The following is a 112,718-nucleotide window of genomic DNA, read 5'->3' as shown; positions in this document are numbered from 1 at the left end:
CTTCGCGCCTTCCCGTCTTTCCCTGGGACAAGCTGGAGCCGTACAAGAAGACGGCCCTGGCGCACCCGGACGGGATGGTGGACCTGTCCGTCGGCACGCCCGTCGACCCGGTTCCCGCGCTGATCCAGGAGGCCCTGGTGGCGGCGGCGGACTCGCCGGGCTATCCCACGGTGTGGGGGACGCCGGAGCTGCGGGACGCGCTCACCGGCTGGTGCGGGCGGCGCCTGGGCGCGGTCGGCCTCGCCCACGAGAACGTGCTGCCGGTGGTCGGCTCCAAGGAGCTGGTGGCCTGGCTGCCGACGCAGCTGGGGCTCGGGGCGGGGGACAGGGTGGCGTACCCCCGGCTCGCGTACCCGACGTACGAGGTCGGCGCGCGGCTCTGCGGCGCCGAGCCCGTCGTGTACGACGACCCCACGGAGCTGGACCCGGCCGGTCTGAGGCTGCTCTGGCTCAACTCCCCGTCCAACCCGACCGGCAAGGTCCTCGCGAAGGAGGAGCTGACCCGGATCGTGGCCTGGGCGCGCGAGCACGGCGTGCTGGTCTTCGCCGACGAGTGCTACCTGGAGCTGGGCTGGGAGGCCGACCCGGTCTCCGTGCTGCACCCGGACGTCAACGGCGGTTCGTACGAGGGGATCGTCGCCGTCCACTCGCTCTCCAAGCGCTCGAACCTGGCCGGTTACCGGGCCGCGTTCGTCGCGGGCGACCCGGGCGTGCTCCACGAGCTGCTCCAGATCCGCAAGCACGGCGGCATGATGACCGCGGCCCCGGTGCAGGCGGCGGCGGTCGCGGCGCTCGGCGACGACGCGCACGTGGCCGAGCAGCGCGAGCGGTACGCGGCCCGGCGGGCGGCGCTGCGGGCGGCCCTGGAGGCGCACGGCTTCCGGATCGAGCACAGCGAGGCGAGCCTGTACCTGTGGGCGACCCGGGACGAGCCCTGCTGGGAGACCGTGGCGTACCTGGCGGGGAAGGGCGTCCTGGTGGCGCCGGGCGACTTCTACGGCGAGGCCGGGGCGCGGTTCGTGCGGGTGGCGTTCACGGCCACGGACGAGGACGTCGCGGCGGCCGTCAAGCGCCTGGGCTGAGGCGCACGCGGGAGGGCCCCGGGAAGCGATCGCTTCCCGGGGCCCTCCCGCGTGCGGAGCGGCGGGCGTCAGCCGAGGGGCAGGCCCTCCGTCACCCGGCCGGCCGGCAGGCCGCCGAGGCCGCCGCCCAGGGCGCCGTCCGCGCGGCCGGCGGTGGCGGCGCCGACGGCCTCGCCCGCGCTGCCGGCCGTCTTGCGGGCCACCGGGGCGGCGGACCCGCCGACCGCTTCCACGGACTCGCCGGCGGCGGGGACGGCCGTGCCGACGGTGCCGGTGGTGGTGTGCGTGGCGCCGTCCACGGTGGCGCCCGCGTCGGCGACGTCCAGGGCGGTCAGGCCGCCGAGGGCGCCGGCGGGCGCGAGGTGGTCGACGGCGCTCGCGGAGCCGGCCGCACCGACCACGGGGGCTGCGCCGGCCGCGAGGAGGAGGGCGGCGCGGGCGATCCGGCGGGTCAGGGGGAGGGACATGGTGCTCCTTCGGCGAGGTGCGACGAATGGGTTCGGACGCAGTGACAACCGGCCCCGGGGCGGGGGAGGTTGCGGAGTCGGAAGGTAAAGAATGGGTAATGCGTCGTATTGTCGGGCGGGAGGAAAGCGGACGAAGGCCGCACCGCCCGGACGCCTGCCGAACCGTCACTTCCCTTGCTCCGCAAGGGGCCGGGGAAGGCGGCACGACGCCCCGGGGGAGCGCTCCGGACACCCCCGGAATCCGCCGGGTCGCGAGCCGGTGGCGCCCCCCGGACGAGCGACGGGGAGAACGGGCGTACGAGGTGCCCGGCCGCCCCGCGACCGGGGACCGGCCTCCGCACGGGCCACGTCCGGGGGTCCGGTCTCCGCACGGGCCGGTCTCCGCACGGGCCGCGTCCGAGGGCCCGGCCGTCGTACGGGCTGGCCTCCGCGCGGGCCGCGGGCGCGTACGGCTACCGGGCGAGCCGCACGCGGACCGAGCCGCCGTCCGCCGCCCCGCCCGGAGCCTTCGACCAGCTCCCGCCGCGGTCGTCCGCGCGCCACACCCGGTCCCGGTACGAGACCTCCACGACGCGCAGGTCCTCCGCCCGCGCCACCGCCCACTGCGCCAGCTCCCAGCCGTGCCGCTCGGCGGCACCGGCCCCCGGGCCGCCCCCCGGCCGCACCGGCACCACGAGCACCGCGGGCCCCGGCGCCGACCGGCCGGGGCCGCCCGCCGTCACCGCCGGCGCCGCCTCCCGGCCGAACGCCCGCACCAGCTCCGCGCGCACCCGCTCCGGATCGCCCGGCCGGCCCTCCGCCGTGCTCACCCTGCAGGAGAGCCCGGCCGGCGTCCGGCCCGTCAGGGCGGCGGCGAGCAGCGCGGCGTCCGGTTCGTGCTTCGCGTACGCCTGCGGGAAACCGCTCCGCTGCACCTTCTGCGCCGCCGCCGTCAGGGGCATCCGCGAGTACCCCGGGACCTCCTCCAGGCCCTCGTAGAACTTCCCCGCCGCGTAGAACGGGTCCATGATCTGCGCCGGCGTCCCCCAGCCCTGCGACGGCCGCTGCTGGAAGAGGCCGAGCGAGTCCCGGTCGCCGTGGTCCAGGTTCCGCAGCCCCGACTCCTGGAGCGCCGTCGCCAGCGCGATCGTCACCGCGCGCTCCGGCATCCCCCGGGAGGTGCCCACGGCCGAGACCGTCGCCGCGTGGGACGCCTGCTCCGGAGTGAACTCGTACCGCTGGTCACCGCTGCCCACGCTGCACCGGGGCGTGCCCATGCTGCCCGTCAGCTGGTGGAAGGCCACGTACGAGGCGACACCGAGGAGGGCGGCGAAGGCGGCCGCGGAACGGGCGAGGAAACCGCGACGGGCGGGACGGCTGGGCTGGGACACGGGCCCACCGTACTGGAGGCCGGGTTAGGGTCGGCACATGGCTGACATCACCCCGCCCGAAGCCCTTCTCGACCTCTCCCGGGACGGGGCCGCGCTCACCGCCGACCTCGTCGACCTCCCGTCCGTCAGCGGGACCGAGAAGCCGCTCGCGGACGCGATCGAGCAGGCCCTGCGGGGACTGCCGCACCTCACCGTGGACCGGTACGGCAACAACGTCGTGGCCCGCACCCGCCTCGGCCGCGCGGAACGGGTCGTCCTCGCCGGCCACATCGACACCGTGCCGATCGCCGGCAACGTGCCCTCGCGGCTCGACGCGGACGGCGTCCTGTGGGGATGCGGCACCTCCGACATGAAGTCCGGCGTCGCCGTGCAGCTCCGGATCGCCGCGACCGTCCCCGAGCCCAACCGCGACCTCACCTTCGTCTTCTACGACAACGAGGAGGTCGCCGCCGACCTCAACGGCCTCGGCCTGATCGCCGCCGCGCACCCCGAATGGCTGGAGGGCGACTTCGCGGTCCTCCTCGAACCCTCCGACGGCCAGGTCGAGGGCGGCTGCCAGGGCACCCTCCGCGTCATCCTGCGCACCGCCGGCGAGCGCGCCCACTCCGCCCGCTCCTGGATGGGTTCCAACGCCGTCCACGCCGCCGCCCCGATCCTCGCCCGCCTCGCCGCGTACGAGCCGCGCAGGCCGGTCATCGACGGCCTGGAGTACCACGAGGGCCTCAACGCCGTGGCGATCGAGGGCGGCGTCGCCACCAACGTCATCCCCGACGCCTGCTCCGTCACCGTCAACTACCGCTACGCGCCCGACCGCTCCCCGGCCGAGGCCCTGGCCCACGTCCGGGAGGTCTTCGCCGACTGCGGCGTCGCCGAACTCGTCGTCGACGACGAGAGCCCCGGCGCCCTGCCCGGCCTCTCCCACCCCGCGGCGGAGGCCTTCATGAAGGCCGTCGGCGGCACCGCGCACCCCAAGTTCGGCTGGACCGACGTCTCCCGCTTCAGCGCCCTCGGCGTCCCCGCCGTCAACTACGGGCCCGGCGACCCCATGTACGCGCACAAGCGGGACGAGCACGTCGTCGTGGAGCGGATCCACCACTGCGAGGCGCGGCTCCGCGACTGGCTCACCGCCCGACTCCCGTAATTTCGCCTTTCGTCACCTCTGTCGTCCTACCCTGACCGGACCAGAAGATCAGTTGGCGGTCCCGGTGGACCGCCGGTCGGCGGAGGGAGCAGGTCATGGGCATTCCCGAGGGAGTGGCGAAGCCCGAGGAGCAGCGTCAGGGCCCGGTGCTCAGGCGCGGGGACCAGATCCAGCCGGGGACGGCGGACCAGCGGCTCCTCGACACCGAGGGCGACTCGGAGTGGGTGCACACCGACCCCTGGCGGGTCATGCGCATCCAGTCCGAGTTCGTCGAGGGGTTCGGTGCCCTCGCCGAGCTGCCGAGCGCGATCAGCGTCTTCGGCTCGGCCCGCACCAAGCCGGACTCGCCCGAGTACGAGGCGGGCGTACGGCTCGGCCGGGCGCTCGTGGAGGCCGGCTTCGCGGTGATCACGGGCGGCGGCCCGGGCGCCATGGAGGCGGCCAACAGGGGGGCGAGCGAGGCCCGGGGCGTCTCGGTGGGCCTCGGCATCGAGCTGCCCTTCGAGCAGGGGCTCAACCCGTACGTCGACATCGGCATGAACTTCCGGTACTTCTTCGTCCGGAAGACCATGTTCGTGAAGTACGCCCAGGGCTTCGTCGTCCTGCCCGGCGGCCTCGGCACCCTCGACGAGCTCTTCGAGGCGCTCACCCTGGTCCAGACCCGCAAGGTCACCCGCTTCCCGATCGTGCTGTTCGGGACGGAGTACTGGAAGGGCCTGGTCGACTGGCTGCGCGACTCGGTCGTCGCGGGCGGCAAGGCGGCGGAGCAGGACCTGCTGCTCTTCCACGTCACGGACGACGTGGACGAGGCGGTCGCGCTGGTGACGAAGGAGACCGGCAAGTAGGACCGGACCCCGGGGGCCCCGCGCCGGCCCCCTCCGGGCGGGGCCCTGCGCCGGGCCGGGCCCCTATGCCGGCCCGTGCGGGGCGGGGCGGGGCGGGGCCCTACGCCAGTCCGCGCCGGGCCACCGCCGGGGGCCGGTGCCCCGCGATGGACGCCACCATGTCCAGGACCTGCTTCGTCTCCGCGACCTCGTGCACCCGGTACACCCGCGCCCCCAGCCACGCCGAGACGGCCGTGGTCGCGAGGGTGCCGAGCAGCCGCTCCCGCACCGGGCGGTCCAGCGTCTCGCCCACGAAGTCCTTGTTCGACAGGGACACCAGGACCGGCCAGCCCGTCTCCGCCATCTCCCCGAGCCGCCGGGTCGCCTCCAGGCTGTGCCGGGTGTTCTTCCCGAAGTCGTGGCCCGGGTCGATCATGATCCCGTCCCGGCGCACCCCCAGCTCCACCGCCCGCTCCGCCAGGCCCGTGGTCACCCGCAGGACGTCGGCCATCACGTCCTCGTACTCCGCCCGGTGCGGCCGGGTCCTCGGCTCCGCGCCCCCCGCGTGCGTGCAGACCAGCCCCGCCCCGTACTTCGCGGCCACCTCCGCGAGCCGCGGATCGACCCCGCCCCACGCGTCGTTCAGGACGTCCGCGCCCGCCTCGCACACGGCCTCGCCGACCTCCGCCCGCCAGGTGTCCACGCTGATCACCACGTCCGGGTGGCGCCTGCGGACCTCCGCGACGAAGCCGACCGTGCGCCGCGCCTCCTCCTCGGCCGACACCTCCTCGCCGGGGCCCGCCTTCACCCCGCCGATGTCGACGATCGCCGCCCCCTCGGCCACGGCCCGCTCGACCCGGGCGAGCGCCGGCTCGTCCAGGAAGGTCGCGCCCCGGTCGTAGAAGGAGTCCGGGGTCCGGTTCACGATCGCCATGACCACCGGTTCGTGCGGCCCGAATTCACGCCGTCCCAAGCGCAGCATCCCTTTTGTCCTCCCTCGCGTCCGTTCGCCTGCGACCCTAACCGTCGGTGACGCATGGCACGATCGGCACGGGACGGTTTCCACTCCGGGAAGAGGCACGCAGGTGTTCTGGTTTCTGCTCATCACGATGGTCGTGGTCGTGGCCGCGGTGACCCTGGCCGTGGCCGGCGGCGGCGACGGGGAGGTGCTGCCCGAGGTGGCGCCCGAGCAGCTGGTCGACCCCCTGCCCGCCGCCCGGCCGGTCGACCGCGCCGACGTCGAGGCGCTCCGCCTTCCCGTGGCCGTCCGGGGCTACCGGATGGCGGACGTGGACGACGCGCTGGTCCGCCTGGGCGCCGAACTCGCCGAGCGCGACGCCCGGATCGCGGAGCTGGAGAAGGCGCTCGCGGGCGCCGGCCCCGGCACCCGTCACGGCTTCGACGACGGCACCGGTCCCGGTGACGGTTCCGGTCCCGGCGACGGCACCGGTTCCGGCCCCGACGCCGGTCCCGGCGCGGCGGAAGGGGACCGCCCGTGACGGCCGCCGGGACGGTCACCGGCCCGGACGGGCTGCCCCGCTGCCCCTGGGGCCTGTCGGCCGAGGACTACGTGGCGTACCACGACGAGGAGTGGGGCCGCCCGGTCCGCGGCGACGACGCCCTCTTCGAACGGCTCTCCCTGGAGGCCTTCCAGTCGGGCCTCTCCTGGATCACGATCCTGCGCCGCCGCGAGGGCTTCCGGCGGGCGTTCGCGGACTTCGGCATCGCCGCCGTCGCCGCCTTCGGCGAGGCGGACCGGGAACGGCTGCTCGCCGACACGGACATCATCCGCAACCGCGCCAAGATCGACGCCACCCTCGCCAACGCCAGGCTGCTCGCGAGCTGGGAGCCGGGCGAACTCGACGCCCTGATCTGGTCCCACGCCCCCGACCCTGAGACCCGCCCGGTCCCGCGCACGCCCTCCGACGTCCCGGCGGTCACCGACGAGTCCACGGCCCTCTCCAAGGCCCTCAAGAAGCGCGGGATCCGCTTCGTCGGCCCCACCACCGCCTACGCGCTGATGCAGGCCTGCGGCCTGGTCGACGACCACCTGGCGGAGTGCGCGGCCCGGGGCGGCCCGCCGGTCGCCCCGGGGGAGGCTCAGCGGCCCAGGTAGCGGGGCTTCTCCTTGGCGACGAAGGCGCGGACCGCGATGGTGTGGTCCTCCGAGGCCCCCGCCAGGGACTGCAGCTCCTCCTCCTTCTCCAGGGTCTCGGCGAGCGAGTGGCCGGCGCCGTACGCGAGGGACTCCTTGAGGGCCGCGTACGAGAGGGTCGGGCCCTCCGCGAGGGCGCGGGCGACCGCCGCCGCCTCGGAGGCCAGGTCGGCGGCCGGGACCAGGCGGTTCACGACGCCCAGCTCGTACGCCTCCCGCGCGGAGATCGAGCGGGGGAAGAGCAGCAGGTCGGCGGCGCGGCTCGCGCCGATCAGGCGGGGGAGCGTCCAGGACACGCCCGAGTCGGCGGTGAGCGCCACGCCCGCGAACGAGGTGTTGAAGGAGGCGGTGTCCGCGGCGACCCGGTAGTCGGCCGCGAGCGCGAAACCGAAGCCCGCGCCCGCCGCGACGCCGTTCACCCCCGCGACCACCGGCTTCTTCATGCCGGTGAGGGCCCGCACGATCGGGTTGTAGTGGTCGCGGACCGTGTTCATGGTCTCCCGGGTGCCGGACTCCTGGTCACGGAGCAGCAGACCGACGTGCTCCTTGAGGTCCTGGCCCACGCAGAACGCCCGCTCGCCCGCCGCCGTGAGCAGGACCGCCCGTACGGCGGGGTCCGACGCGGCCGCCTCCACCGCCTCCCGGAGGGCCTCCTTCGCCTCGATGTTCATCGCGTTCATGGCCTCGGGCCGGTTGAGCGTGATGGTGGCGAGTCCGTCGCGCACTTCGTACAGCACCGTGTCGGCCATCGGGTTTCCTCCGCCTCGTCGCGTGGTTGACCAGCACAGCATGGCGGAAATCACCCCCGCCCCACATGTGAGCTGCGTCAAAGGCACCGGAGGCCGGAGGCGGTGCGCCGAACGCCGGGCGGCGAAGTATCGCAGGCAGACCACCGAAATGTGGGGTTATGAGAGAGCGCGTTGCGCAAGCGATGCCAATCGATGTTGGTCATCGGGTCCTGCCATGCGGGATAATGACCTGGAAGCAATGTGTTCGAAGCCGGTGACGCGTGCTCCGCATCAAGGAGCTGCCCGGTTGTTGATGGGCTGGTTTCAGGAAGGGGAACAAGCATGGCGGCCATGAAGCCGCGGACGGGTGACGGCCCGCTCGAGGTGACCAAGGAGGGGCGGGGCATCGTCATGCGCGTTCCGCTCGAAGGCGGCGGTCGGCTTGTCGTCGAGCTGACCCCGGACGAGGCCGAGGCACTGGGCGACGCCCTCAAGAAGGTCGTCGGCTGACCCTCTCTCCACCGATTTCCCCACCGCTGCCCCGGTACGGTCCGCCGTACCGGGGCAGCGGTGTTCCCGCCCGGGCGGTGCCCAGGTCCCGTACGGCGGGGGAGCGGACCCCCGGTCAGCCCCGGCGCACCGCGCACAGCAGACCGTCGCCCACCGGCAGCAGCGAGGGGACCATCTCCTGGGACTCCCGCACGGCCCGCAGCAGCTCGCGGACCCGCTGGACCTCCGCCGGCTGCGCCGACGAGTCGATCGTGCGCCCGTCCGCGAAGACGCCCTCGAAGCAGACCAGCCCCCCGGGCCGCAGCAGACGCAACGATTCAGCGAGGTAGTCCAGGTACTCCAGCCGGTCGCCGTCGCAGAACACGAGGTCGTACCCGCCGTCCGCGAGCCGGGGCAGCACGTCCAGGGCGCGGCCGGGGATGAACCGGGCCCGGTTGCCCGCGAAGCCCGCCGCCCGGAAGGCCGTCTTCGCCAGCTGCTGGCGCTCCGGCTGGAGGTCCACCGTCGTCAGGACCCCGTCGGGCCGCATTCCGAGCAGCAGGTAGATGCCCGACACGCCCGTACCGGTCCCGATCTCCGCCACCGCCTTGGCGTCCGCCGTCGCGGCGAGCAGGCGCAGCGCCCCGCCGGTGCCCGGCGACACCGAGGGGAGCCCTGCCTCCCGGGCCCGCTCCCGGGCCCAGCGCAACGCTTCGTCCTCGGCGACAAAGGCGTCGGCGAACGCCCAGCTCGTCTGCCGGTTGGCGGTAATGGCCCTCTCCTGTCCCCGTAGTTGACGCAACGGTGACTGTATCCGCTGCCGACGGGAACCCGCAGATGGGACCGGGCGTTCACCAGGGGAGGGACGCGACGGCGGGAGCCGGGCGACCCGGTCCCAAATTCACGTAAAGATTCTTATCCGGAACTAACGGGCGAGGTGGCTATGGTAGGGGCTCCACTGGACACCACCAGAGCCGACAGGGGAGGTGCGGCTGCGCCTGTGGTTCGGGGAGGAGTGCTTCGGCGTCTTCTCGGGTCGGCGGGTGAGCCGAAATCCGTGACCGACACCGCTGACCGTTCCCGCACCGCCGACTCCGCTCCCGCCACCGCGACCTTCGCTCCGGAAGCGGAATCGCAGGCGTGGACTCCTCCCACGTGGGAGGAGGTCGTCAGCACGCACAGCGGGCGGGTCTACCGCCTCGCCTACCGCCTCACGGGCAACCAGCACGACGCCGAGGACCTGACCCAGGAGGTCTTCGTCCGCGTCTTCCGCTCGCTGTCGACGTACACGCCGGGCACCTTCGAGGGCTGGCTCCACCGCATCACCACCAACCTCTTCCTCGACATGGTCCGCCGCAAGCAGCGCATCCGCTTCGACGCGCTCGCCGACGACGCCGCCGAGCGGCTGCCCAGCCGGGAGCCCTCGCCGCAGCAGGTCTTCAACGACACGCACTTCGACGCCGACGTGCAGCAGGCGCTCGACACCCTCGCGCCCGAGTTCCGCGCCGCCGTGGTCCTCTGCGACATCGAGGGACTGTCGTACGAGGAGATCGCCGCGACCCTCGGCGTGAAGCTCGGCACGGTCCGCAGCCGCATCCACCGCGGCCGCTCCCACCTCCGCAAGGCGCTCAAGCACCGCTCGCCCGAGGCCCGGGCGGAGCGTGCGCTCGCCTCCGTCGGAGGGGAGGGGGGCACGGCGTGAGCGGCACACTTCCCCCCTCTCCGCCGCCCTCTCCCGCGGAGCACCACCTCGGCGACCGCCTGGCCGCGCTGGTCGACGGCGAACTCGGACACGACGCCCGGGAGCGGGTCCTCGCCCACCTGGCGACCTGCGCGCGCTGCAAGGCGGAGGCCGACGCGCAGCGCACCCTCAAGAACCTCTTCGCCTCCGCCCCGCCCCCACCGCCCTCCGAGGGCTTCCTCGCACGCCTCCAGGGCCTCCCGGGAGGCGCCGGTGGCGAGGGCCCCGGGGGCTCGGGGGGTTCCGGGGGCTTCGGGAGTTCGAAAAGTCCCCTCGAAGGGTTCCTCGGCGGCGGAGCGGCACCGGACGGCTTCGCCACGGCGGCGGTCGTCTCCCCGCACTCCGGACGATCCTCCGGCGGCTTCCGGATGCACGAGGTCGGGGACCGGGGCTCCGGGCGCGGCCGGCGCTTCGCCTTCGTGGCGGCCAGCGCCGTCTCGTTCGCGGCCATAGCCCTCGGCGGCACCCTGCCCATGGACACCTCGGTGAGCGCGAGCGGCCGCGGGGCACAGGGCGCGGGCAGCGCCGTCACCCCGCTCCGCACCGCGGGGGGCGGTGGCGGGGGCCCCGGCGCACCGGCCGGGCGCGGCGCCCGTTCCGGAGAGCGCTCCGGCGCCCAGTCCGTCGCCGCGGCCCCGCTCGTCGCGACGACCCCGGCCGCGTTCCCGCACGGTCCGGTGACGGCCGCGGCCTTCGGCACGGCTCCGTCGGGCGCGGTCCCGCCGGACGCGCCGCGTTCCTTCGCCGCCCCGTCGGCGGCGGTGCGGCTCTCGTACCCGGCTTCGCCGTCCCTACTCGCCCTTTCCCCGTTCGTACGGCCGGCGCATCCGGTCCTCCGGTCGGCCTTCGGCCCCGGAGCCGTTCCGGCGGCGAGTGCGACGACCGGGCCGCTGGGCTCCCCCCGCTGACCCGCGACCTGATTGAATCCAGGGACAGCGGCGCCCGACCAGGGGCGCGGCCGGGTCAGCGGTTGCGGGGAGAGCATGAACAACGGGAAGCCGAACTGGTGGAGTCGGCCTTCGAGCACGCCGGAGGCGGCGCGGATACCCACGCCGCCGCCGTCCGGTGACGGCGACTTCCCGCTGCCCGCGCCGCAGCCGGCCACGCCGCCGGAGGCCCCGGCGGCGCACCGGGAGCCGGCGCCGGAGCCCACGACCGGAACGGAACCTCCGGTGCCGGAACCGGCGGCACCGGAGTCCCCGGCGACGGCCGGCCGGACCCCGGAGCCCTCCGCGCCGGCCGGGCCGGAGACGGCGGACGACGCGCCGGAGACCGCGCCCGTCGCCGGATCGGGGGACGCCGCGCCCACCGTCGCGCTGACCAAGACCGCGCCCCCCGCCCCGGAGGCCGCCCCCGCGGCGGCCGGAGCGGAGCCCCGGGACGCGGCGCCCGCGCCCGTGTCCCCGGCGGAGGCACCGGTGTCCGCGCCCGTGCCCCCGGCGGAGGCGCCCGCCCCGTCGGAGCAGTCGGGCGCGGAGCCCCTGCACGTGCCCGACGAGTACCGGACGCCCCCCTACGGCGAGCCCGGCCCGTGGGCACCCGCGCCGCCCGTGCAGCGGCCCGCGGCCGCCGTACCGCCGCACCCGCAGGCCCAGCCGCACCCGCAGCCGCACCCGCAGGCCCAGGCTCACCCGCAGCCCCTGGCGCCGCCCCACCCGCACGCCCACCCCCACCCGGGGCCCCACCCCCAGGGGGCCGCGCCCTGGGTGCAGTACGACCCCTGGGGCGTCGGCGGCGCCGGGCTGCCGCCCGCCCCCGCCCGGAAGAAGTCGCGCAAGGGCCTCGCCGTCGCCGGAGCGCTCCTCTTCGCCCTGGTCACCGGCGTCATCGGCGGCGGCATCGGCGCGTACGTCGAGCGCAACGGCGGGCTCACCACCGTCGAACTGCCCCAGGCCGGCGCCGGGGACACCGGGCGCGCCCCGGAGAGCGTGGCCGGGATCGCGGCCGGCGCCCTGCCCGGCGTGGTCACCCTGCACGTCAAGGGCGGCGGTTCGTCCGGCACCGGCACCGGCTTCGTCCTGGACACCAGGGGCCACATCCTCACCAACAACCACGTCGTCGACGGGGCGCGGTCCTCCGAGGACATCTCGGTGACCTTCGCCGGCGGCGAGACCGCCCGCGCCAAGCTCGTCGGCAAGGACACCGGCTACGACCTGGCCGTCGTCCAGGTCACCGGCGTCTCCGGCCTCAAGCCCCTGCCGCTCGGCAACTCCGACAACGTCCGCGTCGGGGACCCGGTCGTCGCCATCGGCGCCCCCTTCGACCTCTCCAACACCGTCACCTCCGGCATCATCAGCGCCAAGGAGCGCCCGATCACCGCCGGCGGCGAGAAGGGCGACGGCAGCGACATCAGCTACGTCGACGCCCTCCAGACCGACGCCCCCATCAACCCCGGCAACTCCGGCGGCCCCCTCCTCGACTCCCGGGGCCGGGTCGTCGGCATCAACAGCGCGATCCGCGCGGCCGGCGGCTCCGGCGCCGGAGAGGGCGCGGGCCAGCCCGGCTCCATCGGCCTCGGCTTCGCCATACCGATCAACCAGGGCAAGCGCGTCGCCGAGGAGCTGATCAACACCGGCAAGGCGGTCCACCCCGTCATCGGTGTGAGCCTCGACATGCAGTTCAACGGGGACGGGGCCCGCGTCGGGGAGAAGGGCAAGGACGGAACCCCGTCCGTCACGCCCGGCGGTCCGGCCGCCGGGGCGGGACTCCGGCCCGGCGACGTCATCACCAAGGTCGACGGCCAGCGGGTGCACAACGGCGAGGAGCTGATCGTGAAGATCCGCGCCCACCGCCCCGGCGACCGGCTGGCGCTCACCCTGACCCGTGACGGCAGGGAACTGACGAAGACGCTGACGCTCGGTTCCTCGCAGGGCACCTGAGCGCCATGCGGTGGACACCGCGAGGTACCCGCCCGGCGGTTTCGGCGGGTACCGTGGACCGGGCCCGGACCGGCGTGAAGGAGCTACCAGGTGTTCAGCGACATAGGCGCACTCGAGCTGGTGACGCTCGTGGTCCTCGCCGTGCTCGTCTTCGGGCCGGACAAACTCCCGAAGGTGATCCAGGACGTCTCGCGCTTCATCCGCAAGGTCCGTGACTTCTCCGACAGCGCGAAGGCGGACATCCGCAGCGAGCTGGGCCCGGAGTTCAAGGACTTCGAGTTCGAGGACCTCAACCCCAAGACGTTCCTCCGCAAGCAGCTGGAGAACAACGAGGACCTCAAGGACCTCAAGGAGCTGCGGGGCACCTTCGACCTCAAGAAGGAGATGAACGAGGTCGCCGACGCGGTCCACGGCCGCGAGCCCTCCGCCGTCAACGGTTCCGCCGGCGCCGCCCCGGACCTCCTCAGGAAGCGGGACGAGCCGGACGCCGGCGGGCGCCCTCCGTACGACTCCGACGCGACCTGACGACGGGCCGTCACCGCTCCGGCGGGTCCCGGTGGCTATCCTCCCTCTGTTGACGGAACGAGGAGGCGGTCGAGATGGAGACCACGAGACGGGCGGAGCGCATGTCCGTGGCCCGGCGTGCCGACGAGGGCTACCTGCGGGCGCCCTTCGCCTGGTACGGCCTCGACGAGGCGTTCACCGGGCCCCGCTGGCTCATGCAGGTCGGCACGGCGGCGGACGGCAGCGTGCAGCACGGTTCGACCGGGCACGGTGAGGCCCCGTCGGTGAAGACGGACGCGAGCACGGCGGAGAAGGAGCGTTTCGCCGTGGTCGTGACGGTCGCGGCGAGCCCGGTCCGGCGGACGGGCGACGGGACGGGCGTCCTCGACGCCACCACGGTCTCCTCCGCCGCCTGGCTGGCCGGTTCGGGACTGCTCGTCCACACCTGGCCGGTCTCGCTCGACCACATGACGCGGGACAACTGGCTGAACCAGCAGACCGAGACGGCCTTCGAGCTCGCCGACGACCTCGACGGGCCCGCCTGGACGACCCTCTCGCTGCCCGTGGACGGGTCGCCGGTGCCGTTCCACTACCGCGAGACCGAGTTCGGCTGGGTCCTGGCCGGTTCGGCCGGCGGCGTGCACCTGGGGGCGTACGGGCGGGGGATGAGCGCGTACGGCCTGGGGTTCGCGCAGATCAAGGACCTGGACGCGTACGCCTGAGCCGCGTCCGGCGTCCGCGCCCGGGTACGCGGAAGGGCGCCCCCCGACGGGGAGCGCCCTGCGCGGATCAGAACTTGTTGCGCGGCGTGATGCCCAGGCTCATGCCCGACAGGCCCCGCTGTCGCCCGCCCAGCTTGCCGGCGATCGCGCGGAGCGCCGCGCCCGCCGGGGAGTCCGGGGCGGACAGGACGACCGGCCTGCCGTCGTCGCCGCCCTCGCGCAGCCGCACGTCGATCGGGATCGAGCCGAGGACCGGGACCGTCGTGCCCGTGGTCCGCGTCAGGCCGTCCGCGACCTTCTGCCCGCCGCCGGTGCCGAACACGTCCACCATCTCGTCGCAGTGCGGACACGGCAGGCCCGCCATGTTCTCCACGACGCCGACGATCTTCTGGTGCGTCTGGACGGCGATCGACCCGGCCCGCTCGGCGACCTCGGCCGCCGCCTGCTGCGGGGTGGTGACGACCAGGATCTCGGCGTTCGGCACGAGCTGCGCGACCGAGATGGCGATGTCGCCGGTGCCCGGGGGCAGGTCGAGCAGGAGGACGTCCAGGTCGCCCCAGTACACGTCCGCGAGGAACTGCTGGAGCGCGCGGTGCAGCATCGGGCCGCGCCACACCACGGGTGCGTTGCCCGGGGTGAACATGCCGATGGAGATGACCTTCACGCCGTTCGCGGACGGCGGCATGATCATGTTCTCGACCTGGGTCGGACGGCCGTCCGCGCCCAGCATCCGGGGCACGCTGTGGCCGTAGATGTCGGCGTCCACGACGCCCACCTTCAGGCCGTCGGCGGCCATCGCGGCGGCCAGGTTCACCGTCACCGACGACTTGCCGACGCCGCCCTTGCCGGAGGCCACCGCGTACACCCGGGTCAGCGAGCCGGGCTTCGCGAAGGGCACCTCCCGCTCGGCGCTCGTGCCGCGCAGCGCCGCCGCCAGCTCCTTGCGCTGCTCGTCGCCCATCACGTCGAGCGTCACGTCGACGGCGGTGACGCCCTCGACCCGGGACACGGCCTCGGTCACCCGCCGGGTGATGGTGTCGCGCATGGGGCAGCCGGCGACGGTCAGGTAGACCGTGACGGCGACCCTGCCGTCCGGCTCGATCTCCACCGACTTGACCATGCCGAGCTCAGTGATCGGCTTGTTGATCTCAGGGTCGTTCACCGTCGCCAGTGCTTCGAACACCGCGTCTTCCGTAGCCATACCGATGATGGTACGGCGCCGACCACCGCCCCATGAAAGGTCCGTCAACGGTCGGGTACGTCACTTCCCCGGGTGCCGCCGGACGGGAATAGATCCCGGCGCTCCTCCAGCTCCTTCACCAGGTCCTGGAGTTCCGAGCGGATCCAGTCGCGCGTCGCGACCTCGCCGAGGCCCATGCGCAGCGCCGCGATCTCCCGCGTCAGGTACTCGGTGTCCGCGATCGACCGCTCGTTCTGCTTCCGGTCCTGCTCCAGGTTGACCCGGTCCCGGTCGTCCTGGCGGTTCTGGGCGAGCAGGATCAGCGGCGCCGCGTACGAGGCCTGGAGGGACAGCGCGAGCGTCAGGAAGATGAACGGGTACTCGTCGAACTTCAGCGGCGCCGGCGCGAAGATGTTCCACAGCACCCAGACGACGATCGTCAGGGTCATCCAGACCAGGAACCGCCCCGTCCCCAGGAACCGCGCGATCCGCTCCGACATGCGCCCGAAGGCCTCGGGGTCGTACTGCGGGAGCAGCCTGGCCCGCCGTTCGAGCGGGACGTCGAGCCGGATGCGGGGCACGGCCCGTTCGCGCTCCCGTTCCTGCGTGCGTTCAGCGGCCATGTCCCGCCCCCTCCTCCACGTGGAACTCGGTCTCCCGCCAGTCGTCCGGCAGCAGGTGGTCCAGTACGTCGTCGACGGTCACCGCGCCGAGCAGCGAGCCGCTCTCGTCCACGACGGGCGCGGCGACCATGTTGTAGGCGGCGAGGTAGCTGGTGACGGCGGGCAGCGGGGTGTCCGGCCCGAGCGGCGGCAGGTCGCTGTCCACGAGCGAGCCGACCAGCGTGAACGGCGGATCGCGCAGCAGCCGCTGGAAGTGCACCGTGCCCAGGTACTTGCCGGTCGGCGTCTCGTCGGGCGGCCGGCACACGTACACCTGCGCGGCGAGCGCCGGCGACAGGTCCTGCTGGCGGACCCGGGCCAGCGCGTCCGCGACGGTCGCGTCCGGCCGCAGCACGATCGGCTCCGTCGTCATCAGGCCGCCCGCCGTCCGCTCCTCGTACGCCAGGAGACGGCGCACGTCGGCCGCGTCGTCCGGCCGCATGAGGGTGAGCAGCCGCTCCTGGTCCTCCTCGGGCAGCTCCGAGAGCAGGTCGGCCGCGTCGTCCGGGTCCATCGCCTCCAGGACGTCGGCCGCCCGCTCCTCCTTCAGCTTGCCGATGATCTCGATCTGGTCGTCCTCCGGCAGCTCTTCGAGGACGTCGGCGAGCCGGTCGTCGTCGAGGGCCGCGGCCACCTCGGCGCGCCGCTTGGGGGAGAGGTGGTGCAGGGCGTTGGCCAGGTCGGCGGGGCGCAGCCGCTCGAAGGTGGCGAGCAGGTTCTCGGCGCCCTGCCCGTGCTCCTCCAGGGAGAAGCCGGTGACGGCCGACCACTCCACGGTCAGCGTCTCGCCCTTGCGCCGCAGCGCCCCGCCCTTGCCGCGCCGCACGAAGACCTTGTCGATCTCCCAGTCGCGGCGGGCGGGCAGCTGCTGGATGGCGATGTCGAGGACGGTGACCTCCTCGCCCTCCCGGCCGTCGCCCTCCACGAGCCGGACCCGCCGGTCGAGGAGTTCGCCGAGGACGAGCCGTTCGGTGGGGCGCTGTTCGAAGCGGCGCATGTTGACCACGCCGGTGGTGATGACCTGGCCGGACGCGACGCCGGTGATGCGGGTCATCGGGACGAAGACCCGGCGGCGGCTCAGCACCTCCACGACCATCCCGAGCAGGCGCGGCGGGCGGGGACCGACCCGGAGCATGGCCACCAGGTCGCTGACCCGGCCGACCTGGTCGCCGACGGGGTCGAAGACGGGGACCCCCGCCAGGTGGGAGACGAAGATCCGGGGGGCGCCTGCCGCCATGCCACGCGCCTCCTCGGTGTCGCACGATTCGAGTCCTCACGGCGCCCCGCGGATGATCGCGGGGCCCACCGGTTCAGGCTAGCCCGTGCCGTTCCGGCCCGCTCCGGCAGCGCCTCCGTACGGCTGCCCGCCGGGCCGCCCGCCCGGCCCGGGTACGCTGCGGTCTGCTGTTACCCCGGTACCGGAACCGAAACCCCCGGTACCGGTCGCGCGCCGGACTCCGCCCTTCCGCCCGCAGGGCGCCGGTCCCGGCGTCCCGTACGGGTCCCGGCCCGTAGCCCGCACGACACGAGAGGCCGCGCAGATGACCGTCCGTACCCCGTCGTCGCGTATCCGACGGGCCCTCGCGCCCCTGGTGCTCTGCGCCGGGCTGGTGGTGGGACTCGCGGCCTGTGCCGCCGACCCCGACCCCGACGAGGGGACCAACGGGGTCGGGAAGCTCTCCGCGCCCGAGATCGAGCGCGAGGCACGGGCGGCGGCGGACACCGCGAAGGCGGTCCGCCTGGCCGGGAACCTGGTCAGCAAGGGCGTCACCTTCGAACTGAACATGCGCCTCAAGCAGAACGGCGCCTCCGGGTCGGTGACGACGAAGAACAGCGCCTTCGAGCTGCTGCGGGTCGGCGACGCGCTCTACCTGAAGGCCGACGCGGGCTTCTGGGCCCACGACGGCAAGGACGGCGGCGAACCGGCGGGGCAGGACGCCGAGGCCGCCGAGAAGCTCGGCGGCATGTACGTGAAGGTGCCGCAGGGCGACCCCTCGTACAAGCAGCTGCGCGGTTTCACCGACATGGGATCGCTCCTCGACGGCCTGATCGGCCTGCACGGCGAGAAGGTCAAGGGCGGCCGGGCCCAGATCGGCGGGGTCCGCGCGATCGAGGTGAAGGGCGGCGCGGACGGCCGGGGCGGCACCCTCGACGTGGCCCTGCAGGGCTCCCCGTACCCCCTGCGCTTCGCGCGGGCCGGGGGCGGGGGGATGGTGACGTTCTCCGAGTGGAACAAGGAGTTCCCGCTCGCCGAGCCCTCCAGGGAGGAGACCGTGGACTACGGGAAGCAGCTCCCCCGGACCTGAGGCGGGGCCGGACGCTCAGCGCCGCCGGCGGCGCCCCAGGAGCAGGCGCGGGAGCGCGGGCGGCACGGGGTGGCGGGTCGTGACCGGCGTCGGCAGGGGTACGGCGGCCAGGGAGCCGTCCGGCAGCTCCGCGGCGACCTCGCGCGGGTCGAGCCGCAGCACCCGGCACTCGCGCGCCCAGCGGTCCGGCATCGCCTCGCCGTCGGGCGCGTTGAGCCGCTTGCCCTTCAGCTCCGCGACGGCCGCGTCCCACTCCTCCGTGCCCGGGGCGAGCTCGCGCACGGCGGCCGTCCAGGCGACGATCCGGCCGCCCTTGTCCTTGCTGCGGACGGTCACCCCGGCCGTCCCGCCGTCCACCAGGCCCGGCAGCGGCTGCTCGCCGGGACCGTCGCCGACCACGAACGCGGCCCCGTCGTGCCAGACGTGCCACAGCGCGCGGGCGGGCCCGGTGCCGCGCACCCACACCAGGCCGGACTTCTTGGTGGCCTCCTCGACGAGGGCGGGCCCGAGCGACTGATCGGTCATGGCGGCAGCCTATCCAGGAGGCGCCCCGCGCACCGGGCCGGGCCGATGGCGTCCCGCCCGGCGCACCGGGGCCCGAGGCGTCCCGCCCGGTGCACACCGGGCCCGAGGCGCCCCTCCTCCCGGCGCGCGGGGCCCTTCCTACAGCCAGCCGTTGCGCTTGAGCGTGCGGTGGATGGTGAGGCAGACCGCGATGATGCCGGCCAGGACCATCGGGTAGCCGTACTTCCAGTGCAGCTCGGGCATGTGCTCGAAGTTCATCCCGTAGACGCCGCAGACCGCCGTGGGGACGGCGACGATCGCCGCCCACGAGGTGATCTTGCGCATGTCCTCGTTCTGCGCGACGGTCGCCTGCGCCAGGTTGGCCTGGAGGATCGAGTTGAGGAGTTCGTCGAAGCCGACGACCTGCTCCTGGACGCGGGCGAGGTGGTCCGCGACGTCCCGGAAGTACTTCTGGATGTCGGGGTCCACGAGCCGCATCGGCCGCTCGCTGAGGAGCTGCAACGGCCGCGCCAGCGGCGTGACGGCCCGCTTGAACTCCAGGACCTCGCGCTTGAGCTGGTAGATCCGGCCGGTGTCGGTGCCGCGCGTGGAACCCTTCACGGCCGGCGAGAAGACGTCGATCTCCAGCTGGTCGATGTCCAGTTCGACGGAGTCCGCGACCGCGATGTAGCCGTCCACGACGTGGTCCGCGATGGCGTGCAGCACGGCCGAGGGGCCCTTGGCGAGGAGTTCCGGCTCGCTCTGGAGGCGGTGGCGGAGGTTGCGCAGGGAGCCCTGGCCGCCGTGCCGGACGGTGATGACGAAGTCGGGGCCGGTGAAGCACATCACCTCACCGGTCTCGACGACCTCGCTGGTCGCGGTGAGTTCGGTGTGCTCGACGTAGTGGATCGTCTTGAAGACGGTGAAGAGGGTGTCGTCGTACCGCTCCAGCTTGGGCCGCTGGTGGGCGTGGACGGCGTCCTCGACGGCGAGCGGGTGCAGCCCGAACTCGGCCGCGATGCCGGCGAATTCGGCCTCGGTCGGCTCGTGCAGCCCGATCCAGGCGAAGCCGCCGCTCTCCCGCACCTGCCGCATCGCGCCGCGCGGCGTGAGGCAGTCGCCGTCCTCGACCCGGTGCCCGTCGCGGTAGACGGCGCAGTCCACGACGGCGGTGGAGGCCGAGTGGTCGCGGGTGGGGTCGTACGCGGTGTACGTGGTGGGGGTCTTGCGCAGGGGGTGCCGCAGGCTCGGGCGGACGGCGGCGCGCAGGTCACGGATCATCGACATGGGCATGCTCCTTCACGGAGAGGCCGCCGGCGACCGTGGCACAGCCCGGAATGGGGACGTGGAGCTACGTCGTCCACAAAGCGGGCGGCACCGGGGGATCGCGGTGACGGCGTTCGCTACAGACAGGCAAAGGCGAAATGCTCTTCCGTCGTGCGAGATGCCGGAGAAGGAGGGTCACGCGGTCCGTGCGGATCGGGGAGGATCACGCGGACCCGGAATCACCGGAGAGGAGAACGCACCGGGCTCGGGTGCGGGGCGGAAGAGCCGCTGGTACTGCCCGACCGACTTCGGTCCATCGCAGCCCCACCTCCTCCGGCCGGTCCCCCGTGAGGGATGACGTGTGACGAGAGATCGGGAATCCGGGACACCCGACCAGCGGCCAAGACTATCAGCCGACAGAGGGTCAATCCCTTGTTTTGCCCGTTCCATACGCGCTTTATGCTCAACTCATGGGAGAAGTTCTTGCTCTGGTCGAGGCCCGGTTGCGTACGGCCCTCGGGGAACCGGACGCGCGCGCCGCGGTGACGTTCCTCGGCACGGACCGGATCGAGGTGCTCCGTTTCGTCGACGGCGATCTCGTGCGGTACGCGACCCTCGGGATGTCCGCGCTGCCGATGGCCGACCCGACCTCCGCGCTCGCCGATCCGGTGAAGGGCCCCCGCGCGGAACTCGTCCTCACGGTCCGGGGCGGCTCCGCCGACACCGACAAGGTGCTGCGCCCGCTCGCCGTGCTCGCCGCCACCCCGCAGGTCGAGGGCCTGGTCGTGGCCCCCGGCGCCTCGCTCGACGTGGGCGACCCGCTCTGGCCGGGCGCCCCCTTCAGCTCGGTCCTCGTGGCGGAGCCGGGCGGCCTGGTGGAGGACCTGGAGCTGGACGCCCCGATGGACCCGGTGCGTTTCCTGCCGCTGCTGCCGATGACCGCGAACGAGGCGGCGTGGAAGCGGGTGCACGGGGCGCGGGCCCTGGAGGAGCGCTGGCTGGCACGCGGGACGGACCTGCGCGACCCGCTGCGCAGGTCCGTCGAGCTGGACTGATCCGCGGTCCCGGGCCGGTCCGCGCCCCGGGCCGGGCCGGCGCGCGGGCCCCGGGCCGGGCTGTGGTTCCGGGCCGATTTGCGGTCCCGGGCCGGTCCGGGGTCCTGGGCCGGTCCGTGATCCCGGGCCGGTCCGTGACCTTGAGCCGGCCGTGACCCCGAGCCGGTCCGGGGAGCCCCGGCACCCCGCGCGGCGGCGTCTTCCCGGCCGGCCCCCGGGGCGGGGTCGCGGCACGAACGGGAGGGGCGCGCGGGTGGACGGTCCGTGCCGGACGGGTGATCGTCCGGGGTCGTCCTTGACGCGGGACCGAAGGGGTAGGACCGTTGAGCCCTATGAGGGGCGAACCCAGTTGTCCTAAGTGCGGTGGCAGGGTCAGGGCGCCCGGTCTCTTCGCAGACTCCTGGCAGTGCGACGCGCACGGCTCGGTGCACCCGCTCCAGCCCGTCGTCCCGCCCAGCGTCGAGGCCCTCGGCGCGGTGACGCACCGGTCCCAGGTGCCGGTGTGGATGCCGTGGCCCCTGCCCGTCGGCTGGCTCTTCACCGGGATCGCCTGCGCCGGCGACGACCGCAGCGGCGGGCGCGCGACCGCCGTCGCCTGCTCGGGACCGGGCCCGCTCGGCGGCATCGGGGAACTGCTCCTGGTCGCCGAGGAGCTGGGCGTCGGCCTCGGCGCCCGGTACGCCGGCATCGAGGGCCCCGATCCCGGCTCCGGCCTGGCCATCGACAAGCCGCCCCAGACGAAGGTGCTCGCCGCCGGGCGCCCCACCCCGCTCTGGCACGTCAGCGGCGCCCCGCACGACCGCGCGGTCTTCGCGGGCGAGGCGCGCGGCCTGTGGCTGTGGGCGATCGTCTGGCCGGAGCAGTCGGGCCTCCTCATGTACGACGAACTGGTCCTCACCGACCTGCGGGACGCCGGCGCGGAGGTCGAGCTGCTGCCGTGCGGGGCGCTCACGCCGAGGCTCCTGGGCTGAAGCGCGGTGCGGAAGGCGCCCGTCCTCCGGGCGGACGGCGCCTCTCCCGGCGCGCGCTCCGGGGCGCCCCGTCCGGACGGCTTCGCGCGGGCGTGTTCGATTCGCCCGTTATGCTGAAGCGTCCCCCGTCCGTCCCGAGCCCCGGAGCACCGCGTCGTGCGCATCGACCTGCACACCCACTCCACGGCCTCCGACGGCACGGACACCCCGGCCGAACTGGTCAGGAACGCGGCCGCCGCCGGGCTCGACGTCGTCGCCCTCACGGACCACGACACCACCCGCGGCCACGCCGAGGCCGTCGCCGCGCTGCCCGCCGGGCTGACCCTCGTCACCGGGGCCGAACTGTCCTGCCGGATGGACGGCGTCGGCCTGCACATGCTCGCGTACCTCTTCGACCCCGAGGAGCCGGCGCTCCTCGCCGAGCGCGAGCTCGTCCGGGACGACCGGGTGCCGCGCGCCCGCGCCATGGTGGACAGGCTCCGGGAGCTGGGCGTCCCCGTCACCTGGGAGCAGGTGGCCCGGATCGCCGGTGACGGCTCCGTGGGCCGCCCGCACGTCGCCGAGGCCCTGGTCGAGCTGGGGGTCGTACCGGACGTGTCCGCCGCCTTCACGCCCGCCTGGCTCGCCGACGGCGGCCGGGCGTACGTCGGCAAGCACGAGCTGGACCCGTTCGAGGCGATCCGCCTCGTCAAGGCGGCCGGCGGCGTCACCGTCTTCGCGCACCCGCTCGCCGTCAAGCGCGGCCACGTGCTGCCGGAGGCCTCGATCGCGCGGCTCGCCGAGGCCGGTCTCGACGGCATCGAGGTCGACCACATGGACCACGACGAGGCGACGCGGGCGCGGCTGCGCGGGCTCGCGAAGGAGCTGGGCCTGCTGGTCACCGGCTCCAGCGACTACCACGGCAGCCGCAAGACCTGCCGCCTCGGCGAGTACACCACCGACCCCGAGATCTACGGCGAGATCACCCGCCGCGCGGCGGGGGCCTTCCCGGTCCCCGGCGCCGGGGGACCCGCCGCCTCCTAGGCCTCCGGCCGGTACGGCCGCGCCGGACTCCTCCCGGGGGCCGCGCCGGCCCGCCCGCGCCCGGCCCCTCCGGGGCGGCTCCCGTCCGGCGCGGTCGCGCCGGCCCGCCGTCCCGGCCCGCCCGGAGGTTCCCGCTCCTTCCCGGTCCTTCCCCGCGCGTCCACGCGCCGCGCGGGGACGGACCTCCCCCTGCCCCGGCTCCGGAATTCAGCATTCCGCTCCGGGGCGCACCCCACCGTTCCACCTCTCCCGCAAGGCACCCCACGTGTTCGACGCCGCCGTCTTCGGCTCGCTGTTCCTGACCCTCTTCGTGATCATGGACCCTCCCGGGATCACCCCGATCTTCCTCGCCCTCACCTCCGGCCGCCCGGCCAAGGTGCAGCGCCGGATGGCCTGGCAGGCCGTCGCCGTCGCCTTCGGCGTCATCGCCGTCTTCGGCGTCATGGGGCAGCAGATCCTGGCCTACCTGCACGTCTCCGTCCCCGCGCTGATGATCGCGGGCGGGCTGCTCCTGCTGCTCATCGCGCTCGACCTGCTCACCGGGAAGACCGACGAGCCCCAGCAGACCAAGGACGTCAACGTCGCCCTCGTGCCCCTCGGCATGCCCCTGCTCGCCGGGCCGGGCGCGATCGTCTCGGTCATCCTCGCCGTGCAGCACGCCGACGGCGCGGCCGCGCAGGTCTCCGTCTGGGCCGCCATCGCCGCCATGCACGTCGTCCTCTGGCTGACCATGCGGTACTCGCTGGTGATCATCCGGATCATCAAGGACGGCGGCGTGGTCCTGGTGACCCGGCTCGCGGGCATGATGCTCTCCGCCATCGCCGTCCAGCAGATCATCAACGGCGTCACCCAGGTGATCCGGGGCTCCTGACCCCGGGAAGGCCCGCTCCCGCCCGGGAGCGCCGGGCCCGGACACCACTGCGCCCCCGTGCGGATTCCGCTGTCGCGGAGTCCGCGCGGGGGCGCGGTGCGTGGGTGGACCGGGCCTGTTACGAGGCCGAGGTCTCGGCGGGACGGATCCAGATGCGCTGGCCGATCGAGGCGGCCTGCTGCACGATCCGGTTGACGGAGGCGGCGTCCACGACCGTCCGGTCGACGGGCGTGCCGTCGACGTCGTCGAGTCGCAGGATTTCGAAGCGCATGGGCTTCTCCCTTCGTCTGAGTTGATCCTCCTGGTGGAGAACTGCGTTACAGATCTCTACAACGAAGCGCACCCGGCAAACATTCCTTACGCTAAGGAAAATTTTCGGATGCCTAACTACCAGTGGGTAGGGGGGTGTGGCGGCCGCCCCCTCCACAGCGGACAATGAGCCGCGTATGAACGACGCCGACACCACTCGGGTGACCGAGACCGACGCCCGCCTGCGCGCACTCGACGCACGGCTGGAGCGCACCAACGAGCTCCTGCGACGGATGCTGGCCGAGGTCGCCAAGACCCCCTCCACCCACGCCATCTTCGTCGACGCGGGTTACGTCCATGCTGCGGCCGGGTTGCTGGTGACGGGCACCGAGGACCGGCGCTCCTTCGACCTCGACGCGGAAGGGCTCATCGAGGCCTTCATCGACAAGGCCCGCACGATCTTCGCGGACAGCAGACTGCTGCGCGTCTACTGGTACGACGGCGCCCGCCGCCGCATCCACACGCCCGATCAGCAGGCCATCGCCGAACTTCCCGACGTCAAGGTCCGCCTCGGCAACCTCAACGCCAACAACCAGCAGAAGGGCGTCGACTCCCTCATCCGCACGGACCTGGAGTCCCTCGCCCGCCACCGCGCCATCAGCGACGCCGCCCTCGTCGGCGGCGACGAGGACCTGGTCTCCGCCGTCGAGGCCGCCCAGGGGTACGGGGCCCGCGTCCACCTCTGGGGCATCGAGGCCGCCGAGGGCCGCAACCAGGCCGAGGCGCTGCTCTGGGAGGTCGACAGCCAGCGCACCTTCGACCTGGACTTCTGCCGCCCGTACGTCACCCGCCGCCCCGTCACCACGTACGAGAACGAGGGCGAGCCGCCGCCCTCCCGCGAGGAGGTGCGCTTCGTCGGCGCCCGCATCGCGGCGACCTGGATCGCCGAACGGGGCCGGGACCGGCTCGCCGAACTCCTCCCCGGCGCGCCCTACCTGCCCGGCACGATCGACCAGGACCTCCTCGTCGAGGCGGAGCGCCTGCTCAGCCGCTCCCTGCGCGGCCACCCCCCGCTCCGGCGCGCCCTGCGGGACGGTTTCTGGCAGCACCTCAAGGCGCAGTACTGACCCCGGCGGGCGCGGCCGTCCGCTCCCAGAAGCCGACGAGGCGGTCCGCCAGCTCGCCCGGGTGCGACACGTTGGGGGAGTGGCCGGCGCCCGCGATCACCGTGTGGTGCGCGCCGGTGCGGGCCGCCGCCGCGGCGAGGTCCGCCGTCGACCAGACCATCTCGTCCGTCCCGTACGCGAAGTGCAGCGGCGCCGGCAGCCCCACCAGCTCCTCCGTACCGTCCCGGCGGTCGAGCAGCAGCCGTCCGGCACCCCTGAGCTGGGCGATCCGGGTGCGCGCCCACCGCCGCCGCAGGAAGTCCGCGACGTCCGGCACGTCGGCGGTGTCCGGCTCCTCGCCCCGGCTGTCCAGCCAGCACATCGCCCGCCACACCCGGTCCTTCGGCAGCAGCGCGAGCGCGATCCGCAGCGCCCGCACCCGGACCCGCTGCGGCCGGGACACCCGGCCGACGCCGGAGGAGAGGAGCGTGAGGGAACGGAAGGCGTCCGGCGCGAGCGCCACCGCCGCGCGGGCCACCAGACCGCCGAACGAGTGGCCGAGCAGGTGCACGGGGCCGTCGCCCAGGGCCGCGGCCTGCGCCACCGCGTCGAGCGCGAGCGCCCCGCGGCGGTAGGCGGCCCGGCCCCGGGGCCCGGGGGTGTCGTTCTGCCCGCGCCCGTCCACGGCCACGGCCCGGTACCCGGCCTCGCCCAGCGGCTCCAGGAGGGCGAGGAAGTCCTCCTTGCTGCCGGTGTACCCGGGCAGCAGCAGCACCGTCCCGCGCCGCTCGCCGGACGGCTCCGCGTCGAGCACGGCGAACGGCCCGCGCGCGGTCTCCAGACGGCGGGCACGGGTACGGGGAGGCAACACCAGCGACCGGGGCTTGCTCATACAGGGACTGTAACCGCCGGGGCGCGGGGCGGAACGGCCGGCGGGGACCGGTCCGGGCCGGTGCCTGCGGGGGCGCCCCGCGACCGGGAGCACCGGTCCGCGCCGCCCCGCGCCGTCCGGCGGAGGGGGCCCGCGAACGCCGCAGCGGCCCGGCCCCCGGGAAGGGGACGGGCCGCTGCGGCGGGACGGGACGGACTCAGCTCTCGGCCGGGGCCGCCGTCTTCTTGGTGGTGCGGCGGCGCGGGGCCGCCTTCGGCGCCTCTTCGACGGCCTCGGCGGCGACCGGCTCGGCGGCCGCCTTCTTCGCCGTACGGCGACGGGCCGGCGTCTTCGGCTCGGAGGCGTCCGGCGCCTCGGCCGCGACCGTCTTCTTCGCGGCCCGGCGGCGCGGGGCCTTCGGAGCCTCTTCGGCGGTCTCGGCGTTCCCGGCGGCGGGTTCGGCCACTTCGGCCACGGCCTTCTTCGCCGTGCGGCGACGGGGAGCCTTCGGGGCCTCCTCGGCGGTCGCGACGGTCTCGGCGGCCGGCTCGGCCGCGACCGTCTTCTTCGCGGCCCGGCGGCGCGTGGTCTTCGGCGCCTCCTCCACGGCCTCGGCGGTCCCGGCGGCCGGTTCGGCCACGGCCTTCTTCGCCGTGCGGCGGCGCGGGGCCTTCGGGGCCTCCTCGACGGGCTCGGCGGCCACCGGTTCGGCCGCGACCGGCTCGGTGACGGCCGCGTCCCCGGTCACCGGCGTCTCGGCGGCCACCGGCGAACCGGCGGTCTTCCGGACGGCGCGGCGACGGCGCGGGGCGGCCTCGGGGGCCTCCTCGGCCGGGGCCGGAGCGGCGACGGCGGGCACGACGATGACGGCCGCGGCCTCGGCGGACGCCGGGGAACCGGCGGCCCTCGTGGCCGTACGCCGACGGCGCGGGGCGGGCGCGGGGGCCTCCTCCACGACGGGGGCGGCGACCGGCTCGGCGACGGTCCCGTCGGCCGGCGCTTCGGCGGTCACCGGCGAACCGGCGGGCCTGCGGGCCGCGCGACGGCGGCGCGGGGCCGGAACCTCGGCGGAGGCCGGGGCCCCGGCGGACCCGGTCGCCGGAGCGGCGGCCTCGACGGCCTCCGCGACCGGCTCGGCGACGGCCTTCCCGGAGGCGCGGCGCGCGGTCCTCCTCGGCTCCTCGCTCCTCACCGGCTCCCCGGCCTTCGGCTCCGCCGCGACGGACGGGGCCTCGGCCACGGGGTTCGCCCGGAGGGCCGCCGCGGCGGTCTCGGGCGTCTGGAAGGAGACGGTGTCCTCGACCTGGCGTGCCACACGGGCACGACGGCGGCGCGCCGCGAGGGACGGCCCCTGGACGGCGGGGGCCGCGGGGGTCCGTACGGCCGGGGCGGCCGGAGCGGCGGGGGTGGACTCCGGGCGGGCGGCGCGGGCGCGGCGGCGGGGGGCCTGCGGCTCCTCGCTCCTCCGCTCCCCGGCCTTCGCCGGCTGCTCGGCCCTCACGGGCTGCTCGGCCTTCACGGGCCGTTCGGTCCCGCGCTCCTCGACGGCCGCCGGGGCCTCGGCGACGGCGACCGGAGCGGTCCGCGTCGCCTCCGCCGTCCGGTCCGCCGGGGGAGTCCGGTCGGCGGAGGAGGGAACGGACCGCGCGACCGGCGCTGAGCCCTGGGCGCCGACGCGGGTGCGGCGGCGGCGGCGCGGGGTGCGCGGACCGGCCTCGGCGCGGGCCTCGTCGGAGGGCGCCTCGACGGCCGGGGCCGTCTGAACCGGGGCCGCCTGGGCCGGGGCCGTCCGAGCCGGGGTCTCCGCCGCCGGGGCGTCCTGCGCCGCCGGGGCGTCGGCGGACTCGCCGCCGCCCCGGGTGCGCCGGCGCTGGCGCGGGGTCCGGGTGCGCTCCGGGCGCTCCTCGGTCCGCTCCGCCGCCTTCGGGCCGCGGCCACGGCGTCCGCCGGGCTCGCCCAGGTCCTCCAGCTCCTCCGCGCCCAGACCCGCGCGGGTCCGCTCGGCGCGGGGCAGGACGCCCTTGGTGCCGGCCGGGATGTCCAGCTCCTCGAACAGGTGCGGGGAGCTGGAGTACGTCTCGACCGGGTCGTGGAAGTCCAGGCCGAGCGCCTTGTTGATGAGCTGCCAGCGCGGGATGTCGTCCCAGTCGACCAGCGTCACCGCCGTACCCTTCGCGCCCGCGCGGCCGGTGCGGCCCACGCGGTGGAGGAACGTCTTCTCGTCCTCCGGCGTCTGGTAGTTGATGACGTGGGTGACGCCCTCGACGTCGATGCCGCGCGCGGCGACGTCGGTGCAGACGAGCACGTCGACCTTGCCGTTGCGGAAGGCGCGCAGCGCCTGCTCGCGGGCGCCCTGGCCGAGGTCGCCGTGGACGGCGCCGGAGGCGAAGCCGCGGCGTTCCAGCTGCTCGGCGATGTCGGCCGCCGTGCGCTTCGTGCGGCAGAAGATCATCGCGAGCCCGCGGCCGTTGGCCTGGAGGATGCGGGAGACCAGCTCCGGCTTGTCCATGTTGTGCGCGCGGTAGACGTGCTGCTTGATGTTGGCGACGGTCACGCCCTCGCCGTCGGGCGAGGTGGCGCGGATGTGCGTCGGCTGCGCCATGTAGCGGCGGGCCAGGCCGATGACCGCGCCCGGCATGGTGGCCGAGAACAGCATGGTCTGGCGCTTCGCCGGAAGCATCTTCATGATCTTCTCGACGTCGGGCAGGAAGCCCAGGTCGAGCATCTCGTCGGCCTCGTCCAGGACGAGGACCCTGACGTGGGAGAGGTCGAGCTTGCGCTGGCCGGCCAGGTCGAGCAGGCGGCCCGGGGTGCCGACGACGACGTCGACGCCCTTCTGCAGCGCCTCGACCTGCGGCTCGTACGCCCGGCCGCCGTAGATGGCGAGCACGCGGACGTTGCGCACCTTGCCGGCGGTCAGCAGGTCGTTGGTGACCTGCTGGCACAGCTCGCGGGTGGGGACGACGACGAGCGCCTGCGGGGCGTCGGTGAGCTGCTCGGGCTTCGCCCGGCCGGCCTCGACGTCCAGGGGGACCGTCACGCGCTCCAGGATCGGCAGGCCGAAGCCGAGGGTCTTACCGGTGCCGGTCTTGGCCTGGCCGATGACGTCGGTGCCGGTGAGGGCGACCGGGAGGGTCATCTCCTGGATGGGGAAGGGGTTCACGATGCCGACGGCCTCAAGGGCCTCGGCCGTCTCGGGAAGGATTCCGAGCTCTCGGAAAGTCGTAGTCAGGGTGCTGCCTCTTCTGTGAGACGCGGCGCGAGGCGAACGAAGGGGGTCGTACCGTGCCGGGACACTGCCGGCTCGGTCGGAAAGACCGCCGCCGGGTGGCACGGGACCACTGCCGTCGCTCGAGCGTCGTACCGCTGAGGGTGACCCTTCCGCGGGGTCCGCCGGAAGGGCTGTCGGGCCGGAGCCGATCGGGCCACCGACCGGGCATCCTCATTCATGCGTCGGCCCACCGGGTACGTCCGAACGTGCGAAAGCATGTCCGCATACTCGGCAGGCGCCTTACCACTGTACCCCGGAATCGCGCATGTGTGTTGGGGGAAATCCGGATGAGGGCGCGGTCACACCGACTGGCCGGGACCTTCCACGGGTGTGCGAGCGGGCTATTGTGCGCTGCATGGAGACGCCTGACAACGCCACACCCACCGGGATCGCCGCCAAGGACTGGGCGACGGCATCCGCCGAGCCGCAGTACCGCGCCGCCGTGATCGACCTCCTCGGCGCCCTGGCCTACGGAGAGCTGGCGGCCTTCGAACGGCTCGCCGAGGACGCCAAGCTGGCGCCCACCCTCGCGGACAAGGCGGAGCTGGCGAAGATGGCCTCGGCCGAGTTCCACCACTTCGAGCAGTTGCGGAACCGTCTCGCGGCCGTCGACGCGGAGCCGACGGAGGCCATGGAGCCCTTCGCGAAGGCGCTCGACGACTTCCACCGCCAGACCGCGCCGTCGGACTGGCTGGAGGGTCTCGTCAAGGCGTACGTGGGCGACTCGATCGCCAGCGACTTCTACCGCGAGGTCGCCGCCCGGCTCGACTCCGACACCCGTGGCCTGGTCCTCTCCGTGCTCGACGACACCGGCCACGGGAACTTCGCCGTGGAGAAGGTCCGCGCCGCGATCGACGCCGACCCGCGCGTCGGCGGCCGGCTCGCGCTCTGGGCGCGCCGCCTGATGGGCGAGGCGCTCTCCCAGGCCCAGCGCGTGGTCGCCGAGCGGGACGCGCTCTCGACCATGCTGGTCGGCGGCGTCGCGGACGGCTTCGACCTCGCCGAGGTGGGCCGCATGTTCTCCCGGATCACCGAGGCGCACACCAAGCGGATGGCCGCGCTGGGCCTCGCCGCCTGATCGCGCGCCCCACAGGGGGACGGGCGGCGCCGGTCAGACCACGGCTGATCGGCGCAGTCCGCGCGAGGCGGGGCGGATCAGGAGCGAGAGGACGACCGCCGCGACCGCGACGGCACCCACCAGGGTGGCGAAGGGGTGGCCGGGACCGAGCGCCCCGTGCGTGACGAACGCGCCGAACACCCCGCCCAGGCCTCCGGTGACGAGGACGAGCCCCCGGCCGGGAAGACGGCCGGGCAGCCGGCGCACGGCGGCCCAGGCAAGAACGAGACCGAGCAGGGCGGAACCGAGGGCTTCCAGATACACGGGGGGATCACCTCGCGAGGGGTGCGGGGCGGACGGTGCGGTCGAGGTCCTTCCTACCCGTGGCGCCCCGCGGACAATCCTTCCGCACGCCCCGGCGTGCGCGTACGGACGAAGGAGGGGCCCGGCGGACCGAGACGGTCCGCCGGGCCCCTCCTTCGTGTCCGGGGTCTCAGAGCGCGCCGAAACCCACACGGCGGACGGTGGGCTCACCGAGCTCCACGTACGCGATCCTGTCGGCCGGAACGAGGACCTTGCGGCCCTTCTCGTCCGCGAGGCTGAGCAGCTGCGCCTTGCCGGCCAGCGCGTCGGCAACCGCGCGCTCGACCTCCTCGGCGGACTGCCCGCTCTCCAGAACGATCTCCCGGGGCGCGTGCTGCACGCCGATCTTGACCTCCACGGCTATGTCCCTCCGAACGGTCAGCGTTGCGCGATCTACCCGCGCCGTACGCTGCACACATTAGCCCGGCGAGGGGACGCGTACGGCTCAACGGCCGCACGCCAGGAGCGAACAGGCCGGGGGGCGGGGAACCGGCGGGATCAGTGGCCCTCGGCGCTGAGCTGGCCGTCCACCGGATGCAGCGGGAAACCCGCGATGCCGCGCCAGGCCAGCGAGGTCAGCAGTTCCACCGCCTTGTCGCGCGGGATGGGGGACTCGCTCGACAGCCAGTAGCGGGCGACGACCTGGGAGACGCCCCCGAGCCCCACGGCCAGCAGCATCGACTCGTCCTTGGACAGGCCGGTGTCCTCGGCGATCACCTGGGAGATCGCCTCGGCGCACTGCAGGCTGACCCGGTCCACGCGCTCGCGCACGGCCGGCTCGTTCGTCAGGTCGGACTCGAAGACCAGCCGGAACGCGCCGCCCTCGTCCTCGACGTAGGCGAAGTACGCGTCCATCGTCGCCGCGACCCGGAGCTTGTTGTCCGTGGTCGACGCCAGGGCCGTGCGCACGGCGAGGAGGAGGGACTCGCAGTGCTGGTCGAGCAGGGCCAGGTAGAGCTCCAGCTTCCCCGGGAAGTGCTGGTAGAGCACCGGCTTGCTGACTCCCGCGCGCTCGGCGATGTCGTCCATCGCGGCGGAGTGGTACCCCTGGGCGACGAACACCTCCTGGGCCGCGCCGAGGAGCTGGTTCCGCCGGGCACGTCGCGGCAGGCGCGTGCCCCGAGGGCGTGCTGCCTCTGTCTGCTCGATGGCGCTCACGCGGCCTCCCACATTTCGATCGATGCGCGCTGTAGCGACGCGCCGCCATCGTACTTTTGGGTAACCCGGCTGTGCGCGGTGCGGACGCAGAATTTCACGGACCGGACGCCACGGTCGACACGCGGTCCGGGAAACGGAACGGGAAACCGGTGAGCGGCCCGGCGTCAGCGGTAGTCGTCCTCGTCAAGGGCGACCACCCGCGCCTGCTCGACGGCGTCGGCCTCGTTCGCCGACTCGCGCTCGACGTGGGTCAGCGGCTCGTCGTCCTCGGGGCGCAGCTCCGTGTGCTGTTCGGCGGCGTCCGCCTCCGGCGTCTCCTCGTGCAGCACGACGACCTCTTCTTCCTCGGCGAACGTGTCCGGCTCGGTCGGATCGACAGTCATGCGGTTCCTTCCGGTGCGAAGGGCGGTCCTCTCCGACGCCTTCCCTCCGAGCGTAGGAGCACACCCGCCCCGGCGCACACGCACTCGTCGCGCACGTGTGACCGCACCCACACGCGAGGCCGCGTGATCGTCTCGTAATATTGCGGCCATGTCCTCGACCGAGCTGCCCGAAACCCGGACCGCCGCCGCACCGCCCGGGGCCCGGGCCCGCGCCGTACGGGTCGCCGACGGCGAGGAGCTGCGCTCCGTCGCGCTGCCCGGGCTCGGCCTCACCGTGCGCTCCCGGCCCGGCGACCGGCCCGGCCTGCCGCCCGCCCTGTACGTCCACGGCCTCGGCGGCTCCTCGCAGAACTGGTCCGCCCTGATGCCGCTGCTCGCGGACGTCGTGGACGGCGAGGCCGTCGACCTGCCCGGTTTCGGCGTCTCCCCGCCGCCCGGCGACGGCGACTACTCGGTCACCGGGCACGCCCGCGCCGTCATCCGCCTCCTCGACTCCGGGGGGCGCGGACCGGTCCACCTGATCGGCAACTCGCTGGGCGGCGCCGTCGCCACCCGCGTCGCCGCCGTCCGCCCCGACCTGGTCCGCACCCTGACCCTGGTCTCCCCGGCCCTGCCCGAGCTGCGCGCCCAGCGCACCGCCTGGCCCACCGCGCTCCTCGCGCTGCCCGGCGTCTCCTCCTTCTTCGCGAAGCTCACCCGCGACTGGACCGCCGAACAGCGGGTACGCGGCGTCATGGCACTCTGCTACGGCGACCCCGGCCGGGTGACCGACGAGGGCTTCCTGCACGCGGTCGAGGAGATGGAGCGGCGCCTGGAGCTGCCGTACTTCTGGGACGCGATGGCCCGCTCCTCGCGCGGCATCGTCGACGCCTACACCCTCGGCGGGCAGCACGGGCTGTGGCGGCAGGCCGAACGGGTCCTCGCGCCGACGCTGCTCGTCTACGGACGGCGCGACCGGCTCGTCTCGTACCGCATGGCCCTGAAGGCCGCCGCCGCCTTCAGGGGTTCGCGCCTGCTCACCCTGCCCGACGCGGGGCACGTGGCGATGATGGAGTACCCCGAGACGGTCGCCCAGGCCGTCCGGGAACTGATCGCCGATCACGGCGGGAGCTGATCCGGGGCGTGGGACGACACAGTCGCAAGGGCTCCGTGCCCCCGGTGGCCGACACCGGGCAGCGCGAGACGGCCGCACAACGGAGGACGGGCCCGGAACCGGGCGCCGGGCAGGCTCCCGGGACGGGACGCCGCCGCAGACCCGCGACCGGCGACGACGGCCAGGACCGGGCGGGCACACCGGCCCACGGGACGCCGGCGCACGGAACCCCCGCGCACGGGACACCGGTGTACGGAACTCCCGCGCACGGCACGCCGGTTCGCGGCGGCTCCGGCTCCTCCTCCGCTTCCGGGGCCCCCCGGCACGCCACCCCCGCGCACGGCACCCCCGCCTACGGCCGTGGCTCCGCGTCCGGCGACCCCGGCCGGGAGACGGCCGTGCGGGGCGGGCATCCGCAGCACGACGAGGGGGGCGCTCCGCGTCCCGCGCCGTACACGGGCCGGCGCGGCGCCGCCCGGGCCCCCGCGCCCGAACGACCCGGCGGGCAGGAGCCGTTCGTCCCCGGGCCCCGCTCCGGGGACGGCCCGGAAACCGGCCCCGCCCCCGGGGACGGGACCCCGGCCGGCCGGAGCGGGATCGGCCGCACCCTCACGGGCGTCGCGGCCGCCGCCGTCGCCACCGTCCTCGCCGTCGTCGTCGCCGGGCAGGTCACCGACCACGGGACGGGCCCGTCCGTCGCCCGCGCCGCCGGGGGACCCGCCGACCGCGCCGTGGACGACGCCTCCGCCTCCCGCTCCGACGACCGCGCCGTCCCGGCGTCCCCGACGCCCGGGCGGACCCCGGAGCCGACGTACGAGCAGCTGATGACCCGGCAGTTCCCGATCGACCCGAAGCTGAAGGGGAGCGGAGTCTTCGAGGCCGTGCCCGGCTTCCAGAAGGCGCCCGGCAAGGGGAAGCTGATCCGGTACCGGGTCGACGTGGAGAAGGGGATCGGACTCGACCCCCGGCTCTTCGCCGAGGCCGTGCAGAAGACCCTCAACGACCGGCGGAGCTGGGCCGGCGACGGCGCAATGACGTTCGAGCGGATCTCCAGCGGCGAAGCGGGATTCGTCATCACGCTCGCCAGTCCCGGCACCACGGGCGACTGGTGCCGGAAGTCCGGGCTCGACACGACGGTCGACAACGTGTCCTGCGACTCCGCCTCCACCGAGCGCGTGATGATCAACGCGTTCCGCTGGGCCCAGGGCGCCGCCACCTTCGGCCCCAAGGCCATGTACGCCTACCGCCAGATGCTCATCAACCACGAGGTGGGACACCGGCTCGGCCACGGGCACGAACTCTGCCGCACCCCGGGCGCCCTCGCCCCCGTGATGCAGCAGCAGACCAAGTCCCTGGACATCGACGGCGTTTCGTGCCGCCCCAACCCCTGGGTGTACCCCGGGAAGTGAGCCCCGGGACGCCCCACGGCCGGTCGAGGCCCGGAGCGCCCGCGCCGCCCTGGCGGCCCGGCTTCCGTCCCCCCGCCCGGCCGGACGCCCACGGCGGCACGCGCGAGCCGGCGCCGGGGCCCGCCCGCCCCGCGCCCGCTCGCCGCCGCGCCGCTTAGCGCGGCGGAACGCGACCGGGGCGGGAAAGTTACGAGCATTCACCCCTTCCGGTGGTGCGACGGACAACCGTCCGTCGCGCCACCGGCTTCTCCGCTTACGTTCTTCCCGCTGCGAGCCGCCGGACCGCCGGTGGCCGCCGTCAAGGGAGATCGGGGGTGTGCTCGTGCGGATCGGACTGTTGACGGAGAGTGGCCGCCCGTACGCCACCGGTGACGCGGAGGGCTGGTGCGAACGGCTCGTGCGCGGGCTCGCACAGCACCGGTTCGACCTCTACGCGACCGGCCTCCCCTCTTCCCCGGGTCCCTCGGGCGCCGTTCCGCCGCTGCCCCCCCACGCCCGCCTCGTCCGCGCGGCCGACCCGGCGGGGAGCGACGCGGGTCCCGCCGGGAACCGCCTCGAACGCGCCGTGTTCGGGGAGTTCCGCGCCGCCCGCCGCGCCTACGGCCGCCGCGACCGCCGCCGTTTCACCGAGGCGTACGAACTGCTCGTCACGGGCGTCTGCGCCGAGGACGCGGACGACACGGGGACCCCCGCCGCCGAGGCTGCCGCGACCGCCTTCGCCGAAGGGCTCTACGCGCTCGCCGAACTCGCCCGCGAACGAGGGGGAATGCCCGGCGCGCTCCGTTCCGACGACGCCGTGCGCACCCTCGAAGCCGTCTGCCGCGCGCCCGGCGCGCGCCGGAGCACGGCCGCCGCCGGGCTCCCCGACCACCTGGCCTTCGCCGGACACCTGGAGCGCGCCCTGCGCCCCCTCTCGTACGACTGGTACGAGGAGGACGCCCTCGGCGCGGCCGACCTCTGCCACGCCGCGGCCGGAGGCGTCACGGCCCTTCCCGGGCTGCTGGCCAAACGCTTCTTCGGAACCCCGCTGCTCGTCACCGAGTACGGCTCCCGGCTCCGCTCCCACTACCTCGCGGACACCGGCACCGACCGCTCCGCGCCCCTGCGCGCCCTGCTCGCCTCCCTCCACGGCCGGCTGGCCGGCGAGGTCTACCGGCAGGCCGCCCTCCTCACCCCCGACAACGCCCACACCCGCCGCTGGCAGGAGAGGTGCGGCGCCGACCGGGACCGCATCCGCACCGTCCACCCCGGCATGGTCTCCGACCGCTTCGACGCGGTGGGGGAGGACGAGGAGAGCGGCGACCCCGCCACCCTCCTCTGGGTCGGCCGGCCCGACCCCGCCAAGGACCTCGTCGCCCTGCTGCACGCCTTCGCGGAACTCCGCTTCCGGCAGCCCGACGCCCGGCTGCGCGTCGTCACCGTGCCCGTGCGGGACCCGGGCGCCGACGCGTACCTCGCCCACTGCCGGGGGCTCGCCGCGCAGCTCTTCCCCGACGAGGCCACCGGGGCGTACGCCGTCGGCGAGAGCCCCGTCGCCTTCGAGGAGCTGGGGGGCCCGGAGGCGCCCACCCTGGAGGACACCTACGCCTCCGGCGCGGTCGTCGCCCTCTCCAGCGTGGTCGAGGGCTTCCCGGCCGGCCTGGTGGAGGCCATGTTCTGCGCGCGGGCCACCGTCTCGACCGACGTCGGCGCGGTCGTGGAGATCGTCGGCGGCACCGGCCTCGTCGTGCCGCCGCGCAACCCCCGGGCGCTCGCCGACGCGTGCCTCGCGCTGCTGCGCGACCCCGGGCGCCGCCACCGGCTCGGCGCCGCCGCCCGCGCCCGCGCCCTCGAACTCTTCACCGTCGAACAGAACCTCGCCGCGTTCCGCTCCCTCTACCTCGAACTCCTCTCCCACGCCCCGGTGCGCCGCCGGCCCGGGGACGGAGCCCTCTTCGCCCACCCCGCCGAGGCCCACGTGCCGGGCAGCTGGGCCCACAAGAACGCGACGGCGGGGACAGGAGCCCCCGATGCCTGAAGGAGGCACCCCCATGCGCGGCCCCGCCGCCCCCACCGGACCCGGAACCCGGAGCGCCCGCTCCGAGATCCTCCTCGGCACGCCCGCCGTCGACGCCCCGCCGCCCGGCATAGCCCCGGCCCCGGGGGCGGTCACGGCGGCGTCCCCGCGGCCCGACACGAACCGGACGCCGCCGCGCCCCGGCGGCGGGGACGACGGCACACCGGAACACGCGGCCGGCGCCGCACCGGCGGAGGGCGGCGCGGAGGCGCCGGAGGACGACCGGAGCGGGTCCGGGACCGCCGGGCGGCCCGGGGTCCCCGGACGGTTCGGGACCGCCGCAAGGTCCGGGGCCCCCGGTGGGCCGGGAGGAACGGACCCGGGCCTCTCCCGGGCCCCGCACGGCTCCGCCGCGAAAGCCCCGGCCTCCCCGGCCGCCCCGGCGCTCCCGGCGGTCCCGCGTTCGGACGCGCCCCCGTCCCCGGCCGCCCCCACGCCCCCGACCGCTTCCACGGCCCCCCTCCCGGCCGCGCCCACGCCCCCCGGCGCCCCCGGGGCACCGGCCCCGGCGGCCCCCGCCGCCCCCCGCCCCCGCCGGGGCACCGCCGACCCCGTCCGCGTGCTCATGCACCGGCACCGGGAGCTGTGCGAACGGGCCGTCGACGCGCTGGAGGTCGCCGCCGGGCTCGAAGCGCGGGGGTTCACCGACCGGACCGCCGCGCGCTACCGGCACCGGGACGTGTTCGCGCTCGCCGAGGAGCTGTACGCCCGCGTACCGCGCGGCCGGGAGGAGACCCCGCCCCCCGCGCCCCGGCGGGAGGCCGTCGCCCCCTGGGCGTTCGCCGCGCTCGCGCCCGGCGCCGTCGCCGCGCTCACCGGACTCGGGCTCGCCCTCACCCACGGACCCGTACGCCTCGCCGCCGGAGCCGCGGGCGCCCTCGGGCTCGCCGGGGCGCTCCTCCTCGCCGTCCGGCGCGGCCCCCTCCGCGCGCCCGGCGGCCGGACCGTGCCCGCCGCCGGCCTCTGGACCCTCCTGCTCCTGGCGTACGCGGCCGGCGGCGACGGGTTCCTCACCGAGGTGCTCAGCGGCGGCCCCGACGGTCCCTGGGAACTCACCACCGGCCCCCTCCTCGGCCTCGCCCTCGCCGTGGCCCCGGCCGCCTGGTGCGCCCACCTCTTCACCCACCGGGCCCGCCGCCTGATCGCCGGCAGCCGGGGCCTCGCCGACTTCGCCGCCTCCGCCCGGAGGCTGCTCCTCGGCACCGTGGCCCTCCACCTCCTCGCCCTCGCCGCCCTGCTGGGCCCCACCGGGTTCAGCCCCGGCGCCCTCGCCCTCGGCGCCCTCCTGCTGCTCGCCCGGCTCCTGACCGCGCACGGCTTCCCCGAGACGGCCACCGCCGCCCTCGCCGCCGCCTGCGCCGCCGAGGTCCTCGCCCCCGCGAGCGTCCTCTCCTCCCGCCTCCCCCTCCCCGGCTTCGACGCGCTCGCCGTCCCGGTGCGCGCCGTCGTCGCCGCCTGGGGCCCCGGAGCCGTGCCCACCCTCGTCTGCGGCGCCGCCGCGCTCGGCCTCCTGGCCCACGCGACCGGCGTCCTCACCCGGGCCTCCGCCCACACCGCCCCGTGAACCCCCCACGCGTCCGCGGAGCCGACGCCGCGGGCGCGCCGTCCCTTCCCTCACCCCGCAAGGAGAACGAAGACCATGACCCCTCGATCCACAGCACCGGCCGGTCGGCACGAAGGGGCCGCGCGATGAGGGTGCTACTGCTCGGAGCCAACGGCTTCATCGGCCGCTTCGTCGCCGACCGGCTGCTCGCCGACCCGGCGGTCCACCTCACGGCCCTCGGCCGGGGCGACGACGCCGACGTGCGCTTCGACCTCGCGTCCGGCAGCCCCGGCGCGCTCACCCGGTTCCTGGACGCCGTCCACCCCGGCGTCGTCGTCAACTGCGCGGGCGCCACCCGCGGCGGCGCCCGCGAACTGACCCGGCACAACACCGTCGCCGTCGCCACCGTCTGCGAGGCCCTGCGCCGCAGCGGCTGCGGCGCCCGGCTCGTCCAGGTCGGCTGCGCCTCGGAGTACGGTCCCAGCCAGCCCGGCTCCTCCACCGCCGAGGACGCCGTGCCCCGCCCCGGCGGCCCGTACGGCGTGTCCAAGCTGGCCGCGACCGAACTCGTCCTCGGCTCGGCGCTCGACGCCGTCGTCCTGCGGGTCTTCTCGCCGGTCGGCCCCGGCACCCCCGCGGGCTCCCCGCTCGGCCGCCTCGCCGAGGCGATGCGCCGGGCGATGCAGGCGGGGGACGGCGAGCTGAAGCTCAGCGGCCTCGGCGTGCAGCGGGACTTCGTGGACGTGCGGGACGTGGCGCGGGCCGTCCACGCCGCCTCGCTCTCCGCCGCCCAGGGCGTCGTCAACATCGGCACCGGCCGCGCGGTCCGGCTCCGCGACGCCGCCGCCGTCCTGGCCCGGGTCGCCGGCTACGCGGGCAACCTGAACGAGCTGGACGCCCCGCACGGCGTCCCGCAGCGCCCCGTGATCGGCGCCCCCCGCACCGAGGGGACCATCGCCGACCAGCTGGCCTCCGCCCCCTACCCGTACCCCGACGGCTGCGGTCCCTGGCAGCAGGCCGACGTGCGCACCGCCCGCGACCGGCTCGGCTGGCGGCCCCGGATCAACCTGGAGGAGTCGCTCGCGGACATCTGGATGGAGGCGGCGTGTCGCATCTGACGGCCACCGCCGCCGGGTCGGTCCGGGCGCTCGGCGTGGGCGTGCCCGGCTACGCCCATCCGCTGCTCGCCCCCGTCGAGTGGGGCGAGCTGACCCGCCCCGGCACCCCGCTGCACTGGGCGGTGCTCAACGTGGCGGAGGGGCCGGGCAGCCGCCCCGACCCGCACTGCCTGGAAGCGGCCGGGAGGCTCCGCGACGCCGGGGTCAGGGTCCTCGGGCACCTCGACGCCGCGTACGGCGCCCGGCCCTTCGGGGAGCTGGTGTCGGACGCCCGGCGCTTCCTCGACTGGTACCGGGTGGACGGCTACTACCTGGACCGCTGTCCCGCCGACCGGGCCGACCTGGCCGGGGTCCGGCGGGTCGCCACCGCCCTGGGGGCGGGCCCCGGCGGCGGGTCCCACCTCGTCCTCGGCCACGGCACCCACCCCCATCCCGGGTACGCCGAGACCGCCGACCAGCTGGTGACGTTCTCCGGCGCCTGGGCGGACTACCGCTGGTCACAGGTGGCCGAGTGGACCGCCGCGTACACGGAGACGAAGTTCGTCCACCTCGTGCACGGCGTCCCGCGCACCCACCTGGACGAGGCCCTGCGGATCGCCCGCTGGCAGGGCGCCGGAACGATCTTCTTCACGGACCGGACGGGGAGTCCGGGACAAACCGCCCCGTTTCACTCGCTGCCCGGCTACTGGGACGAAATCGTCTCGCGGATCGGAACGGGTGTCTCGGAATGAGAAGGGGCGTGGCAGTGTTACGGGGAGAACAACCGTACTGACATACCGACAACCGGAGTCCCCGTGTCGCTGCCACCCCTGGTCGAGCCGGCCGCCGAGCTCACCGTAGACGAGGTCCGCAGGTACTCCCGCCACCTGATCATCCCGGACGTCGGGATGGACGGGCAGAAGCGGCTGAAGAACGCCAAGGTGCTGTGCGTCGGCGCCGGCGGCCTCGGTTCGCCGGCACTGATGTACCTGGCCGCCGCCGGCGTGGGCACGCTCGGCATCGTGGAGTTCGACGAGGTCGACGAGTCGAACCTCCAGCGCCAGATCATCCACAGCCAGTCCGACATCGGCCGTTCCAAGGCCGAGTCGGCGCGCGACAGCGTCCTGGGCATCAACCCGTACGTGAACGTGGTCCTGCACCAGGAGCGCCTGGAAGCCGACAACGTGCTGGAGATCTTCGGCCAGTACGACCTGATCGTGGACGGCACCGACAACTTCGCCACCCGCTACCTGGTGAACGACGCCTGCGTGCTGCTCGACAAGCCGTACGTGTGGGGCTCGATCTACCGGTTCGACGGCCAGGCGTCGGTCTTCTGGTCCGAGCACGGTCCCTGCTACCGCTGCCTCTACCCGGAGCCCCCGCCGCCGGGCATGGTCCCGTCCTGCGCCGAGGGCGGCGTCCTCGGCGTGCTCTGCGCGTCCATCGGCTCCATCCAGGTCACCGAGGCCATCAAGCTCCTCGCCGGCGTGGGCGACCCGCTGGTCGGCCGCCTGATGATCTACGACGCCCTGGAGATGCAGTACCGCCAGGTCAAGGTCCGCAAGGACCCGAACTGCGCGGTCTGCGGCGAGAACCCGACCGTCACCGAGCTCATCGACTACGAGGCCTTCTGCGGCGTCGTGTCCGAGGAGGCGCAGGAGGCGGCGGCCGGCGCGACGATCACTCCCAAGCAGCTCAAGGAGTGGATCGACGACGGCGAGGACATCGACATCATCGACGTCCGCGAGCCGAACGAGTACGAGATCGTCTCGATCCCCGGCGCGCGCCTGATCCCCAAGAACGAGTTCCTGATGGGCACCGCCCTCCAGGACCTCCCGCAGAACAAGCGGATCGTCCTGCACTGCAAGACGGGTGTCCGCAGTGCGGAAGTCCTCGCCGTGCTCAAGTCCGCGGGCTTCGCGGACGCGGTGCACGTCGGCGGCGGCGTGATCGGCTGGGTCCACCAGATCGAGCCCGGGAAGCCGGTCTACTAGGACGCGGCGCGAAGGGCCCGGCCCCCCACCGGGGGCCGGGCCCTTCGGCGTCACTTCTTGCAGACGGTCCCGGACTTCGGCACCCGGCCGTCCAGGAGGTACGCGTCCACGGCCTTCTTCACGCACGCGCTGCCGCCGTTGTAGGCGCCGTGGCCCTCGCCCTCGTACGTCAGCTCCACGCCGACGCCGCCGCCGAGCGCCTTCACCATGGCCCGCGCGCCCTCGTACGGCGTGGCCGGGTCGCCGGTGTTGCCGACCACCAGGACCGGCGCCGAACCGGGCGCGGAGACGTCCGGGTGCTCCCAGGCCCCGGCCACCGGCCACTGCGAGCAGCTCGCGAGCGACCAGCCCATGAAGTCGCCGAAGACGGGGGAGGCCTCGCGGAACCGGCCGAGCCGTTCCTTCGCCTGCCCGAGGGTGTAGCGCTGCTCGTAGTCCACGCAGTTGACGGCGGCGTTGGCGGCCTGGATGTTGCTGTACGAGCCGTCCTGGTTCCGCCCGTTCATCGCGTCGGAGAGGGAGAGGAGCAGCGCGCCGTCGCCGCCCTCGGCCGCTTCGAGGCCCTGCTCCAGATAGGTCCAGAACTCCTTCGAGTACAGGGCCTGCGCGATGCCGTTGGTGGCCTGCGTCTGGGTGAGCCTGCGGTCCCCGATGCCGGTGATCGGCTTCTTGTCGAGGGACGCCAGCAGGTCCGTGACGAAGGTCTCGATCTCGGCGACGCTCGTGCCGGGCAGGGCGCACTCGTCGCCGCGGTCCACGCAGTCCCGGGCGAAGTTGTCCAGGGCCAGCTGGAAGCCCTTCGCCTGGCCGAGGGCCCCCTCCTCGACGCCCGCCTCCGGGTCCACGACGGCGTCGAAGACGGCCCGGCCGACGTTCTCCGGGAACAGGTGGGCGTAGACCCCGCCGAGTTCCGTGCCGTACGAGATGCCGAAGTAGTGCAGCTTCTCGTCGCCGAGGACCCGGCGCATCAGGTCCATGTCCCGGGCGGCGTTCTCCGTGCCGACGTGCGGCAGGACCGTGCCCGCGTCCTTCTCGCAGCCGGCCGCGTACTTCTTCTGCGCGTCGGACAGCGTCCGCTCCTCGGCCGCGTCGTCGGGCGTGAAGTCCAGCGCGTAGTAGGCGTCCAGCTCCTTGTCGCCGGCGCACTCGACGGGGGCGCTGCGGCCCACTCCGCGCGGGTCGAAGGAGACCAGGTCGTAGCGGCTCCGCAGGGTCTCGTAGTCCTCGGCGAAGCCGGGCAGGCCGGTGACGCCGGAGCCGCCGGGCCCGCCGAAGTTGAAGACGAGCGAGCCGATCCGCCGGGCACCGTCCCGGGCCCGGGCCCGGATGAGGGCCAGCTCGATGGTCTCGCCCTCCGGTTTCGACCAGTCGAGCGGGGCCCGCAGGAAGGAGCACTCCCAGGCGCCGCCGCCGGGCGGCGGGGACGGCGCGGGCCCGCCGCCCTCGGCCGCGGACGGCGGCGGGCAGGGAGCCCAGGACAGCTTCTGCGCCGTCAGCGCCGGCAGTCCGCCCGAACCGGACGGCTCCGGCGGGTCCCCGGCGTCGTTCCCGCCGCCCGAGCACCCGGCGGCGAGCAGCACGGTGGTGGCGGTGAGCAGAGCGACGCGCTGGGCTGCGGAGATCGGCATGGACCCATGGTGGTCCTCCGCCCCCGCACCCGCGCGGGACGGGGGTCCATGCGGGTGGCCCCGGGCGCGCCGGGGACCGGACGGCCCCCGGCCCCGCTCACAGCGCCTCGCGCCTCGTCAGCCAGTTGAAGCAGAGCCAGCCCGGCAGGACCGGCAGCCACAGGGTGAGGAGACGGTAGAGGAGCACCGCCGGGGTCGCGACCTCCAGCGGAAGGCCCCCCACCGTCACCAGGCCGAAGGTCAGCGCGCCCTCGACCGCGCCGACGCCGCCGGGCGTCGGCGCCGCCGAGCCGAGCGCGTTGCCCGCGAGGAAGACGACGGCCACGCTCGCGTAGCTGAGCGACTGGTTGTCGTGGCCGAAGGCCCGGATCGAGGCGTCCAGGCAGAGCACGAACGCGCCGGTGAGCAGCAGCATCCCGCCGATGCCGGTCAGCAGCTTCATGGGCCGCTGGAGCACGTCCAGCATGCGCGGCACCACGCCCGCGAAGAGCGAGCGCAGCCGGGTCGACACGAACTTGCGCAGGAACGGGATCGCCGTGACCACCAGGACGAGCACCGCGACCGTGAGCAGCCCCGCGATGACCGTCCTCGACGGGGTGAAGGACTGCGACTTCTCCGTCCCCGTCAGATAGCCGAAGGACAGCAGGAGCAGGACGTGCGCCCCGAGGCCGAAGAGCTGCGAGGCGCCGACGCTCGCCACCGCGAGCCCGGGCCGCACCCCCGCGCGCTGGAGGAAACGGGTGTTCAGGGCGACGCCGCCGACCGCCGCCGGGGCGACGATCTTCACGAACGAGCCGGCGACCTGCGCCACCACCGTCCGCCAGAAACCGACCCGCTCGGGCACGAACCCCAGCAGGCTCATCGCCGCCGCGACGTAGCTCAGCGCCGAGAACAGCACCGCGGCCGCCACCCACCGCCAGTCCGCCTGGCTGATCGTCGACAGCGGGGTGCGGGCGATCTGCGAGAGCAGGAAGTACGCGGCGACCGCGCCCGCGATCAGGCTGACCAGGGTCCGCGGCTTGATCCGCTCCAGGCGCACCGGCTCCACCGGGGCCTGCGGGCGGATCAGCAGCACCTGCTGCCGGATCTGGACGAGCAGGTCCTCCTCGCGGGCCTCGTCGAGCGCCGTGTCCAGGGCCCGCTTCTCGGCCTTCTTGTCCGCCTTCTTCTCGGCCTTGGTCTCCGCCCGCACGGCGCCCTTGTCCGAGGAGCCCTTGTCCGCGGCGGCCTCGGCCTTGGCGGCCTCCCGCTCGCGCTTGGCCGCCTCGGAGGCCGCGAGGACGGCCTCCCGTTCCCGCGCCGAGCGTTCCCGCGCCAGCTTCCGCAGCGTCGCGCGCGTGGAACGGCTCAGCGCGATCGGCTGGAGCAGCGGCAGGCAGTCCGCGACGGTGTCCGGGCCGAGGACCTCGACGGCCGCCGCGACCGCCCGCTCGGCCCCGATCCGCAGCCCCAGGGTGGTGAGCAGCTGCGCGACGTCCATCCGCAGGACCAGGTCGCCGGCCGCGATCTCGCCGCCCCGCAGCTCGGTCAGGATGACCTTGCCGGAACGATCCACCAGGATCGCGTCCCCGGTGAGCCGGCGGTGCGCGATCCGGCGCGACTGGAGGGCCTTCACCTGCCGCCAGGCGCTGCGGGCCAGCTCGCCGGTGATCTCGTGGTCGTCCAGCGAGTCCAGGCTGCGGCCGCCGGTGTGCTCGTACACCAGCATCACGGCGTCCGGGCCGAGTTCCGAGGTGGCGATCAGCTTCGGCGCGTTCGCGCCGGCGGCGATCGCCGCGTACGCGAGGAGGGCCTCCTGCTCCAGGGCCTGGCGCAGCGAGACGATGGAACGGCGGGTGGTGATCGTCCGCAGGCTGATCCGCCGCCACGCGCGGTAGAAGAAGCCGTGCGCCTGCTGTTCCCGGTCGACCACGGTGACGTCGAGCGGCGGTCCGTCCTCCAGGGTCACGACGTACCGGCGGCCCCGGTCCCCGCTGTCCGCCGAGTCGGGCACGCCCTCCGAGCGCAGCGCCGTCACCGGCCGGAAGCCGACCCGGCGCAGTCCGGCGAGGAGGGTCTGCCCGGTGGGCCGGACGTTCGGGGAGCCGACCGCGTACAGCGTGCCGTACGCCACCGACCAGCCGATGAGCACGGTCAGGGCGATCGAGAGCGCCGTGGTGTACCCGGCCACCAGCATCGTGAACGCGTCGAGCAGCAGCACCGCCCAGAGCGCGATCCGCCAGCGGGGACGGCGGGCCATGCCCACGGCGGTCATGTACGCGATGACCGGGGCGAGGTAGTTGTGCACCGGGTCGGTCAGCCCGCCGCCGGACTGCGGCTGGGTCAGGGCGTCCCGGATCGTGCCCCGGACCGTGCCGTCCGAGGCCTGGGCGACCCACAGGTCGGTGAGGAGGGTCACGCCGTGAGCGAGGACGGCGGCGAGGACGCCGTCCGCGATGCGCAGCCCGTCCCGTTTGATCAGCCGTTCGACGGCGAAGGCGACCGGGACGAGGAGGACGGCGATGGAGGAGACGAGACCGGCGATCCTGACGAACACGTCCGGGGCGCCGACGGCCCCCGCGTTGATGTCCTTCTCCAGGCCGGAGGTCGTCGCGTGGGCGAACGCGGCGACGGCCAGGACGAGCCCGATCGCGAGCAGGCCGGCGAGCAGCCGCATCAGGTCGGAGGGCCGGTGGACGCGGGCGGCGAGCAGCGGCTCGTCACCGGAGACCCGCTCGGGCACGTCGGCCTCGCCTCCTCCCGGAGGCTGCGTGTCCTGCCCCATCACCCTGTCCGTCTCCGCATGCGCGCCGTCTCGTTCCCGCTCTTGTTCCCGTGCGCGTCGCTCTTGTCGTTCTTGTCGCTCTTGTCGTTCTTGGTCTCGTATCACCAGTCACCGCCCGCACGATGGTGGCACGAAGAGCAGCCGCGCGGAGGCAGCAGGGCCATGTCGGTGGAGTGGGGGAGGATGGGACGGACGAGTCTGGAGGAGCCCGTGGGGGAGGCCGGAGAAGTGACCGAGGACGGGGAAGGGACGCCCGGGTCCGGCGCGGAGCCGCCCGGGTACCCGGCGTACGCGGAGCGGGTGCTCGACGTCGCCGACGCGATCCCGCCGGGCCGCGTGATGACCTACGGCGACGTCGCCGAATGGCTCGGCGAGGGCGGACCGCGCCAGGTGGGCCGGGCGATGGCCCTGTACGGCGGGGCCGCGCCGTGGTGGCGCGTGGTCCGCGCGGACGGCGCCCTGCTGCCCGGTCACGAGCTGCGGGCCCTCGCGCACTACCGCGAGGAGGGCACCCCGCTGCGCCCCGCGGGCCCGGCGGCCGGGGGACACGTGCCCAGGATCGACATGCGGCGGGCGCGGTGGGACGGCGCCCCGGTCGCGGAGGGGGACACCGGCGGGGGTGCCGGAACTCACACGTGAGGTCATCGGCCCAGGAGGCGCGGCCGGGGCGGGGCGGCCCGGCCGGGCCGGGCACGGGAAGCGGCACCGGGCACGGCTCGCCGCCGCCCCGCTTCGCGTAACGTCGTCGTTCGCGTCTTCCGGGACGGCCGCTCCGCACGGCCGCCTCACCCGCACCACCACACCCACCAGGACCGGCGAACCACGTGAGCTCCTCCTCCACCACCCGGCGTACGCCGCCGCACCAGGGACAGCCGCACCCGGGCCCGGGACGGCAGCGGACCCCGGGCGCGTACCGGCTGGTGCGCACCGCACCGGCCCCGCCGGGTCCCCCTCAGCTGGACGCGGCGCAGCGGGAAGTGGTTGAGCACACCGGCGGACCGCTCCTCGTCCTCGCCGGTCCCGGCACCGGCAAGACGACGACGCTGGTCGAGTCGGTCGCGGCCCGCGTGGAGAAGGGCGCCGACCCCGAACGCCTCCTCGTCCTCACCTTCAGCCGCAGGGCCGCCGTCGAACTCCGCGACCGCATGGCGGTCCGGCTCGGCGGCCGCCGACCGCCGCAGGCCACCACCTTCCACTCGTACTGCTACGCCCTGATCCGCGCCCACCAGGACGCCGACCTCTTCTCCGAGCCGCTGCGGCTGCTCTCCGGACCCGAACAGGACCTCGCGGTGCGCGAGCTGCTCGCCGGCCAGATCGACCTGGAGAGGAACGGCCTCGGCGGCATCCGCTGGCCCGACGAGCTGCGCGCCTGCCTCACCACCCGGGGCTTCGCCGACGAGGTGCGGGCCGTCCTGGCGCGCTCGCGGGAACTGGGCCTCGGACCGGACGAGCTGGCCCGCTTCGCGGAGCGGGTCGGCCGCCCCGACTGGAAGGCGGCGGCCGGCTTCCTCGCCGAATACCTCGACGTCCTCGACCTCCAGGGCGTCCTGGACTACACGGAGCTGGTCCACCGGGCCGTGCTGCTCGCCGGGAGCGTCGCGCTGCCCGCGTACGACGCGGTGTACGTCGACGAGTACCAGGACACCGACCCGGCACAGGTCCGGCTCCTCCACGCGCTCGCGGGCGGCGGCCGGAGCACCGTCGTCGCCTTCGGCGACCCCGACCAGTCCATCTACGCGTTCCGGGGCGCCGACGTGAACGGCATCCTCGACTTCCCCGGCTCCTTCGGCGGCGCGCCGGTCCGCGTCCTGCGCACCTCCCGCCGTTCCGGGGCCCGGCTCCTGTCCGCGACCCGGCTGCTGGCCCAGCGGATGCCGGTGCCCCGGCTCCCCGCCGAGAAGGTCCGCGCCCACCGGGAGCTGACGGCGGTGCGGGACGGGGGCCGGGCGGAGGCGTACACCTACCCCACGGCCTCGGCGGAGGCCGAGAACATCGCGGACCTGCTGCGCCGCGCGCACCTGGAGGACGGCGTCCCCTGGCAGGACATGGCCGTCCTCACCCGTGCCGCCGCCTCCCTCCCCCCCCTCCGCCGCGCCCTCACCTCGGCGGGCGTCCCGGTGGAGACGGACGCCGCCGACACCCCGCTCCGCCACGAACCGGCGGTGGCCCCGCTGCTGCTCGCCCTCCGCGCGGTGGCGGGCGCCGGGCCGGCCCCCGGGACGGCCGCGGCGGGCGGGGAAGGCGACCGGACGGGCGGGGGCGACGCCCCGGCGGACCCCGGTGCGCGGACGGACGCCGACGGGCCGTCCACCGGCGACGGTGACGGTGACGGTGACGGCGGTGGCGGTGGCGGTGGCGTCGGCTCCGGTGGCACCGGCTCCGGCGACGGCGGCTCGGCTGACACCGGCTCAGGTGACACAGGCGACGGCGGCTCCGGTGGCACCGGCTCCGGCGACGGCGGCGACGCCGTCTGGCTCGACACCGAGACCGCCCTCGCGCTGCTCGCCTCACCGCTCGCCGGGGTGGACCCGGCCGACCTGCGGCGCCTCGGGCGGGCGCTGCGGGACGAGGAACGGGCCGGCGGCAACAAGGTCCCGCCCCCCTCCGACGTGCTGCTCACCCGCGCCCTCGCCGAACCCGAACGCCTCGTCGCGCACGATCCCGCCCACGCCCACGGCGTCCAGCGGCTCGGCCGGCTCCTCCGGACGGCCCGGGCGCTGCTCGCCGCCGGGGGCACCGCCGAGGAGGCCCTCTGGGAGCTGTGGCAGGGCACCCCCTGGCCCGGCCGCCTGGAGCGCGCCGCCCTGCGCGGCGGCCCCGCCGGACGCAACGCCGACCGCGACCTCGACGCGATCTGTGCCCTCTTCGAGACCGCGGCCCGCGCCGAGGACCGCGTCGGCGGCCGGGGCGTCCTCAACTTCCTGGAGGAGCTCGACGCCCAGGACATCGCCGCCGACACCCTCACCCGCCGCCACGCCCGCCCGGACGCCGTCCGGCTCATGACCGCCCACCGGTCCAAGGGCCTCGAATGGGGCCTCGTCGTCGTCGCCGGGGTCCAGGAGGGCCTCTGGCCCGACCTGCGCCGCCGCGGCTCCCTCCTCGAAGCCGACCGCATCGGCCGCGACGGCATCGCCGAACCGCTCACCCCCGGTGCCCTCCTCGCCGAGGAGCGCCGCCTCTTCTACGTCGCCGCCACCCGCGCCCGCGACCGGCTCGTCGTCACCGCCGTGAAGGCCGCCGCCGAGGACGGCGACCAGCCGTCCCGCTTCCTCACCGAACTGGGCGCCGAACCCAAGGACGTCCCCGGCCGCCCCCGCCGCCCCCTGGCCGTCTCCGCCCTGGTCGCGGAGCTGCGCGCCACCACCGTCGACCCGGCGGCCCCGCCCGCCCTCCGCGACGCCGCCGCCCGCCGGCTGGCCCGGCTCGCCGCCCTCACCGACGACGAGGGCCAGCCGCTGGTCCCGGCCGCGCACCCGGACCGCTGGTGGGGCCTGTTCGAGCCGACGCGCAGCACGGTCCCGCTCCGCGAGCGCGACCGGCCCGTGGCGCTCTCGCCCAGCTCCCTCGACAGCCTCGTCAGCACCTGCTCCCTCCAGTGGTTCCTGGGCCGCGAGGTCAAGGCCGACGCCCCCGCCACGACCGCCCAGGGCTTCGGCAACGTCGTCCACGTCCTCGCCGACGAGGTCGCCTCCGGCCGCACCCCCGCCGACCTCGACGTCCTCATGGCCCGGCTGGACTCCGTCTGGGACGCCCTCGCCTTCGACGCCCCCTGGAAGTCGGCCCAGGAGAAGCGGAACGCGCGCGCGGCGCTCGAACGCTTCCTGAACTGGCACGTCATGGACAGGGGCGGCCGCACCCCGGCCGCCTCGGAGCAGCCCTTCGACGTGACCCTGGAGGCGGGGGAGTACGAGGTCCGCATCCGGGGCTCCATGGACCGCGTCGAGACCGACGAACAGGGCCGCGCCTACGTGGTCGACTTCAAGACCGGGAAGTCGGCGCCCACCAGGGACGAGGTCGCGCACCACCCGCAGCTCGCCGTCTACCAGCTCGCCGTCCGCGAGGGCGCCCTGGACGAGGTCTTCGACGGCCGGCGGCCGGAACCTGGTGGCGCCGAACTCGTCCAGCTCCGGCAGGCCGCCCCGAAGAAGGAGGGCGGCGACACCCTGCCGAAGGTCCAGGCCCAGGAGGCCCTGACCGGGGAGTGGGTCGGGGAACTGCTCGCCCACGCCGCCGGCCGGGTCCTGGACGAGCGCTTCACCCCCACCACCGGCGGGCACTGCGCGACCTGCTCCTTCCGGTCCTCGTGCAGCGCCCGGCCGGAGGGCCGCCACGTCGTGGAGTGACCGGGAGGCGGGGAGGCCGGAAAGCCGGGAGGCGGGGAGGCCGGGAAGCCGGGAGGCCGAACCGGGAAGCCGGGAGGCCGAGCCGGGAGACCGGGAGACCGGGATGCGGGAAGCCCCGGGCGTCGCGCTCCGCAATCGGAGCGTCGCCTTCCGCGCCCCCCGGCGCGTTTCCCTCCCCGCGCGCGTGCCACCCTCGGTGCGGTGCCGTACGGGGGCACGTGAGGAACCGGACACGGAGGAGCGCGAGTGAAGGCCGACCGGAAGCTCTGGACGACGACGGCGGCGGTCTGCCTGGCCGTGACCGCCGGGACCACGGGCTGCTCCCAGGACGGGGGCGGACGGGCCGATCCCTTCGCGGGGCTCTCCGCCGACGCCATCGCCGGCAAGGCGGCGGCGAGCACCGGGACGGTCACCGCCGTCCGCATGACCGGCCACCAGGAGGCGGAGGGGACGAAGGTCGTGATGGACGTCCGCGTCGACGACGAGGGGCACTGCGAGGCGCGGCTGACCAACGGGGACGGAGGCACGGGCACCTTGCTCCGCGTCGGCGAATCCGTCTACACGAAGGGCGACGAGGCCTTCTGGAACACCGGCGAGGAGAACCGGGCCACGGGCAGGCTCCTCGCCGGCCGCTGGGGGAAGTCGTCCTACGAGGAGGACAGCTCCCTCAGCGGGTTCTGCGACCTCCGCAACGTCTTCGAGGACGGCGGAGAGACCACCGGCCTGACCCGTGGCGGGGACACCGAGGTCGGCGGCGTCCCCGCCGCCACCCTGACCGGGAAGGCCGAACGGGGCGGAACCCGGACCCTGTACGTCGCCAAGGACGCGGACGAGCCGTACATCCTCCGCGTCGTCGAGACCGGCGGCAAGCAGACGGGCGAGATCACCTTCGGCGACTTCGGCAAGCCGGTCGCCGTCACCGCCCCGCCCGCAGGCGAGACCGTGGACATGGACGAGGCCCTGAAGGGCCTGGACTGACCCCGCTTCCGGCCCCGCCCGGCATCGGCCCCGACCGGGTCCCCTTCCCGCCCCGACCGGCATCGGCCCCGGCCGAGCCCCCCTCCCTTCCCCACCGGGCGCCGGTCCCGACCGAGCCCCCTCTCCCGCCCCCGCCGGTCGCCGACACCGCATGCGTGACGCCCCGTCGGAAAGAGAGGTCGGTCACGCGCGGGGGAGCGCCCGGCCCGGAACTCCCGGCGCCGGGGCCCCGCGCCCGGCCGGCGCTGTCCGACGGTCCGGCTAGCCTCTTCCGGTGACCGCACGCATCAGCGACCCCGAGGAGCTCAAGGAGCTGCTCGGCATCCCGTTCACCCCGGAGCAGACGGCCTGCATCACCGCGCCGCTCGCCCCGCAGGTCGTCGTGGCCGGAGCCGGCTCCGGCAAGACGACGGTGATGGCCGCCCGCGTGGTCTGGCTCGTCGGCACGGGCCAGGTCGCCCCCGAACAGGTCCTCGGCCTCACCTTCACCAACAAGGCCGCCGGCGAACTCGCCGAACGCGTCCGCACCGCCCTCGTCCGCGCCGGCGTCACCGACCCGGACGCCGTCGACCCCGACCACCCGCCCGGCGAGCCCCGCATCTCCACCTACCACGCCTTCGCCGGGCAGCTCCTCACCGACCACGGCCTCCGCATCGGCCTGGAGCCCACCTCCCGGCTCCTCGCCGACGCCACCCGCTACCAGCTCGCCGCCCGCGTGCTCCGCGAGGCCCCCGGCCCGTATCCGGCGCTCACCCGCTCCTTCCCGACCCTCATCACCGACCTGCTCGCCCTCGACGCCGAGCTGGCCGAACACCTCGTACCGCCCGAACGGCTCCGCGCGCACGACTCCGAGCTGCTCGCCGACCTCGCCGGCGCCGGGCTCACCAACGCCGAACTGCGCAAGGTCCCCGAAGCCGCCACGGCCCGCCGCGAACTCCTCGACCTCGTCGTCCGCTACCGCGCCGCCAAGCGCTCCCGCGACCTGCTCGACTTCGGCGACCAGATCGCCCGGTCCGCCGAACTCGCCACCACCCGGCCCGAGGTCGGCGCGATCCTGCGCGACGAGTTCCGGGTCGTCCTCCTCGACGAGTACCAGGACACCTCCGTCGCGCAGCGGCTGCTGCTCTCCGGCCTGTTCGGCCGGGGCGCCGGTCACGCCGTGACCGCCGTCGGCGACCCCTGCCAGGCCATCTACGGCTGGCGCGGCGCCTCCGTCGCCAACCTGGACGACTTCCCCGAGCACTTCCCGCACCGCGACGGCAGCCCCGCGAGCCGCTACGCCCTCTCCGAGAACCGGCGCAGCGGCGGCCGCCTCCTCGACCTCGCCAACGGCCTCGCCGCCCCCCTGCGCGCCATGCACGCGGGCGTGGAGGCGTTGCGGCCCGCGCCCGGCGCCGAGAACGACGGCACCGTGCGGATCGCCCTGCTGCCCACCCAGGCCGAGGAGATCGACTGGCTCGCGGACTCCCTCGCCCACCTCGTCCGCACCGGCCGCGAACCCGGCGACATCGCCGTCCTGTGCCGCACCGCCACCGACTTCCCCGCCCTCCACGCCGCGCTCGTCGCCCGTGACGTGCCCGTCGAGGTCGTCGGCCTCTCCGGACTCCTCCACCTCCCCGAGATCGCGGACCTCGTCGCCGTCTGCGAGGTCCTCCAGGACCCGGGCGCCAACGCCTCCCTGGTGCGGCTCCTCACCGGCCCCCGCTGGCGGATCGGCCCCCGCGACCTGGCCCTCCTCGGCCGCCGCGCCCGCCTCCTGGTCCACCGGGGGAGCGAGGACCCCGACCCCGAACAGCGGCTCGCCGCCGCCGTTGAGGGCGTCGACCCGGCCGAGGTGATCTCCCTCGCCGACGCGCTCGACACCTTCCTCGACTCCGGCGGCGCCCCCGACGACGGGCTGCCGTTCTCCGCCGAGGCACGGGTCCGCTTCGCCCGCCTCGCCGCCGAGCTCCGCTCCCTGCGCACCTCGCTCGCCGACCCCCTCATGGACGTGCTGCACCGGGTCCTGAACACGACCGGTCTGGAGATCGAGCTCTCCGCCTCCCCGCACGCCCTCGCCGCCCGCCGCCGCGAGACCCTGGGCCACTTCCTCGACGTCGCCGCCGGCTTCGCCTCCCTCGACGGCGAGGCGACCCTCCTCGCGTTCCTCGGCTTCCTGCGCACGGCCGTCCAGTTCGAGAAGGGCCTCGACAGCGCCCTGCCCGGCGGTGAGAACACCGTCAAGGTCCTCACCGCCCACAAGTCCAAGGGCCTGGAGTGGGACGTCGTCGCCGTCCCCGGCCTGGTCGCCGGCCAGTTCCCCAGCGCACGCGCGCGCGAGTCCTGGACCTCGCAGCCGCAGGTCCTCCCGCACGCCCTGCGCGGCGACGCCGCCACGCTGCCGTCGATCGACACCTGGGACGCCAAGTCCCTCGCGGCCTTCAAGAACGACATGCGCGACCACCAGCACACCGAGGAACTGCGCCTGGGCTACGTCACCTTCACCCGTCCCCGCTCCCTCCTCCTCGGTTCCGGCCACTGGTGGGGCCCGTCCCAGAAGAAGCCCCGCGGCCCCTCGGACTTCCTGCTCGCCCTGTACGACCACTGCGCGGCGGGCCACGGCGACATCGAGGCCTGGGCGGACGAGCCGGAGGAGGGCGCGGAGAACCCGGTCCTGGCGTCCGCCCGCGAGGACGAGGCCTGGCCGCTGCCGCTGGACGAGGAGTCGTTCAGGCGCCGCAAGGCGGCGGCGGACCTCGTGCGCGCCAGGCTGCGGGCGTACGTCCCGCAGGACGGCGGGGGCACCCCGGGAGGGAGCCCGGAGGAGGAGCACCGCCCCCCGGGCACGACGCCCGCCCCCCGGGACCCGGGCCCCGAGGACCTCTGGCCGGACGAGGAGCCCTGGGACGAGGAGCCCTGGGAGGAGGACCCGCGGGAGGACGAGGCGCCCTGGGAGGACGAGGCGCCCGTACGGGACGAGGCGCCCTGGGAGGACGAGGCGCCCGTCCGGGACGAAGAGGCACTCCCCGGGGACGCCCACCCGGACGCGATCCCGGCACCGAGGGCCCCGGAGAGAACTTCGGAGCGGGAGGAGCCCCGGGCGTCCGGGACGCCCGGCACCCCGGAACCGGAGGAGCCCGGCATCCCGGAACCGGAAGGTCCCGGGGACCCGGCCCCGGACCTCGCCCCCGAGGACGCGAGGACCGTCGCCTCCTGGGACCGCGACCTCACCGCCCTCACCGCCGAACTCCGCCGCACCCGCGCCACCACCCGGGACGTCCTGCTGCCCCCGTACCTCTCCGCCTCCCAGGTCCTGCGCCTCGCCGCCGACCCCGACGGCTTCGCGCGGGACCTGGCCCGGCCCATGCCCAGGCCGCCGCAGCCCGCCGCCCGCCGCGGCACCCGCTTCCACGCGTGGGTGGAGTCCCGCTACGAGGAGCTGCCGCTGCCCTTCCTCGGACCGGAGGAGCTGCCCGGCGGCGAGGACTTCGCGGGCGAGCCCGAGATCCTCGACGAGCGGGACCTGGACGAGCTGAAGGAGGCCTTCGCCCGCACCCCGTACGCCCGCCGCACCCCGTACCGCGTCGAGGTCCCCGTCCACCTCACCCTCGCGGGCCGGGTCGTCCGGGGCCGGATCGACGCCGTCTACCGGGACCCGGACACCGGCGCGTACGAGATCGTCGACTGGAAGACCAGCCGGACGCGCACCGCCGACCCGCTCCAGCTCGCGATCTACCGGCTCGCCTGGGCCGAACAGCACGGCCTCGCGCCCGAGGAGGTGGACGCCGTCTTCGTCTACGTGCGGACGGGCGAGACCGCCCGCCCCGCCCGGCTCCCCGGCCGCGCCGAACTGGAGGCGATCCTGCTCGGCGGGGCACCCCCGGAGGCCGGATAGGCTCGTGTGCATGAGCGAGACCCCGGACAGCGCCGTCCACGCGATACGCACGTACATCGAACGGCACCGCGCCGCCTTCCTCGACGACCTCGCCGAGTGGCTGCGCATCCCCTCCGTCTCGGCCCAGCCGGAACGGGCCGGGGACGTGCGGCGCAGCGCCGACTGGCTCGCCGCCCACCTGAAGGAGACCGGTTTCACCACGGTCGAGGTGTGGGAGACGGACGGCGCCCCCGCCGTCTTCGCCGCGTGGCCCTCCGGGGACCCGGACGCCCCGACCGTCCTCGTCTACGGCCACCACGACGTGCAGCCCGCCGCCCGCGAGGACGGCTGGCACACCGACCCCTTCGAGCCGGTCGTGGCCGACGGCCGGATGTACGCGCGGGGGGCGGCCGACGACAAGGGGCAGGTGTTCTTCCACACCCTCGGCGTCCGCGCCCACCTCGCCGCCACCGGCCGCACCACCCCCGCCGTGAACCTGAAGCTGCTGATCGAGGGCGAGGAGGAGTCCGGCTCCCCGCACTTCCGCGCGCTGGTCGAGGCCCGCGCCGGACGGCTCGCCGCCGACGCCGTGATCGTCTCCGACACCGGCATGTGGTCCGAGACCACCCCCACCGTCTGCACCGGCATGCGCGGGGTCGCGGACTGCGAGATCGACCTGTACGGGCCCGACCAGGACATCCACTCCGGCTCCTTCGGCGGCGCCGTGCCGAACCCGGCCACCGTCGCCGGCCGGATCGTCGCCGCCCTCCACGACGCCGACGAACGCGTGGCGATCCCCGGCTTCTACGACGGGGTGACCGAGCTCACCGACACCGAGCGCGCCCTCGTCGCCGAGCTCCCCTTCGACGAGGCGGCCTGGCTGCGCACGGCCAGGTCCCACGGCACCCTCGGCGAGGCGGGCTTCTCCACCCTGGAGCGGGTCTGGGCCCGCCCCACCGCCGAGGTCAACGGCATCGGCGGCGGCTACCAGGGCCCCGGCGGCAAGACGATCGTCCCCGCCTCCGCCCACCTCAAGCTCTCCTTCCGGCTCGTCGCCGGCCAGGACCCGGCCGCGATCGAACGCGCCGTACGGGACTGGCTCGCCGGACTCGTCCCGGCCGGCGTCCGGTACGAGATCGTCTTCGGCGCCCCGACCCGCCCCTGCCTCACCCCCCTCGGCCACCCCGCGCTCAAGGCGGTGGCCGGGGCGATGAGCCGGGCCTTCGACGGCGCCGAGGTCCGCTACACCCGCGAGGGCGGCTCGGGCCCGGCCGCCGACCTCCAGGACGTCCTGGGGGCGCCCGTCCTGTTCCTCGGCATCTCCGTCCCGTCCGACGGCTGGCACGCCCCGAACGAGAAGGTCGAACTCGACCTCCTCATGAAGGGCGTCGAGACGACCGCTCATCTCTGGGGCGACCTGCCCGCCGCCCTCCACGCCGCCGAGCGCTGAACCCACACACCGAACCGGGGGAGTTGGAAGCAACCTGTGAGCACCTTGAAGAACGCGTCGGTCCCTGAGAACGCGTCGGTCCCTGCGCACGCTCCGGCCCCGGAGCACGTGCCGCCCCCGCAGGGCGCGCCGGCGGGCCTCCCGGTCCCGCTCACCGCCCCGAGCGGCATCGACCGCGCCGCCCACCACCGCCTCGACGAGGCGTGGCTCGCGGCGGCCTGGAGCCACCCCACCACCCGGGTCTTCGTGGTCTCCGGCGGCCAGGCGCTGATCGACGACCGGCCCGACGGCACCACCGAACTCGTCATGACCCCGGCGTTCGAGGCCCCGGTCACCGAGACCCACCGCTACTTCCTGGGCACGGACGCCGGGGGCGTCTCCTACTTCGCGCTCCAGAAGGACTCCCTGCCCGGCCGCATGGACCAGTCCGCCCGCCCCGCAGGACTGCGCGAGGCCGGCCTGCTCCTCTCCGACCGGGACGCCGCCCTCATGGTGCACGCGGTCGCCCTGGAGAACTGGCAGCGCCTCCACCGCTTCTGCTCGCGCTGCGGCGAGCGCACGGTCATCGCGGCGGCCGGACACATCCGCCGCTGCCAGGCCTGCGGCGCCGAGCACTATCCGCGCACCGACCCCGCGGTGATCATGCTCGTCACGGACGAGCACGACCGGGCCCTGCTCGGCCGCCAGGTCCACTGGCCGGAGGGCCGCTTCTCGACCCTCGCCGGGTTCGTCGAGCCGGGCGAGTCCATCGAGCAGTCGGTGGCCCGCGAGGTCTTCGAGGAGGCCGGCGTCACGGTCGGCGCGGTCGAGTACGTCGCCAGCCAGCCCTGGCCGTTCCCGTCCAGCCTGATGCTGGGCTTCTTCGCCCGCGCCACCTCCGCCGAGATCTCCGTGGACGGAGAGGAGATCCACGAGGCCCGCTGGTTCTCCCGCGAGGACCTGGCCGCCGGCTTCGAGTCCGGCGAGATCCTGCCCCCGTACGGGATCTCGATCGCCTCCCGCCTGATCGAACGCTGGTACGGCAGGCCGCTCCCGAAGCCGGGCGGCGCGGTCTGATCCGTCCCGCGCACGAGAAGAGCCCCTGCCGGACGCACGGTCCGGCAGGGGCTCTTTCCGGCCACCCCGGGGGGCGGCGGGGAGTCAGGCGCCGATCTTCTCCTTGACCTGGGCCAGGCTCGGGTTCGTCAGGGTCGAGCCGTCCGGGAAGAGCACCGTCGGCACGGTCTGGTTGCCGCCGTTGGCCTTCTCGACGAACGCCGCCGAGTCCGGGTCCTGCTCGATGTTGATCTCCGTGTACGCGATGCCCTCGCGGTCCATCTGGCTCTTCAGCCGACGGCAGTAGCCGCACCACGTGGTGCTGTACATCGTCACAGTGCCCTGCATGGCCAGGCGCTCCTCTGGTTCGCTTCGTTAGCTGACGGGTCCGAGAAGGAGAACGTACGCCCCGCCCGTCCCATTCCCGGCACCCGGCCCCGCCCCGCCCCGCCGGACCGGTACGACCGGCGTCCCCGCCTGTGGACAAGCCTCCGCACCCACCTCGCGGGACCTGGCAGCATGGCGGGGTGACAGCAGCAACGCACTCCACTCTTTTCCCCCGGGTCCCGGAGACGGCCGACGCGGTGCTCGACGGGCTCGACCCCGAGCAGCGCGAGGTCGCCCTCGCCCTGAACGGCCCGGTGTGCGTGCTGGCGGGAGCCGGCACGGGCAAGACGCGGGCCATCACCCACCGGATCGCGTACGGGGTGCGGGCGGGCGTGCTCCAGCCCGCGAGCGTCCTCGCCGTCACCTTCACCAACCGCGCCGCGGGCGAGATGCGCGGCCGGCTCCGCCAGCTCGGCGCGGGCGGCGTCCAGGCCCGCACCTTCCACTCCGCCGCCCTCCGCCAGCTCCAGTTCTTCTGGCCGAAAGCCGTCGGCGGCGAGCTGCCCCGGCTCCTGGAGCGGAAGGTCCAGCTGGTCGCCGAGGCGGCGGCCCGCTGTCGCGTCCGGCTCGACCGGAACGAGCTGCGGGACGTCACCGGCGAGATCGAGTGGGCCAAGGTCACCCAGACCGTTCCCTCCGACTATCCGGCCGTCGTCGCCAAGGCCCTCAGGGAAGCGCCGCGCGACCCGGCCGAGACCGGCCAGATCTACGCCATGTACGAGCAGCTCAAGCGCGACCGCTCGGTGATCGACTTCGAGGACGTGCTGCTGCTCACCGTCGGCATCCTCCAGGACCGGCACGACATCGCGGACCAGATCCGCCGCCAGTACCAGCACTTCGTGGTGGACGAGTACCAGGACGTCTCCCCGCTCCAGCAGCGGCTGCTCGACCTGTGGCTGGGGGACCGGGACGACCTCTGCGTGGTCGGCGACGCGAGCCAGACCATCTACTCCTTCACCGGCGCCACCCCCGAGCACCTGCTGAACTTCCGCACCCGGCACCCGGGCGCCACGGTGGTCAGGCTGGTCCGCGACTACCGCTCCACCCCGCAGGTCGTCCACCTCGCCAACGGGCTGCTCGCCCAGGCCCGAGGCCGGGCCGCCGAGCACCGCCTGGAGCTGATCTCCCAGCGCGACCCGGGCCCCGGGCCCGTCTACGCGGAGTACGCCGACGAGCCGACCGAGGCCGAGGGCACCGCCCGCCGCATCCGCGACCTCATCGCCTCGGGCGTCCCCGCCGGCGAGATCGCCGTCCTCTACCGGATCAACGCCCAGTCCGAGGTGTACGAGCAGGCCCTCGCCGACGCCGGGGTGCCCTACCAGCTCCGCGGCGCCGAGCGCTTCTTCGAACGCCAGGAGGTGCGGGAGGCGGGCATCGCCCTGCGCGGCGCGGCCCGCGCCGGGGGCAACGACACCCTCCTGGACGGTGCCGAGGACCTGCCCGCGCAGGTCAGGGCCGTCCTCTCCACCAAGGGCTGGACCACCGAGCCGCCCGCCGGCTCCGGCGCCGTCCGCGACCGCTGGGAATCCCTCGCCGCCCTCGTCCGGCTCGCGGAGGACTTCGCCCGCGCCAAGCCCGGCGCGACCCTCTCCGACCTGGTCGCCGAGATCGACGAGCGGGCCGCCGCCCAGCACGCCCCGACCGTCCAGGGCGTCACCCTCGCCTCGCTGCACGCGGCCAAGGGCCTCGAATGGGACGCCGTCTTCCTGGTCGGCCTCACCGAGGGCATGATGCCGATCACCTACGCCAGGACCGACGAGCAGATCGAGGAGGAACGGCGCCTGCTGTACGTCGGCGTCACCCGCGCCCGGGTCCACCTCACCCTCTCCTGGTCGCTCTCCCGCTCCCCGGGCGGCCGGCCCTCGCGGCGCCCCAGCCGCTTCCTCAAGGGGCTGCGGCCCGGAACGGGCTCCTCCGGCGGCACGGTCCCCGCCGGCGGCCCGGTCGTCGAGCGGGGCACCGGACCCCGCCGGCGCGGTCCGCGCGGCCCCGTCCTCTGCCGGGTCTGCGGCGCGACCCTCACCGAGGCGGGCGCGATGAAACTGATGCGCTGCGAGGACTGCCCCTCGGACATGGACGAGGGGCTGTACGAGCGGCTCCACGACTGGCGCGCCGAGCGGGCGAGGGAACTGGGGCAGCCCGACTACTGCGTGTTCACCGAGAAGACCCTGATGGCGATCGCCGAGCGGGTCCCCGCCACGGAGGGGGAACTCGCGTCGATCTCCGGCGTCGGCGTCCGCAAGCTGAGCCGCTTCGGAGCCGATGTCCTGGCCATCTGCGCAGGTGAGGAGAGGGAGACGGAGGACGGGGAGGCGTGAGGGAAACTCGTCGGGAAAATAGTTTGCGCCCGCCCCGTCAAGCCCCATAGGTTCTTAACCACGGAAACGGAGGCTTCTTCGAAGCCCTGTCTTCGTGCTGTACTTGTCCAAGTAAACATGAGGGCCCGGTTCGCACCCGAGCCCTCCGAGACGCCGAGAGGAGGCGATTCCAGTGATCAGCTACACCATCCAGACCAGCACCGCCAGCTTCGTCAGCATCGCCAAAATGACCGATCGCTCGGTCGTCTCCGCCTGCATGCTCGGCCTCTCCGCCTCGGCGTTCCCCGGCACCGGTCTGTCCTTCGCCGGCCCCTCCGTCCTCGGCACGTCCGCCGTGGAACTGCGGCCCGTGGTGGACCCGCGCAACGAGCGACCGACCAAGGCACTGGAAGCAGGAGCGGCAGCCGGGGCGAAGGCCTATGGCTTCGCGGCGGCCGGTGCCGGCATTCAGCAGCAGACGCAGCACCACACGATGTGGGCCTTCCGTGGGCTCGAACCCTGGAGTGATCCAGCCTGATCCATGATCAGGCAGGCGCCTTCAGGGCCGCGGAACCCCACCCGGGATCCGCGGCCCTTCTGTTTGTCCCCGAACGGGGACGACAGGGAGAAGGGGTCTCGGGACAGCAACACCCGGTACCAGCCGAAACCCCGGCCAACAGGCCGGAACGACCAGACGAGGAAACAACACCGTGCAACTCGAAGCGCACGCCCCGTCCGTACCGCCTTCCGAATCGATCTCCCAGCCCGGCCTCACGAAGGACCCCGCTTTGACCCCCCTCACCACACTCACCGCGCTCGACGACGCCATCGAGAACCTCGGCGTCCCCGTCCCCTGCCGCGCCTACGACCCGGAGGTCTTCTTCGCCGAGTCCCCGGCCGACGTCGAGTACGCGAAGTCCCTCTGCCGGACCTGCCCGCTCGTGGCGGCCTGCCTCGCCGGCGCCAAGGAGCGGCGCGAGCCGTGGGGCGTCTGGGGCGGTGAGCTCTTCGTCCAGGGCGTGGTCGTCGCCCGCAAGCGGCCGCGCGGCCGCCCGCGCAAGAACCCGGTCGCGGCATGAGCGCCACCGGAACCATCGACCGCCCCCTCACGCACGACCCCCAGAAGCAGGCCCCGATGACCTCGTCCACCAGCGAGCCCGCAGGCTCCGCGACCCCGGCTTTCTCCCCCGCCGCCGCGCCCACCGCGCGTCAGAACAGGACCCGTGAAATGCAACTCATCCCAGAAGCCCTGGCCCGTGCCCATATGCACGAACGACAGCGCGAGGCCGACGCGGAACGCCAGGCCCTGCGCCTGGTCGCCGCCCGGCGCATGCAGCGCCGCGCCGAGCGCGTCTCGCTGCGCGCCCGACGCGCGCTGGCCATGGCCGTCATGCACTGAGGCGCGTGGGGCGTGTGCCGAAAGCCCCGCCCGTCCTCAGGGCGGACGACGCCGCTTTCGCCACGCGCCCCAACCGCCCGGAACGGACGACCTCGCGCCCTCGAAGGCGCCGTCGCGGGGGCCGGTCCTCACGGACCGGCCCCCGCGGTGCGTTGTCCGGAGCGCCCCGGCCCCGTCCGGCTATCGTCGGAGGGGTGGACGACGACCGGACCCCGCGAGAGTCCCTCAGCTGTGCGCGCTGCGGCAGGACCGCCGATGTCCTGCCGCTGACCTGGACCTGCTCGGTGGAGGACGGCCGGCGGGTGTACTTCTGCGAGGACTGCGCCCGTACCCACCTCCGTGCGATCGAGGCCCGGCTCGACTCCTCCTGGTGGTGACCCCGGGGGAGGCCTACTCCCCGGCCGGGTCCGGGTGGGGCGTCGTGAAGCCCGGCAGCCAGTCCTCCAGTTCGTCCCGCAGCCTGACCGTCGCGTTGAGCTGGCACAGCACCCCGATGGTGCTCAGCGTCACCCGGTGTATCAGCAGATACGCGGGGGGCAGGTTCAACTGCTTGCCCAACTGGTGCGCGGGAGAACGGGGATCGGCGATCCGGGCGGCCTGGGCGCGCATCCAGCCGCGGGTGAAGACGAAGGCGTCCGCCCCGGCCGGTTCGATGATCGGCAGCAGGTACTCCAGGACCGCGTCCGGGTCGAGGGAGACGGTCTCCTTGACGAACCCCTCCCCCCGCAGCAGTTCGTAGACCGTCTCGGCGTCACCGTCCAGGGCCGTCCGCAGACAGACGCCGATCGTCTCCGGCAGACCGCCCGGCAGCCGGTCCACGGTGCCGAAGTCGAGGACGCCGAGCCGCCACTCCTCCGGGCTCCCGCCCCCGCCGGCGCCGGGCAGCAGCCGGAAGTTCCCCGGGTGCGGATCGGCGTGGAGCAGACCGGTGCGCGCCGGGCCGGAGAAGAGGAACCGGGCGAGGAGCTGGCCCGCCCGGTCCCGCTGCGCCTCCGTGCCGTCCGCGATCACCTCCGCGAGCGGGACGCCCTCCATCCACTCGGTCACCAGGACCTGTTCCGACCGGTGCACCACCGCCGGCACCACCACGTCGGGGTCGTCCGCGAACTCCTCCGCGTGCTTCCGCTGGGCCGCCGCCTCCAGGCCGTAGTCCAGTTCCTCGGAGACCCGGTCCCGCATCTCGGCGATCAGCGGCTTGATGTCCATGCCGGGGACCAGCGGTCCCAGGAGCCGGGCGAAGCGGCTCAGCTGCGCCAGGTCAGAGAGCAGCGCCTCCCCGGCACCCGGGTACTGCACCTTCACCGCGACCTCGCGCCCGTCGTGCCACACGGCCCGGTGCACCTGCCCGATGGACGCCGCCGCCGACGGCTTGTCCTCGAACTCCAGGAACAGGTCCCGCCAGTCGGCACCCAGCCGCTCCTCCATGACCGCGTGCACCGTCCGCGTCGGCATCGGCGGCGCCGCGTCCTGAAGCTTCGTCAGCGCGGCCCGGTAGGGTCCGGCGACCTCCTCCGGGAGGGCCGACTCGAACACGGACAGGGCCTGGCCGAACTTCATGGCCCCGCCCTTCAACTCGCCGAGCACCTTGAACAGTTGCTCCGCGGTGCGCTGCTGGAGTTCGCGGGCGACGAGCTCCGCGGACTTCCCGCCGATCCGTTTGCCCAGACCCCAGGTGGCCCGGCCCGCGAAGCCCAGGGGCAACGCGGCCAACTTGGCGGTCCGGGTGACCGCCTTCCGGGGAAGATCAGACATGTGCCCCTCCAAAACCCAGACTGTCGCGCCGCGCAGGGCCGTTACCCCGCCATTGTGTCGTGCGCCCCTCCGGCCGCCGAGACGCGCTCCCCCTCCCTTCCGCGGGCCGCCCCGCAGGGGCAGGCCGGATGAGGTCTGAGCCGCTCCGTCCGCCACTCCAGGAACGGCAGTGACGTCTCCCAGCGGGCGCCCGTGCTCGCCGGCAGGTCCCCGTCCAGGAAGGCGAGGGCGTGCGCGGCGGCCAGACCCGCCACCGCCGTCGCCAGTCCGACGTCGCAGGCCGGCAGCGGGTGCGGGGTGCCCGAGCGCCACTGGGCGAGCAGCCGAGGCCGGACCGGCTCCCGGTCCGTCCGCTCCTCCTGGAGGCACCGGGCACAGGCCGTGCCGCCCGGCAGCACGAGCGGTCCGACCGTCCCGGTCGCCTCGACGACCCCGGCGTACAGATGGGGGGTGCCGGTGGAGATCCACGGTGCGGCCGGGAGCGGATCGGGGACGTAGGCGCCGAGGCCGTCCCTCGGCGTCACCACGACGAGCGAGAGCCCGGGCCCGCCCCGGCCGCTCCTCCGGCCCTCGCGGACCGCGCCCCGCGACCAGAGGCCGACCACGCGCCGGGCCGCGGTCGCCCGGCGCTCGCCGACGGCTTCGGCGGGGAGGCCGCCCGGGGCCGTCTCCCAGGGTTCGACCCGGCCCGAGTCCAGCACTTCGACCACGCCCACGCCCGCCGAGGCGAGTAGGGCCGCCACCGTCGTCCCCACCCGCCCGGCTCCCCGGACCTGGACGCGCAGGGCCCGCCGGGCCGCGAGGGTGCCCGCCGCCCGGTCCGGCTCGGGGTGGACCACGGAGAGCGAGGCCAGGTCGGCGCGGAGCGGATCGAGGGCCGTGTCCACCGCACCGGCGGCCGGTCCCGCCTTCCCGGGCCGCCCGGCCGCGGCGTCCGTGAGGAGACCGGCCGCCTCCAGCCGGCCGAGGAACGCCTCCAGGCGGCCGTCCGGCAGACCGAGCGCCCGCGCCTCGGCCCGCAGCAGCTCGACCCCCCGGGTGCCGTCGAGCAGGCCGAGCAGCGACCCCGTCGCCGGGTCGACCGGATCGAGCACCACCGCGTGCGCGGGGGTCACGCCGAACTGGACGCACCGGAGACTCCGCCAGGCCCTCCGCAACGCCGGTTTCACCATCGGATGCATTTCCCCGCCCCCGTCCGTCCCCACGCGGTGATCAGTGATCCGGGATCACGGAGTGGTGGTCCCGCGATCCATATTCATGATCGACAACGGCTTTTCCGTCGTCCCCGGTGAGAATGCCCCGATCCCGTGACGGCCGCCGAAAGTTGTCCACAGGCCGGGAGCATTAGTCATTCGAATGAGGGGCGGAGTGGACCGGGCGTTCCCGAAACCACCCCGCCGGCGGGACTTTCCCCGCCGCCGGCGGGTAACGTCGGGGCGTGCCCGCCGACCCCCAGCGCAGTGTGACCAGCGAACCGCCCCGAGACGGGGGAGCGGGCGCCGTCGAGGTCCGCAGGAGCGCGCGGCGCAGGAAGTCCGTCTCCGCCTACCGCGAGGGCGACCGGACCGTGGTGCTCATCCCCGCCCGCATGTCGGAGGCGGAGGAACGGCGCTGGGTCGGGGTCATGCTGGACAGGCTGGCCGCGAAGGAGAGCAGGACCGTCTTCGGCGACCGCGAACTCACCGAACGGGCGCTGCGCCTGTCCGGCCAGTACCTCGGAGGCCGGGCCCGCCCCCGCTCGGTCCGCTGGGTGACCAACCAGAACACCCGCTGGGGCTCCTGCACCCCCTCCGAGGGCAGCATCCGCCTGTCCCACCGGCTCCAGGGCATGCCCGAGCACGTCGTCGACTACGTCCTCCTGCACGAGCTGGCCCATCTGCTCGTCGCCGGGCACGGCCCCGCCTTCTGGCGGCTCCTGGAGGCGTACCCCCGCACCGAGCGGGCGCGCGGCTACCTGGAGGGCGTGGCCGACGCCGAGCGGCTTCCCCGCCCCCCGGCCGCTCGCGAGGAGTGACGGGGCCGCCACGCGCCGGTGCGCGGGTTTCCCGATTTCGTACCGAAAACCGCCCGGCCTGTCTCGATGTCGTACACAGCGGTTAGCCTTGCGCGAGCATTCGCCATTCGGGATGGGGGACGGTCGTTACGCATGGCCAGGGAATTCCAACGCGGCCACAAGGCCAAGATCAGTGATCTGACCGCGGGGACGGATCTGTACGTGGGCGTGCAGATCTCGGCGCCCGGACTGACTTTCGACATCAGCTGCTTCGGGCTCGACGCCGACGAGCGGCTGTCGGACGACCGCTACTTCGTCTTCTTCAACCAGCCGAAGTCGCCCGAGGAGTCCATCCAGCTCCTCGGCCCCCAGGCCGGCGACACCGAGTCCTTCCGCGTCACCCTCGACCGCGTCCCCGCGCACATCCACAAGCTGTCCTTCACCGCGACGGTCGACGGCGCGGGCCAGATGTCCCAGATCGGCCCCGGCCACCTGCGGATCGTGGCGGGCGGCGAGGAGGTCGCCCGGTACGCGTTCACCGGAGCGGAGTTCTCCACCGAGCGCGCGGTGATGCTCGGCGACTTCTACCTCAAGGACGTCTGGCGGTTCGCCGCCGTCGGCCAGGGCTTCGACGGAGGCCTGGAGGCGCTCCTGCGGAACTTCGGCGGCGAGGTCGCCGAGGAGGAGCCCGCCGCTCCGCAGCAGCAGGCGGCCGCTCCCGGTTTCGCCCCGCCGCCGCAGGCCGCGGCGCCCCCGGCGTTCGCCGCCCCCGCTGCCCCGGCCCCGGCGTTCGGTGCTCCCGCCGCCCCGGCCCCGGCCCCCGCGTTCGGCGCCCCTCAGGCGCCCGCCCCGCCGCCCGCGCCCGCCCCGCCCGCACCGCCGGTCCACACGGCGCCCACGATGGTCGCGCCCCTGGCCCCGGCTCCCGTGCCGCCGCCCGCCCCGGCCCCCGCGCCGTACGGGCAGCCGCCGCAGCCGCCCCAGTACGGCCAGGTTCCCGGGCCGCCTCCCGGCCCCGCGTACCCCGGTCACGGGCAGCAGCAGATCCCGCCCCACGGCCACCAGCCCCCGTACGGGCAGACACCGCCCCCGTACGGGCAGCAGCCCCCCGCGTACGGCGGGCAGCCCGCCGGCGTCCCGCAGGGCGCCCCCGCCACCGGCGCCGGGCTCGCCGCCGCGCTCGCGCCGTACAAGGAGACCGCCACCGGCGCCCGCTGGACCCCGCAGAACCAGCAGCTCATGCGGGTCGACCTCGCCATGGGCGGCACGCCCGTCCTGGCCCGGCAGGGCTCCATGGTCATGTACCAGGGCAAGGTCGACTTCGGCTACAAGGGAGCGGGTTTCGCCGGCCGGATCGTCGGCAACGCCACCGGCCAGGAGATGCAGCTGATGCGCTGCACCGGCCGCGGCCAGGTCTTCCTCGCCGAGGAGGGCGCCCACCTGCACCCGATCGAGCTCCAGGGCGACGGCATCTGCGTCTCCGCCGAGAACGTCCTCGCGTTCGACGAGTCCCTGCAGTACGAGGTCCGCCGCATCGAGGGCCACGGCATCCCCGGCGGCGCCCTCTTCACCATGCAGTTCCACGGCAGCGGCACCGTCGTCGTGAAGACGCGCGGCATCCCCGTGGTCCTGCCCGTCACGCCGACCACCTTCGCCGACTGCAACGCCGTCGTCGCCTGGTCGTCCGCCTCCCAGGTGGTCCTGTCCAGCCAGGTGCGGCTCCGCCGCAACGCCTACCCCGGCCACAGCGGGGAGACCGTGAACCTCCAGTTCCGGGGCGCCCCCGGCAACTTCGTCGTCGTCCAGCCCTACGAGGTCTGAGGGAGCCCGAAGCCATGAACCAGCAACTCGCGGGCTACGCCCCGACCCCCGTCGCGGCCCGGATGGAGAACCACGGCCGCGCCATGCTCAAGGTCGCCATGGCGACCGGCCAGGACCTCTACGCCCGGTCCGGCTCGATGGTCGCCTACGAGGGCTTCATCACCTACGAGCCCAATCCGCCCGCCGTCCGCCAGTACGCGCAGCAGTGGATCACCGGCGAGGGCGCGCCGCTCATGAAGTGCTCGGGCGACGGACTGCTCTACCTCGCCGACTACGGTGCCGACGTCGTCGTGATCAACCTGAACAACGACTCCCTGTCGGTCAACGGCACCAACCTGCTCGCCTTCGACGCCAACCTCCAGTGGGGCGTCGAGCGGGTCAAGGGGCTCGCCAAGTTCGCCGGGCAGGGACTGTTCAACGTGACGGTCTCCGGCACCGGCTGGGTCGCGCTGACCTCGCGCGGCACGCCGATCGTCGTCGACTGCGGCCGCGGCGAGGACGAGACCTACGTCGACCCCGACGCGCTCGTCGCCTGGTCGCCCGCGCTCAAGGTCAAGGGCAAGCGCAGCTTCAAGGCGTCCTCCCTCATCGGGCGGGGCAGCGGCGAGGCGTACCAGATGGCCTTCTCGGGCCAGGGCATCGTCGTCGTACAGCCGAGCGAGGACAGCACCGACCGCCTGCGGGCCCGGGGCTGAGGGGAAGCGAGAACACACCATGCAGAGCCCGCTTTTCAACCACGCCGAACAGCAGAGCCAGGAACGGTACGTCGTCCAGAACCCGCAGCTCCTGAGGGTGAGCCTGAACGGCCAGGACGACGTCCTGGCCCGCAAGGGCGCCATGGTCGCGTACCAGGGGCTGATCGACTTCGACGGCGAGTACCAGACCGCCAACCAGCGCCGGGCCCGCGCCCGCACCGGCGAGGGGCTGGACCTGATGCGCTGCTCCGGGCAGGGCACGGTCTACTTCGCCAACCTCGCCCAGTACGTCCACGTCGTGGACGTCGAGCAGGAGGGCCTCACCGTCGACAGCGCCTACGTCCTGGCGCTCGACTCGACCCTCCACACCGAGGTCATCGCCGTCGACAGCCAGTACGGCGTCTCCGGGACCGGCAAGTACCAGCTCAACATCTCCGGCCGGGGCAAGGTCGCCCTGATGACCTCGGGCCAGCCGCTGATGATGCGGGTCACGCCCGACAAGTACGTCAGCGCCGACGCGGACGCGATCGTCGCCTGGTCCACCGGCCTCCGCGTCCAGATGCAGGCGCAGACGCACAACTCCGGCGTCCGCCGCCGGCGCGGCGACACCGGCGAGGGCTGGGAGCTCAGCTTCCTCGGACAGGGCTTCGCCCTCGTCCAGCCCAGCGAGGTCATGCCCCCGCAGCACGCGGTCATCGGGCAGGGCGTCGCCGCCCAGTTCGGCGCGGGACAGCACGGCGCCCGCGGCCAGAACCAGAACAACGCCTGGAACTAGCCGGAAGCACCGGAGGGGGGCGGGACCGCCACCGGCGGCCCCGCCCCCTCCGCCGTGCCCGTCACAGCCGTGCCAGCGTGTCCTCCAGAAGGCGGACCACCGACGCGTCGGCCACGTCCGGCACCTCCGCGTAGGCGTACCAGCGCAGGTCGAGGGACTCCTCACTGATCCGTTCCACCGCGCCGGCCGGGGCGAGCGCCGCGTACTGGACGTCCAGGTGCCAGTGGCAGGGCGGCGGGATCGGGTGCCGGTCGAGCCGCACCGGGCCGCCCGGCAGCAGGGTCAGCCCCGCGATCCCGGACTCCTCCGTCGCCTCCCGCAGCGCGGCGGCCTCGACCGTCGTGTCGTCCGGCTCGCAGTGGCCGCCCATCTGGAGCCACAGGCCCAGCTTCCGGTGGAGGGTCAGCAGCACCCGCCCCCGCGAAGGGTCGACCACCAGCGCGCTGGAGGTCAGATGTCCGGCCCCGCAGGCCTTGTACATGCCGTCGGGATGCGCGTCCAGGTGCTCCAGATAGACCCGGCGGAGCCGCTCCTGGTCCGCGTCCTCCCGGCCCTCGTACTCCTTCAGCACGAGGACCGCGTCGTCGCGCAGGCTCACCGGTCGCCGTCGTCCTCGCCGGAAGCGTCCCCGCCGGCCCGGCCGTCACGCTTCTCGTCGGAACCGGAACCGGAACCGGAACCGGAACCGGAGCCGCCCGCCGCCGCCTCGCCCAGCATCTTGTCCAGCTCGGAGAAGTCCAGGTGCTCGCGGTGCACGAAGCCGTCCGGGTCGTCCAGGTCGGTCGCCGTCGGCAGCATGTCCGGGTGCTCCCACAGCCCGTCCCGGCCGTCGACCCCGCGCGCGTCGGTGAGCGAGGCCCACAGGCGCGCCGCGTCCCGCAGCCGCCGCGGCCGCAGCTCCAGGCCGATCAGCGTCGCGAAGGTCTGCTCGGCGGGACCGCCCGAGGCCCGTCGCCGGCGCAGCGTCTCACGCAGCGCGTCCGCCGAGGTCAGACGGGACTTGGCGGCCTCGTGGACCACCGCGTCCACCCAGCCCTCGACCAGCGCGAGCGCCGTCTCCAGACGGGCCAGGGCCGCCTTCTGCTCCGGGGTGTCCTCCGGCTGGAACATGCCCTGCTGGAGCGCCTCCTGAAGCTGCTCGGGGTGCGTCGGGTCGAGCTGGCCCACCGCCTCCTCCAGCTTCGAGGTGTCGACCTTGATCCCGCGCGCGTACCCCTCGACCGCGCCGAACAGATGGGCGCGCAGCCACGGCACGTGCGCGAAGAGGCGCTGGTGGGCCGCCTCGCGCAGGGCCAGGTACAGCCGCACCTCGTCCGGGGGCACGCCCAGGTCCTTGCCGAAGGCCTCGACGTTCAGCGGCAGCAGCGCGGCGCGCCCCGCCGGGCCCAGCGGCAGGCCGACGTCGGTCGAGCCGACGACCTCGCCGGCGAGCGCGCCCACGGCCTGCCCGATCTGCTGGCCGAACATGGCGCCGCCCATGGAGCGCATCATGCCGATCAGCGGGCCCGCCATGGCCTGCATCTCCTCCGGCAGGACGTCGCCCATCGCCGCGCCGACCCGCTCCGCGACCGGGTCCACGAGCTGCTGCCACGCCGGCAGCGTCGCCTCGACCCACTCCGCGCGGCTCCACGCCACGGCGGTGCCCGCGCCGGAGGGCAGCGAGGTGACCTGGTCCAGCCACAGGTCGGCCAGGCGCAGGGCCTCCTGGACCGCCGACCGCTCGGCCGGGCCCACGCTGGCGTCCTTGGTGCCGTCGGCGGTGCCCTGGGCCACCACCTGGCGCGCGATCTGCTTGGCCATGTCCCAGTTCACGGGACCGCCCTCGTAGCTGAGCATCTGCCCGAGCTGCTGGAAGGCCGCGCCCAGATCGTTGGGGTTCAGCGAGCCGAACATCGCCGCGAACGGATTGTCCGCGCCGCCCTGGCCCCCCGGCCCGCCCATGCCGGGCAGCGCCCCGAAGCCGAAGGGGTCGGCCCCGAACGGGTTGCCGCCCGGGCCGCCGGACCCCTGGCCACCTCCGGCGGGGTCCTTCTTCTTGCCCTCGTCGCCGTCCTCCGGCTCCTCCGGCGGAAGGCCGAATCCGAATGGGGTGTCACTCACAGGTTTCCTCGGCTCGTAGGGCCGCCGGCCTCCTGCCGACGGCGACTGCCCGACCAGGGCCCGACAGGCGGGCCCCGCACACCACCAGCGTAGACATCCGGGCCGGAAACGGGCTCGGTGCTCCGCCGGGGCGTGCCCTGCGGCAGGATGGACGCCACCTGGTCCGTACGCCGTGCGGCGTACGTACTGAAGACAACCGCTGGAGACGCCCGGTGAGTTCCCCAGATCCACAGGTTCGCGGAGCGCGAAACCACCCGACCCGGTCCACCGCGCGCGGCCCCGTCGTCGCGGTCACCGGCGCGGCCTCCGGCGTCGGCGACCTGCTGACCAGGCGCCTCGCCGCCTCCGAGGAGGTCGGGCGGGTCGTCGCCATCGACGAGCGCCGGGGCGAGGTCCCCGAGGCGCGGTGGCACATCCTCGACGTGCGCGATCCGGCCATCGCGGAGAAGCTGCGCGGCGCCGACGTCGTCGTGCACCTCGCCGTCGACCTCGACCTGGAGACCGACCCCGCCGCCCGGACGGCCTACAACGTGCGCGGCACGCAGACCGTCCTGACCGCCGCCGCGGCCGCCGGGGTCCACCGGGTGGTCCTCTGCACCTCCGCCATGGTCTACGGCGCCCTCCCCGACAACGACGTCCCGCTCTCCGAGGACGCCGAGCTGAGGGCCACGGCGGAGGCCACCGGCGTCGGCGACCTGCTGGAGATCGAGCGCCTCGGCCGCCGGGCGCCCCGCGCGCACCCCGGACTCCACGTCACCGTCGTCCGTCCCGCCGTCCTCGTCGGCGGGACGGACACGGCGCTGACCCGCTACTTCGAGTCGCCCCGGCTGCTCGTCGTCGCCGGCTCCCGGCCCACCTGGCAGTTCTGCCACGTCGAGGACCTGGTCAGCGCCCTGGAGTACGCCGCCCTGGAGAAGGTCGACGGCGAGCTGGCGGTCGGCTGCGAGGGCTGGCTGGAGCAGGAGGAGGTCGAGGCGCTCTCCGGCATCCGGCGCATGGAGCTGCCCTCCGCCGTCGCCCTCGGCACGGCGGCCCGCCTCCACCGGATCGGTCTCACCCCGTCCCCGGCCGGCGACCTCGCGTACACCATGCACCCCTGGGTGGTGAGCGTCGGACGGCTGCACGACGCGGGCTGGCGGCCGAAGTGGACGAACGAGGAGGTCCTCGCCGCGCTCCTGGAGGAGGTCGAGGGCCGACACACGGTCGCCGGGCGCCGCCTGGGACGCAAGGACGCGACGGCGGCCGGCGCGGCCGGCGCGACGGTGGCGCTGCTCGGCACGGCGGCGCTCGTGCGGCAGATGCGGAAGCGGCGCGGGATCTGACCCGCGCGCGACCGCCCGGTCCCGCGATCGCCCGGGTCCCGCGACCGCCCGGCCCCGCGATCGCCCGGTCCCGCGATCGCCCGGGTCCCGCACCGCCCGGCCCCGCGATCGCCCGGTCCCGCGACCGCCCGGGTCCGCGCCCTCCGGCTCTCGTACCGGAGCGCGGCCGGGTGCGGCCGCGCCCGGCCGGCGGACTTGGAGGACCCTCCCACCGGAAGCCCCGTTCACCGGTCGGAACGGCTCTTCCGGGTTGTCGGCGGCGTACGGCACGATGGGCCCATGGCACTGACGTTTGACCACCCCGGCGAACGGGCCGCGGACGACCCCCTCAAGCTCCTCGCGATCCGGGAGGCCCCCCTCTCCGTCGACGAGGTCTTCCGGGCCGTCGGGGACGACGCCTCCGGCGGCACGACCCTCTTCGTCGGCACCGTGCGCAACCACGACGGCGGCGCGGACGTCGACGCGCTGGGCTACTCCTGCCATCCCACGGCCGAGGCGGAGCTGCGCCGCGTCGCCGAGAAGGTCGTCGCGAACCACCCGGTCCGCGCCCTGGCCGCCGTCCACCGGGTGGGTGACCTGCGCGTGGGTGACGTCGCGGTGGTCGTGGCCGTCTCCTGCCCCCACCGCGCGGAGGCCTTCGCCGCCTGCCGGCAGCTGATCGACGACCTCAAGCACGAGGTACCCATTTGGAAGCACCAGACCTTCTCGGACGGAACCGAGGAATGGGTGGGTGCCTGCTAGGGAGGGCCGGGGCAAGGCGGCGCGCCGACAGGCCGTAGCCGACCGCCCGATTTGCGTAACCGACCCCCGGGCGCGAGCGTTGACGACACGGATGAAACAGTCTGCTGATCAACTCACTGGGGATGGGAGGTCGGAATGGCAGCGCTGGCCTGGTTGCTGATTCCGCTTTTCGCAGTCGTCGGCGCGGCGATATGGGGAAGCTGGGCTTCGAGGAACAAGACCATGGGCGATGTGGCCGAACTCGCCGGCTACGCCCGCTTCAGGGACGCGATGGAACGCGCCCACACCGCGCCCGCGGCCCCCGCCCCCCACGACTCCGCCTTCCACGACCAGGCTCCCCACGGTTCCGCTTCCCGCGGTCCCGTCCCGCACGGTTCCGTCTCCCCGGAGCGCGAACCGGCCGCGACGGCCGGCGCCGTCGGCTCGTCGCCGTCCGGCTGACGCGGACCACCGGACCGTCCGAAACGGACTGCCGGAGCGTTCGAAGTGGACCACCGGACCGTCCGAAACGGACTACCGGACCGTCCGAAACGGACCACCCCCGTACGACTCCGCTCCCCGTACGGCTCCGGTCCCGCGAGGTCCTTCCGCCCCCCTCCCCGCGAGGCCCGGGCCCCGCACGGTCCCGGGCCCCGTACGGCCCCGCCCCACGGGTGTGCTCACAGGCGAGTCCCGTACTGTCGTTCCATGCCACGCCGCACCGCGACGATGCTCGCCTCCACCCTGGTTCTGATCTGCCTGCTCATCGCGGGCGTCCTGATCCCGGTGCCGTACGCGGAGATGAGCCCGGGGCCCACGGTCAACACCCTCGGCGAGGCCAGGGGGGAGCCGGTCCTGCGGATCTCGGGCCGCAAGACGTACCCGACCGACGGGCACCTCAACATGACCACGGTCCGCGTCACCGGCGCGAACTACCGGATGAACGCCTTCGAGGCCGTCTACGGGTGGCTCGCCCACGACAACGTGGTGGTGCCGCACGACACGCTCTACCCGGACGGGAAGACCGAGGAGGAGTCCAGCCAGGAGAACGCCGAGGAGTTCAGCCAGTCCCAGGAGAGCGCCAAGACGGCCGCCCTCAAGGAGCTGGGCATCCCCGTGGTCTCCCGGGTCGTCGTCGGTTCCGTGGTCAAGGGCGCCCCGGCCGAGGGCCGGCTGCACGCCGGGGACGTCATCAAGGCCGTCGACGGCGTGCCGATCGCCGAGCAGAGCGACGTCGCCGAGCAGGTGACGAAGCGGAAGCCCGGCCAGAAGGTCGAGTTCACGATCGTCCCCGCCGAGGAGGCGGCCGCCGCCGAGAAGGCGCACAAGGAGCCGTCCGTCACCCGGAAGGTGGTCATCACGACCACCGCCTCCGAGGAGGGCGGCCGGGCCGTCGTCGGCATCCGGGCCGGGACCGACCACGTCTTCCCGTTCACGATCGACGTCAACCTGGCGGACATCGGCGGCCCCAGCGCGGGTCTGATGTTCGCGCTCGGCATCATCGACAAGCTCACCCCTGGAAGCCTCACCGGCGGCCGGTTCGTCGCGGGCACCGGCACCATCGACGACAAGGGCGAGGTCGGTCCGATCGGCGGCATCGGGATGAAGCTGGTCGGCGCGCGCGGGGCGGGCGCCGAGTACTTCCTCACCCCGGCCGACAACTGCGAGGCGGCCGCCGCCGACACGCCCGCCGGTCTCACCCTCGTCAAGGTGGACACCATCGCCGACGCCACGAAGTCGCTGGAGAAGCTCCGCAAGGGTGACACCGCGTCCCTGCCGAGCTGCGCGAAGAAGAGCTGACCCGTACGCCCGGCGGAGGCCGGAAGCCGTAGGTCCGGCGCAGGCCGGAAGCCGTACGTCCGGCGCGGGCCGGGCCCCCTGCGTCCGGCGCGGGCCGGAGCCCGTACGTCCGCGGGGCCGGAGCCCGCGCGCCCGGAGCGTGGAGAAATCCGGGGACGTACGGGAAGAGGGGGACGCCCCGCCGGGCGCCCCCCGTCCGGGGGACCCTCAGCCCTCGAAGGTCGCCGCCAGGGCCTCGGCGAGCCCCGGCACCAGGTCGGGGCCGGTCAGCACCTCGGTCGCCGTGTCCTTCTCGCGCAGCCGGATCGCCGCCTCGCGCGCCCCGCTCCGCAGCACCGCCACGGTCATCCGGACCTCCTGGCGGTCCGGGTGCGCGGCGACCCACTTGGCGAGCTGCTTCTCGTTCAGGCCCTGCGGCACCTGGGCCTCCGCCGACGGCGGCAGCATGAGCCGCTCCACCGTCATGGCGCAGCCGGCCACGGCGTCGGGCCAGGCGATCGTGCCGAGGAAGTCGTCGAGCGGCTTCCCGCGCGGCACCTTGTCCTGCTCGATCGGGGTGTAGGAGGTGACGTCGTCGCCCAGCCCGAGCTGGGAGGCGAGCTTGGGCTCCTGGGCGCGCAGCCGGGCGGTGTCGACCAGGGCGAACAGGCGGGCGGGCTGGTCCCAGCCGAGGCCCGACGCGTACTCGTCGATCTCGAGCACCGCACGGGTGAGGGGGCTCGCGGCCATCGCCGGGCCGGAGGGGGAAACGTTGGACATGACCAATATCCTGCCTCCTCTCCCCCCGAAGACGGGAACTAGGTAAAGCCTCAGTAAGTTGCACCAGTGGGCCCTACGATCGCGGGGCCTGCTTTCAGGCGCGTCAGCAGCACGCGTCGACACCGAGACGCATCAACATCGAGGGGCGCACGTTGGCTTTCCAGATGCCGGACCGCGGCGGAGGCCCGTCAGGGCCAAGGATGAGAGTCGGCCGGCCGTCCCGGCGGGCCCGTACCCTGCTCATGACACTCGGGGTGCTGGCCGTTCTGGCCATGGCGTTCGTGATGTTCGCCGGGTTCTGGACGGACTGGCTCTGGTACCGCTCGGTCGAGTACTCGTCCGTGTTCACCACCACCCTCTGGACCAAGATCGGGCTCTTCGCGGTCTTCGGCCTCCTCATGGGGCTCGCCGTCGGCTTCAACATCTGGCTGGCGCACCGGCTGCGGCCGCCGCTCAGCGCGATGTCGATGGAGCAGCAGAGCCTCGACCGGTACCGGATGGGCCTCGCGCCGTTCAGGAAGTGGGTGCTGCTCGCGGTCGCCGCCCTGGTGGGCCTGATCGCCGGCGCCTCCGCCTCCGGCCAGTGGCGCACCTGGCTGATGTGGGTCAACGGGGTGAAGTTCGGCCAGAAGGACCCGCAGTTCGGTCTCGACGTGGCGTTCTACGCCTTCGACCTGCCCTGGTACCGCTTCCTCCTCGCGTTCGGCTTCGCCGCCGCGGTCCTGTCGCTGATCGCCGCCGCGCTCACGCACTACCTGTACGGCGGCCTCCGGGTCACCAGTCCGGGCGCCCGCGCCACCGCCGCCGCCACGGGCCACCTCTCGGTGCTGCTCGGCGTCTTCGTGTCGCTGAAGGCCGTGGCGTACTGGCTCGACCGGTACGGGCTGGCCGTGAAGTCCAGCGACTTCAAGGCCACCGGCAACTGGACGGGCCTGCGGTACGTCGACGCCAACGCGTACCTGCCGGCGAAGACCATCCTCTTCTGCATCGCCGCGATCTGCGCCGTGCTGTTCTTCGCGACGCTCTGGCGCCGCACCTGGCAGCTCCCGGTGATCGGCTTCGGCCTGATGGTGCTGTCGGCGGTCCTGATCGGCGGCCTGTACCCGGCCATCGTGCAGAAGTTCCAGGTCCAGCCGAACGAGCAGGCCAAGGAAGCCGAGTACATCCAGAAGAACATCGACGCGACCCGCAAGGCGTACGCGATCGACGGGACGAAGCCCGAGAACTACTCGGGCAAGTCGACGGTCAAGGCCAAGGACCGGCTGCGGGGGGACGCCGACTCGGCGGCGAGCTACCGGCTCCTCGATCCGAACATCGTCTCGCCCACGTTCCAGCAGCTGGAGCAGAAGCGGAAGTACTACCAGTTCCCGACCACCCTGGACGTGGACCGCTACCAGGGCAAGGACACCGTCATCGGTCTCCGCGAGCTCAACATCAAGGGCATCCCGAAGCGGAACTGGATCAACGACCACTTCACCTACACCCACGGCTACGGCGCGATCATGGCCGCGGGCACCCAGACGGACGCCAACGGCTCCCCGGTCTTCACCGAGTCCGGCCTGCCGACCACCGGTCAGCTGCCGAAGTACGAGCAGCGGATCTACTACGGCGAGAAGACCGACCAGTACTCGATCGTGGGCGGCCCCCAGAAGGAGCTGGACTACGAGGAGAACGGCGAGAAGACCACCAGCTACAAGGAGAAGAGCGGCGTCAGCCTCTCCAGCACCTTCAACCGCGCCGCGTACGCGGTGGCCTTCAGCGAGCCGCAGATCCTGTACTCCGGGGCCATCGGCGACGGCTCGCGCGTCCTCTACAACCGCACGCCCAAGCAGCGCGTCGAGGCGGTCGCGCCCTGGCTGACCATCGACGGCGACGCCTACCCGGCGGTCGTCGGCGGCCGGATCCAGTGGATCGTCGACGCGTACACGACGACCAACGGCTACCCGTACGCCTCGCGCACCACGCTCGGCGACACGACGGCCGACTCCCTGACGGTCGGCAACCGGCAGCGCGCGGTCGTCGCCCAGCAGAACCAGGTCAACTACATCCGCAACTCGGTGAAGGCCACCGTCGACGCCTACGACGGCACGGTGACCCTCTACGAGTGGGACACCGAGGACCCGGTCCTGAAGACCTGGATGAAGGCCTTCCCGGACACGGTCAAGCCGAAGTCCGCGATCAAGGGCGACCTCCTGGAGCACCTGCGCTACCCGCAGGACATGTTCAAGGTCCAGCGCGAGCTGCTGACCCGCTACCACGTCACCGACCCCGCGCAGTTCTACAGCGGCTCGGACGCCTGGCAGGTGCCGGACGACCCGACCACCAAGGCCGGCAACGCGGTCCCGCCGTACTACCTGAGCATGAAGATGCCCGGGGACGAGGCGCAGCGCTTCTCGCTGACGACGACGTTCACCCCGAACGGACGGCCCAACCTGGGCGGCTTCATGGCGGTCGACGCCGACGCCACCAGCAAGGAGTACGGCCGGCTGAGACTGCTCCGGGTCACCCAGGACGTGCCAGGACCGGCCCAGGTGCAGAGCAAGCTCAACGGTCTGCCGTCCGTGGCGCAGTTCGTCCGGGACATGAAGGGCGCCGACTCGGACATCCAGTACGGCAACCTGCTGACCGTGCCGCTCGACGGCGGGTTCCTGTACGTGGAGCCGGTGTACGCCCAGGGGCGGAACGCGCTCTACCCGCTCCTGAAGAAGGTCGCGGTCTCGTACGTGGACGCGGACCAGCCGGAGGGCGACACGACCAAGGACACCACGGTGTTCGAGGACAACCTCACCAAGGGGCTCAACGCGGTCTTCGGGGTGGAGGCGCCGTCGCAGCCGACGCCGCAGCCGCCGGGCACCACGCCTCCGCCGCCGTCCTCGGACGGCGACGTGCTGAAGCAGGCGATCGCCGACGCGCAGAAGGCGTACGACGAGGGCGAGGCCGCGCTGCGCAAGGGCGACTGGACCGCGTACGGCAAGGCCCAGGCGGACCTCCGGGCGGCCCTCCAGCGGGTCGCGGAAGCCGGGGCGAAGGTCAAGTCACCGGCGGCGGGCAGCTGACCTGAGGTTTTCCGTCCCCGCGTCGTGATACTGTTACGTCATCGACGCGGGGTGGAGCAGCTCGGTAGCTCGCTGGGCTCATAACCCAGAGGTCGCAGGTTCAAATCCTGTCCCCGCTACTCAGTGAGAACGAGGGCCCGAATCCATAAGGATTCGGGCCCTCGTCGTGTGTCGGCGTGTCAGGGGGTACCGAAGAGCGGTAGGCAAGGGGCGAGTTGGCGTAAGTCGTGTTTGACTTGTCTCTCTGTGGGCATGTCGACAAAACGCCGAGTGACCTCACTGGCTGCGGTTTACCAGATGTGCTCGGGTGGCGGGTGATGCGACGATGGTATTTATGGGGGACAGGGCAACTCTGTTGGAGACAGGGCGGTTTGTGCAGCGGCACGCCAGGAACGCCGCGGACGAGATCATAGAGGCGGTGGGGGCCGCCGGCGCCGCCGTGGGCACCGTCGAGAGCGATGCCGACGCCGAGAACGAGACCGAGACCGAGGCCCGGCACCGCCGCGCGGCCGAACTCGGCGACCTCGCCTCGGTGAGCGCCCTCGGCGCCCTGCTGCTGCGCCGCGGCGACCTCGACGCCGCCGAACCCTACCTGCGCGCCGCCACCGCCGAGGGGGACCGGGCCGCCGCCAACAACCTGGGCGTCCTGCTGCACCAGCGCGGATACGCCGACGAGGCCGCGGGCTGGTGGCGGGTCGCCGCCGTCGCCGGCTCCGCCCCCGCCGCCCACGCGCTCGGCCGCCACCACCGCGAGCGCGGCGACGAGCCCGCGGCCGAGTACTGGCTGCGCCAGGCCGCCGAACAGGGCCACGCCCTCGGCGCGTACGCCCTCGCCGACCTCCTGGAGCACCGCGGCGACATCGGCGCCGAGCGGTGGCTGCGCGCCGCCGCCGAGCAGGGCCACCGCGAGGCCGCCTACCGCCTGGCCACGGCCCTGGAGCGCCGTGCCACCGGGGCGGCCCGCGGACCGCACGACACCGGCTCCCGGCTCCCCGTGCCCGGGGCCGCCCCCGACGGGGCGGCCGGCGGCCCGCCGGGCTTGCTCGCCGAGGCCGAGCAGTGGTTCCGGCAGGCCGCCGCGCGCGGCCACCGCAGGGCCGCGCTCCACCTGGGCGCCATCCTGGAACAGCGCGGCGAGCTGAAGGAGGCGGGCCGCTGGTACCTCAGCTCCGCGAAGGAGGGCGAGGCCAGGGCCGCCTGCGCGCTCGGCTTCCTGCTCCGCGACGCGGGCGACGAGGAGAGCGCCGCCGTGTGGTGGCTGCGCGCCGCCCAGGACGGCGACGGCAACGCCGCCAACGCCCTCGGCGTCCTCCACGCGGCCCGCGGCGAGCAGCAGACCGCCGAGCGCTGGTACCGGGCCGCGATGGACGCCGGGGACGTCAACGGCGCCTACAACCTCGGGCTGCTCTGCGCCGCCCAGGACCGCATCCCGCAGGCCGAGCAGTGGTACCGGCGGGCCGCCTACGCCGGTCACCGCGAGGCCGCCAACGCGCTCGCCGTGCTCCTCCTCCAGGCGGGCGACGCCAACGGGGCCGAGCCCTGGTTCTCCAAGGCCGCCGAGGCGGGCAGCGTGGACGCCGCCTTCAACCTGGGCATCCTCCACGCGGGCCGCGACGACGACCGCACGGCCCTCGTCTGGTACGAGCGGGCCGCCGCCGCCGGGCACACCGAGGCCGCCCTCCAGGTCGGCATCGCCGCCCTGCGCGACGGGGACGAGCGCACCGCCGAGCGGCACCTGCGGTGCGCGGCCGGGGGCGGCAGCGCCGAGGCCGCCTTCCGGCTCGCCTCGGTGCTCGACGCGCGTCGCCCCGAGCCGGGCCCCGCCGTGCTCGGCGCCTCCCGCGAGGAGAAGAGCGAGTGCGAGGAGTGGTACGAGCGGGCCGCCCAGCAGGGCCACCGGCGCGCCCAGGTGCGGGTCGGGATGCTCGCCGCCGCGCGCGGCGACCTGGCGGAGGCCGACCGCTGGTACCGGGAGGCCGCCGAGGCCGGCAGCCGCAACGGCGCCTTCAACCTGGGCCTGCTGCTCGCCCGCGAGGGGAACGAGCGCGAGGCGGCCCTCTGGTGGACCCGGGCCGCCCGGGCCGGCCACGGCCGCGCCGCCCTCCGGCTCGCGCTGCTCGCGGCGCGCCGGGGCGAACTCACCGAGGGACGCCGCTGGTGCGCCCGCGCGGTGGAGCTGGGCCCGGCGGAGGTCGCCGAGCGGGCGGCGCGGCTGAGCGAGGCCCTGCACCAGGAACTCACGGCGTGACGGCCGGGTCCGGGGGCGTCGGGGGCAACGGATTTGCGCCGGCGACGAGGTACCCGTAAGGTGGTGTTCACCGACGCGGGGTGGAGCAGCTCGGTAGCTCGCTGGGCTCATAACCCAGAGGTCGCAGGTTCAAATCCTGTCCCCGCTACTCAGTAGCAAGTGAGGGCCCGTATCCGATCATCTCGGATGCGGGCCTTCGCCGTGTCCGGATGTGCGTCCGGGAAGTGCGAAGTCCGGGAAGTGCGAAGGGGCCCCCGCTCGTGGCGGGGGCCCCTTCGCGTGGTCCTAGGCCGTCGTGGCGCAGCCCGGGCAGAGGCCCCGGTAGGTGACCTCGACCTCGGAGACGGTGAAGCCGAAGCGCTCCGTGTCCGGGAGGTCCGCCAGGGGGTCGCCGGCGGGGTGCACGTCGCGGATCGCGCCGCACCGGCCGCAGACCAGGTGGTGGTGCGGGCGGTGGGCGTTCGGGTCGTACCGCTTGGCGCGTCCGTCGGTGGCCACCTCGATGACCTCGCCGAGGGTGACCATCTCGCCCAGCGTGTTGTAGACGGTCGCCCGTGAGATCTCGGGCAGCCGTGTCACGGCACGCGCGTGGACCTCGTCGGCGGTCAGGTGCACGTGCTCCCCGTCGAGGACTTCGGCCACGACGCGTCGCTGCGCGGTCATGCGCCAGCCGCGTCCGCGCAGTCGTTCCAGCAGGTCGCTCATGGAACTCAGCCTAACAGCCGGAGGGCAAGATCCTGAACGGGTGTGACTTTAGAAGTTCACTTGACTTGGATTGTGTCCAATGTAGGATCGTATTCGGCGCCGACCGGGACCCTCCCGGACCGGCCGGAGGACAGGACACGCGGGAATGACGCAGGAGACGCACGTGACGCAGGGACCGCTCACCACGGAGGCCGGGGCCCCGGTCGCCGACAACCAGAACAGCGAGACCGCGGGCACCGGCGGTCCGGTCCTCGTCCAGGACCAGCTCCTCCTGGAGAAGCTCGCCCACTTCAACCGCGAGCGCATCCCGGAGCGCGTGGTCCACGCGCGCGGCGCGGGCGCCTACGGCACCTTCACGGTCACCCGGGACGTCTCGCGGTGGACCCGTGCCGCGTTCCTCTCCGAGGTCGGCAAGGAGACCGAGACCTTCCTGCGCTTCTCCACCGTCGCGGGCAGCCTCGGCTCGGCCGACGCGGTCCGCGACCCGCGCGGCTGGGCGCTGAAGTTCTACACCGAGGAGGGCAACTACGACCTCGTCGGCAACAACACCCCGGTCTTCTTCATCCGGGACGCCATCAAGTTCCCCGACTTCATCCACACCCAGAAGCGCGACCCGTACACCGGCTCGCAGGAGCCGGACAACGTCTGGGACTTCTGGAGCCTCTCCCCGGAGTCGACCCACCAGGTCACCTGGCTCTTCGGCGACCGCGGCATCCCCGCCTCGTACCGCCACATGGACGGCTTCGGGTCGCACACCTACCAGTGGAACAACGAGGCCGGCGAGGTCTTCTGGGTCAAGTACCACTTCAAGACCGACCAGGGCATCAAGAACCTCACCCAGGCCGAGGCCGACAGGCTCGCCGGCGAGGACCCGGACTCGCACCAGCGCGACCTGCGCGAGTCCATCGAGCGCGGCGACTTCCCGACCTGGACCGTGCAGGTCCAGATCATGCCCGCGGCCGAGGCGGCGACCTACCGCTTCAACCCGTTCGACCTCACCAAGGTGTGGCCGCACGCGGACTACCCGCCGATCGAGATCGGCAGGCTGGAACTCAACCGCAACCCGGAGAACGTGTTCGCCGAGGTCGAGCAGTCGATCTTCAGTCCCGCGCACTTCGTGCCGGGCATCGGCCCGTCCCCCGACAAGATGCTCCAGGGCCGCCTCTTCGCCTACGGCGACGCCCACCGCTACCGCGTCGGCATCAACGCCGACCACCTGCCGGTGAACCGTCCGCACGCCACCGAGGCCCGGACGCACTCGCGCGACGGCCTCCTCTACGACGGCCGCCACAAGGGCGCGAAGAACTACGAGCCGAACAGCTTCGGCGGCCCGCAGCAGACGGGCCGTCCGCTGTGGCAGCCGGTCCCGGTCAGCGGTTCCACCGGCGACCACACGGCGTCGCTCCACGCCGAGGACAACGACTTCGTCCAGGCGGGCAACCTCTACCGCCTGATGTCCGAGGACGAGAAGGAGCGCCTGGTCGGGAACCTGGCGGGCTTCATCGCCAAGGTCTCGCGGGTCGACATCGCCGAGCGCGCGATCGGCAACTTCCGCAGCGCGGACGACGACTTCGGCAAGCGGCTGGAGGCCGCGGTCCAGGCCCTGCGCGGCTGACGGCAGCCCGCCGGAGGAGAAAGAGGGGCCGGTCCACCCGTGGCCGTACGGGTGGGCCGGCCCCTTCGCGCGTGCTCAGGCGGCGGCGCTGCGCGCCGGAATCCAGCAGCGGATGATGTCGCGCACGGAGACGACCCCGACCGGGCCGTGGTCGTCGAGGACGATCAGATGGCGGAAGCCGCCGCGGGTCATCGCCTCGGCCGCCTCCGTCAGGGTCCAGGTGGGCGCGGCGAAGACGACGTCCCGGGTGGTGTGGGCGCCGGCGGTCTCGTGGTCGGGGTCGCGGCCGGCGCCGAGGGCGTCGAGGATGTCGCGTTCGGTGAGGATGCCGAGGCCGCCGGAATCGCCGTCCTGGACGATGGCGGCGCCGACGCGGCGCGCCGACATCAGCCTCGCCGCCTGGCGGAGGGTGTGGACGGGGCCGATGGTGAGGATCACGGTGCTCATGGCGTCGCGGACGAGCATGGAAGGGACCACCTCCGGTTCGAGAACTTTTTCACAAGTTCACAAGTGGGGGGAGTCTCAGAGTGGCACCGGGGGAGGGGTCCGACAAGGGGGCGCGCGAAGCGCCCCCGGGAGTGCGGAGGGGCGGTCAGTTCCCTTCCGGCGTCCGCTGGTTCAGGTAGGAGAGCAGTTCGCCGTGGAGGAGGCCGTTGGAGGCCGCGGCGTTCCCGCTGTGCGGCCCGTGCCGCCCGTCGAGGCCCGTGTACGTGCCACCGGCCTCCTGCACCACGATCGACACCGCGGCCATGTCCCACAGCGACAGCTCCGGCTCCGCGCAGATGTCCACGGAACCCTCCGCGACCATCATGTACGGCCAGAAGTCGCCGTACGCCCGGGTCCGCCAGCACGCGCGCGTGAGGTCCAGGAAACCGGGGAGGCGGCCCTGCTCCTCCCAGCCGCTCAGCGAGGAGTACGCGAACGAGGCGTCCGCCAGGGAGGCGACCTTCGAGACCCCGAGCCGGGTCGCCGAGGCCAGGCTGCGGCCCGTGTACGCGCCGGCGCCCTTCGCCGCCCACCAGCGGCGGCCGAGCGCCGGGGCCGACACCACGCCCACCACCGGCTGGAAACCGGTCTCCCCGGCCTCCATCAGCGCGATCAGGGTCGCCCAGACCGGCACCCCGCGCACGTAGTTCTTCGTCCCGTCGATCGGGTCGATCACCCAACGGCGCGGACCCGATCCCTCCACGCCGTACTCCTCGCCCAGGACCGCGTCGCGCGGCCGGGCCCGCTGGAGCTGACCGCGGATCAGCTCCTCCGCCGCCTTGTCGGCCTCGCTCACCGGGGTCATGTCCGGCTTCGTCTCGACCTGGAGGTCGAGCGCCTGGAAACGGTCCATGGTGGCCGCGTCGGCGGCATCCGCGAGAACGTGGGCGAGACGCAGGTCATCGTGGTAATCGGCCATGGGCGGCACTCTATCCCCGGGCGGCCCCCGGCCGGGCGGCCGTCCACGGGGGCCCGGCGGCCCGCGGGAGACCCGTCCCCGGACACCCTCCAGCGTCCTTGACAGCGCGCGGACGCCTGCCGACCCTGAGCGCAGGGCCCCGCACGGGAACGTGCGGGGCCGCGCACCGACACGTACGGCCCGGGAGGCACCGATGCCGACGGCCCGCGAGGCCCTGCTCGACGCGGCGCTCGCCGCGCTCACGCACCGGCCGTGGTCCGCCGTGCGGATGGCCGACCTCGCCGCCGTCGCCCGGGTCTCCCGGCAGACCCTCTACAACGAGTTCGGCAGCAAGGAGGGGCTCGCCCGCGCCCTGGTGCGCAGCGAGGCCGACGCCTGCCTCCGGGACGCCCGGCGGCTGCTCGCCGCACCGGGCCCGCCCGTGCGGAACCTCGTCGCCCTCGCCGAGTGGATCGTGACCCGGGCCGCCGTCCGGCCGGTCCTGCGGGCCCTGCTCACCGGTGCCTGGGACACGCGGCTGCCGGCCCCCCGGCCCGCCCGTCCGGACGCCCGGCCCGCGGCCGTCCCCGCCCAGCGCCGTGCCGACGCCGGGCCGCCCGCGCCGGGAGAGCTGGTGGCGGCGATCGTGGCCTGCGCGGACGAACGGTGGGCCGTCGGCTGCGAACTCGCCGTCCGGCTCGCCCTCGGCCACGTCGTCGCGCCCCCGGTGCCCTGCGGCACGGCCCCCGGCGCTCAGTGCGCGGAGCCGGAGAACTGGAGTCCGATGACGCCCGCGATGACCAGGGCGATCGAGACGATCTTGAGCGTGGAGACCACGTCGCCCAGGAAGACCATGCCGTAGATCGCCGTCCCGGCCGCGCCGATCCCGGTCCACACCGCGTACGCCGGACCCACGTCCAGCTTCCGCAGCGACAGCGTGAGGAGGCCGAAGCTGCCCAGGGAGAAGCACGCGAAGGCGATCGTCGGCCACAGCCGGGTGAATCCGTGCGAGAGCTTCAGGCAGATCGCGAAGCCCGTCTCCAGGAACCCGGCGATCACCACCAGCAGCCACGCCATCGTCAGTGCCTCCCACGCCGTCGGTGACTGCTTCGTCGCACTTGGTGTGATTATGCACTTCTCGGATCGGGATGGGCGGGATTCGACCCGACCGGCCGCGGGGACGGCGGCTCAGTCGCCCTCGCGCCGCTCCCGGGTCGAGAGCAGCCGCCGCAGCGAGACGAGCCGCGCCGGGTCGGCGTGCCCCTCCGCCACGTACGCGTCGAGGGCGCAGTCCGGCTCGTCGTGACCGCACGCGCGCGGACAGTTCTCCGTACCCGGCACGAGGTCCGGGAAGGCGAGGATCACCCGGGACGGGTCCACGTGGTTCAGGCCGAAGGAGCGCACGCCCGGGGTGTCGATGACCCAGCCGCCCTCCTCGTCGTCCAGCGGCAGGGCGAGCGCCGAGGTGGTGGTGTGCCGTCCACGGCCCGTGACCGCGTTGACGACCCCGGTGCTGCGCCGCCGGTCCGGCGGGACCAGCGCGTTGACCAGCGTCGTCTTGCCGACGCCGGAGTGCCCCACGAACGCGGTGGTCCGGCCCTTGAGGTGCTCGTGGACCCGCTCGGCCGCGACCCCGTCGACGAATTCGTCCCGGGTGGTCACCACGTACGGCACCCCGAGCGCCCCGTACATCTCCAGGAGCGCGTCCGGCGGCGCCAGGTCCGACTTGGTCAGCACCAGGAGGGGGGAGAGGCCGCCGTCGTACGCGGCGACCAGACAGCGGTCGATGAGCCGGGGACGCGGTTCCGGGTCGGCGAGGGCTGTGACGATCGCCAGCTGGTCGGCGTTGGCGACGACCACCCGCTCGTACGGGTCGTCGTCGTCGGCCGTGCGGCGCAGCACCGAGGTGCGCTGCCCGATCCGCACGATCCGGGCCAGCGTGTCCTTCTCGCCGGAGAGGTCGCCGACGATCGAGACCCGGTCCCCGACCACGGCCGCCTTGCGGCCCAGCTCGCGCGCCTTCATCGCCATCACGGGCCGGTCGCCCACCAGGCAGGTCAGCCGGCCCCGGTCGACGGTGAGGACCATGCCCTCGACGGCGTCCTCGTGCTTCGGCCGGATGCTCGTCCGGGGCCGGGTGCCCTTGCGGTTGGGCCGCTGGCGGATGTCGTCCTCGTCGGTGTGCTTGCCGTAGCGCCGCATGGTTCAGGCTCCGAGCATTTCGGTCCACATCGCCGGGAAGTCGGGCAAGGTCTTGGCGGTCGTCGCCACGTCCTCGATCTCCACGCCCCCGACCGCGAGCCCGATCACCGCGCCCGCCGTCGCCATGCGGTGGTCGTGGTACGTGTGGAAGACGCCGCCGCGCAGCGGGCGCGGGCGGATGTGCAGACCGTCCGCGGTCTCCGTCACGTCGCCGCCCAGCCCGTTGATCTCCCTGGTGAGCGCCGCCAGCCGGTCCGTCTCGTGCAGCCGCAGGTGCGCGACCCCGCGCAGGGTGGACGGGGAGTCGGCCAGGGCCGCGACCGCCGCGATGCCCGGGGTCAGTTCGCCGACCTCGCCGAGGTCCACGTCGATGCCGTGGATCCGGCCCGTGCCGGTGAAGGTCAGCCCCGCGTCGGTCAGCTCGCAGGAACCACCCATCCCGGTGAAGATCTCCCGCAGCGCGTCACCGGGCTGGGTGGTCCGCGCGGGCCAGTCCGGGATCGTCACCCGGCCGCCGGTCACCAGGGCGGCCGCCAGGAACGGCTGCGCGTTCGACAGGTCGGGCTCGACCACCAGGTCGCGGCCGCGCAGCGCGGACGACGTCACCCGCCACACGTCCGGCTCGCCGCCGTGCTCCGGCTCGTCCACCTGGGCGCCGACCGCGCGCAGCATGTCGACCGTCATCCGGATGTGCGGCATCGAGGGCAGCCGCCCGCCCACGTGCCGCACCTCGACGCCCTGGTTGAAGCGGGGCGCGGAGAGCAGCAGGGCGCTGATGAACTGGGAGGACGAGGAGGCGTCGATCTCGACCGTGCCGCCCTCCAGGCCCCCGGTGCCGTGCACCGTCATCGGCAGCGCGCCGCGCCCCTCGTCCTCGACCCGGGCGCCGAGCGCGCGCAGCGCGTCGATCACGCCGTGCAGCGGACGCTCGTGCGAGCGGGGGTCCCCGTCGAAGCGCACCGGCCCGTCGGCGAGCGCCGCGACCGGCGGCAGGAAGCGCATGACCGTGCCGGCGTTGCCGACGTCCACGGCGGCGGGGCCGCGCAGCGGCGCGGGGATGATCCGCCAGGCCTCGCCGGAGCCGTCGGGCCCCACGCCCTCGTCGATCCGCACGCCGAGGGCACGCAGCGCCTCCGCCATCAGGAGGGTGTCGCGGGAGCGCAGCGGGCGGCGCAGCCAGCCGGGTTCGGCGGCCAGGGCGGCGAGGACCAGGGCGCGGTTGGTGACCGACTTCGAACCGGGCACGGTGACGGTCGCGTCGACGGCGCCGCGCGCGTACGGGGCGGGCCAGAGGTCGGTGGACGGATCGGTGTGCGCGGAAGCAGCTGCGGTCATGTCCCTCACTGTACGGGGGTGTCAGAACCGCAGGAGCCAGCGGCAGCCGCCGATCAGGCAGCAGAGCGAGACCGTGTGGAAGAAGAGCAGCCACACCCCGGCGGGGACGTGGGTGAGCCGTGCGAGCTGGTCCGCGTCCGAGTCGGGGGCACCGCCCCGGCGCCGCTTCGCCTGGAGTTCGAAGGCCGGCCGGACCCCGCCCAGGAGCAGGAACCAGACCACCGCGTAGGCGAAGAGCCCCTGCACGTCGGGCCCGGTCAGCCAGGAGACGAGGAGGAACGCGGCGCCCGTCACCAGGACGGTGAGGACGCCGTACGCGTTGCGGACCATCACCAGCATCGCGAGCAGCAGCGCGGTCGCGGCCCACAGCAGCAGCGTGGTCCGGTGGGTGCCGAGCAGGGCCGCGCCGCCGAGGCCGAGCAGGGGCGCGGCGGGATAGCCGGCGGCCAGGGTGAGGACCGTCCCGAGGCCGGTCGGGCGGCCCCGGGACACGGTCAGGCCGCTGGTGTCCGAGTGCAGCCGGATCGCTTCCAGGCGGCGGCCGGTGGCGACGGCGACGAGGCCGTGACCGCCCTCGTGGGCGATGGTGATCGCGTTGCGGGCCGGCGCCCAGAGCCGGCGGAACGCGACCAGGACCAGCGCGCAGCCGCCGGTGACCCAGACAAGCCACTGGTCCGGGGCGGGCTGGGTGCCGAGGATCTCGTTCATTCGGCGGGCTGCTCCTCGGTATCGGGCGGGATCGTGGCAGTGTGGCACGTATGTGCGGACGGTTTGCATCGAGTCGACGGCCCGAAGATCTGGTGGAGACCTTCGGGGTGGAGCAGTGGGACCCGGAGGAGACGCTGGCCCCGGACTGGAACGTGGCCCCCACCAAACGGGTCTGGGCCGTACTGGAACGCCCTGTGAAGGACGCCGGAACCGGGGAACCGGTTCGCCAGCTCCGCGTCCTGCGGTGGGGACTCGTCCCCTCCTGGTCGAAGTCGCCGGACGGCGCCGCCCGGATGATCAACGCACGGGCCGAGACCCTGCACGAGAAGCCCTCCTTCAAGCGGGCGTTCGCGTCCCGCCGCTGCATCATTCCCGCCGACGGTTACTACGAATGGGTGACCGGGTCGGCGGAACGGGACCTGGAGGTCGAGGGGAAGAAGAAGCGGCCCCGCAAGCAGCCGTACTTCGTGACCCCCGCGGACGGTTCCGTCTTCGCGATGGCCGGGCTCTACGAGTTCTGGCGCGACCGGACCCTCCCCGACGACCACCCCTCCGCCTGGTGGGTCACCTGCGCGGTGATCACCACGGAGGCGGAGACCGGACCGCTGGGCGTGGCCCCGGCCGAGGGCCCCCGCTCGCTCGCCGAGATCCACCCCCGGATGCCGCTGATGCTGACCGAGGACCGCTGGGACGCCTGGCTCGACCCGGCGAACCAGGACGTGGAGGAGCTGCGCGGACTGCTCGTACCGCCGCCGGAGGGCCTGATGCGGGCCCACCCGGTGCCGACCGCCGTCAGCAACGTCCGCAACAACGGCCCCGAACTCCTGACGGAGCTGGACGGCCCCGAGGAGGGCACGCTCTTCTGAACGGCCGCCCCGGCGGCCCGGGACGGCAGAATGGGCGCGTGACCGGAGAGACGACGCGGTACGAGACGGTTCCCACCGACGCCGGCGAGGCCCGGATCACCTGGCACGAGGAGCCGGAGGGACCGGACCCGTGGGCCGTCCTCGCCCTCGGCCACGGCGCCGGCGGTGGCGTGGAGGCCCGCGACCTCCGGGCGCTCGCCGGGGTGCTGCCCGCGCGGGGCGTGACCGTCGCCCTCGTCGAGCAGCCCTGGCGGGTCGCGGGCAGGAAGGTCGCGCCCGCCCCGAAGACCCTGGACACCGCCTGGCGCGGCCTCTGGCCCGCCCTCACGGCGCCGGGCCTCCCCGTGGTCGCCGGCGGCCGCAGCGCCGGCGCCCGCGTCGCCTGCCGCACCGCACGCGAACTGGGCGCCCTCGCCGTCCTCGCCCTGAGCTTCCCGCTGCACCCCCCGGGCAGGCCGGAGAGGTCCCGCGCCGGCGAACTCCTCGGCACCGGTCTGCCCACCCTCGTCGTCCAGGGCGGCAACGACCCCTTCGGCCGCCCCGAGGAGTACCCGGAGGGCCCCCACCGCCTCGTCGCCGTCCCCCACGGGGACCACGGATTCGCCCTCCCCCGGCGCGCGCCCCTCGGCCAGGACGAGGCCCTCGCCCTCCTCGTGGACGGCGTCGCGGAGTGGCTCGACGCACTGCGCTGACGCCCTGTCCGGCCGCGTCCCGGGAGCCGGGAATGCCGGGCGGGCCGCCTCTGTTGTTCGGTACGTCGTACGACAGCAGGAAGAGCAAGGAGAGGGAGTCCGCCGCATGGGTTCGACCATCTGCCCGGAGCGCGCACGGGGCGCCGGCCTCGACTGGACGGTGCTGCCCTCGCCCAAGGGCGCCCCCGGCCGGGCGGCGCGCGGGGCGGTTCCTCGTCTATCCTCCGAAACGAGCGGGTCCACTCCCGGGCTCGCCGCCACGCTGGAGGAGGTGGGTCCGGTCACTGGGACCGACACAGGGACCGACGAAGGCCCCGAGGAGACGACCGGGGAGCGCAACGCGCGCTTCGAACGGGACGCCCTCGGCTACCTCGACCAGATGTACTCCGCCGCGCTGCGCATGACGCGGAACCCCGCCGACGCGGAGGACCTGGTGCAGGAGACCTACGCCAAGGCGTACGGCTCCTTCCACCAGTTCCGCGAGGGCACGAACCTCAAGGCGTGGCTGTACCGCATCCTCACCAACACCTTCATCAACTCGTACCGCAAGAAGCAGCGCGAACCCCAGCGCAGCGCCGCCGAGGAGATCGAGGACTGGCAGCTCGCCCGCGCCGAGTCGCACATGTCGACCGGGCTGCGTTCCGCCGAGTCCCAGGCGCTCGACCACCTTCCCGACTCCGACGTGAAGGAAGCGCTCCAGGCGATCCCCGAGGAGTTCCGCATCGCGGTCTATCTCGCCGACGTCGAGGGCTTTGCGTACAAGGAGATCGCGGACATCATGGGGACACCCATCGGTACGGTGATGTCCCGGCTGCACCGGGGCCGCCGCCAGCTGCGCGGCATGCTCGAGGACTACGCCCGCGACCGCGGACTGGTCCCCGCGGGCGCCGGTGAGACGTCGGACGATCTGAAAGGCTCGGGCTCATGAGCTGCGGAGAGCCGCACGAGACGGATTGCTCGGAGGTCCTGGACCATCTCTACGAGTTCCTCGACAACGAGATGCCGGACAGCGACTGCACCAAGTTCGAGGTGCACTTCGAGGAGTGCTCCCCGTGCCTGGAGAAGTACGGCCTGGAGCAGGCCGTGAAGAAGCTCGTCAAGCGCTGCTGCGGCAGTGACGAGGTCCCCGCCGACCTGCGGGCCAAGGTCATGGGCCGGATCGAGCTGATCCGGGGCGGCCACGCGGTGCCCGAGCAGGACGTCACGACCGGCGCCCCGGCGGGGCCCGCCCCGCAGGAGTAGCACCCCCGCACCGGGGACGGAGGTGCGTCACGGGCACGCCTGTGCAGCACCTGGAAGTAGCACCCCCGCACCGGGGACGGAGGCGCCCGTGCCGCGGCCGTCCTTCCCCGGCGGGCGGGCACCCCCGCACCGGCGGCGGAGGCCGCCGCGACGCGATCGCGGCGGCCTCCGCCGTACCCGGCCCCGCGCCGGCCGGACGCACACGTCACCCGAAGGTGCGAATCGCCGCCACCGCCCCGCCCCGGCCCGCCCGACTCGCTAGCGTGGCGGGGATGATGGGCGTGAAGGTCATTCCCCCGGCGGCCCGCGTGTACATCGGCTGTGCCCTGCTCGCCGCCGGCGCGTGCGCCCTCCCCGCGCTGCGCCCCGGCACGCCCTGGGGCACGACCGTCCTCCTCGCCGCCCTGTACGCGCTCTGCGAACTGCCCGCCCGCTGCCCCCTCCTGAGCCGCGCCCTCGGCGGTTCCGCCCCCGTGGGGACCTGCTCCTTCTACCCCGTGCTCCTCGCCGCCGCGCTGCTCCTGCCGCCCCCCGCCGCCGCGCTCACCGCGATCCCCGGCAGCCTCCTCGCCCGCGTCGAGGAACCCCCGGCCGGCCCCCGCCGCGCCTGGCGGGCCGCCGCCGCGGCCCTCTCCGTCTGGGCCGCCGCCCACGCCTCCGGCGCCCTGGGCGGCCCGGCCGCCCCCGGACACGGCGCGGACGCCCCCGGCCTCCCGTACGCGCTGCTGCCCGCCGGCGCCGCCACCCTCGTCTTCTGCCTGGTCCTCACCGCCCTCGACGGCGGCGTCCGTGCCGCCACCGGCGGACCGTGCCCCCGGACCGCCCGGCGCGGCCTGCCCGGCCGGGCGCTCGCCCCGTACGCCGTGCACGGGCTCGCCGGGCTGATGATGGCCGTCCTGTGGCGCAGCGCGTACGGGCCGGTCGCCGCGCTCTTCGTGCTCCTGCCCGTGTACATCTCCTGCTGGGTCTTCGGCCAGTACCACCGCGAACGCGCCGCCCACCAGGCCACCATCCGCGCCCTCGTCCAGGCCGTCGACATCAAGGACCGGTACACCCGGGGCCACAGCGAACGCGTCGGCCACGCCTCCGTCCTCATCGCCCGCGAACTCGGCATGCCCGAGGACCGGCTCGACGTCGTCCGCTTCGCCGGCATCCTGCACGACGTGGGGAAGCTGGGCGTGCCCACCCGGGTGCTCCGCAAGGACGGCCCCCTCACCCCCGAGGAACGCCGGGTCATCGAACTGCACCCCGAGTACGGCCACGAGATCGTCCGGGGGATCGGCTTCCTCGGCGAGGCGCGGACCGCGATCCTCCACCACCACGAGCGCATGGACGGCAGCGGCTACCCGTACGGGCTGCGCGGGGAGGAGATCCCCGAGTTCGCCCGGATGGTCGCCGTCGCCGACGCCTTCGACGCCATGACCTCCCACCGCTCCTACAGTCGCGCCCGCCCCGTGCCCGCCGCCGTCGCCGAACTGGAACGGTGCGCGGGCACCCACTTCGACCCCCGGATGGTCGACGCCTTCGTCCGGGCCCTGGACCGGCACGGCTGGCGGCCCGCCGTCACCGCCGACGAGACCCCGCCCGACGGGAACGTGCCCCCGCCCCGGGGGGCCGGAGCCCCCGCCCCCTCGAAGGAGCACCGGTGAGGCCCGGCGCCGTCACCGTCGGCGCCGTCCACGCGGCCGCCCTGCTCCTCGGCCTCGCCGCCCTCGCCTCCGCCCTCCGGCACGGCGTCGACCGGCCCGGGGACGCCCTCGCCTTCGGCGCCCTCGTCGCCCTGGGCGAGCTCGCCCGCTGGGGCGCCGACCCCGACGAGAGGGAGCCCGCGCCGCTCGCCGCCGCCGGGGCCCTCGCGTACGCCCTGCTCGGGGAGAGCGCGGGAGGCGCCGCCGCCCACGGCGTCCTCCAGACCGTCGCCGTCGTCACCGCCGCCGGCCTCGCCGGGATCGTCCCCCACCTCGTCCGGGGCCGGGGCCCCGGCCGCGACCACCTCGCCCGCCGCGTCCTCACCGTCGCCTTCGCCGCGCTCTGCTCCCAGCCCCTCCACGGCGCCGGCACCCCCGCCGGGCACCTCGGCGAGGGCCCGTCGTACGCCCTCCTCCTCGGGCTCCTGCTCGTCCTCACCGCCCTGTGCGACGCGGTGCTCGCCGCCCTCCTGCTCCGCGCCCGCACCGGGTTCCCGTACGGCTCCCTCCTCCGCGACGAACTGCGCGCCCTCCTCGGCATCGGCTCCGCCGTCTGCGCCACCGGCACCGTCATGGCGCTCGGCGTCGCCGCCGCCGGCCTGTGGGCGCTGCCCGTGCTCGCCGTCCCGCTCCTGCTCGCCCAGGTCTCCCACCGCCGCTACGCGGCCGTTCGCACCGTCGGCCGGCAGACCATCGCCTCCCTCGCACGGGCGACCGAGGTCGCCGGCTGCACCCCGCCCGGCCACGCCCACCGGGTCGCCGCCCTCAGCGCGGCCGTCGGACGCGAGCTGGGCCTCTCCGGGACCGAGCTGACCGTCCTCGAACACGCGGCGCTCATGCACGACATCGGCCAGCTCTCCCTGGTCGACCCCGTCGAGGGCGGCGCCACCGCCCTCCTCCCGGCCGAGGAGCAGCGCCGGATCGCCCTCCTGGGCGGCGAGGTCGTCCGCAGGACCGGGGTCCCCCCGGCCGTCGCCGTGGTCGTGGAACGGCAGGCCGACCCCTACCGCGACCAGCCGCTTCCCGCCCGCATCGTCCGGGCCGTGAACGCCTACGACGACCTGGCGGGCGACGGCGCGGGTGCCGCCCTCGACGCCCTGGAACACCTCAGGCTCGGCACCGCCCGCGACTACCACCCGGACGTCGTCGAGGGCCTGGCCCGGGTCCTGGCCCGGAGCGGAACCGCTGGGGTGACCCGGGCCCTCCCGGGGTAACCCATGGGTAATGAGCGCGCGTCCGACCGGGCATGGTTGGATGCGAACAAGAGGGTGAAGCGACCGGCAGGCGGGAATCGTGAAGATCTTCGGGAAGGTACGGCATCGGCCCTCCGCCTCGTGGCGGCAGGCCACCGACCGCGCGTTCACGCTGATCGGCGACGGCCGGTACGAGGACGCGGGCGCGCTCCTCACGCGCGCGGCGGACCTGGAACCCTGGCTCTCGGAGTCCTGGTTCAACCTGGCGCTGCTGCACAAGTTCCGGCACGACTGGGAGCAGGCCAGGGCCGCCGGACTGCGCGCGGTCGCGCTGCTCGACAAGGAGACCGGCGCCCCCGACTGGTGGAACGTCGGCATCGCCGCCACCGCCCTCCAGGACTGGCCGCTGGCCCGCCGTGCCTGGCAGGCGTACGGGCTGAAGGTGCCCGGGGCCGCCGCCGACACGGGCGAGCCCGCCGGGATGGAGCTGGGCAGCGCCGCCGTCCGGCTCTCGCCCGAGGGCGAGGCCGAGGTCGTGTGGGGCCGCCGGCTCGACCCGGCCCGGCTGGAGGTCCTCTCCATCCCGCTGCCGTCCTCCGGGCGCCGCTGGGGCGAGGTCGTCCTCCACGACGGCGTGCCGAACGGCGAGCGCACCACCACCGCGGGCCCCTCCTACCCGGTCTTCGACGAGATCGAGCTGTGGGCGCCCTCGCCCGTCCCCACCTGGGTGGTCCTCCTGGAGGCCGCCACCGAGGCCGACCGGGACGCCCTGGAACAGCTGGCCGCCGAGGCGGGCTTCGCCGCCGAGGACTGGTCGTCCTCCGTGCGCCTCCTCTGCCGCGCCTGCTCCGAATCCACCATGCCGAGCGCCGAGGGCGAGGGCGAGCACTCCGACCCGCACGACCACAGCGAGCCCGGGCACCCCGGGCCGCTCGGACACCGCTCGCCCGGCGAGCTGTGGGTGCCGGAGCGGGAGTGCGGCATCGCGGCCCCGGCGAGCCTGGTGCGCGGGCTCCTCGACGGCTGGGTGGCGGACAGTCCGGACAGCCGCGAGTGGCGGGATCTCGAAGAGGTCTGCTGAGCGCCCTCCCCGTGCCCCGTAGGCTGTCCTCCGACGGAATCGGGTTTTCAGGAAGGCGCGGCCGGACATGGCGCAGCAGGAGACGGACGAGCAGACGCAGATCAACGACGGCTTCGTCGTGGACACGGAGGACTGCGAGGCGCGCGAGCTCGCCCACCGCGAGCGCGGCAAGGCCCGCCCGATCACGGTCGTCGGCAACCCCGTGCTCCACCGGGAGTGCAAGGACGTCACCGAGTTCGGCGACGAACTCGCGGCGCTGATCGACGACATGTTCGCCAGCCAGAGGGCCGCCGAGGGCGTGGGCCTGGCCGCGAACCAGATCGGTGTGGACCTCAAGGTCTTCGTCTACGACTGCCCGGACGACGAGGGCGTCCGGCACACCGGCGTCGTGGTCAACCCGGTCCTCCAGGAGCTGCCGGCCGAGCGGCGCGTCCTGGACGAGTCCAACGAGGGCTGCCTCTCCGTGCCGACCGCCTACGCCGAGCTGGCCCGCCCCGACTACGCCGAGGTCCACGGCCAGGACGCCCGGGGCAACCCGATCAAGGTGCGCGGCACCGGCTACTTCGCCCGCTGCCTCCAGCACGAGACGGACCACCTGTACGGCCGCCTCTACATCGACCGCCTCTCCAAGCGGGACCGCAAGGACGCCCTGCGCCAGATGGCGGAGGGCACCCCGCGCTACGAGACGGTCCCCAACGACTGATCCACGCGCGCGTACGCGGAAGGGCCCCGCACCGATGCCGGTGCGGGGCCCTCTCCCGTACGTCCTAGAAGTCCTCGTCCAGGTCCACCGAGCCCTCGACCGCCACCTGGTAGGCGGACGGGCGGCGCTCGAAGAAGTTGGTCAGCTCCTGGACGCCCTGGAGCTCCATGAAGGAGAACGGGTTCTCCGAGCCGTACACCGGGGCGAAGCCGAGGCGCTGGAGGCGCTGGTCGGCGACGCACTGGAGGTACTCGCGCATCGACTCGGTGTTCATGCCCGGCAGGCCGTCGCCGCACAGGTCGCGGCCGAACTGGAGCTCCGCCTCCACGGCCTCCTTCAGCATGTCGGTGACCTGCTGCCGGAGCTCGTCGTCGAACAGCTCCGGCTCCTCCTTGCGGACGGTGTCCACGACCTCGAAGGCGAAGTTCATGTGCATCGTCTCGTCGCGGAAGACCCAGTTGGTGCCGGTCGCCAGGCCGTGCAGCAGGCCCCGGGACCGGAACCAGTACACGTAGGCGAAGGCGCCGTAGAAGAACAGGCCCTCGATGCACGCCGCGAAGCAGATCAGGTTCAGCAGGAAACGGCGCCGGTCGGCCTTGGTCTCCAGGCGCTCGATCTTCTCCACCGAGTCCATCCAGCGGAAGCAGAACTGCGCCTTCTCGCGGATGGAGGGGATGTTCTCGACGGCGTCGAACGCGGCGGCGCGGTCGTCCGGGTCGGGCAGGTAGGTGTCGAGCAGCGTCAGGTAGAACTGGACGTGCACGGCCTCCTCGAAGAGCTGCCGGCTCAGGTAGAGCCGCGCCTCGGGGGAGTTGATGTGCTTGTAGAGCGTCAGGACCAGGTTGTTCGCCACGATCGAGTCGCCGGTCGCGAAGAAGGCGACCAGACGTCCGATCATGTGCTGCTCACCGGGGGTGAGCTTGGCGAGGTCGGCGACGTCCGAGTGGAGGTCGACCTCCTCGACGGTCCAGGTGTTCTTGATGGCGTCCCGGTAGCGCTCGTAGAAGTCCGGGTAGCGCATGGGGCGGAGGGTGAGTTCGAAGCCCGGGTCGAGCAGGTTCTTCTGTTCGGTGGAGCTCATTACTGGCAGGCCTCGCAGGACTCGGGGTTTTCCAGGGAGCAGGCGACCGCGTCGGGGTCGGAGGCCTGCTGGACGGGGAGGGGCGCGGCCGCCGCCGTCGACGCCCGGGCGGCGCGGGCGATCCGGGTCGCCGGGCGGGAGCGCAGGTAGTACGTCGTCTTCAGGCCCTGCTTCCAGGCGTACGCGTACATCGACGACAGCTTGCCGATGGTGGGCGTCTCCAGGAACAGGTTCAGCGACTGCGACTGGTCGAGGAACGGGGTGCGGGCGGCGGCCATGTCGATCAGGCCGCGCTGCGGGATCTCCCAGGCCGTGCGGTACAGCTCGCGCACCTCGGCCGGGACCCAGGTGAAGCCCTGCACCGAGCCGTTGGCGTCGCGCAGCGCCTCGCGGGTCTGCGCGTCCCACACGCCGAGCTCCTTCAGCTCGGCCACGAGGTACGAGTTGACCTGGAGGAACTCGCCCGACAGCGTCTCGCGCTTGAACAGGTTGGAGACCTGCGGCTCGATGCACTCGTACACCCCGGCGATCGAGGCGATCGTCGCGGTCGGCGCGATGGCGAGGAGCAGCGAGTTGCGCATGCCGACGGCGGCGATCCGCTCGCGCAGCGCGGCCCAGCGCTCCGGCCAGTTCAGCTCGACGTCGTAGTGGTCGGGGTGCAGCACGCCGCGGGCGGCGCGGGTCTTCTCCCAGGCCGGGAGCGGACCGTTGCGCTCGGCGAGGTCGGCGGAGGCCTCGTACGCGGCGAGCATGATCCGCTCCGCGATCCGGGTGGAGAGCGCCCGCGCCTCCGGGGAGTCGAAGGGCATCCGCAGCTGGAAGAAGACGTCCTGGAGGCCCATGGCGCCCAGGCCGACCGGACGCCAGCGGGAGTTGGAGCGGCCCGCCTGCTCGGTCGGGTAGAAGTTGATGTCGACGACCCGGTCGAGGAAGGTGACGGCCGTGCGGACGGTCGCGTCCAGGCGCTCCCAGTCGATGCCGCCGTCCCGCACGAACGCGCCGAGGTTGACCGAGCCCAGGTTGCAGACCGCGGTCTCGCCGTCGTCGGTGACCTCCAGGATCTCCGTGCAGAGGTTGGAGGAGTGGACGGTGTGGCCGGGCTCGGCGGTCTGGTTGGCCGTCCGGTTCGAGGCGTCCTTGAAGGTCATCCAGCCGTTGCCGGTCTGGGCCAGGGTCCGCATCATCCGGCCGTACAGGTCGCGGGCCGGCATCGTCTTGCGGGCCAGGCCGGCCGCCTCGGCCCGGCGGTAGGCGGCGTCGAACTCGTCGCCCCACAGGTCGACCAGCTCGGGCACGTCCGACGGGGAGAACAGCGACCACTCGGCGTCGGCGTTCACGCGGCGCATGAACTCGTCCGGGACCCAGTGCGCCAGGTTGAGGTTGTGCGTGCGGCGCTGGTCCTCGCCCGTGTTGTCGCGGAGCTCCAGGAACTCCTCGATGTCCGCGTGCCAGGTCTCCAGGTAGACGGCGGCGGCGCCCTTGCGGCGGCCGCCCTGGTTCACGGCCGCGACGGAGGCGTCCAGGGTCTTCAGGAACGGCACGATGCCGTTCGAGTGCCCGTTGGTGCCCCGGATCAGGGAACCGCGGGCGCGGACGCGGGAGTACGAGAGGCCGATGCCGCCCGCGTGCTTCGAGAGGCGCGCGACCTGGTGGTAGCGGTCGTAGATGGAGTCCAGCTCGTCCTGCGGAGAGTCCAGGAGGTAGCAGGAGGACATCTGCGGGTGACGGGTGCCGGAGTTGAAGAGCGTCGGCGAGGACGGCAGGTAGTCGAGCCGGCTCATCAGGCCGTACAGCGCGGCCACTTCGTCGAGCGCGCGGACGCTCTCGTCCTCGGCCAGGCCGCAGGCGACGCGCAGCATGAAGTGCTGGGGGGTCTCGATCACCTTGCGGGTGATCGGGTGGCGCAGCAGGTAGCGCGAGTAGAGGGTGCGCAGGCCGAAGTAGCCGAAGCGGTCGTCGCCGGCCGGGTCGATCGTCGCGTCGAGCCGGTCGGCGTGCAGCGCGACGAACCCGGCGGTGCGGTCCGCGATCAGGCCCTCGCGGTGGCCGACGGCCACGGAGGCGGAGAAGACGGCGGAGCCCTGGGAGGCGGCCTCGTCCGCGATGGTGATGGTGAGGAGCCGGGCGGCGAGCCGGGAGTAGGCGGGGTCCTCGGCGATGAGGCCGGCGGCCGCCTCGGTGGCCAGCTCGCGCAGCTCCGCCTCGTCCGACGCGGCGCTGCGGCCGCGGAGCGCGGCGGCGGCGACCTTGCCGGGGTCGGTGTCGGGGAGATCGGCGGTGAGGTCGGTCAGGGTCCGCAGCAGCACGGTCCCGGGTCCGTCGCTCTCGACCGCGGAAGCCTCGGCCGAAGCCGGATCGGCGGGCGCGATGGTCACGTGGGGGCTCTCCCTCGCTCGGCTCGGGGCCGCGGGGAGGGAAGGCGGGCGGGCGGGCGTCCAGGCACGACGCGCCGCGTCCACCGGCCCACTCCGCGAGGCCCGGACGTCTGTAGGCACCCGGAACGGACGGACCGGGCGCGCTGGTCGCAGGTGCTCGGACTCGCTCCGGACGAAACCGCACGAAGCACACCGTTGCGGGACAGTTCCGGATTCGCGCCGGATTCCCCTGCGTCGACAGCGAGGACGAGCATACATGTGGGGGGCACCGCTCGCGGCACCCCCCACATGTTGTGTCACGACTCGGGACGGTGGGGAGGCTCAGAACTCCAAGGAGTAGGTGAGCAGGGGGTGATCGGGGATCGGCTCCCAGTCCCGGTGCGGGGTGCGGACGAAGCCCAGACGCTCGTAGATCCGGTGCGCGGAGGTCATCACGGAGTCCGTGGAGAGCACGATCCGGGCGCACCCCGGGAGGGCCCGCGCCCGGTCGGCACAGGCCCGTACGAGCGCCTCCCCGATGCCCCGGCCGCGGGCCTCCCGGGCGACCACGAGCATCCGGAACTCGGCCTCGCCCTCCACGGCGATGTCGGCCCACGGCGTGCCGCCCCGGGCGAAGGTCACCCCGCCGACGATCCGGCCCGGCGCGGCCCCGGTGTCCTCCGCGACGAGGACCTCGCTCTCGCGGGCCCGCCGCGCCGTGTCCCGCAGCACCGCCAGGTAGGAGTCCTCGGCCCCGTACGCCAGCAGTCCGTCGTCCAGATAGGTGCGCCCGGTCAGCTCGCCGAGCGCCTCGTACTCCTCGGGCCGTACCGCCCTGATCGTGAAGTCCATGGGGGCAGTGTGCCCGCCGGGGACGCGACGGGGCCCGGGGGTCTCCCGACGGGAGGCCCCCGGGCCCGTCACGCGCGCGCGTGCGTGCGGAATCAGCGCGTCGGCGCGGTGATCTCCTCCATCTCGGTCTTCACGCCCGGGTCGCCGGCGTCCGCCGTGTAGTCCGACGGCGAGGTCTCGTCCACGCCCTCGGGGGCCTTGGCGGCCTTGAGGACGAAGGTGAGGACCACGGTGACCAGGACGTTGAGGACGAAGGCGGTGAGACCGATGTAGCCGATCTCGCCGATGCCCGGGATCTCGGCGGAGGAGCCGCCGAAGTGCTTCTGGGTCGGGCTGGCGACGCCGTAGGCGGCGACCGTGCCGTAGACCATGCCCACGGCCCAGCCCGCGAGCAGCGCCCAGCGGTGGAACCAGCGGGTGAACAGGCCGCCGACCAGGGCCGGGAAGGTCTGCAGGATCCAGATGCCGCCGAGGAGCTGGAAGTTGATCGCGACCGTCTTGTCCATGGTGAGGACGAAGACGAGCGCGCCGACCTTCACCAGGAGCGAGACGATCTTGGAGACCTTGGTCTCCTGCGCCGGGGTGGCGTCCGGCTTGATGAAGTCCTTGTAGATGTTCCTGGTGAAGAGGTTGGCGGCGGCGATCGACATGATCGCGGCGGGGACGAGCGCGCCGATGCCGATCGCGGCGAACGCGACGCCCGCGAACCAGTCCGGGAACATGGTCTCGAAGAGCTGCGGGATGGCGAGCTGGCCGTTCTTCACCTGGATGCCGGCGGCGATCGCCATGAAGCCCAGCAGCGCGAGCAGGCCCAGCATCAGCGAGTACAGCGGCAGGATCGTGGTGTTGCGGCGGATGACCTCGCGGCTCCGGGACGACAGCGTCGCCGTGATGGAGTGCGGGTACATGAAGAGCGCGAGCGCCGAACCGAGCGCGAGCGTCGCGTACGTCCACTGGCCGGCCTCGCCGGGGACGAGCGCGCCGCGCGGCTTGCCGGTCGCCGGGTTGGTCTGCGCGAAGGCCTCGCCCGCCTTGCTGAAGATCTCGTCGAAGCCGCCCAGCTTGATCGGGATGTAGATGATCGCCACCGCGATGACGAGGTAGATCAGGGTGTCCTTGACGAAGGCGATGAGGGCGGGCGCGCGCAGGCCCGAGGAGTACGTGTACGCCGCGAGGACGCCGAAGGCGATGAGCAGCGGCAGGTCCTTGACGAACCAGTGCGTGGTCTCGCCGCCGCCGACGCCCATCACGTCCAGGACGGCCTGGATGCCGACGAGCTGGAGCGCGATGTACGGCATGGTGGCGAGGATGCCGGTGACCGCCACCGCGAGCGACAGGCCCTTGGAGCCGAAGCGGCCGCGCACGAAGTCGGAGGTGGTGACGTATCCGTGCTTGTGCGACACCGACCACAGGCGGGGCAGGAAGGTGAAGATCAGCGGGTACACCAGGATGGTGTACGGCACGGCGAAGAAGCCGGCCGCGCCCGCCGCGTAGATGGCCGCGGGGACGGCGACGAAGGTGTACGCGGTGTAGAGGTCGCCGCCGAGCAGGAACCAGGTCACCCAGGTGCCGAAGGACCGGCCGCCCAGGCCCCACTCGTCGAGGCTGTGCTCGTTCTCGGCCTTGCGCCACTTGGCCGCCAGGAAGCCCATGACCGTGACGGCCACGAAGAAGAAGACGAAGACGCCGAGCGCCACGCCGTTCACGCCGTCCTTCATCGCGCGTCACCCCCCTTGCGGGACCGCTGGTCCCGCTGCCACAGCTTGTACGCGATCATGGTGAGCGCGGTGGAGACCAGCACCCAGAGCATCTGGTACCAGTAGAAGAAGGGGATGCCGGCGAAGAGCGGTTCCGTCTTCGCGTAGGAACCCACCCAGAGCACCGCCACGAACGGGGCGACGAGGCAGAGCGCGATCACCACCCGCAGGGGGGTGACGACCGGCCGCCGTTCCGGCGCCGCTTCCTCGTGTGGTGTCTTCCCTCGTGCCGCTTCTGGCATGGCGATTCCGTCCCCTCGCTGATCACCTCGGTAGTGCTGGGGAAATCTAGGGGACACGTCCGCTCCATGGAACCCCCGTCCGCATAACGGATGGGACGCGCCGGTGGAGGTGTGGTGAGGACGGGCGCGCCGGGCCCGGGGCGCGCCGGGCCGGGGCGCCCGCCGGGGGACGGGCCCCGGAAACGCCGGACGGCCGCACCCGCGCGGGTGCGGCCGTCCGGACGGAGGGCACGGGGCGGTGGCGCCGTTCAGCCGTGGGGGCGCTGGAGCCGTGCCACGAACTTGTACCGGTCGCCGCGGTAGACGGACCGCACCCACTCCACCGGCTCCCCCCGGGCGTCCAGCGAGTGGCGGGAGAGCATCAGCATCGGCAGGCCCACGTCCGTGCCGAGCAGGCCGGCCTCGCGCGGGGTGGCGAGGGAGGTCTCGATGGTCTCCTCCGCCTCGGCGAGGTGCACGTCGTAGACCTCGGCGAGCGCGGTGTAGAGCGAGGTGTACTTCACGAGCGAGCGGCGCAGGGCGGGGAAGCGCTTCGCCGACAGGTGGGTGGTCTCGATCGCCATCGGCTCCCCGCTGGCGAGCCGCAGGCGCTCGATGCGCAGCACCCGGCCGCCGGCCGTGATGTCGAGCAGTCCGGCGAGGGTGTCGTCGGCGGTGACGTAGCCGATGTCGAGGAGCTGGGAGGTCGGCTCCAGCCCCTGGGCGCGCATGTCCTCGGTGTAGGAGGTGAGTTGGAGGGCCTGGGAGACCTTGGGCTTGGCCACGAAGGTGCCCTTGCCCTGGATGCGCTCCAGCCGTCCCTCGACGACCAGTTCCTGGAGCGCCTGGCGCACGGTGGTGCGCGAGGTGTCGAACTCGGCGGCCAGGGTCCGTTCCGGCGGGACCGGCGTGCCGGGCGGCAGGGTCTCCGTCATGTCGAGCAAGTGGCGCTTCAGGCGGTAGTACTTGGGCACGCGCGCGGTGCGGGTGGGTGTCCCGCTCTCCGTCTCCGTACCGTCCGCGTCCGTGGCCATGGCGTGCCTTCCCGACTCCTGTGCTGTTGCCGTCACCGGCTCCTCCGTCTGTCGCGGCTCACATGGTGGCACGCCTCGTGTGCCTCCACGGTTTCTCCTGCCGATACGTGCCGGGTCGGCGAGGAGGAGTCGTCCCTGTGCTTCTTATACACCGAGAGATCCACGGTTGGTCTAGGCCATCTCGGTCGAGCGGGGTGCCGGAGGGGCGCGGCGCGGCCGGGGCGGGGCGCGGTCCGGGGCCGCGGGGCGGCGCGCCCGGTCGCCGGGCGGGCTGCCGGCGGGGACGGGCGGTGCGCCGGCGGGGGCGGGCGGGAAGAGGTGTCGGTCCGGTAACGGACCCGGATACCCGTCTTGCGCACCCTTGACACCCAAAAAGGTCTAGGCCAAGCTCCGGGTACTGGTCTAAACCATTAAAGACCAGGTCCCAGCCCCACGAGCATTACCCGACGTATGTCTTCGCGCGGTGGGCAGGGGGGTTGCAGGCATCCCTGAGGAGGGTGGCGTGAAGCGCAAGCTCATCGCGGCGATCGGTGTCGCGGGCATGATGGTCTCTATCGCGGCGTGCGGCGGCTCGGACGGCAAGGGCGGTGGCAACGCCGGCGGCGACGCCAAGGAGATCACCGTCTGGCTGACCGTCGACGCCCAGAACAACTGGCCCGAACTGGTCAAGGCCGCCGACGACGCCGTGACCAAGAAGCACCCCGGCATCACGATCAAGCACGAGTACTACGGCTGGCCGGACAAGAACACCAAGCTGGACGCGGTCCTCGCCACGGACAAGGCCCCGGACGTTGTCGAGATGGGCAACTCCGAGATGATCAGCTACATGGCCAAGGGCGCCTTCGCCGAGATCGACCCGTCGAAGTTCGAGAACTCGGACAAGTGGCTCGACGCCCTCAAGGCCTCGGTCACCTACAACGGCAAGACCTACGGCGTCCCCTACTACGCCGGCGGCCGCGTGGGCACCTGGCGCAAGGACATCGCCGCCGAGGCCGGCGTGAAGGCCGCCCCGAAGACCTGGGCCGAGCTGACCGCCGCCCTCGACGCCATCCAGGCGAAGAAGGGCGACAAGTTCAGCGCCTGGTACCAGCCGTCGCCGGACTGGTACGGCGCGATGTCCTTCGTCTACGACGCGGGCGGCTCCATCGCCAAGCAGGACGGCGAGAACTGGAAGGCGAACCTCTCCTCGCCGGAGTCCGTCAAGGGCCTCAACGCCTACAAGGACATCCTCGACAAGTACATGCACGGCGACAAGACGAAGGACGAGTCCGACCGTCCCGTCGTCTTCGGCCAGGGCAAGTCCGCGACGATCTTCGCCGCCGGCTGGGAGGGCGCCACCGCCGCCGACCCGAAGACCGACAAGGTCGGCGGGCTGAAGGACAAGCTCGAGAACTTCGTGATGCCCGGCCCGTCCGGCAAGAACCTCCCGGTCTTCCTCGGCGGTTCGGACCTGGCCATCCCGGTCAAGTCCAAGGCGCAGGGCGTCGCGGCCGAGTGGATCGCCGCCTTCACCGGCGCCGAGGGCCAGAAGGGCCTCGTCGCCAAGGGCAACCTGCCCAACAACAAGACGGCCCTCGCCCCCCTGAAGAACGACCCGGCCACCGCCGTTCCGGCCACCGCCGCCGAGCTGAGCTACTTCGTCCCGACCGCCCCCGGCTGGGGCCAGGTCGAGAAGGCCCAGATCCTCAAGACGATGCTCGTCGACATCGCCAAGGGCAAGCCGGTCGAGGAGGCCGCCAAGGCCGCCGACGCCGCGATCGACAAGGTCATCAACACCAAGTGACCCGTGGGCAGGGCCCCGTCGCACGACGGGGCCCTGCCGCCCGTACCAGGAGAGGGATCGCTGAGGAGCACGGGATGAGTGCCGCAGACACAACCACCGCGAAGGTGCCGCCGGTGCGGCAATCGCCACCCTCCGGCGCCACGGCCGGAGCCCCGGGGAAGCCCGGCAGGAAGTCGAACGGCGGGGCGGGCGTCCCATGGCTGCTCCTCGCGCCATGCCTCCTGGTCCTGCTCCTGGTGCTGGGCTACCCGCTGGTCCGCCTGGTCACCCTCTCGTTCCAGAAGTTCGGCCAGCCCCAGCTCTGGGGCTTCCAGGAGGCGGAGTCGGCCGGCTTCGACAACTTCGCCAGGATCCTCGGTGACGGCGAGTTCTGGACCGTCGTCCTGCGCACGGTCGTCTTCGCGGCCGGCGCCGTGATCGCCACCATGGTCCTGGGCATGCTGATCGCGCTCCTGCTCCAGCGGGTCTCCGGCTGGGTCAAGGCGCTCATCAACATCGTGCTCGTGGCGAGCTGGGGCATGCCCATCATCGTCGCGACCGCCATCTTCAAGTGGCTCTTCGACGCCGACTACGGCGTACTGAACTGGCTGCTCAGCCGCCTCCCCGGCGTCGACATGATCGGCCACAATTGGTTCGCCAGCGGCCCCCAGGGCCTCGCGGTGATCATGCTGCTCGTCGTCTGGGGCGCGGTCCCCTTCGTGGTGATCACCCTGAGCGCCGGCCTCACCCAGGTGCCCAAGGAGCTCGAAGAGGCCGCCCGGCTCGACGGGGCGGGCGCCTGGGGCGTCTTCCGCTTCGTCACCCTGCCCGTCCTCAAGCCCATCATCGTCATGCTGACCACGCTCTCGGTCATCTGGGACATGGGCGTCTTCCCGCAGGTCTACGTGATGCGCAACGGGCACCCCGAGCCCGAGTTCCAGCTCCTCACCACGTACTCCTTCGACCGGGCCTTCGTCGTCAACGACTACGGCACCGGCTCGGCGATCGCGCTCGTCACGGTCCTCCTCCTGCTCGGCGTCGTCGCCGTCTACATGCGCCAGATGCTCAAGATCGGAGATGTGGAGTGAGCGCCGCCCACGCCCCCGCGAACGCGGCCGCCAAGGTCCCGGCACCCGTGGTCCGCCGCCGCACGTCCAAGGCCGGCTGGAACCTCCTCGGCCTGCTCGTCGTCGTCACGGCCGGCTTCCCGGTCTACTGGATGGTCAACACGGCGTTCAAGCCGGCCAAGGACGCCATCGACCCCGACCCGCACTTCTTCCCGTCGGCCTTCACGCTGGACAACTTCCGGCGGGCCCTCGACATCGCGGACTTCTGGGGCCCGGTCGTCCGCAGCCTCGTCGTCTCGCTCGTCGTGGTCGTCATCGGCATCGCGGTCGGCCTGCTCGCCGCCCTCGCGATCTCCCGCTTCGCCTTCCGCGGCCGCAAGATCGTGATCGTCGGCATCCTCGCGGTCCAGATGATCCCGCTCGTCGCCATGATCATCCCGGTCTTCCTGCTCCTCAACGACCTCGGGCAGTACGACAGGATCAGCGGTCTGGTCATCACCTACCTGACCTTCATCCTCCCCTTCACGGTCTGGACCCTCCGCGGCTTCATCGTGAACATCCCCAAGGAGCTGGAGGAGGCCGCCCAGGTCGACGGCTGCACCCGCACCGGCGCCTTCGTCCGCGTCGTCTTCCCGCTGCTCGCGCCGGGCATGGTCGCCACCTCGGTCTACGGCTTCATCCAGGCGTGGAACGAGTACCTGTACGCCCTGATGCTGATGAGCCAGCCGAACCAGACGGCCACCGTCTGGCTGAGCAACTTCATCACCAAGAACGGCACCGAGTACGCCCCGATGATGGCCGGCTCCACGATGATGGCCGTCCCCATCGTGATCCTCTTCCTCCTCGTCCAGCGCAAGATGGCCGCGGGTCTCACGGCCGGTGCGGTGAAGGGATAACGGCTCCCCATGACGACACTCGTACAAGGCACGGACACCCTGACGCGTGACGCGCTCACGGTCCTCCAGCCCGGCTTCGTCGGCACCACCGCCCCCGACTGGCTGCTCCGCCGCATCGGCGAGGGCCTGTCGTCGGTCGGCCTCTTCGGCCGGAACATCGCCACCCCCGACCAGCTCACCGCGCTCACCGCGCAGCTCAGGGCCGAGCGGGACGACGTCCTCGTCGCCATCGACGAGGAGGGCGGCGACGTCACCCGGCTCGAGGTCAGGCAGGGCTCGTCCTTCCCCGGCAACTACGCGCTGGGCAGCGTCGACGACGTCGGGCTCACCCGGGCCGTGGCCCGCGAGCTCGGCCGCCGGCTCGCGCGGTGCGGAGTGGACCTCAACTGGGCCCCCTCGGCGGACGTCAACTCCGATCCCGAGAACCCGGTCATCGGCGTCCGGTCCTTCGGCGCGGACCCGGACCTGGTGGCCCGGCACACCGTCGCGTACGTCGAGGGCCTCCAGGGCGTCGGGGTCGCGGCCTGCACGAAGCACTTCCCCGGACACGGCGACACCAACGTGGACTCCCACGACGCGCTGCCCCGGATCGATGTGGACCTCGCCACACTCCACGCCCGTGAGCTGGCACCTTTCCGCGCGGCCGTCGCCGCGGGTACCAAAGCGGTCATGAGCGCGCATATCCTTCTGTCCGCGCTCGACCCCCACCGTCCGGCCACCCTGAGCCCGCAGATCCTGACCGGTCTGCTGCGCCGGGAGCTGGGCTTCGAGGGGCTGATCGTCACCGACGGCATGGAGATGCGGGCCGTCTCGGCGACGTACGGCATCGAGCGCGGATCGGTCCTCGCCGTCGCCGCGGGCGCCGACGCCATCTGCGTCGGCGGCGGGCTGTGCGACGAGGACACCGTACTGCGGCTGCGCGACGCGCTCGTCGACGCGGTGCGGACCGGTGAACTGCCCGAGGAGCGGCTGGCCGACGCCGCGGCGCGCGTGCGCGCCCTGGCGGCCTGGACCCAGGCGCACCGGGCCAGGGGGGCTGGGTCGGTGCCGGGCGCGGCAGTGCAGGAGGGGACCGCGCCCGGCACCGACATCGGACTCGTCGCGGCCCGCCGGGCCCTCAGGGTGACCCGCGGCGACCGACCGTACGCGCCGGTGACCGGCGCCCCCTACGTGGCCTCCTTCACCCCGGTCGCGAACTTCGCGGTCGGCGACGAGACGCCCTGGGGCGTCGCGGCGGAGCTGGAGCGCCTCCTGCCCGGCACGGAGACCGGATCGTACGGAGAGTCCTCCGTGGACGCCGTCCTGGCCGCCGCGGGGGAGCGCCGCATCGTGGCGGTCGTGCGCGACGCCCACCGGCACCCGTGGATGACCGAGGCCCTGGACGGCCTCCTCGCGGCCCGTCCCGACACGGTCGTGGTCGAGATGGGCCTCAACGAGGCGGAGCCGCGCGGGGCCCTGCACATCGCCACGCACGGCGCGGCCCGGGTCTGCGGCCTCGCGGCCGCGGAGGCCGTCGTCGGGACCGGCGCCTGACGGGACGCACGCGAGAGGGGCCCGGCACCTGATCCAGGTGCCGGGCCCCTCGCGTACGTCCTAGATGCCCTGCCAGGCGGGCTTGCCGGCGAAGGTGTGGCGGAAGTAGTCCGCGAGCTTCAGCTCGGAGGCGGCGGCCTCGTCCACGACGATCGTGGCGTGCGGGTGCAGCTGGAGCGCGGAGGCCGGCACGACGGCCGCCACCGGGCCCTCGACGGTCCGCGCCACGGCCTCGGCCTTGCCCTCGCCGGTGGCGAGCAGCACCAGGTGGCGGGCTTCCAGGATGGTGCCGATGCCCTGGGTGATGACGTGGTGCGGCACCTGCTCGATGTCGTCGTCGAAGAAGCGCGCGTTGTCCACCCGGGTCTGCTCGGTGAGCGTCTTGATCCGGGTGCGGGAGGCGAGCGAGGAGCACGGCTCGTTGAAGCCGATGTGCCCGTCGGTGCCGATTCCGAGGATCTGCAGGTCCACGCCGCCGGCGTCGCGCAGGGCCCGGTCGTAGTCCTCGCAGGCCGCCTGGACGTCCTCGGCGGAGCCGTCGGGCCCCATGAAGGCCTCGGGGGAGAGCCCGAGCGGTTCGACGACCTGGCGGAGCACGGTGGAGCGGTACGACTCCGGGTGTCCGGCGGGGAGGCCGACGTACTCGTCCAGCTGGGCGATCCGGGCCCGCGAGACGTCCACGGAACCCGCCCGGACCAGGGCGGTCAGGGCGGCGTAGACGGGCAGCGGGGTCGAGCCCGTGGCCACGCCGAGCAGCGCGTCGGGCTTGCGGCGCAGGAGGTCGGCGATGCCGTCCGCGATGAGTTCGCCGCCCGCCTCGGCGTCCTTGACGATGACAACTTCCACGCTGTGCCTGCCGATCTGGTGAGGGGCTGGGAAGGGGTCCTGTGGTATAGACCAATCTGGGGCCAAATCTAGCAGAGGAGGAGGTCCCTTCTCATGCCGTTCCGCCCCTCGGGCGGCCCCGTCTCCATCCTCGGCCGCCCCCGCGGCCCCAGCCACTCGAACCCCGGGGTCCTGGGGCCCCGGGGGCGGGAGAGCGGGCGGGACGGGAAGCGGTGGCGGCTCGCGGGGCAGGGGGCGCGGGCGGGCGGGGAGCGGTGGCGGCTCACGGGGGGCGGGGGAGCGTGCGGGGCGGGCGGCGGTGACGGCCCGGGACCCGGTGGGCGGGGCCGGGCGGCGACGCCGGCGGCCGGGAGGGGCCGCGGAGCGGGCGAACGCCGTCGCGAGCGGGCCGGCGGGGTCCCGGCGGCCGTGCGGGCCGGCCCCGGAAACACCCGCGGGCCGCGGCGCCCGGCGGGACCCTCAGCCCGCCCGGCACCGCAGCCCGGAGTTGACCGGCCGGGGGTGTGCGGTCCCTCGGCCGTGGGGGAGGTCTCGGCGCAGTCAGGGCAGAGAGCGCCGGGTACCTCGTTCCATCCTCCTGTGCGGGGAGGATGGAAGCTCTGTCGTGTTCATTCTGGACTAGACCATTCTTCCGTGTCCATCCACGGGAACGCGGCCCTTCGGGCCCCATCCTCCAGCACGCGGCCCCGGAGATCCAGGTTCACGGACCCTGCAATTCCGCGGGTACGCTCGCACCGTGCCCTCCATGAACGACCTCGTACGCCAGCACACCGCCCTGAGCGACTCCGACCTCGAGTGGCTCCACCTGCTGGTGTCGGAGTGGCAGCTGCTCTCCGACCTCTCCTTCGCCGACCTCGTCCTCTGGGTCCCCACCCTCGACGGCACGCGGTACGTCTCCGTCGCCCAGATGCGGCCGAACACCGGCCCCACCTCCTACCAGGACGACATGGTCGGCCACCTGGTCCCGCGCGGCCGCCGTCCGCTGCTCGACGCCGCCCTCGACGAGGGCCGGATCGTCCGCGAGGGCGACCCGGAGTGGCGCGAGGAGGTCCCGGTGCGCGTCGAGTCCATCCCCGTGCGCCGCGAGGGCCGGGTCCTCGGCGTCATCGCCCGCAACACCAACCTGCTGACCGTCCGCACCCCCTCCCGCCTCGAACTGACCTACCTCCAGTCGGCCTCCGACCTCGCCCAGATGATCGCCGCCGGAACGTTCCCCTTCCCCGGCGAACAGGTCGACATGGACTCCTCGCCCCGGGCCGGGGACGGTCTCGTCCGGCTGGACGCCGAGGGCGTCGTCCAGTACGCGTCGCCCAACGCCCTCTCCGCCTACCACCGGCTCGGTCTCGCCGCCGACCTCGTCGGCCAGCACCTCGGCCAGATCACCGCCGAACTCGCGCCCTCGCGCGGCCCGGTGGACGAGGCGCTGGTCACCCTCGCCTCCGGTTACGCGCCGCGCGAGTTCGAGGTCGAGGGCAACAGCGGGGTGATCCAGCTGCGGGCGATCCCGCTCAAGCCCAAGGGCACCCGCATCGGTTCCCTCGTCCTGCTCCGGGACGTCACCGAACTGCGTCGCCGCGAGCGCGAGTTGATCACCAAGGACGCCACCATCCGGGAGATCCACCACCGGGTGAAGAACAACCTCCAGACGGTGGCCGCCCTGCTCCGCCTCCAGGCCCGCCGCATGGACTCGGACCGGGGCCGCGAAGCGCTCGAGGAGGCCGTGCGGCGCGTCGGTTCGATCGCCATCGTGCACGAGACGCTGTCTCAGAACCTGGACGAGCGGGTCCAGTTCGACGAGATCGCCGACCGCGTCATCGCGATGGTGGCGGAGATCTCCCCGGGCAAGGTCACCTGCCGGCGCAACGGGCGCTTCGGCATCCTCGACGCCGAGGTCGCCACCCCGCTCTCCATGGTCCTGACCGAGATCCTCCAGAACGCCCTCGAACACGCCTTCGCGCAGGGGGAGCGGGGCACGGTCGAGGTCGCCGCGGTCCGCGGCGAGTCCCGCGCCGATTCCCGGCTCCTGATCACGGTCCAGGACGACGGCTGCGGCCTCCCCGAGGGTTTCGACCCGCAGCGGGCCGGCAATCTCGGTCTCCAGATCGTACGGACCCTGGTGGAAGGGGAGTTGGGCGGAACCTTCGACATGCTCCCGGGCGCCGGGCGCGGTACGAAGGTGGTCCTCGACATTCCCGTGCGGCCGCAGAAGTGAGGCCCTCGCCGGAATTCCGGCGAGGGCGCGCAGCAGCGAGCCCCGGACCGAAGGGAATCGGTCCGGGGCTCGAATGCTGTGGGGTACTACTGCGCGCTGCGACTCAAGGGCGGTTGACCGCACACGTGATGTGCGCGCCGCTCGCCTGAGGCTGTCGTGGGGCGTCAGGCGCTGGCGTTGCGCGCCCGGTTGCGAGCGGCACGGCGCTTCATCGCGCGGCGCTCGTCCTCGCTGAGGCCACCCCAGACGCCGGAGTCCTGGCCGGACTCGAGCGCCCACTGCAGGCACTGCTCCATGACGGGGCAGCGGCGGCAGACGGCCTTGGCTTCCTCGATCTGCAGCAGCGCAGGACCGGTGTTGCCGATGGGGAAGAACAGCTCGGGGTCTTCCTCACGACAAACGGCGTTGTGACGCCAGTCCATGGCTGCTACCTCTCTTGGTATTACGTGCAGGTGCTTGTGAATGTGAACGCTTTCACGAATCCCTCCGCAAGGGAAGGGCCGACTGCCAGATGAACTGGTGTGGTCCTTTGGACTGAGGAGGGGTTCTGGCTCTCAGTGGAGGCCGGTCTTGCGGGCCGTCCCGATCGCCAAGAAGAGACTCGCAAACCTCGGCAGCGGATACAACCCCTTCTGGAAAGTTTTTTTTGATTCCTCGGTGTCGGCTAGGTCACAGCCGTACTTCTTAGGGGTGGATGCGCGCCTAAACGTTCGAGTGAAAGGACTTTCGCCCCTTCCACTCACACAATCACACGCAGTGCACGGCGAACGCCTGTGAACGTCACGCTCGTACGCAGTCCCAGGTGGTCTCCGTCCATCTGCAGAGGGAGGGGAACCTTCGAATGCAAGGTGAAGTCGGTCAGATCGTGCAGGGTTGACGCGTGCTTGCCGCGAGGCCCGCGTTCCGGGGTCGAAGTGAGCAGCT

102 protein-coding genes, 2 tRNA genes and 1 riboswitch (2 of these 105 only partly in view) are annotated in these 112,718 nt (G+C 73.8%); of the genes, 63 read left to right on the top strand and 41 right to left on the bottom strand.

What is annotated here, in order from left to right:
• Positions 1 to 1,082, top strand: partial view of a succinyldiaminopimelate transaminase gene (gene dapC, locus ACZ3IL_RS02500; RefSeq protein WP_467385754.1) — the 3' portion only. Its footprint begins 13 nt before the window's first position; only the last 1,082 of its 1,095 coding nucleotides appear in the window; its start codon lies beyond the left edge, outside the window; the stop codon is at positions 1,080 to 1,082.
• 68 nt (positions 1,083 to 1,150) lie between these two features.
• Here the strand turns inward: dapC and ACZ3IL_RS02495 are convergent, their stop codons facing one another.
• Together ACZ3IL_RS02495 and ACZ3IL_RS02490 are read right to left on the bottom strand one after the other, a co-directional pair.
• Positions 1,151 to 1,549 carry an ATP-binding protein gene (locus tag ACZ3IL_RS02495; protein ID WP_467385752.1) on the bottom strand — a complete coding sequence of 133 codons (399 nt, stop codon included), beginning with the start codon at positions 1,547 to 1,549 and terminating at the stop codon, positions 1,151 to 1,153.
• A gap of 452 nt (positions 1,550 to 2,001) precedes the next feature.
• Complete coding sequence (locus ACZ3IL_RS02490; protein ID WP_467385750.1) at positions 2,002 to 2,919, bottom strand: hypothetical protein; 918 nt, start codon at positions 2,917 to 2,919, stop codon at positions 2,002 to 2,004.
• Between the two features lie 37 nt (positions 2,920 to 2,956).
• Between ACZ3IL_RS02490 and dapE the strand changes: the two genes are divergently transcribed.
• Positions 2,957 to 4,060, top strand: coding sequence for a succinyl-diaminopimelate desuccinylase (gene dapE / locus ACZ3IL_RS02485; protein WP_467385748.1), 1,104 nt, complete (start codon positions 2,957 to 2,959; stop codon positions 4,058 to 4,060).
• 95 nt (positions 4,061 to 4,155) lie between these two features.
• Positions 4,156 to 4,905 carry an LOG family protein gene (locus ACZ3IL_RS02480; protein WP_467385746.1) on the top strand — a complete coding sequence of 250 codons (750 nt, stop codon included), beginning with the start codon at positions 4,156 to 4,158 and terminating at the stop codon, positions 4,903 to 4,905.
• Positions 4,906 to 5,005: 100 nt separating this feature from the next.
• On the opposite strand, the gene folP is transcribed toward ACZ3IL_RS02480, so the two are convergent.
• A complete protein-coding gene (folP, locus tag ACZ3IL_RS02475) occupies positions 5,006 to 5,866 on the bottom strand; it encodes a dihydropteroate synthase (RefSeq protein WP_467385744.1) in 861 nt (286 codons plus the stop codon).
• 103 nt (positions 5,867 to 5,969) lie between these two features.
• On the opposite strand from folP, the gene ACZ3IL_RS02470 reads away from it, so the two are divergent.
• Positions 5,970 to 6,383, top strand: a complete 414-nt coding sequence (locus ACZ3IL_RS02470) for a hypothetical protein (RefSeq protein WP_467385742.1) — start codon at positions 5,970 to 5,972, stop codon at positions 6,381 to 6,383.
• A complete protein-coding gene (locus tag ACZ3IL_RS02465) occupies positions 6,380 to 7,000 on the top strand; it encodes a DNA-3-methyladenine glycosylase I (protein ID WP_467385740.1) in 621 nt (206 codons plus the stop codon). The genes ACZ3IL_RS02470 and ACZ3IL_RS02465 overlap by 4 nt, the downstream gene beginning before the upstream one ends.
• Here the strand turns inward: ACZ3IL_RS02465 and chcB are convergent.
• Positions 6,985 to 7,788: a 2-cyclohexenylcarbonyl CoA isomerase gene (gene chcB, locus ACZ3IL_RS02460; RefSeq protein WP_467385738.1), complete on the bottom strand. Its 804-nt coding sequence runs from the start codon at positions 7,786 to 7,788 to the stop codon at positions 6,985 to 6,987. The genes ACZ3IL_RS02465 and chcB overlap by 16 nt on opposite strands.
• A 321-nt stretch (positions 7,789 to 8,109) precedes the next feature.
• Here chcB and ACZ3IL_RS02455 point away from each other — a divergent pair, with 321 nt between their 5' ends.
• Positions 8,110 to 8,277, top strand: a complete 168-nt coding sequence (locus ACZ3IL_RS02455) for a DUF3117 domain-containing protein (RefSeq protein ID WP_009997451.1) — start codon at positions 8,110 to 8,112, stop codon at positions 8,275 to 8,277.
• A gap of 115 nt (positions 8,278 to 8,392) precedes the next feature.
• Here the strand turns inward: ACZ3IL_RS02455 and ACZ3IL_RS02450 are convergent, their stop codons facing one another.
• Entirely contained in the window at positions 8,393 to 9,058 is a 666-nt protein-coding gene (locus ACZ3IL_RS02450) for an O-methyltransferase (RefSeq protein ID WP_467385737.1), read from the bottom strand.
• 141 nt (positions 9,059 to 9,199) lie between these two features.
• Here ACZ3IL_RS02450 and sigE point away from each other — a divergent pair, with 141 nt between their 5' ends.
• The 5 genes from sigE to ACZ3IL_RS02425 all read left to right on the top strand — a co-directional run bounded on the left by sigE (position 9,200) and on the right by ACZ3IL_RS02425 (position 14,102).
• Positions 9,200 to 9,958: an RNA polymerase sigma factor SigE gene (gene sigE / locus ACZ3IL_RS02445; protein WP_467385735.1), complete on the top strand. Its 759-nt coding sequence runs from the start codon at positions 9,200 to 9,202 to the stop codon at positions 9,956 to 9,958.
• Positions 9,955 to 10,905 (top strand): zf-HC2 domain-containing protein, encoded by a 951-nt coding sequence (locus ACZ3IL_RS02440; protein ID WP_467385733.1) that lies wholly within the window; start codon positions 9,955 to 9,957, stop codon positions 10,903 to 10,905. Before sigE ends, ACZ3IL_RS02440 begins: the two co-directional genes overlap by 4 nt.
• Before the next feature lie 75 nt (positions 10,906 to 10,980).
• On the top strand, positions 10,981 to 12,876 hold the full coding sequence (locus ACZ3IL_RS02435; protein ID WP_467385731.1) for a S1C family serine protease: 1,896 nt from the start codon (positions 10,981 to 10,983) through the stop codon (positions 12,874 to 12,876).
• A gap of 90 nt (positions 12,877 to 12,966) precedes the next feature.
• Positions 12,967 to 13,401, top strand: a complete 435-nt coding sequence (locus ACZ3IL_RS02430; protein ID WP_467385729.1) for a sec-independent translocase — start codon at positions 12,967 to 12,969, stop codon at positions 13,399 to 13,401.
• Positions 13,402 to 13,475: 74 nt separating this feature from the next.
• Complete coding sequence (locus tag ACZ3IL_RS02425; RefSeq protein ID WP_467385727.1) at positions 13,476 to 14,102, top strand: hypothetical protein; 627 nt, start codon at positions 13,476 to 13,478, stop codon at positions 14,100 to 14,102.
• A 67-nt stretch (positions 14,103 to 14,169) separates the two neighbouring features.
• On the opposite strand, the gene ACZ3IL_RS02420 is transcribed toward ACZ3IL_RS02425, so the two are convergent.
• Genes ACZ3IL_RS02420 through ACZ3IL_RS02410 form a run of 3 tightly spaced genes read right to left on the bottom strand, consistent with a single transcriptional unit; the run spans position 14,170 to position 17,181 of the window.
• Positions 14,170 to 15,303 (bottom strand): Mrp/NBP35 family ATP-binding protein, encoded by a 1,134-nt coding sequence (locus ACZ3IL_RS02420; protein ID WP_467385725.1) that lies wholly within the window; start codon positions 15,301 to 15,303, stop codon positions 14,170 to 14,172.
• 44 nt (positions 15,304 to 15,347) lie between these two features.
• Positions 15,348 to 15,905, bottom strand: a complete 558-nt coding sequence (locus tag ACZ3IL_RS02415) for a DUF1003 domain-containing protein (RefSeq protein ID WP_467385723.1) — start codon at positions 15,903 to 15,905, stop codon at positions 15,348 to 15,350.
• A complete protein-coding gene (locus tag ACZ3IL_RS02410) occupies positions 15,895 to 17,181 on the bottom strand; it encodes a magnesium transporter MgtE N-terminal domain-containing protein (protein ID WP_467385721.1) in 1,287 nt (428 codons plus the stop codon). Before ACZ3IL_RS02410 ends, ACZ3IL_RS02415 begins: the two co-directional genes overlap by 11 nt.
• A gap of 304 nt (positions 17,182 to 17,485) precedes the next feature.
• Between ACZ3IL_RS02410 and ACZ3IL_RS02405 the strand changes: the two genes are divergently transcribed.
• A complete protein-coding gene (locus ACZ3IL_RS02405; RefSeq protein WP_467385719.1) occupies positions 17,486 to 18,250 on the top strand; it encodes a hypothetical protein in 765 nt (254 codons plus the stop codon).
• Positions 18,251 to 18,265: 15 nt separating this feature from the next.
• Here ACZ3IL_RS02405 and ACZ3IL_RS02400 read toward each other — a convergent pair whose 3' ends face one another.
• Together ACZ3IL_RS02400 and ACZ3IL_RS02395 are read right to left on the bottom strand one after the other, a co-directional pair.
• Positions 18,266 to 18,775, bottom strand: coding sequence for a hypothetical protein (locus tag ACZ3IL_RS02400; protein WP_467385718.1), 510 nt, complete (start codon positions 18,773 to 18,775; stop codon positions 18,266 to 18,268).
• A gap of 138 nt (positions 18,776 to 18,913) precedes the next feature.
• A complete protein-coding gene (locus tag ACZ3IL_RS02395; RefSeq protein WP_467385716.1) occupies positions 18,914 to 20,041 on the bottom strand; it encodes a magnesium and cobalt transport protein CorA in 1,128 nt (375 codons plus the stop codon).
• A gap of 449 nt (positions 20,042 to 20,490) precedes the next feature.
• Here ACZ3IL_RS02395 and ACZ3IL_RS02390 point away from each other — a divergent pair, with 449 nt between their 5' ends.
• The 4 genes from ACZ3IL_RS02390 (at position 20,491) to ACZ3IL_RS02375 (ending at position 23,940) form a co-directional block, all read left to right on the top strand.
• Positions 20,491 to 21,075 carry a suppressor of fused domain protein gene (locus ACZ3IL_RS02390; protein WP_467385714.1) on the top strand — a complete coding sequence of 195 codons (585 nt, stop codon included), beginning with the start codon at positions 20,491 to 20,493 and terminating at the stop codon, positions 21,073 to 21,075.
• A gap of 332 nt (positions 21,076 to 21,407) precedes the next feature.
• Positions 21,408 to 22,046 (top strand): DUF6758 family protein, encoded by a 639-nt coding sequence (locus ACZ3IL_RS02385; protein WP_467385712.1) that lies wholly within the window; start codon positions 21,408 to 21,410, stop codon positions 22,044 to 22,046.
• 156 nt (positions 22,047 to 22,202) lie between these two features.
• The gene (locus ACZ3IL_RS02380) at positions 22,203 to 23,069 is read left to right on the top strand and encodes a PHP domain-containing protein (protein WP_467385710.1); all 867 of its coding nucleotides are present in this window, start codon (positions 22,203 to 22,205) and stop codon (positions 23,067 to 23,069) included.
• 265 nt (positions 23,070 to 23,334) lie between these two features.
• A complete protein-coding gene (locus tag ACZ3IL_RS02375; protein ID WP_467385708.1) occupies positions 23,335 to 23,940 on the top strand; it encodes a MarC family protein in 606 nt (201 codons plus the stop codon).
• Between the two features lie 118 nt (positions 23,941 to 24,058).
• On the opposite strand, the gene ACZ3IL_RS02370 is transcribed toward ACZ3IL_RS02375, so the two are convergent.
• A complete protein-coding gene (locus ACZ3IL_RS02370) occupies positions 24,059 to 24,211 on the bottom strand; it encodes a hypothetical protein (protein ID WP_104860408.1) in 153 nt (50 codons plus the stop codon).
• Between the two features lie 175 nt (positions 24,212 to 24,386).
• Here ACZ3IL_RS02370 and ACZ3IL_RS02365 point away from each other — a divergent pair, with 175 nt between their 5' ends.
• Positions 24,387 to 25,316 (top strand): NYN domain-containing protein, encoded by a 930-nt coding sequence (locus tag ACZ3IL_RS02365; RefSeq protein WP_467385705.1) that lies wholly within the window; start codon positions 24,387 to 24,389, stop codon positions 25,314 to 25,316.
• Here the strand turns inward: ACZ3IL_RS02365 and ACZ3IL_RS02360 are convergent.
• Both ACZ3IL_RS02360 and ACZ3IL_RS02355 read right to left on the bottom strand, forming a co-directional pair.
• Entirely contained in the window at positions 25,300 to 26,187 is an 888-nt protein-coding gene (locus ACZ3IL_RS02360; RefSeq protein ID WP_467385703.1) for an alpha/beta fold hydrolase, read from the bottom strand. The genes ACZ3IL_RS02365 and ACZ3IL_RS02360 overlap by 17 nt on opposite strands.
• A 196-nt stretch (positions 26,188 to 26,383) precedes the next feature.
• Complete coding sequence (locus tag ACZ3IL_RS02355; RefSeq protein WP_467386785.1) at positions 26,384 to 29,305, bottom strand: DEAD/DEAH box helicase; 2,922 nt, start codon at positions 29,303 to 29,305, stop codon at positions 26,384 to 26,386.
• Between the two features lie 487 nt (positions 29,306 to 29,792).
• Between ACZ3IL_RS02355 and ACZ3IL_RS02350 the strand changes: the two genes are divergently transcribed.
• Positions 29,793 to 30,515, top strand: coding sequence for a ferritin-like fold-containing protein (locus tag ACZ3IL_RS02350; protein WP_467385701.1), 723 nt, complete (start codon positions 29,793 to 29,795; stop codon positions 30,513 to 30,515).
• A gap of 33 nt (positions 30,516 to 30,548) precedes the next feature.
• Here the strand turns inward: ACZ3IL_RS02350 and ACZ3IL_RS02345 are convergent, their stop codons facing one another.
• From ACZ3IL_RS02345 to ACZ3IL_RS02330, 4 genes are all read right to left on the bottom strand, one after another.
• A complete protein-coding gene (locus ACZ3IL_RS02345; protein ID WP_467385699.1) occupies positions 30,549 to 30,818 on the bottom strand; it encodes a hypothetical protein in 270 nt (89 codons plus the stop codon).
• 169 nt (positions 30,819 to 30,987) lie between these two features.
• Positions 30,988 to 31,215, bottom strand: coding sequence for a DUF3107 domain-containing protein (locus ACZ3IL_RS02340; protein ID WP_467385697.1), 228 nt, complete (start codon positions 31,213 to 31,215; stop codon positions 30,988 to 30,990).
• Between the two features lie 140 nt (positions 31,216 to 31,355).
• Complete coding sequence (locus ACZ3IL_RS02335; RefSeq protein ID WP_467385695.1) at positions 31,356 to 32,015, bottom strand: TetR/AcrR family transcriptional regulator; 660 nt, start codon at positions 32,013 to 32,015, stop codon at positions 31,356 to 31,358.
• 164 nt (positions 32,016 to 32,179) lie between these two features.
• Entirely contained in the window at positions 32,180 to 32,398 is a 219-nt protein-coding gene (locus ACZ3IL_RS02330; RefSeq protein ID WP_467385693.1) for a hypothetical protein, read from the bottom strand.
• Between the two features lie 148 nt (positions 32,399 to 32,546).
• On the opposite strand from ACZ3IL_RS02330, the gene ACZ3IL_RS02325 reads away from it, so the two are divergent.
• From ACZ3IL_RS02325 to moeZ, 7 genes are all read left to right on the top strand, one after another.
• Complete coding sequence (locus ACZ3IL_RS02325) at positions 32,547 to 33,512, top strand: alpha/beta fold hydrolase (RefSeq protein WP_467385691.1); 966 nt, start codon at positions 32,547 to 32,549, stop codon at positions 33,510 to 33,512.
• Between the two features lie 8 nt (positions 33,513 to 33,520).
• Entirely contained in the window at positions 33,521 to 34,900 is a 1,380-nt protein-coding gene (locus tag ACZ3IL_RS02320) for a DUF3152 domain-containing protein (RefSeq protein ID WP_467385689.1), read from the top strand.
• 322 nt (positions 34,901 to 35,222) lie between these two features.
• Positions 35,223 to 36,917 carry a glycosyltransferase gene (locus ACZ3IL_RS02315; protein ID WP_467386783.1) on the top strand — a complete coding sequence of 565 codons (1,695 nt, stop codon included), beginning with the start codon at positions 35,223 to 35,225 and terminating at the stop codon, positions 36,915 to 36,917.
• A 604-nt stretch (positions 36,918 to 37,521) separates the two neighbouring features.
• The gene (locus ACZ3IL_RS02310) at positions 37,522 to 38,520 is read left to right on the top strand and encodes a hypothetical protein (RefSeq protein ID WP_467386781.1); all 999 of its coding nucleotides are present in this window, start codon (positions 37,522 to 37,524) and stop codon (positions 38,518 to 38,520) included.
• A gap of 125 nt (positions 38,521 to 38,645) precedes the next feature.
• Positions 38,646 to 39,617 carry an NAD-dependent epimerase/dehydratase family protein gene (locus ACZ3IL_RS02305; protein WP_467385687.1) on the top strand — a complete coding sequence of 324 codons (972 nt, stop codon included), beginning with the start codon at positions 38,646 to 38,648 and terminating at the stop codon, positions 39,615 to 39,617.
• The gene (locus ACZ3IL_RS02300) at positions 39,605 to 40,348 is read left to right on the top strand and encodes a spherulation-specific family 4 protein (RefSeq protein ID WP_467385685.1); all 744 of its coding nucleotides are present in this window, start codon (positions 39,605 to 39,607) and stop codon (positions 40,346 to 40,348) included. Before ACZ3IL_RS02305 ends, ACZ3IL_RS02300 begins: the two co-directional genes overlap by 13 nt.
• A gap of 63 nt (positions 40,349 to 40,411) precedes the next feature.
• Entirely contained in the window at positions 40,412 to 41,590 is a 1,179-nt protein-coding gene (gene moeZ, locus ACZ3IL_RS02295) for an adenylyltransferase/sulfurtransferase MoeZ (RefSeq protein ID WP_467385683.1), read from the top strand.
• Positions 41,591 to 41,640: 50 nt separating this feature from the next.
• Here the strand turns inward: moeZ and ACZ3IL_RS02290 are convergent, their stop codons facing one another.
• Positions 41,641 to 43,218, bottom strand: a complete 1,578-nt coding sequence (locus tag ACZ3IL_RS02290) for an alpha/beta hydrolase (protein WP_467385681.1) — start codon at positions 43,216 to 43,218, stop codon at positions 41,641 to 41,643.
• A gap of 97 nt (positions 43,219 to 43,315) precedes the next feature.
• On the bottom strand, positions 43,316 to 45,982 hold the full coding sequence (locus tag ACZ3IL_RS02285; protein WP_467385679.1) for a lysylphosphatidylglycerol synthase domain-containing protein: 2,667 nt from the start codon (positions 45,980 to 45,982) through the stop codon (positions 43,316 to 43,318).
• 183 nt (positions 45,983 to 46,165) lie between these two features.
• On the opposite strand from ACZ3IL_RS02285, the gene ACZ3IL_RS02280 reads away from it, so the two are divergent.
• From ACZ3IL_RS02280 to nudC, 6 genes are all read left to right on the top strand, one after another.
• Positions 46,166 to 46,621 carry an MGMT family protein gene (locus tag ACZ3IL_RS02280; RefSeq protein ID WP_467385677.1) on the top strand — a complete coding sequence of 152 codons (456 nt, stop codon included), beginning with the start codon at positions 46,166 to 46,168 and terminating at the stop codon, positions 46,619 to 46,621.
• 185 nt (positions 46,622 to 46,806) lie between these two features.
• Complete coding sequence (locus tag ACZ3IL_RS02275; RefSeq protein WP_467385675.1) at positions 46,807 to 50,325, top strand: ATP-dependent helicase; 3,519 nt, start codon at positions 46,807 to 46,809, stop codon at positions 50,323 to 50,325.
• A gap of 246 nt (positions 50,326 to 50,571) precedes the next feature.
• Complete coding sequence (locus ACZ3IL_RS02270; protein WP_467385673.1) at positions 50,572 to 51,303, top strand: hypothetical protein; 732 nt, start codon at positions 50,572 to 50,574, stop codon at positions 51,301 to 51,303.
• Between the two features lie 274 nt (positions 51,304 to 51,577).
• The gene (locus ACZ3IL_RS02265) at positions 51,578 to 55,177 is read left to right on the top strand and encodes an ATP-dependent helicase (protein ID WP_467385671.1); all 3,600 of its coding nucleotides are present in this window, start codon (positions 51,578 to 51,580) and stop codon (positions 55,175 to 55,177) included.
• A 10-nt stretch (positions 55,178 to 55,187) separates the two neighbouring features.
• Positions 55,188 to 56,606, top strand: coding sequence for a dipeptidase (locus ACZ3IL_RS02260; RefSeq protein ID WP_467385669.1), 1,419 nt, complete (start codon positions 55,188 to 55,190; stop codon positions 56,604 to 56,606).
• Positions 56,607 to 56,714: 108 nt separating this feature from the next.
• Complete coding sequence (nudC, locus tag ACZ3IL_RS02255; protein ID WP_467386779.1) at positions 56,715 to 57,662, top strand: NAD(+) diphosphatase; 948 nt, start codon at positions 56,715 to 56,717, stop codon at positions 57,660 to 57,662.
• Positions 57,663 to 57,746: 84 nt separating this feature from the next.
• Here nudC and ACZ3IL_RS02250 read toward each other — a convergent pair whose 3' ends face one another.
• Entirely contained in the window at positions 57,747 to 57,989 is a 243-nt protein-coding gene (locus ACZ3IL_RS02250; RefSeq protein ID WP_388693584.1) for a mycoredoxin, read from the bottom strand.
• Between the two features lie 179 nt (positions 57,990 to 58,168).
• Between ACZ3IL_RS02250 and ACZ3IL_RS02245 the strand changes: the two genes are divergently transcribed.
• The 5 genes from ACZ3IL_RS02245 to ACZ3IL_RS02225 all read left to right on the top strand — a co-directional run bounded on the left by ACZ3IL_RS02245 (position 58,169) and on the right by ACZ3IL_RS02225 (position 62,101).
• Positions 58,169 to 60,346, top strand: a complete 2,178-nt coding sequence (locus ACZ3IL_RS02245) for an ATP-dependent DNA helicase UvrD2 (protein WP_467385666.1) — start codon at positions 58,169 to 58,171, stop codon at positions 60,344 to 60,346.
• 172 nt (positions 60,347 to 60,518) lie between these two features.
• On the top strand, positions 60,519 to 60,863 hold the full coding sequence (locus ACZ3IL_RS02240; protein WP_467385664.1) for a hypothetical protein: 345 nt from the start codon (positions 60,519 to 60,521) through the stop codon (positions 60,861 to 60,863).
• Between the two features lie 172 nt (positions 60,864 to 61,035).
• Complete coding sequence (locus ACZ3IL_RS02235; RefSeq protein ID WP_467385662.1) at positions 61,036 to 61,404, top strand: WhiB family transcriptional regulator; 369 nt, start codon at positions 61,036 to 61,038, stop codon at positions 61,402 to 61,404.
• Positions 61,401 to 61,724 (top strand): hypothetical protein, encoded by a 324-nt coding sequence (locus ACZ3IL_RS02230; RefSeq protein WP_467385660.1) that lies wholly within the window; start codon positions 61,401 to 61,403, stop codon positions 61,722 to 61,724. Before ACZ3IL_RS02235 ends, ACZ3IL_RS02230 begins: the two co-directional genes overlap by 4 nt.
• Positions 61,725 to 61,918: 194 nt before the next feature.
• Positions 61,919 to 62,101, top strand: a complete 183-nt coding sequence (locus ACZ3IL_RS02225) for a hypothetical protein (RefSeq protein ID WP_467385659.1) — start codon at positions 61,919 to 61,921, stop codon at positions 62,099 to 62,101.
• A 13-nt stretch (positions 62,102 to 62,114) separates the two neighbouring features.
• Here the strand turns inward: ACZ3IL_RS02225 and ACZ3IL_RS02220 are convergent, their stop codons facing one another.
• Together ACZ3IL_RS02220 and ACZ3IL_RS02215 are read right to left on the bottom strand one after the other, a co-directional pair.
• Complete coding sequence (locus ACZ3IL_RS02220; RefSeq protein WP_467385658.1) at positions 62,115 to 63,476, bottom strand: ABC1 kinase family protein; 1,362 nt, start codon at positions 63,474 to 63,476, stop codon at positions 62,115 to 62,117.
• 41 nt (positions 63,477 to 63,517) lie between these two features.
• Positions 63,518 to 64,657 (bottom strand): TOMM precursor leader peptide-binding protein, encoded by a 1,140-nt coding sequence (locus ACZ3IL_RS02215; protein ID WP_467385657.1) that lies wholly within the window; start codon positions 64,655 to 64,657, stop codon positions 63,518 to 63,520.
• A gap of 257 nt (positions 64,658 to 64,914) precedes the next feature.
• On the opposite strand from ACZ3IL_RS02215, the gene ACZ3IL_RS02210 reads away from it, so the two are divergent.
• From ACZ3IL_RS02210 to ACZ3IL_RS02195, 4 genes are all read left to right on the top strand, one after another.
• Positions 64,915 to 65,490: a M48 metallopeptidase family protein gene (locus tag ACZ3IL_RS02210; protein ID WP_467385656.1), complete on the top strand. Its 576-nt coding sequence runs from the start codon at positions 64,915 to 64,917 to the stop codon at positions 65,488 to 65,490.
• A 132-nt stretch (positions 65,491 to 65,622) separates the two neighbouring features.
• Positions 65,623 to 67,290 carry a TerD family protein gene (locus tag ACZ3IL_RS02205; RefSeq protein WP_467385655.1) on the top strand — a complete coding sequence of 556 codons (1,668 nt, stop codon included), beginning with the start codon at positions 65,623 to 65,625 and terminating at the stop codon, positions 67,288 to 67,290.
• A gap of 14 nt (positions 67,291 to 67,304) precedes the next feature.
• Positions 67,305 to 67,985, top strand: coding sequence for an AIM24 family protein (locus tag ACZ3IL_RS02200; protein WP_467385654.1), 681 nt, complete (start codon positions 67,305 to 67,307; stop codon positions 67,983 to 67,985).
• A 19-nt stretch (positions 67,986 to 68,004) separates the two neighbouring features.
• Positions 68,005 to 68,760, top strand: a complete 756-nt coding sequence (locus tag ACZ3IL_RS02195; RefSeq protein ID WP_467385653.1) for an AIM24 family protein — start codon at positions 68,005 to 68,007, stop codon at positions 68,758 to 68,760.
• Between the two features lie 61 nt (positions 68,761 to 68,821).
• Here ACZ3IL_RS02195 and ACZ3IL_RS02190 read toward each other — a convergent pair whose 3' ends face one another.
• Positions 68,822 to 69,358 (bottom strand): NUDIX hydrolase, encoded by a 537-nt coding sequence (locus tag ACZ3IL_RS02190; RefSeq protein ID WP_467385652.1) that lies wholly within the window; start codon positions 69,356 to 69,358, stop codon positions 68,822 to 68,824.
• Complete coding sequence (locus ACZ3IL_RS02185; RefSeq protein WP_467385651.1) at positions 69,355 to 70,860, bottom strand: zinc-dependent metalloprotease; 1,506 nt, start codon at positions 70,858 to 70,860, stop codon at positions 69,355 to 69,357. Before ACZ3IL_RS02185 ends, ACZ3IL_RS02190 begins: the two co-directional genes overlap by 4 nt.
• 212 nt (positions 70,861 to 71,072) lie before the next feature.
• Between ACZ3IL_RS02185 and ACZ3IL_RS02180 the strand changes: the two genes are divergently transcribed.
• The 4 genes from ACZ3IL_RS02180 (at position 71,073) to ACZ3IL_RS02165 (ending at position 74,702) form a co-directional block, all read left to right on the top strand.
• A complete protein-coding gene (locus tag ACZ3IL_RS02180) occupies positions 71,073 to 72,182 on the top strand; it encodes an SDR family oxidoreductase (protein WP_467385650.1) in 1,110 nt (369 codons plus the stop codon).
• Between the two features lie 279 nt (positions 72,183 to 72,461).
• Complete coding sequence (locus ACZ3IL_RS02175) at positions 72,462 to 72,923, top strand: molybdenum cofactor biosynthesis protein MoaE (RefSeq protein WP_467385649.1); 462 nt, start codon at positions 72,462 to 72,464, stop codon at positions 72,921 to 72,923.
• A gap of 222 nt (positions 72,924 to 73,145) precedes the next feature.
• Positions 73,146 to 73,364 (top strand): hypothetical protein, encoded by a 219-nt coding sequence (locus tag ACZ3IL_RS02170; RefSeq protein WP_467386836.1) that lies wholly within the window; start codon positions 73,146 to 73,148, stop codon positions 73,362 to 73,364.
• 246 nt (positions 73,365 to 73,610) lie between these two features.
• Positions 73,611 to 74,702: a YlbL family protein gene (locus ACZ3IL_RS02165; protein ID WP_467385648.1), complete on the top strand. Its 1,092-nt coding sequence runs from the start codon at positions 73,611 to 73,613 to the stop codon at positions 74,700 to 74,702.
• A gap of 207 nt (positions 74,703 to 74,909) precedes the next feature.
• Here ACZ3IL_RS02165 and ACZ3IL_RS02160 read toward each other — a convergent pair whose 3' ends face one another.
• A complete protein-coding gene (locus ACZ3IL_RS02160; protein WP_467385647.1) occupies positions 74,910 to 75,461 on the bottom strand; it encodes a PPA1309 family protein in 552 nt (183 codons plus the stop codon).
• Between the two features lie 164 nt (positions 75,462 to 75,625).
• On the opposite strand from ACZ3IL_RS02160, the gene ACZ3IL_RS02155 reads away from it, so the two are divergent.
• The 4 genes from ACZ3IL_RS02155 to ACZ3IL_RS02140 all read left to right on the top strand — a co-directional run bounded on the left by ACZ3IL_RS02155 (position 75,626) and on the right by ACZ3IL_RS02140 (position 80,913).
• Positions 75,626 to 78,517: a UPF0182 family membrane protein gene (locus tag ACZ3IL_RS02155; protein ID WP_467386777.1), complete on the top strand. Its 2,892-nt coding sequence runs from the start codon at positions 75,626 to 75,628 to the stop codon at positions 78,515 to 78,517.
• Between the two features lie 45 nt (positions 78,518 to 78,562).
• Positions 78,563 to 78,636 (top strand) — tRNA-Met (locus ACZ3IL_RS02150).
• A gap of 206 nt (positions 78,637 to 78,842) precedes the next feature.
• A complete protein-coding gene (locus tag ACZ3IL_RS02145; protein ID WP_467385646.1) occupies positions 78,843 to 80,765 on the top strand; it encodes a tetratricopeptide repeat protein in 1,923 nt (640 codons plus the stop codon).
• A 74-nt stretch (positions 80,766 to 80,839) separates the two neighbouring features.
• Positions 80,840 to 80,913: transfer RNA gene (locus tag ACZ3IL_RS02140), tRNA-Met, on the top strand.
• Between the two features lie 137 nt (positions 80,914 to 81,050).
• Here the strand turns inward: ACZ3IL_RS02140 and ACZ3IL_RS02135 are convergent.
• Positions 81,051 to 81,470 (bottom strand): Fur family transcriptional regulator, encoded by a 420-nt coding sequence (locus tag ACZ3IL_RS02135; protein WP_467385645.1) that lies wholly within the window; start codon positions 81,468 to 81,470, stop codon positions 81,051 to 81,053.
• A 163-nt stretch (positions 81,471 to 81,633) separates the two neighbouring features.
• On the opposite strand from ACZ3IL_RS02135, the gene ACZ3IL_RS02130 reads away from it, so the two are divergent.
• A complete protein-coding gene (locus tag ACZ3IL_RS02130) occupies positions 81,634 to 83,085 on the top strand; it encodes a catalase (protein ID WP_467385644.1) in 1,452 nt (483 codons plus the stop codon).
• Positions 83,086 to 83,160: 75 nt separating this feature from the next.
• On the opposite strand, the gene ACZ3IL_RS02125 is transcribed toward ACZ3IL_RS02130, so the two are convergent.
• Both ACZ3IL_RS02125 and hisN read right to left on the bottom strand, forming a co-directional pair.
• Complete coding sequence (locus ACZ3IL_RS02125; RefSeq protein ID WP_467385643.1) at positions 83,161 to 83,550, bottom strand: CBS domain-containing protein; 390 nt, start codon at positions 83,548 to 83,550, stop codon at positions 83,161 to 83,163.
• Between the two features lie 127 nt (positions 83,551 to 83,677).
• A complete protein-coding gene (gene hisN, locus ACZ3IL_RS02120) occupies positions 83,678 to 84,490 on the bottom strand; it encodes a histidinol-phosphatase (protein WP_467385642.1) in 813 nt (270 codons plus the stop codon).
• A gap of 193 nt (positions 84,491 to 84,683) precedes the next feature.
• On the opposite strand from hisN, the gene ACZ3IL_RS02115 reads away from it, so the two are divergent.
• Complete coding sequence (locus tag ACZ3IL_RS02115) at positions 84,684 to 85,331, top strand: TetR/AcrR family transcriptional regulator (RefSeq protein ID WP_467385641.1); 648 nt, start codon at positions 84,684 to 84,686, stop codon at positions 85,329 to 85,331.
• On the opposite strand, the gene ACZ3IL_RS02110 is transcribed toward ACZ3IL_RS02115, so the two are convergent.
• From ACZ3IL_RS02110 to ACZ3IL_RS02095, 4 genes are all read right to left on the bottom strand, one after another.
• Positions 85,223 to 85,546 (bottom strand): DMT family transporter, encoded by a 324-nt coding sequence (locus ACZ3IL_RS02110; protein WP_467385640.1) that lies wholly within the window; start codon positions 85,544 to 85,546, stop codon positions 85,223 to 85,225. The two genes, ACZ3IL_RS02115 and ACZ3IL_RS02110, sit on opposite strands and share 109 nt — an antisense overlap.
• A gap of 111 nt (positions 85,547 to 85,657) precedes the next feature.
• On the bottom strand, positions 85,658 to 86,671 hold the full coding sequence (gene rsgA, locus ACZ3IL_RS02105; RefSeq protein WP_467385639.1) for a ribosome small subunit-dependent GTPase A: 1,014 nt from the start codon (positions 86,669 to 86,671) through the stop codon (positions 85,658 to 85,660).
• A gap of 3 nt (positions 86,672 to 86,674) precedes the next feature.
• Positions 86,675 to 88,006, bottom strand: a complete 1,332-nt coding sequence (gene aroA, locus ACZ3IL_RS02100; RefSeq protein ID WP_467385638.1) for a 3-phosphoshikimate 1-carboxyvinyltransferase — start codon at positions 88,004 to 88,006, stop codon at positions 86,675 to 86,677.
• Positions 88,007 to 88,027: 21 nt separating this feature from the next.
• Positions 88,028 to 88,714 (bottom strand): M50 family metallopeptidase, encoded by a 687-nt coding sequence (locus ACZ3IL_RS02095; protein ID WP_467385637.1) that lies wholly within the window; start codon positions 88,712 to 88,714, stop codon positions 88,028 to 88,030.
• 50 nt (positions 88,715 to 88,764) lie between these two features.
• On the opposite strand from ACZ3IL_RS02095, the gene ACZ3IL_RS02090 reads away from it, so the two are divergent.
• The 8 genes from ACZ3IL_RS02090 to def all read left to right on the top strand — a co-directional run bounded on the left by ACZ3IL_RS02090 (position 88,765) and on the right by def (position 96,179).
• A complete protein-coding gene (locus ACZ3IL_RS02090) occupies positions 88,765 to 89,580 on the top strand; it encodes an SOS response-associated peptidase (RefSeq protein ID WP_467386775.1) in 816 nt (271 codons plus the stop codon).
• 38 nt (positions 89,581 to 89,618) lie between these two features.
• On the top strand, positions 89,619 to 90,272 hold the full coding sequence (locus ACZ3IL_RS02085; RefSeq protein ID WP_467385636.1) for an alpha/beta hydrolase family protein: 654 nt from the start codon (positions 89,619 to 89,621) through the stop codon (positions 90,270 to 90,272).
• Positions 90,273 to 90,543: 271 nt separating this feature from the next.
• A complete protein-coding gene (locus ACZ3IL_RS02080; protein ID WP_467386773.1) occupies positions 90,544 to 91,200 on the top strand; it encodes a sigma-70 family RNA polymerase sigma factor in 657 nt (218 codons plus the stop codon).
• On the top strand, positions 91,197 to 91,514 hold the full coding sequence (gene rsrA / locus ACZ3IL_RS02075; protein ID WP_467385635.1) for a mycothiol system anti-sigma-R factor: 318 nt from the start codon (positions 91,197 to 91,199) through the stop codon (positions 91,512 to 91,514). Before ACZ3IL_RS02080 ends, rsrA begins: the two co-directional genes overlap by 4 nt.
• Positions 91,515 to 91,795: 281 nt before the next feature.
• The gene (locus ACZ3IL_RS02070) at positions 91,796 to 93,163 is read left to right on the top strand and encodes an HD-GYP domain-containing protein (RefSeq protein ID WP_467385634.1); all 1,368 of its coding nucleotides are present in this window, start codon (positions 91,796 to 91,798) and stop codon (positions 93,161 to 93,163) included.
• Positions 93,160 to 94,416 (top strand): HD-GYP domain-containing protein, encoded by a 1,257-nt coding sequence (locus tag ACZ3IL_RS02065; protein WP_467385633.1) that lies wholly within the window; start codon positions 93,160 to 93,162, stop codon positions 94,414 to 94,416. Before ACZ3IL_RS02070 ends, ACZ3IL_RS02065 begins: the two co-directional genes overlap by 4 nt.
• A 79-nt stretch (positions 94,417 to 94,495) precedes the next feature.
• Positions 94,496 to 95,476: a tetratricopeptide repeat protein gene (locus ACZ3IL_RS02060; RefSeq protein WP_467385632.1), complete on the top strand. Its 981-nt coding sequence runs from the start codon at positions 94,496 to 94,498 to the stop codon at positions 95,474 to 95,476.
• A 67-nt stretch (positions 95,477 to 95,543) separates the two neighbouring features.
• Complete coding sequence (def, locus tag ACZ3IL_RS02055; protein WP_467385631.1) at positions 95,544 to 96,179, top strand: peptide deformylase; 636 nt, start codon at positions 95,544 to 95,546, stop codon at positions 96,177 to 96,179.
• Between the two features lie 64 nt (positions 96,180 to 96,243).
• On the opposite strand, the gene ACZ3IL_RS02050 is transcribed toward def, so the two are convergent.
• The 6 genes from ACZ3IL_RS02050 to ACZ3IL_RS02025 all read right to left on the bottom strand — a co-directional run bounded on the left by ACZ3IL_RS02050 (position 96,244) and on the right by ACZ3IL_RS02025 (position 103,478).
• Entirely contained in the window at positions 96,244 to 97,260 is a 1,017-nt protein-coding gene (locus tag ACZ3IL_RS02050; protein ID WP_467385630.1) for a ribonucleotide-diphosphate reductase subunit beta, read from the bottom strand.
• The gene (locus ACZ3IL_RS02045) at positions 97,260 to 99,635 is read right to left on the bottom strand and encodes a ribonucleoside-diphosphate reductase subunit alpha (RefSeq protein ID WP_467385629.1); all 2,376 of its coding nucleotides are present in this window, start codon (positions 99,633 to 99,635) and stop codon (positions 97,260 to 97,262) included. The genes ACZ3IL_RS02050 and ACZ3IL_RS02045 overlap by 1 nt, the downstream gene beginning before the upstream one ends.
• Positions 99,636 to 99,766: 131 nt before the next feature.
• A riboswitch (cobalamin riboswitch) is annotated at positions 99,767 to 99,893 on the bottom strand.
• A 63-nt stretch (positions 99,894 to 99,956) separates the two neighbouring features.
• Positions 99,957 to 100,466: a GNAT family N-acetyltransferase gene (locus ACZ3IL_RS02040; protein ID WP_467385628.1), complete on the bottom strand. Its 510-nt coding sequence runs from the start codon at positions 100,464 to 100,466 to the stop codon at positions 99,957 to 99,959.
• 92 nt (positions 100,467 to 100,558) lie between these two features.
• Complete coding sequence (gene mctP, locus ACZ3IL_RS02035; protein WP_467385627.1) at positions 100,559 to 102,184, bottom strand: monocarboxylate uptake permease MctP; 1,626 nt, start codon at positions 102,182 to 102,184, stop codon at positions 100,559 to 100,561.
• The gene (locus ACZ3IL_RS02030; protein ID WP_467385626.1) at positions 102,181 to 102,465 is read right to left on the bottom strand and encodes a DUF3311 domain-containing protein; all 285 of its coding nucleotides are present in this window, start codon (positions 102,463 to 102,465) and stop codon (positions 102,181 to 102,183) included. The genes mctP and ACZ3IL_RS02030 overlap by 4 nt, the downstream gene beginning before the upstream one ends.
• 248 nt (positions 102,466 to 102,713) lie before the next feature.
• Entirely contained in the window at positions 102,714 to 103,478 is a 765-nt protein-coding gene (locus tag ACZ3IL_RS02025; protein WP_467386771.1) for a GntR family transcriptional regulator, read from the bottom strand.
• 502 nt (positions 103,479 to 103,980) lie between these two features.
• On the opposite strand from ACZ3IL_RS02025, the gene ACZ3IL_RS02020 reads away from it, so the two are divergent.
• The 4 genes from ACZ3IL_RS02020 (at position 103,981) to ACZ3IL_RS02005 (ending at position 108,736) form a co-directional block, all read left to right on the top strand.
• Positions 103,981 to 105,261, top strand: coding sequence for an extracellular solute-binding protein (locus ACZ3IL_RS02020; protein WP_467385625.1), 1,281 nt, complete (start codon positions 103,981 to 103,983; stop codon positions 105,259 to 105,261).
• Positions 105,262 to 105,335: 74 nt separating this feature from the next.
• Positions 105,336 to 106,328 (top strand): carbohydrate ABC transporter permease, encoded by a 993-nt coding sequence (locus ACZ3IL_RS02015; protein WP_467385624.1) that lies wholly within the window; start codon positions 105,336 to 105,338, stop codon positions 106,326 to 106,328.
• Positions 106,329 to 106,375: 47 nt separating this feature from the next.
• A complete protein-coding gene (locus tag ACZ3IL_RS02010) occupies positions 106,376 to 107,203 on the top strand; it encodes a carbohydrate ABC transporter permease (RefSeq protein WP_467386769.1) in 828 nt (275 codons plus the stop codon).
• Between the two features lie 9 nt (positions 107,204 to 107,212).
• Positions 107,213 to 108,736 carry a glycoside hydrolase family 3 protein gene (locus ACZ3IL_RS02005; RefSeq protein ID WP_467385623.1) on the top strand — a complete coding sequence of 508 codons (1,524 nt, stop codon included), beginning with the start codon at positions 107,213 to 107,215 and terminating at the stop codon, positions 108,734 to 108,736.
• A 60-nt stretch (positions 108,737 to 108,796) separates the two neighbouring features.
• Here the strand turns inward: ACZ3IL_RS02005 and nagB are convergent, their stop codons facing one another.
• Positions 108,797 to 109,582: a glucosamine-6-phosphate deaminase gene (gene nagB / locus ACZ3IL_RS02000; protein ID WP_467385622.1), complete on the bottom strand. Its 786-nt coding sequence runs from the start codon at positions 109,580 to 109,582 to the stop codon at positions 108,797 to 108,799.
• Positions 109,583 to 110,327: 745 nt separating this feature from the next.
• Between nagB and ACZ3IL_RS01995 the strand changes: the two genes are divergently transcribed.
• Complete coding sequence (locus ACZ3IL_RS01995) at positions 110,328 to 111,794, top strand: sensor histidine kinase (RefSeq protein WP_467385621.1); 1,467 nt, start codon at positions 110,328 to 110,330, stop codon at positions 111,792 to 111,794.
• 164 nt (positions 111,795 to 111,958) lie between these two features.
• Here ACZ3IL_RS01995 and ACZ3IL_RS01990 read toward each other — a convergent pair whose 3' ends face one another.
• Positions 111,959 to 112,216 carry a WhiB family transcriptional regulator gene (locus tag ACZ3IL_RS01990; protein WP_003953983.1) on the bottom strand — a complete coding sequence of 86 codons (258 nt, stop codon included), beginning with the start codon at positions 112,214 to 112,216 and terminating at the stop codon, positions 111,959 to 111,961.
• A gap of 317 nt (positions 112,217 to 112,533) precedes the next feature.
• On the bottom strand, positions 112,534 to 112,718 hold the final stretch of the coding sequence (locus tag ACZ3IL_RS01985; protein WP_467385620.1) for a diacylglycerol/lipid kinase family protein. Its footprint extends 784 nt past the window's final position; 185 of the gene's 969 nt are visible here — the last part of the coding sequence; its start codon lies off the right edge, out of view; it ends in the stop codon at positions 112,534 to 112,536.

It is taken from the genome of Streptomyces sp. NPDC014907, assembly GCF_055562975.1.
The sequence above is the reverse complement of the archived record's forward strand: the minus strand, read 5'-3'. Positions and strand labels throughout refer to the sequence as shown.

Bases quoted from the DNA above. Each gene is read 5' to 3' on its own strand.
- ACZ3IL_RS02125 (WP_467385643.1), bottom strand. From the start codon at position 83,550: ATGCTCGTCCGCGACGCCATGAGCACCGTGATCCTCACCATCGGCCCC.
- aroA (WP_467385638.1), bottom strand. From the start codon at position 88,006: ATGACCGCAGCTGCTTCCGCGCACACCGATCCGTCCACCGACCTCTGG.
- ACZ3IL_RS02250 (WP_388693584.1), bottom strand. From the start codon at position 57,989: ATGCAGGGCACTGTGACGATGTACAGCACCACGTGGTGCGGCTACTGC.
- dapE (WP_467385748.1), top strand. From the start codon at position 2,957: ATGGCTGACATCACCCCGCCCGAAGCCCTTCTCGACCTCTCCCGGGAC.
- def (WP_467385631.1), top strand. From the start codon at position 95,544: ATGGCGCAGCAGGAGACGGACGAGCAGACGCAGATCAACGACGGCTTC.
- ACZ3IL_RS02355 (WP_467386785.1), bottom strand. From the start codon at position 29,305: ATGACCCTCCCGGTCGCCCTCACCGGCACCGACGTCATCGGCCAGGCC.
- ACZ3IL_RS02050 (WP_467385630.1), bottom strand. From the start codon at position 97,260: ATGAGCTCCACCGAACAGAAGAACCTGCTCGACCCGGGCTTCGAACTC.
- ACZ3IL_RS02220 (WP_467385658.1), bottom strand. From the start codon at position 63,476: ATGTCTGATCTTCCCCGGAAGGCGGTCACCCGGACCGCCAAGTTGGCC.
- rsrA (WP_467385635.1), top strand. From the start codon at position 91,197: ATGAGCTGCGGAGAGCCGCACGAGACGGATTGCTCGGAGGTCCTGGAC.
- ACZ3IL_RS02285 (WP_467385679.1), bottom strand. From the start codon at position 45,982: ATGGGGCAGGACACGCAGCCTCCGGGAGGAGGCGAGGCCGACGTGCCC.
- ACZ3IL_RS02405 (WP_467385719.1), top strand. From the start codon at position 17,486: ATGACCGTCCGTACCCCGTCGTCGCGTATCCGACGGGCCCTCGCGCCC.
- ACZ3IL_RS02110 (WP_467385640.1), bottom strand. From the start codon at position 85,546: ATGGCGTGGCTGCTGGTGGTGATCGCCGGGTTCCTGGAGACGGGCTTC.
- ACZ3IL_RS02435 (WP_467385731.1), top strand. From the start codon at position 10,981: ATGAACAACGGGAAGCCGAACTGGTGGAGTCGGCCTTCGAGCACGCCG.
- ACZ3IL_RS02280 (WP_467385677.1), top strand. From the start codon at position 46,166: ATGGGACGGACGAGTCTGGAGGAGCCCGTGGGGGAGGCCGGAGAAGTG.
- ACZ3IL_RS02145 (WP_467385646.1), top strand. From the start codon at position 78,843: ATGGTATTTATGGGGGACAGGGCAACTCTGTTGGAGACAGGGCGGTTT.
- ACZ3IL_RS02205 (WP_467385655.1), top strand. From the start codon at position 65,623: ATGGCCAGGGAATTCCAACGCGGCCACAAGGCCAAGATCAGTGATCTG.
- ACZ3IL_RS02370 (WP_104860408.1), bottom strand. From the start codon at position 24,211: ATGCGCTTCGAAATCCTGCGACTCGACGACGTCGACGGCACGCCCGTC.
- rsgA (WP_467385639.1), bottom strand. From the start codon at position 86,671: ATGCGGCGCTACGGCAAGCACACCGACGAGGACGACATCCGCCAGCGG.
- ACZ3IL_RS02395 (WP_467385716.1), bottom strand. From the start codon at position 20,041: ATGTCGATGATCCGTGACCTGCGCGCCGCCGTCCGCCCGAGCCTGCGG.
- ACZ3IL_RS02325 (WP_467385691.1), top strand. From the start codon at position 32,547: ATGTCCTCGACCGAGCTGCCCGAAACCCGGACCGCCGCCGCACCGCCC.
- mctP (WP_467385627.1), bottom strand. From the start codon at position 102,184: ATGAAGGACGGCGTGAACGGCGTGGCGCTCGGCGTCTTCGTCTTCTTC.
- ACZ3IL_RS02455 (WP_009997451.1), top strand. From the start codon at position 8,110: ATGGCGGCCATGAAGCCGCGGACGGGTGACGGCCCGCTCGAGGTGACC.
- ACZ3IL_RS02480 (WP_467385746.1), top strand. From the start codon at position 4,156: ATGGGCATTCCCGAGGGAGTGGCGAAGCCCGAGGAGCAGCGTCAGGGC.
- ACZ3IL_RS02390 (WP_467385714.1), top strand. From the start codon at position 20,491: ATGGGAGAAGTTCTTGCTCTGGTCGAGGCCCGGTTGCGTACGGCCCTC.
- ACZ3IL_RS02095 (WP_467385637.1), bottom strand. From the start codon at position 88,714: ATGAACGAGATCCTCGGCACCCAGCCCGCCCCGGACCAGTGGCTTGTC.
- ACZ3IL_RS02090 (WP_467386775.1), top strand. From the start codon at position 88,765: ATGTGCGGACGGTTTGCATCGAGTCGACGGCCCGAAGATCTGGTGGAG.
- ACZ3IL_RS02155 (WP_467386777.1), top strand. From the start codon at position 75,626: ATGCCGGACCGCGGCGGAGGCCCGTCAGGGCCAAGGATGAGAGTCGGC.
- ACZ3IL_RS02015 (WP_467385624.1), top strand. From the start codon at position 105,336: ATGAGTGCCGCAGACACAACCACCGCGAAGGTGCCGCCGGTGCGGCAA.
- ACZ3IL_RS02410 (WP_467385721.1), bottom strand. From the start codon at position 17,181: ATGGCGGCAGGCGCCCCCCGGATCTTCGTCTCCCACCTGGCGGGGGTC.
- ACZ3IL_RS02030 (WP_467385626.1), bottom strand. From the start codon at position 102,465: ATGCCAGAAGCGGCACGAGGGAAGACACCACACGAGGAAGCGGCGCCG.
- ACZ3IL_RS02025 (WP_467386771.1), bottom strand. From the start codon at position 103,478: ATGGCCACGGACGCGGACGGTACGGAGACGGAGAGCGGGACACCCACC.
- ACZ3IL_RS02310 (WP_467386781.1), top strand. From the start codon at position 37,522: ATGCACCGGCACCGGGAGCTGTGCGAACGGGCCGTCGACGCGCTGGAG.
- ACZ3IL_RS02350 (WP_467385701.1), top strand. From the start codon at position 29,793: ATGGAGACGCCTGACAACGCCACACCCACCGGGATCGCCGCCAAGGAC.
- hisN (WP_467385642.1), bottom strand. From the start codon at position 84,490: ATGGCCGATTACCACGATGACCTGCGTCTCGCCCACGTTCTCGCGGAT.
- ACZ3IL_RS02005 (WP_467385623.1), top strand. From the start codon at position 107,213: ATGACGACACTCGTACAAGGCACGGACACCCTGACGCGTGACGCGCTC.
- ACZ3IL_RS02400 (WP_467385718.1), bottom strand. From the start codon at position 18,775: ATGACCGATCAGTCGCTCGGGCCCGCCCTCGTCGAGGAGGCCACCAAG.
- chcB (WP_467385738.1), bottom strand. From the start codon at position 7,788: ATGGCCGACACGGTGCTGTACGAAGTGCGCGACGGACTCGCCACCATC.
- ACZ3IL_RS02420 (WP_467385725.1), bottom strand. From the start codon at position 15,303: ATGGCTACGGAAGACGCGGTGTTCGAAGCACTGGCGACGGTGAACGAC.
- ACZ3IL_RS02230 (WP_467385660.1), top strand. From the start codon at position 61,401: ATGAGCGCCACCGGAACCATCGACCGCCCCCTCACGCACGACCCCCAG.
- ACZ3IL_RS02495 (WP_467385752.1), bottom strand. From the start codon at position 1,549: ATGTCCCTCCCCCTGACCCGCCGGATCGCCCGCGCCGCCCTCCTCCTC.
- ACZ3IL_RS02365 (WP_467385705.1), top strand. From the start codon at position 24,387: ATGAACGACGCCGACACCACTCGGGTGACCGAGACCGACGCCCGCCTG.
- ACZ3IL_RS01990 (WP_003953983.1), bottom strand. From the start codon at position 112,216: ATGGACTGGCGTCACAACGCCGTTTGTCGTGAGGAAGACCCCGAGCTG.
- ACZ3IL_RS02215 (WP_467385657.1), bottom strand. From the start codon at position 64,657: ATGCATCCGATGGTGAAACCGGCGTTGCGGAGGGCCTGGCGGAGTCTC.
- ACZ3IL_RS02290 (WP_467385681.1), bottom strand. From the start codon at position 43,218: ATGCCGATCTCCGCAGCCCAGCGCGTCGCTCTGCTCACCGCCACCACC.
- ACZ3IL_RS02360 (WP_467385703.1), bottom strand. From the start codon at position 26,187: ATGAGCAAGCCCCGGTCGCTGGTGTTGCCTCCCCGTACCCGTGCCCGC.
- ACZ3IL_RS02305 (WP_467385687.1), top strand. From the start codon at position 38,646: ATGAGGGTGCTACTGCTCGGAGCCAACGGCTTCATCGGCCGCTTCGTC.
- ACZ3IL_RS02160 (WP_467385647.1), bottom strand. From the start codon at position 75,461: ATGTCCAACGTTTCCCCCTCCGGCCCGGCGATGGCCGCGAGCCCCCTC.
- ACZ3IL_RS02330 (WP_467385693.1), bottom strand. From the start codon at position 32,398: ATGACTGTCGATCCGACCGAGCCGGACACGTTCGCCGAGGAAGAAGAG.
- ACZ3IL_RS02195 (WP_467385653.1), top strand. From the start codon at position 68,005: ATGCAGAGCCCGCTTTTCAACCACGCCGAACAGCAGAGCCAGGAACGG.
- ACZ3IL_RS02115 (WP_467385641.1), top strand. From the start codon at position 84,684: ATGCCGACGGCCCGCGAGGCCCTGCTCGACGCGGCGCTCGCCGCGCTC.
- ACZ3IL_RS02415 (WP_467385723.1), bottom strand. From the start codon at position 15,905: ATGGCCGCTGAACGCACGCAGGAACGGGAGCGCGAACGGGCCGTGCCC.
- ACZ3IL_RS02135 (WP_467385645.1), bottom strand. From the start codon at position 81,470: ATGAGCGACCTGCTGGAACGACTGCGCGGACGCGGCTGGCGCATGACC.
- folP (WP_467385744.1), bottom strand. From the start codon at position 5,866: ATGCTGCGCTTGGGACGGCGTGAATTCGGGCCGCACGAACCGGTGGTC.
- ACZ3IL_RS02200 (WP_467385654.1), top strand. From the start codon at position 67,305: ATGAACCAGCAACTCGCGGGCTACGCCCCGACCCCCGTCGCGGCCCGG.
- sigE (WP_467385735.1), top strand. From the start codon at position 9,200: ATGGTAGGGGCTCCACTGGACACCACCAGAGCCGACAGGGGAGGTGCG.
- ACZ3IL_RS02175 (WP_467385649.1), top strand. From the start codon at position 72,462: ATGGCACTGACGTTTGACCACCCCGGCGAACGGGCCGCGGACGACCCC.
- ACZ3IL_RS02385 (WP_467385712.1), top strand. From the start codon at position 21,408: ATGAGGGGCGAACCCAGTTGTCCTAAGTGCGGTGGCAGGGTCAGGGCG.
- ACZ3IL_RS02170 (WP_467386836.1), top strand. From the start codon at position 73,146: ATGGGCGATGTGGCCGAACTCGCCGGCTACGCCCGCTTCAGGGACGCG.
- ACZ3IL_RS02165 (WP_467385648.1), top strand. From the start codon at position 73,611: ATGCCACGCCGCACCGCGACGATGCTCGCCTCCACCCTGGTTCTGATC.
- ACZ3IL_RS02260 (WP_467385669.1), top strand. From the start codon at position 55,188: ATGAGCGAGACCCCGGACAGCGCCGTCCACGCGATACGCACGTACATC.
- ACZ3IL_RS02425 (WP_467385727.1), top strand. From the start codon at position 13,476: ATGGAGACCACGAGACGGGCGGAGCGCATGTCCGTGGCCCGGCGTGCC.
- ACZ3IL_RS01995 (WP_467385621.1), top strand. From the start codon at position 110,328: ATGAACGACCTCGTACGCCAGCACACCGCCCTGAGCGACTCCGACCTC.
- ACZ3IL_RS02040 (WP_467385628.1), bottom strand. From the start codon at position 100,466: ATGGACTTCACGATCAGGGCGGTACGGCCCGAGGAGTACGAGGCGCTC.